This is a genomic window from Azospirillum sp. TSO35-2 (assembly GCF_003116095.1).
GTDB lineage: Bacteria > Pseudomonadota > Alphaproteobacteria > Azospirillales > Azospirillaceae > Azospirillum.
On sequence record NZ_LGRA01000001.1, the window covers coordinates 1 to 111013 of the forward strand.

General features: G+C 69.6%; 106 protein-coding genes and 1 pseudogene (1 of these 107 cut by a window edge). 61 read left to right on the forward strand and 46 right to left on the reverse strand.

All coding sequences use genetic code 11. The features are described from left to right. The 7 genes from TSO352_RS00005 to galE all read left to right on the forward strand — a co-directional run. A partial coding sequence (locus TSO352_RS00005) for a pre-peptidase C-terminal domain-containing protein (protein ID WP_199231439.1) occupies positions 1-1151 on the forward strand: 1151 nt, incomplete at its 5' end. 210 nt (positions 1152-1361) lie between these two features. After that, the gene (locus TSO352_RS00010) at positions 1362-1751 is read left to right on the forward strand and encodes a hypothetical protein (protein ID WP_109105359.1); all 390 of its coding nucleotides are present in this window, start codon (positions 1362-1364) and stop codon (positions 1749-1751) included. 5 nt (positions 1752-1756) lie between these two features. Beyond that, positions 1757-3964 carry a peptidase domain-containing ABC transporter gene (locus TSO352_RS00015; protein WP_109105360.1) on the forward strand — a complete coding sequence of 736 codons (2208 nt, stop codon included), beginning with the start codon at positions 1757-1759 and terminating at the stop codon, positions 3962-3964. 4 nt (positions 3965-3968) lie between these two features. Further along, positions 3969-5537 carry an HlyD family type I secretion periplasmic adaptor subunit gene (locus tag TSO352_RS00020; RefSeq protein ID WP_109105361.1) on the forward strand — a complete coding sequence of 523 codons (1569 nt, stop codon included), beginning with the start codon at positions 3969-3971 and terminating at the stop codon, positions 5535-5537. Positions 5538-5847: 310 nt separating this feature from the next. Then, positions 5848-6798, forward strand: coding sequence for a methyltransferase domain-containing protein (locus tag TSO352_RS00025; RefSeq protein ID WP_158284479.1), 951 nt, complete (start codon positions 5848-5850; stop codon positions 6796-6798). 363 nt (positions 6799-7161) lie between these two features. Beyond that, entirely contained in the window at positions 7162-8970 is a 1809-nt protein-coding gene (locus tag TSO352_RS00030; protein WP_109105363.1) for a hypothetical protein, read from the forward strand. A 214-nt stretch (positions 8971-9184) separates the two neighbouring features. Continuing rightward, on the forward strand, positions 9185-10216 hold the full coding sequence (gene galE / locus TSO352_RS00035) for a UDP-glucose 4-epimerase GalE (protein ID WP_247871798.1): 1032 nt from the start codon (positions 9185-9187) through the stop codon (positions 10214-10216). 113 nt (positions 10217-10329) lie between these two features. Here the strand turns inward: galE and TSO352_RS00045 are convergent, their stop codons facing one another. The 8 genes from TSO352_RS00045 to TSO352_RS00080 all read right to left on the reverse strand — a co-directional run bounded on the left by TSO352_RS00045 (position 10330) and on the right by TSO352_RS00080 (position 20724). Beyond that, entirely contained in the window at positions 10330-11286 is a 957-nt protein-coding gene (locus TSO352_RS00045; RefSeq protein ID WP_109105364.1) for a UDP-glucuronic acid decarboxylase family protein, read from the reverse strand. 80 nt (positions 11287-11366) lie between these two features. After that, entirely contained in the window at positions 11367-12230 is an 864-nt protein-coding gene (gene rfbA, locus TSO352_RS00050; protein ID WP_109105365.1) for a glucose-1-phosphate thymidylyltransferase RfbA, read from the reverse strand. Positions 12231-12241: 11 nt separating this feature from the next. Further along, positions 12242-13132 carry a dTDP-4-dehydrorhamnose reductase gene (gene rfbD / locus TSO352_RS00055; protein ID WP_109105366.1) on the reverse strand — a complete coding sequence of 297 codons (891 nt, stop codon included), beginning with the start codon at positions 13130-13132 and terminating at the stop codon, positions 12242-12244. Next, positions 13129-14193, reverse strand: coding sequence for a dTDP-glucose 4,6-dehydratase (gene rfbB, locus TSO352_RS00060; RefSeq protein ID WP_109105367.1), 1065 nt, complete (start codon positions 14191-14193; stop codon positions 13129-13131). Before rfbB ends, rfbD begins: the two co-directional genes overlap by 4 nt. 82 nt (positions 14194-14275) lie before the next feature. Next, positions 14276-14827, reverse strand: a complete 552-nt coding sequence (gene rfbC / locus TSO352_RS00065) for a dTDP-4-dehydrorhamnose 3,5-epimerase (protein WP_109105368.1) — start codon at positions 14825-14827, stop codon at positions 14276-14278. Between the two features lie 3 nt (positions 14828-14830). After that, positions 14831-18271, reverse strand: coding sequence for a glycosyltransferase (locus TSO352_RS00070; protein WP_158284480.1), 3441 nt, complete (start codon positions 18269-18271; stop codon positions 14831-14833). A gap of 232 nt (positions 18272-18503) precedes the next feature. After that, positions 18504-19916, reverse strand: coding sequence for an ABC transporter ATP-binding protein (locus TSO352_RS00075; protein WP_109105370.1), 1413 nt, complete (start codon positions 19914-19916; stop codon positions 18504-18506). Continuing rightward, a complete protein-coding gene (locus TSO352_RS00080; protein WP_109105371.1) occupies positions 19906-20724 on the reverse strand; it encodes an ABC transporter permease in 819 nt (272 codons plus the stop codon). The genes TSO352_RS00075 and TSO352_RS00080 overlap by 11 nt, the downstream gene beginning before the upstream one ends. 808 nt (positions 20725-21532) lie before the next feature. Here TSO352_RS00080 and TSO352_RS00085 point away from each other — a divergent pair. From TSO352_RS00085 to TSO352_RS00105, 5 genes are all read left to right on the forward strand, one after another. Continuing rightward, positions 21533-22387: a sulfotransferase gene (locus TSO352_RS00085; RefSeq protein ID WP_247871799.1), complete on the forward strand. Its 855-nt coding sequence runs from the start codon at positions 21533-21535 to the stop codon at positions 22385-22387. After that, positions 22380-23351, forward strand: a complete 972-nt coding sequence (gene cysD, locus TSO352_RS00090) for a sulfate adenylyltransferase subunit CysD (RefSeq protein ID WP_348770523.1) — start codon at positions 22380-22382, stop codon at positions 23349-23351. The genes TSO352_RS00085 and cysD overlap by 8 nt, the downstream gene beginning before the upstream one ends. Beyond that, positions 23351-25300, forward strand: coding sequence for a sulfate adenylyltransferase subunit CysN (gene cysN, locus TSO352_RS00095; protein ID WP_109105372.1), 1950 nt, complete (start codon positions 23351-23353; stop codon positions 25298-25300). Before cysD ends, cysN begins: the two co-directional genes overlap by 1 nt. 479 nt (positions 25301-25779) lie before the next feature. Then, the gene (locus TSO352_RS00100; RefSeq protein WP_109105373.1) at positions 25780-26043 is read left to right on the forward strand and encodes a BrnT family toxin; all 264 of its coding nucleotides are present in this window, start codon (positions 25780-25782) and stop codon (positions 26041-26043) included. After that, positions 26036-26416 carry a helix-turn-helix domain-containing protein gene (locus tag TSO352_RS00105; protein ID WP_199231440.1) on the forward strand — a complete coding sequence of 127 codons (381 nt, stop codon included), beginning with the start codon at positions 26036-26038 and terminating at the stop codon, positions 26414-26416. Before TSO352_RS00100 ends, TSO352_RS00105 begins: the two co-directional genes overlap by 8 nt. Before the next feature lie 423 nt (positions 26417-26839). Here TSO352_RS00105 and TSO352_RS00110 read toward each other — a convergent pair whose 3' ends face one another. After that, entirely contained in the window at positions 26840-27982 is a 1143-nt protein-coding gene (locus TSO352_RS00110; RefSeq protein ID WP_109105374.1) for an RNA-guided endonuclease TnpB family protein, read from the reverse strand. A gap of 94 nt (positions 27983-28076) precedes the next feature. Between TSO352_RS00110 and TSO352_RS00115 the strand changes: the two genes are divergently transcribed. Further along, a complete protein-coding gene (locus TSO352_RS00115; protein WP_247871800.1) occupies positions 28077-28754 on the forward strand; it encodes a DUF2076 domain-containing protein in 678 nt (225 codons plus the stop codon). Between the two features lie 273 nt (positions 28755-29027). On the opposite strand, the gene TSO352_RS00120 is transcribed toward TSO352_RS00115, so the two are convergent. Further along, positions 29028-30395 (reverse strand): nucleotide sugar dehydrogenase, encoded by a 1368-nt coding sequence (locus TSO352_RS00120; protein ID WP_109105376.1) that lies wholly within the window; start codon positions 30393-30395, stop codon positions 29028-29030. A gap of 259 nt (positions 30396-30654) precedes the next feature. On the opposite strand from TSO352_RS00120, the gene TSO352_RS00125 reads away from it, so the two are divergent. Further along, positions 30655-31548 carry a hypothetical protein gene (locus TSO352_RS00125; RefSeq protein WP_109105377.1) on the forward strand — a complete coding sequence of 298 codons (894 nt, stop codon included), beginning with the start codon at positions 30655-30657 and terminating at the stop codon, positions 31546-31548. 68 nt (positions 31549-31616) lie between these two features. On the opposite strand, the gene TSO352_RS00130 is transcribed toward TSO352_RS00125, so the two are convergent. After that, positions 31617-32546, reverse strand: coding sequence for a neutral zinc metallopeptidase (locus tag TSO352_RS00130; protein WP_109105378.1), 930 nt, complete (start codon positions 32544-32546; stop codon positions 31617-31619). Positions 32547-32981: 435 nt separating this feature from the next. On the opposite strand from TSO352_RS00130, the gene TSO352_RS33060 reads away from it, so the two are divergent. The 4 genes from TSO352_RS33060 to TSO352_RS00145 all read left to right on the forward strand — a co-directional run bounded on the left by TSO352_RS33060 (position 32982) and on the right by TSO352_RS00145 (position 37478). Further along, positions 32982-33158: a hypothetical protein gene (locus TSO352_RS33060; RefSeq protein ID WP_158284481.1), complete on the forward strand. Its 177-nt coding sequence runs from the start codon at positions 32982-32984 to the stop codon at positions 33156-33158. Between the two features lie 39 nt (positions 33159-33197). After that, a complete protein-coding gene (gene infC / locus TSO352_RS00135; RefSeq protein ID WP_109105379.1) occupies positions 33198-33731 on the forward strand; it encodes a translation initiation factor IF-3 in 534 nt (177 codons plus the stop codon). Positions 33732-34086: 355 nt separating this feature from the next. Then, positions 34087-36141 carry a PAS domain-containing sensor histidine kinase gene (locus TSO352_RS00140; RefSeq protein WP_109105380.1) on the forward strand — a complete coding sequence of 685 codons (2055 nt, stop codon included), beginning with the start codon at positions 34087-34089 and terminating at the stop codon, positions 36139-36141. Positions 36142-36257: 116 nt separating this feature from the next. Continuing rightward, the gene (locus TSO352_RS00145) at positions 36258-37478 is read left to right on the forward strand and encodes a D-alanyl-D-alanine carboxypeptidase family protein (protein WP_109105381.1); all 1221 of its coding nucleotides are present in this window, start codon (positions 36258-36260) and stop codon (positions 37476-37478) included. 30 nt (positions 37479-37508) lie between these two features. Here the strand turns inward: TSO352_RS00145 and TSO352_RS00150 are convergent, their stop codons facing one another. Continuing rightward, complete coding sequence (locus TSO352_RS00150; RefSeq protein WP_247871801.1) at positions 37509-39755, reverse strand: hybrid sensor histidine kinase/response regulator; 2247 nt, start codon at positions 39753-39755, stop codon at positions 37509-37511. A gap of 239 nt (positions 39756-39994) precedes the next feature. Next, a complete protein-coding gene (locus TSO352_RS00155) occupies positions 39995-40417 on the reverse strand; it encodes a helix-turn-helix domain-containing protein (RefSeq protein ID WP_109105382.1) in 423 nt (140 codons plus the stop codon). A gap of 89 nt (positions 40418-40506) precedes the next feature. On the opposite strand from TSO352_RS00155, the gene TSO352_RS00160 reads away from it, so the two are divergent. The 5 genes from TSO352_RS00160 to TSO352_RS00180 all read left to right on the forward strand — a co-directional run bounded on the left by TSO352_RS00160 (position 40507) and on the right by TSO352_RS00180 (position 45956). Then, on the forward strand, positions 40507-42738 hold the full coding sequence (locus TSO352_RS00160) for a heavy metal translocating P-type ATPase (RefSeq protein WP_109105383.1): 2232 nt from the start codon (positions 40507-40509) through the stop codon (positions 42736-42738). A 38-nt stretch (positions 42739-42776) separates the two neighbouring features. Then, a complete protein-coding gene (locus TSO352_RS00165) occupies positions 42777-43247 on the forward strand; it encodes a DUF411 domain-containing protein (protein WP_109105384.1) in 471 nt (156 codons plus the stop codon). A gap of 244 nt (positions 43248-43491) precedes the next feature. After that, on the forward strand, positions 43492-43761 hold the full coding sequence (locus tag TSO352_RS00170; protein ID WP_109105385.1) for a metal-sensing transcriptional repressor: 270 nt from the start codon (positions 43492-43494) through the stop codon (positions 43759-43761). A gap of 9 nt (positions 43762-43770) precedes the next feature. Beyond that, positions 43771-44727: a nickel/cobalt efflux transporter gene (locus tag TSO352_RS00175; protein ID WP_109105386.1), complete on the forward strand. Its 957-nt coding sequence runs from the start codon at positions 43771-43773 to the stop codon at positions 44725-44727. A gap of 5 nt (positions 44728-44732) precedes the next feature. After that, positions 44733-45956: an MFS transporter gene (locus TSO352_RS00180; RefSeq protein ID WP_109105387.1), complete on the forward strand. Its 1224-nt coding sequence runs from the start codon at positions 44733-44735 to the stop codon at positions 45954-45956. A 165-nt stretch (positions 45957-46121) separates the two neighbouring features. Here the strand turns inward: TSO352_RS00180 and TSO352_RS00185 are convergent, their stop codons facing one another. Continuing rightward, the gene (locus TSO352_RS00185; protein WP_109105388.1) at positions 46122-46589 is read right to left on the reverse strand and encodes a hypothetical protein; all 468 of its coding nucleotides are present in this window, start codon (positions 46587-46589) and stop codon (positions 46122-46124) included. A gap of 245 nt (positions 46590-46834) precedes the next feature. Here TSO352_RS00185 and TSO352_RS00190 point away from each other — a divergent pair, with 245 nt between their 5' ends. The 3 genes from TSO352_RS00190 to TSO352_RS00200 all read left to right on the forward strand — a co-directional run bounded on the left by TSO352_RS00190 (position 46835) and on the right by TSO352_RS00200 (position 51388). Then, positions 46835-48004: a helix-turn-helix transcriptional regulator gene (locus TSO352_RS00190; RefSeq protein WP_146210670.1), complete on the forward strand. Its 1170-nt coding sequence runs from the start codon at positions 46835-46837 to the stop codon at positions 48002-48004. Positions 48005-48377: 373 nt separating this feature from the next. Then, positions 48378-50909, forward strand: coding sequence for an EAL domain-containing protein (locus TSO352_RS00195; RefSeq protein ID WP_158284482.1), 2532 nt, complete (start codon positions 48378-48380; stop codon positions 50907-50909). Positions 50910-51178: 269 nt separating this feature from the next. Continuing rightward, positions 51179-51388, forward strand: coding sequence for a cold-shock protein (locus TSO352_RS00200; RefSeq protein WP_109105391.1), 210 nt, complete (start codon positions 51179-51181; stop codon positions 51386-51388). Positions 51389-51511: 123 nt separating this feature from the next. Here the strand turns inward: TSO352_RS00200 and TSO352_RS32785 are convergent, their stop codons facing one another. Then, positions 51512-51727, reverse strand: a complete 216-nt coding sequence (locus TSO352_RS32785; RefSeq protein ID WP_146210671.1) for a hypothetical protein — start codon at positions 51725-51727, stop codon at positions 51512-51514. Positions 51728-52006: 279 nt separating this feature from the next. Here TSO352_RS32785 and TSO352_RS00205 point away from each other — a divergent pair, with 279 nt between their 5' ends. Then, entirely contained in the window at positions 52007-52252 is a 246-nt protein-coding gene (locus TSO352_RS00205) for a hypothetical protein (RefSeq protein WP_109105392.1), read from the forward strand. Positions 52253-52338: 86 nt separating this feature from the next. After that, positions 52339-52551, forward strand: coding sequence for a hypothetical protein (locus TSO352_RS00210; protein ID WP_109105393.1), 213 nt, complete (start codon positions 52339-52341; stop codon positions 52549-52551). A 40-nt stretch (positions 52552-52591) separates the two neighbouring features. Here the strand turns inward: TSO352_RS00210 and TSO352_RS00215 are convergent, their stop codons facing one another. Both TSO352_RS00215 and TSO352_RS00220 read right to left on the reverse strand, forming a co-directional pair. Next, complete coding sequence (locus TSO352_RS00215) at positions 52592-53815, reverse strand: PHB depolymerase family esterase (RefSeq protein WP_109105394.1); 1224 nt, start codon at positions 53813-53815, stop codon at positions 52592-52594. 52 nt (positions 53816-53867) lie between these two features. After that, positions 53868-54287 (reverse strand): CopG family transcriptional regulator, encoded by a 420-nt coding sequence (locus tag TSO352_RS00220; RefSeq protein WP_109105395.1) that lies wholly within the window; start codon positions 54285-54287, stop codon positions 53868-53870. Between the two features lie 197 nt (positions 54288-54484). Between TSO352_RS00220 and TSO352_RS00225 the strand changes: the two genes are divergently transcribed. Both TSO352_RS00225 and TSO352_RS00230 read left to right on the forward strand, forming a co-directional pair. Next, positions 54485-55210, forward strand: coding sequence for a hemolysin III family protein (locus TSO352_RS00225; protein WP_158284483.1), 726 nt, complete (start codon positions 54485-54487; stop codon positions 55208-55210). A 167-nt stretch (positions 55211-55377) separates the two neighbouring features. Beyond that, positions 55378-56187 (forward strand): transglutaminase family protein, encoded by an 810-nt coding sequence (locus tag TSO352_RS00230; protein ID WP_109105397.1) that lies wholly within the window; start codon positions 55378-55380, stop codon positions 56185-56187. A gap of 34 nt (positions 56188-56221) precedes the next feature. Here the strand turns inward: TSO352_RS00230 and TSO352_RS00235 are convergent, their stop codons facing one another. Further along, entirely contained in the window at positions 56222-56773 is a 552-nt protein-coding gene (locus TSO352_RS00235; protein ID WP_109105398.1) for a TetR/AcrR family transcriptional regulator, read from the reverse strand. Between the two features lie 151 nt (positions 56774-56924). Here TSO352_RS00235 and bdcA point away from each other — a divergent pair, with 151 nt between their 5' ends. Beyond that, positions 56925-57638 (forward strand): SDR family oxidoreductase, encoded by a 714-nt coding sequence (gene bdcA, locus TSO352_RS00240; protein ID WP_109105399.1) that lies wholly within the window; start codon positions 56925-56927, stop codon positions 57636-57638. A gap of 75 nt (positions 57639-57713) precedes the next feature. Here bdcA and TSO352_RS00245 read toward each other — a convergent pair whose 3' ends face one another. Continuing rightward, positions 57714-58160 (reverse strand): NUDIX hydrolase, encoded by a 447-nt coding sequence (locus TSO352_RS00245; RefSeq protein WP_109105400.1) that lies wholly within the window; start codon positions 58158-58160, stop codon positions 57714-57716. 232 nt (positions 58161-58392) lie between these two features. On the opposite strand from TSO352_RS00245, the gene TSO352_RS00250 reads away from it, so the two are divergent. After that, positions 58393-58662: a hypothetical protein gene (locus TSO352_RS00250; RefSeq protein ID WP_109105401.1), complete on the forward strand. Its 270-nt coding sequence runs from the start codon at positions 58393-58395 to the stop codon at positions 58660-58662. 15 nt (positions 58663-58677) lie between these two features. On the opposite strand, the gene TSO352_RS00255 is transcribed toward TSO352_RS00250, so the two are convergent. After that, the gene (locus TSO352_RS00255; protein WP_109105402.1) at positions 58678-59883 is read right to left on the reverse strand and encodes a tyrosine-type recombinase/integrase; all 1206 of its coding nucleotides are present in this window, start codon (positions 59881-59883) and stop codon (positions 58678-58680) included. Positions 59884-60054: 171 nt separating this feature from the next. Between TSO352_RS00255 and TSO352_RS00260 the strand changes: the two genes are divergently transcribed. Continuing rightward, on the forward strand, positions 60055-60267 hold the full coding sequence (locus tag TSO352_RS00260; RefSeq protein WP_109105403.1) for a hypothetical protein: 213 nt from the start codon (positions 60055-60057) through the stop codon (positions 60265-60267). A 159-nt stretch (positions 60268-60426) separates the two neighbouring features. Here TSO352_RS00260 and TSO352_RS32790 read toward each other — a convergent pair whose 3' ends face one another. Next, positions 60427-60756, reverse strand: coding sequence for a hypothetical protein (locus TSO352_RS32790; protein WP_146210672.1), 330 nt, complete (start codon positions 60754-60756; stop codon positions 60427-60429). 445 nt (positions 60757-61201) lie between these two features. Here TSO352_RS32790 and TSO352_RS00265 point away from each other — a divergent pair, with 445 nt between their 5' ends. Together TSO352_RS00265 and TSO352_RS00270 are read left to right on the forward strand one after the other, a co-directional pair. Beyond that, the gene (locus TSO352_RS00265) at positions 61202-61582 is read left to right on the forward strand and encodes a response regulator (RefSeq protein WP_109105404.1); all 381 of its coding nucleotides are present in this window, start codon (positions 61202-61204) and stop codon (positions 61580-61582) included. A gap of 141 nt (positions 61583-61723) precedes the next feature. Continuing rightward, positions 61724-62533, forward strand: a complete 810-nt coding sequence (locus TSO352_RS00270; protein ID WP_109105405.1) for a transglutaminase family protein — start codon at positions 61724-61726, stop codon at positions 62531-62533. 38 nt (positions 62534-62571) lie between these two features. On the opposite strand, the gene TSO352_RS00275 is transcribed toward TSO352_RS00270, so the two are convergent. The 6 genes from TSO352_RS00275 to TSO352_RS00300 all read right to left on the reverse strand — a co-directional run bounded on the left by TSO352_RS00275 (position 62572) and on the right by TSO352_RS00300 (position 65662). Beyond that, entirely contained in the window at positions 62572-62919 is a 348-nt protein-coding gene (locus tag TSO352_RS00275) for a hypothetical protein (RefSeq protein ID WP_109105406.1), read from the reverse strand. 4 nt (positions 62920-62923) lie between these two features. Continuing rightward, positions 62924-63166, reverse strand: a complete 243-nt coding sequence (locus TSO352_RS00280; protein WP_109105407.1) for a hypothetical protein — start codon at positions 63164-63166, stop codon at positions 62924-62926. Continuing rightward, entirely contained in the window at positions 63163-63486 is a 324-nt protein-coding gene (locus tag TSO352_RS00285; protein WP_199231441.1) for a hypothetical protein, read from the reverse strand. Before TSO352_RS00285 ends, TSO352_RS00280 begins: the two co-directional genes overlap by 4 nt. A 393-nt stretch (positions 63487-63879) precedes the next feature. Beyond that, positions 63880-64608 (reverse strand): YsnF/AvaK domain-containing protein, encoded by a 729-nt coding sequence (locus TSO352_RS00290; RefSeq protein ID WP_109105472.1) that lies wholly within the window; start codon positions 64606-64608, stop codon positions 63880-63882. 54 nt (positions 64609-64662) lie between these two features. Further along, positions 64663-65061, reverse strand: a complete 399-nt coding sequence (locus TSO352_RS00295; protein ID WP_109105408.1) for a YsnF/AvaK domain-containing protein — start codon at positions 65059-65061, stop codon at positions 64663-64665. A 79-nt stretch (positions 65062-65140) separates the two neighbouring features. After that, positions 65141-65662: a hypothetical protein gene (locus tag TSO352_RS00300; RefSeq protein ID WP_109105409.1), complete on the reverse strand. Its 522-nt coding sequence runs from the start codon at positions 65660-65662 to the stop codon at positions 65141-65143. Between the two features lie 389 nt (positions 65663-66051). On the opposite strand from TSO352_RS00300, the gene TSO352_RS00305 reads away from it, so the two are divergent. Both TSO352_RS00305 and TSO352_RS00310 read left to right on the forward strand, forming a co-directional pair. After that, positions 66052-67206 carry a histidine kinase dimerization/phosphoacceptor domain -containing protein gene (locus TSO352_RS00305; protein WP_109105410.1) on the forward strand — a complete coding sequence of 385 codons (1155 nt, stop codon included), beginning with the start codon at positions 66052-66054 and terminating at the stop codon, positions 67204-67206. Between the two features lie 43 nt (positions 67207-67249). Further along, the gene (locus TSO352_RS00310; protein WP_247871802.1) at positions 67250-67837 is read left to right on the forward strand and encodes an exopolysaccharide biosynthesis protein; all 588 of its coding nucleotides are present in this window, start codon (positions 67250-67252) and stop codon (positions 67835-67837) included. Positions 67838-67917: 80 nt separating this feature from the next. Here the strand turns inward: TSO352_RS00310 and TSO352_RS32795 are convergent, their stop codons facing one another. Then, positions 67918-68223: a hypothetical protein gene (locus tag TSO352_RS32795; protein WP_146210673.1), complete on the reverse strand. Its 306-nt coding sequence runs from the start codon at positions 68221-68223 to the stop codon at positions 67918-67920. Between the two features lie 199 nt (positions 68224-68422). Here TSO352_RS32795 and TSO352_RS00315 point away from each other — a divergent pair, with 199 nt between their 5' ends. After that, positions 68423-68743 (forward strand): hypothetical protein, encoded by a 321-nt coding sequence (locus TSO352_RS00315; protein ID WP_109105412.1) that lies wholly within the window; start codon positions 68423-68425, stop codon positions 68741-68743. Positions 68744-68868: 125 nt separating this feature from the next. Beyond that, a complete protein-coding gene (locus TSO352_RS00320) occupies positions 68869-69066 on the forward strand; it encodes a hypothetical protein (RefSeq protein WP_109105413.1) in 198 nt (65 codons plus the stop codon). Between the two features lie 49 nt (positions 69067-69115). Here TSO352_RS00320 and TSO352_RS00325 read toward each other — a convergent pair whose 3' ends face one another. Then, a complete protein-coding gene (locus TSO352_RS00325) occupies positions 69116-70393 on the reverse strand; it encodes a tyrosine-type recombinase/integrase (protein WP_158284484.1) in 1278 nt (425 codons plus the stop codon). 285 nt (positions 70394-70678) lie between these two features. Between TSO352_RS00325 and TSO352_RS00330 the strand changes: the two genes are divergently transcribed. After that, positions 70679-71908: a hypothetical protein gene (locus tag TSO352_RS00330; RefSeq protein ID WP_109105415.1), complete on the forward strand. Its 1230-nt coding sequence runs from the start codon at positions 70679-70681 to the stop codon at positions 71906-71908. On the opposite strand, the gene TSO352_RS00335 is transcribed toward TSO352_RS00330, so the two are convergent. From TSO352_RS00335 to TSO352_RS00345, 3 genes are read right to left on the reverse strand one after another with little or no spacing between them, the layout of a single operon-like run. Continuing rightward, positions 71883-73409, reverse strand: a complete 1527-nt coding sequence (locus TSO352_RS00335; protein ID WP_109105416.1) for a TniQ family protein — start codon at positions 73407-73409, stop codon at positions 71883-71885. The genes TSO352_RS00330 and TSO352_RS00335 overlap by 26 nt on opposite strands. Beyond that, complete coding sequence (locus TSO352_RS00340; protein ID WP_109105417.1) at positions 73409-74281, reverse strand: TniB family NTP-binding protein; 873 nt, start codon at positions 74279-74281, stop codon at positions 73409-73411. The genes TSO352_RS00335 and TSO352_RS00340 overlap by 1 nt, the downstream gene beginning before the upstream one ends. Beyond that, complete coding sequence (locus tag TSO352_RS00345) at positions 74278-75957, reverse strand: DDE-type integrase/transposase/recombinase (protein WP_109105418.1); 1680 nt, start codon at positions 75955-75957, stop codon at positions 74278-74280. The genes TSO352_RS00340 and TSO352_RS00345 overlap by 4 nt, the downstream gene beginning before the upstream one ends. Positions 75958-76126: 169 nt before the next feature. Here TSO352_RS00345 and TSO352_RS33065 point away from each other — a divergent pair, with 169 nt between their 5' ends. After that, entirely contained in the window at positions 76127-76720 is a 594-nt protein-coding gene (locus TSO352_RS33065; protein ID WP_158284485.1) for a hypothetical protein, read from the forward strand. Positions 76721-76753: 33 nt separating this feature from the next. Here the strand turns inward: TSO352_RS33065 and TSO352_RS00355 are convergent, their stop codons facing one another. Further along, a complete protein-coding gene (locus TSO352_RS00355; RefSeq protein WP_109105419.1) occupies positions 76754-77653 on the reverse strand; it encodes a LysR family transcriptional regulator in 900 nt (299 codons plus the stop codon). 95 nt (positions 77654-77748) lie between these two features. On the opposite strand from TSO352_RS00355, the gene TSO352_RS00360 reads away from it, so the two are divergent. Together TSO352_RS00360 and TSO352_RS00365 are read left to right on the forward strand one after the other, a co-directional pair. Beyond that, on the forward strand, positions 77749-78498 hold the full coding sequence (locus TSO352_RS00360; protein ID WP_109105420.1) for an SDR family oxidoreductase: 750 nt from the start codon (positions 77749-77751) through the stop codon (positions 78496-78498). A gap of 71 nt (positions 78499-78569) precedes the next feature. Beyond that, entirely contained in the window at positions 78570-78818 is a 249-nt protein-coding gene (locus TSO352_RS00365; RefSeq protein WP_109105421.1) for an Atu4866 domain-containing protein, read from the forward strand. An 80-nt stretch (positions 78819-78898) separates the two neighbouring features. On the opposite strand, the gene TSO352_RS00370 is transcribed toward TSO352_RS00365, so the two are convergent. Next, a complete protein-coding gene (locus TSO352_RS00370; protein ID WP_109105422.1) occupies positions 78899-79690 on the reverse strand; it encodes a helix-turn-helix transcriptional regulator in 792 nt (263 codons plus the stop codon). A 199-nt stretch (positions 79691-79889) separates the two neighbouring features. Between TSO352_RS00370 and TSO352_RS00375 the strand changes: the two genes are divergently transcribed. Both TSO352_RS00375 and TSO352_RS00380 read left to right on the forward strand, forming a co-directional pair. Further along, positions 79890-81440: a carboxylesterase family protein gene (locus tag TSO352_RS00375; RefSeq protein ID WP_109105423.1), complete on the forward strand. Its 1551-nt coding sequence runs from the start codon at positions 79890-79892 to the stop codon at positions 81438-81440. A 207-nt stretch (positions 81441-81647) separates the two neighbouring features. Next, positions 81648-82577: a relaxase/mobilization nuclease domain-containing protein gene (locus TSO352_RS00380; RefSeq protein WP_109105424.1), complete on the forward strand. Its 930-nt coding sequence runs from the start codon at positions 81648-81650 to the stop codon at positions 82575-82577. An 82-nt stretch (positions 82578-82659) separates the two neighbouring features. Here TSO352_RS00380 and TSO352_RS00385 read toward each other — a convergent pair whose 3' ends face one another. The 3 genes from TSO352_RS00385 to TSO352_RS00395 form a co-directional block, all read right to left on the reverse strand. After that, the gene (locus TSO352_RS00385) at positions 82660-83307 is read right to left on the reverse strand and encodes a hypothetical protein (RefSeq protein WP_146210674.1); all 648 of its coding nucleotides are present in this window, start codon (positions 83305-83307) and stop codon (positions 82660-82662) included. A 135-nt stretch (positions 83308-83442) separates the two neighbouring features. Continuing rightward, entirely contained in the window at positions 83443-84441 is a 999-nt protein-coding gene (locus tag TSO352_RS00390) for a ParB/RepB/Spo0J family partition protein (RefSeq protein WP_109105426.1), read from the reverse strand. Next, positions 84438-85181, reverse strand: a complete 744-nt coding sequence (locus TSO352_RS00395; RefSeq protein WP_109105427.1) for a ParA family protein — start codon at positions 85179-85181, stop codon at positions 84438-84440. The genes TSO352_RS00390 and TSO352_RS00395 overlap by 4 nt, the downstream gene beginning before the upstream one ends. 488 nt (positions 85182-85669) lie before the next feature. Here TSO352_RS00395 and TSO352_RS00400 point away from each other — a divergent pair, with 488 nt between their 5' ends. Genes TSO352_RS00400 through TSO352_RS00465 form a run of 14 tightly spaced genes read left to right on the forward strand, consistent with a single transcriptional unit; the run spans position 85670 to position 98249 of the window. Next, positions 85670-86044: a hypothetical protein gene (locus tag TSO352_RS00400; protein WP_109105428.1), complete on the forward strand. Its 375-nt coding sequence runs from the start codon at positions 85670-85672 to the stop codon at positions 86042-86044. Between the two features lie 36 nt (positions 86045-86080). Next, on the forward strand, positions 86081-86785 hold the full coding sequence (locus TSO352_RS00405; protein WP_109105429.1) for a lytic transglycosylase domain-containing protein: 705 nt from the start codon (positions 86081-86083) through the stop codon (positions 86783-86785). Between the two features lie 53 nt (positions 86786-86838). Continuing rightward, on the forward strand, positions 86839-87183 hold the full coding sequence (locus tag TSO352_RS00410) for a TrbC/VirB2 family protein (RefSeq protein ID WP_109105430.1): 345 nt from the start codon (positions 86839-86841) through the stop codon (positions 87181-87183). Continuing rightward, positions 87184-87522, forward strand: coding sequence for a type IV secretion system protein VirB3 (locus tag TSO352_RS00415; RefSeq protein ID WP_109105431.1), 339 nt, complete (start codon positions 87184-87186; stop codon positions 87520-87522). After that, a complete protein-coding gene (locus TSO352_RS00420; RefSeq protein WP_109105432.1) occupies positions 87515-89902 on the forward strand; it encodes a VirB4 family type IV secretion/conjugal transfer ATPase in 2388 nt (795 codons plus the stop codon). The genes TSO352_RS00415 and TSO352_RS00420 overlap by 8 nt, the downstream gene beginning before the upstream one ends. A 28-nt stretch (positions 89903-89930) precedes the next feature. Then, the gene (locus tag TSO352_RS00425) at positions 89931-90644 is read left to right on the forward strand and encodes a type IV secretion system protein (protein WP_109105433.1); all 714 of its coding nucleotides are present in this window, start codon (positions 89931-89933) and stop codon (positions 90642-90644) included. A 4-nt stretch (positions 90645-90648) separates the two neighbouring features. Next, positions 90649-91062: an EexN family lipoprotein gene (locus TSO352_RS00430; protein WP_109105434.1), complete on the forward strand. Its 414-nt coding sequence runs from the start codon at positions 90649-90651 to the stop codon at positions 91060-91062. A gap of 6 nt (positions 91063-91068) precedes the next feature. After that, positions 91069-92130 (forward strand): type IV secretion system protein, encoded by a 1062-nt coding sequence (locus TSO352_RS00435; protein ID WP_109105435.1) that lies wholly within the window; start codon positions 91069-91071, stop codon positions 92128-92130. Positions 92131-92185: 55 nt separating this feature from the next. Continuing rightward, the gene (locus TSO352_RS00440) at positions 92186-92356 is read left to right on the forward strand and encodes a type IV secretion system lipoprotein VirB7 (protein ID WP_109105436.1); all 171 of its coding nucleotides are present in this window, start codon (positions 92186-92188) and stop codon (positions 92354-92356) included. Continuing rightward, entirely contained in the window at positions 92353-93078 is a 726-nt protein-coding gene (locus TSO352_RS00445) for a VirB8/TrbF family protein (RefSeq protein ID WP_109105437.1), read from the forward strand. Before TSO352_RS00440 ends, TSO352_RS00445 begins: the two co-directional genes overlap by 4 nt. Continuing rightward, positions 93075-93935 (forward strand): TrbG/VirB9 family P-type conjugative transfer protein, encoded by an 861-nt coding sequence (locus tag TSO352_RS00450; RefSeq protein ID WP_109105438.1) that lies wholly within the window; start codon positions 93075-93077, stop codon positions 93933-93935. Before TSO352_RS00445 ends, TSO352_RS00450 begins: the two co-directional genes overlap by 4 nt. Further along, entirely contained in the window at positions 93932-95089 is a 1158-nt protein-coding gene (gene virB10 / locus TSO352_RS00455; protein WP_109105439.1) for a type IV secretion system protein VirB10, read from the forward strand. Before TSO352_RS00450 ends, virB10 begins: the two co-directional genes overlap by 4 nt. Then, complete coding sequence (virB11, locus tag TSO352_RS00460) at positions 95086-96123, forward strand: P-type DNA transfer ATPase VirB11 (RefSeq protein ID WP_109105440.1); 1038 nt, start codon at positions 95086-95088, stop codon at positions 96121-96123. Before virB10 ends, virB11 begins: the two co-directional genes overlap by 4 nt. An 11-nt stretch (positions 96124-96134) precedes the next feature. Further along, positions 96135-98249 carry a type IV secretory system conjugative DNA transfer family protein gene (locus TSO352_RS00465; RefSeq protein ID WP_109105441.1) on the forward strand — a complete coding sequence of 705 codons (2115 nt, stop codon included), beginning with the start codon at positions 96135-96137 and terminating at the stop codon, positions 98247-98249. 688 nt (positions 98250-98937) lie between these two features. On the opposite strand, the gene TSO352_RS00470 is transcribed toward TSO352_RS00465, so the two are convergent. The 9 genes and pseudogenes from TSO352_RS00470 to TSO352_RS00520 all read right to left on the reverse strand — a co-directional run bounded on the left by TSO352_RS00470 (position 98938) and on the right by TSO352_RS00520 (position 108763). Then, complete coding sequence (locus TSO352_RS00470) at positions 98938-99423, reverse strand: RES domain-containing protein (protein WP_109105442.1); 486 nt, start codon at positions 99421-99423, stop codon at positions 98938-98940. A gap of 3 nt (positions 99424-99426) precedes the next feature. Continuing rightward, complete coding sequence (locus tag TSO352_RS00475; RefSeq protein WP_109105473.1) at positions 99427-99864, reverse strand: antitoxin Xre/MbcA/ParS toxin-binding domain-containing protein; 438 nt, start codon at positions 99862-99864, stop codon at positions 99427-99429. A 133-nt stretch (positions 99865-99997) separates the two neighbouring features. Further along, positions 99998-100459: a hypothetical protein gene (locus tag TSO352_RS00480; RefSeq protein WP_109105443.1), complete on the reverse strand. Its 462-nt coding sequence runs from the start codon at positions 100457-100459 to the stop codon at positions 99998-100000. 260 nt (positions 100460-100719) lie between these two features. Continuing rightward, positions 100720-101823, reverse strand: a complete 1104-nt coding sequence (locus tag TSO352_RS00485; protein WP_109105444.1) for a DUF2493 domain-containing protein — start codon at positions 101821-101823, stop codon at positions 100720-100722. A gap of 560 nt (positions 101824-102383) precedes the next feature. Then, the gene (locus tag TSO352_RS00490) at positions 102384-103229 is read right to left on the reverse strand and encodes a DUF932 domain-containing protein (protein ID WP_158284486.1); all 846 of its coding nucleotides are present in this window, start codon (positions 103227-103229) and stop codon (positions 102384-102386) included. Positions 103230-103357: 128 nt separating this feature from the next. Further along, on the reverse strand, positions 103358-105223 hold the full coding sequence (locus tag TSO352_RS00495) for a ParB/RepB/Spo0J family partition protein (protein ID WP_109105446.1): 1866 nt from the start codon (positions 105221-105223) through the stop codon (positions 103358-103360). A 996-nt stretch (positions 105224-106219) separates the two neighbouring features. Continuing rightward, positions 106220-107743 (reverse strand): DUF6492 family protein, encoded by a 1524-nt coding sequence (locus tag TSO352_RS00510; RefSeq protein ID WP_109105448.1) that lies wholly within the window; start codon positions 107741-107743, stop codon positions 106220-106222. 450 nt (positions 107744-108193) lie between these two features. Continuing rightward, positions 108194-108602 (reverse strand): annotated as a pseudogene (locus tag TSO352_RS00515) (PIN domain-containing protein). Continuing rightward, positions 108602-108763, reverse strand: coding sequence for a hypothetical protein (locus TSO352_RS00520; RefSeq protein WP_247871803.1), 162 nt, complete (start codon positions 108761-108763; stop codon positions 108602-108604). The pseudogene TSO352_RS00515 and the gene TSO352_RS00520 overlap by 1 nt, the downstream one beginning before the upstream one ends. Positions 108764-109497: 734 nt before the next feature. Here TSO352_RS00520 and TSO352_RS00525 point away from each other — a divergent pair. Continuing rightward, positions 109498-110154 (forward strand): hypothetical protein, encoded by a 657-nt coding sequence (locus TSO352_RS00525; RefSeq protein WP_247871804.1) that lies wholly within the window; start codon positions 109498-109500, stop codon positions 110152-110154. 116 nt (positions 110155-110270) lie between these two features. Beyond that, a protein-coding gene (locus TSO352_RS00530) for a caspase family protein (RefSeq protein ID WP_109105450.1) crosses the window boundary here: on the forward strand, positions 110271-111013 show its 5' end (the start). The gene runs 2512 nt beyond the window's last position; the window shows 743 of its 3255 coding nt (coding positions 1-743); its start codon is at positions 110271-110273; the stop codon falls past the right edge of the window.

A 111013-nucleotide genomic window follows, 5' to 3' on the forward strand; every position in this document is an offset into this window, starting at 1 on the left:
CGAACACCGACCTGCTGCGGGCGGGCCTGAACACCAGCAGCGCGGTGCAGCACTATCTCTCCTTCGGCTACCGGGAGCAGCGCTCCACCAGCTTCGACTCGTCGAGCTACCTGGCGGCGAACACCGACCTGCTGCGGGCGGGCCTGAACACCAGCAGCGCGGTGCAGCACTACATCTCCTTCGGCTACCAGGAGCAGCGCTCGACGAGCTTCGATGCGGCAAGCTACATGGCGGCGAACACCGACCTCAACTTTTCCTCGGCCTCACTGGCGGTTCAGCACTACGTCTCCTTCGGCTACCGGGAGCAACGCTCCACCAGCTTCGACTTCTCCACCGTGGACATTGCGTCCTATTTCGCCTTCTACACCGATCTGCAGTCGGCCCTGGGCGGCGGCACCGACCGTTATCACACCGCCCTGGACCACTACCGGAACTACGGCATCTTCGAGGGACGCCGCATCGTTCCGATCCAGCCCGCGTCGACGGCCACCGGAATTCCGACGCTTTCGACCACCGGCACCCCGCTCACCGCGGCGCTCAGCGTCGTGGGTGAAACCGACATGTACGCCGTGACCCTGCAGAGGGGCGTCCTCTATACGCTGCGCGAAACCGGCGCCAGCACCAGCACCGGAACGCTGAACGACCCCTATCTGCGTCTGTTCGACAGCAACCGGAACCTGGTCGCCCAGGACGATGACGGCGGTGTCGGCCGCGATGCGCTGATCCAGTACCGCCCGACCCAGACGGGCACCTACTACGTGTCCGCCGGCAGCTTCGGCAGCAGCGGCACCGGCACCTATCAGGTCAGCGCCAGCCAGCCCAGCCAGACCGAGGTCTTCCCGCCGGTCTCCGACACCCTGTCGTTCCCGTACGAGCGCGACAGCTTCAACGTGGCCCTGACCCAGGGCACCCGGTACCAGATCGATCTGGAAGGGGCCGCCACCAACCGCGGCACGCTGACCGACCCCTATCTGCGCATCCTTGACAGCCATGGTCTGCAACTGCGCTACGACGATGATTCGGGTGTCGGCCTCAACTCGGAGCTGACGTTCACCCCGACCACGTCCGGCACCTACACCCTCCAGGTGGCGAGCGCCGGTTCCGGCTATGGCTATGGCAGCTACACCTTGTCGGTGACGCAGCTCGGCTGATCGCCCGTCCTGCCGGCACGGCCGCTGTCCGACGCCGGCGGGGCATCTTTCATGCCGCTTTTCACATCCGGTTCTTGACCCTGTTGTGACTTCTAAGCGCTGCTATCGCCTTTCGGGCGCTCCGACTTGGTTGTTTTCCTGTCTTTGGGGTAAAACGGTCGGGGCGCCCCGAGGCTTTTTCCTTCTACTTCATTCCCTGTCGAGACGCGCATGACCATCGATCCGCCGCCGGACGACCGTATCCCCGAACTCTATGCCGACGGGGTCTTCGATATCGGCTTCGGCAACGGGATGGTCCGCATCGACCTCTACAGCCTGTCGGCGCTGCGCAAGGACGAGGGCGGCCAGCCGCTGCCCGCCATCCGCCAGCGGCTGGTGATGAGCCTGCCGGGCTTCCTTGCCAGCCTCGCGGCGCTCGACGGCATGCGCCAGCGGCTGGAGGATGCCGGCGTGCTGCCGCCCGGCGCCGCCGGACCGGCTCCCGCTTCCCCGCTGTCCTCCCATGGCGCCGCCCCGGCGGCCCCGACCCCGGCCCAGCCGGCTTCCCCGTCCGCGCCGCCGGTCCGGTCCGGTCCGCCGCGCTCGCCGAACTTCGGCTGACCGCCATGCCGGACGCAGGTTCGCCGCCGCCCGCCACCGCCGCGGCCTCCGGTGCCGGTCATGATCCCGGTCATGATGTGGGCACGGCGCTGCGCTGCCTGACCCTGGTGGCGCGCCATCACGGCCTGTCGGCCTCGCCGGCCGCCGCCCGCGCCCGGGTCGCTCCCGGCCGCGGCGAGCCGACCACCGACGAGCTGGTGCGCATCGCCGCCGCCGCCGGCTTCAAGGCGACCGCCCGCCGGCTGGACTGGGACGGCCTGCAGGCGCTGCCGCCGGTCTTCCCGCTGCTGGCGCGGCTCGCCAACGGCAACACCGTCATCCTGGTCGGCGTCTCGCGTCCGACGGAAGAGCGGGACGCGACGGTCGGCGTCGTCGACCCGCTGGCCGACCGGCTCGATGTGATCGACGTGCCGCGCGACCGCTTCCTGGAACGCTGGGACGGCGAGCTGGTCTTCCTGAAGCCGCGCCACGGCATCGCCGACCCGCGCCAGCCCTTCGGCCTGCGCTGGTTCGTGCCCGAGATCCTGCGCCAGAAATCGGCCTTCCGCGACGTGGTGGTGGCGGCGCTGGTGCTGCACGCCCTTGCCCTTGCCGTGCCGGTCTATTTCCAGATCGTGATCGACAAGGTGCTGGTGAACGAGTCGGTCACCACGCTGCAGGTGCTGACCATCGGCGTGCTGGCGGCGCTGCTGTTCGAGGCGGTCTTCCGCTTCCTGCGCCAGTTCATCCTGCTGGCGGCGGCCAACCGCATCGACATCCGGCTGCTGAACCGCACCTTCGGCCATCTGCTCGACCTGCCGATCACCTTCTTCGACGGGCATTCGGCCGGCGTCACCGTGCGCCACATGCAGCAGGTCGAGCGCATCCGCGAGTTCCTGACCGGCAACCTGCTGTCCACCGTGCTGGACAGCCTGGTGCTGCTGGTCTTCCTGCCCTTCCTGTTCTTCTATTCGGTCAAGCTGACGCTGGTGGCGCTGCTGTTCGCCGGGCTGATCGCCGGGGTGGTGGTGGCGCTGGTGCCGGTCTACCGCAGCCGGCTGAGCGAGCTCTACAACGCCGACGCCGAGCGGCAGGCGATGCTGGTGGAGACGATCCACGGCATGCGCACCGTCAAGTCCTCGGCGATGGAGCCGCAGCAGCGCCGGGCCTGGGACCGCAAGGCGGCGCGCGCGGTGACCAGCCATTACCGGGTCGGCCGCATCTCCATCGCCGCCCGCACGGTGACCGAGTTCCTGGAGAAGGCGATGATGGTGGCGGTGGTCGCCGTCGGCGCCTTCGACGTCTTCGACCGCCAGCTGACGGTCGGCGCGCTGATCGCCTTCCAGATGCTGTCGGGCCGGGTGGTGACGCCGCTGGTCCAGATCGTCTCGCTGATCCACCAGTACCAGGAGACCGCGCTGTCGGTGCGCATGCTGGGCGAGGTGATGAACCACCCGGCCGAGCCGCGGCGCGAGGGCAGCGGTGCCTGCCCGGCGCTGGTCGGGCGGATCGACATCGACGGGCTGGGCTTCCGCTACGACCGCAACCGGCCGGCGGCGCTGGACGGGGTGACGCTGAGCGTGCCGGCCGGCTCGGTCGTCGGGCTGGTCGGGCGCAGCGGGTCGGGCAAGAGCACGCTGATGCGGCTGCTCCAGGGCTTCTACCCGGTGCAGGAGGGGGCCATCCGCTACGACGGGCTGGACATCCGCGAGCTGGATCTGGGGCACCTGCGCCGCTCGATCGGCGTGGTGCTGCAGGAGAATTTCCTGTTCCGCGGCTCCATCCGCGACAACATAGCGATGACCCGCCCCGAGGCGACGCGCGAGGAGATCGTCGAGGCCGCCCGGCTGGCCGGCGCCGACGAGTTCATCCACCGCCTGCCCGACGGCTACGACACGCTGGTCGAGGAGGGGGCGACCAACCTGTCCGGCGGGCAGAAGCAGCGCATCGCCATCGCCCGCGCCCTGCTGACCCAGCCGCGCATCCTGATCCTGGACGAGGCGACCAGCGCGCTCGACCCCGACAGCGAGGCCATCGTCATGGCCAACCTGCGCCGCATCGCCCGCGGCCGCACCGTGCTGATCGTCACCCACCGGCTGTCGACCCTGACCGGCTGCGACACCATCGCCGTGCTGGACCAGGGCCGCCTGCTCGACCTCGCCCCCCACGCCACCCTGCTCGACCGCTGCGGCGAGTACCGGCACCTGTGGCAGCAGCAGAACCGGGGGCACTGACGCCATGGACGACACCGCGATGACGGGCGAGAGCAAACGGGATGCCGGGCGGGACGCCGGGCGCGACGTGGTGGTGGCCGGGTCCGCCCCTTCCCCCTCCCCGGCCTCCGCCTCTCCCGCCCCGCGCCGCCGGGAGGCGCGCGGCCGCGCGCCGGCCGTCCGCCCGCGCCGGTCCCCTCCGGCGCCCCCCGCCCCCGCCCGGCCGGCCGGCTTCGCGCTCGACTATCTGCCGGACGGGGCGGCGATCGAACACGCGCCGCTGCCCTGGGCGGCGCGCTCGACCCTCTATGTGCTGGCCGGGCTGCTGGCGGCGCTGGTGCTGTGGGCCGGCCTCGCGCAGGTCGACCGCATCGTCGCCGCCGGTGGCCGGCTGGTGACCACCGCCCCGATGGTGGTGGCGCAGCCGCTGGAGACGGCGGTGATCCGCAGCGTCGACGTCCAGGTCGGCGACTTCGTCCGGGCCGGCGACCGGCTGGCGACGCTCGACCCCACCTTCGCGGCGGCGGATCTGGCCGACCTGACCGCCCGGCGCAGCAGCCTCGACGCCCAGATCGGCCGCCTGCGCGCCGAGCTGGACGGCAGCGCCTACCTCCCGCCGGCCGGCCTGTCCGACACGGCCGCGGCCGACGTCGCCGCGCAGGCGGCCATCCTGGAGCGCCGCCGCGCCGAATACCGCTCCCGGCTGGCTTCGCTGGACGAGAAGTCGGCGCAGCTGGAATCCAGCCTCGCCGCCAACCGCCGCGCCCAGATCGGGCTGGCCGAGCGGCTGGCGCTGGTCGGCGAGGTCGAGGAGATCCGCCGCCAGCTGCAGGAGCGCCAGACCGGATCCCGCCTGACCTGGCTGGAGGCGCGCGGCGAGCGGCTGCGCATGCGCGACGACCTGAACGGGCTGAAGGACCGCGAGAGCGAGACCGAGCACGAGCTGCGCGCCACCCAGGCCGACCGTGCCGCCTTCGTCGACGAGTGGCGGCGCAAGTCGGCGGAGGAGCTGGTCGAGCAGACCCGCCAGCGGGCCACCCTGGTGGAGCAGATCGCCAAGGCCGACCGCCGCCGCTCGCTGGTCACCATGACCGCCCCGGTCGACGCCATCGTGCTGGAGGTCGCCAAACGCTCCGTCGGCTCCGTCGTCAAGGAGGCCGAGCCGCTGGTCACCCTGGTCCCCGCCGACGTGCCGCTGGAGGTCGAGGCCGAGATCCCGTCGCGCGACATCGGGCTGGTGCGGGTCGGGGACCCGGTGCGGGTCAAGCTCGACGCCTTCCCCTTCCAGCGCCACGGCGTCCTGCCCGGCGAGGTCCGCACCATCAGCGCCGACGCCTTCCCGCATGACGGGGCGGCGGGCGGCGGCATGGCCGGCCCGGACGGCGCCCGGCCCGGCGGCGGCCCCAACGGCGGCGCCGTCTTCCGCACGCGGGTCCGGCTGCTCGGCACGACGCTGGAGTCGGTGCCCGACGGCACCCGGCTCAGCCCCGGCATGGTCGCCTCGGCCGAGATCCGGGTCGGCACCCGGTCGGTGCTGTCCTACTTCCTCTACCCGGTCATCCGCGCGCTGGACGAGAGCATCCGCGAGCCGTAACCCCGATGGGCGGCCGGAGCGGCGGACAGCCGTCTCCGGCCCCGATCCTCGTCCCGAACACTGCCTGATCCGCCGAAAAAAAGCGGGAACGACCGCGGTTCCGGCATGGATCGGGTCGGCGGCCTCAGCCCTTTGTGGGAGACTTGTAACTTTCGTTCGTATGACGCGTTCGATTGTTGCTCTCCCGCCGGGGGGCGGATATCCCTGTTCCAGGTCGTCAACCTTCGTTTGCAGGGCTCCAACGGTGGCTTGCGGTTTGCGGGACGCCACGTCGGGCGGAGCCGGCAGGCCAACTGGGGAAGCTGTGGGAATGGGTGCTTGGCCGCTTTTCTCGATCGACCGTTTCAGCCTGTTCAAGCGCGTCGTCGCCGTGTCGGGATGGGCTTTCGGCGAGGAAGCCCCGATCACCCACATGACGCTCCGCTTTCCGGGCGGACGCTCCTACCCGGTCGGCGCTCCCGGTCTTCCCAGCCCCGACGTGGCGGCCGGGCATGGCGTCAAGGCCAGCCGTTGCCGTTTCGACGTTCAAGTGGTGGTCGACGACCCGGACGTGGATCTTCTGGCGGCGGACCTGCAGTTCCATACCGCCGAGGGGGCCTATTCCGCCGGCTCCCTGTCCCAGCCGACCCTGGTCGAGACCACCCACTGGCTGACGGAGGAGTTCCACGGCCGGCTCGGCGGCAAGCCGGCCGGCCGTTACCTGGAGATCGGGTCCCGGGCCCGGTCCGGCATCGTGCGCCGGAGTTTGGCCCCCGAAGGCTGGAGCTACACCGGGCTGGATGTGATGGCCGGGGACAACGTGGATGTCGTCGGGGACGCCCACCGGCTTTCCAAGCTGTTCCCCGACCGCCGGTTCGACGCCGTTTCGGCCTTTTCCGTCCTGGAGCACATCATGATGCCCTGGAAGTTCGCCATCGAGCTGAACAGGGTCCTGAACGTCGGGGCGGTCGGGCTGTTCACCACGCACCAGTGCTGGCCGATCCACGACGCGCCCTGGGACTTCTGGCGGTTTTCCGACACCGCCTGGGCGGCGCTGCTCAATCCCAAGACCGGCTTCGAGATCCTCCACACGGCGTTGGGCGAACCGGCCTATGTGGTGCCCGGCCGCTGTCACGCCGTGACGAATTTCGGCGATGCCACCGGCGGCTACCTGTCGTCCGCCGTGCTGTTCCGCAAGACCGGCGAGACCGTGCTGGACTGGCCCGTCGAGCTGGAGGACATCACCGACACCGCCTACCCGACGACCAGGCTGCCGGCGTAGCGGCTGGTCGGAGTGGGTTCGGCGCGGCCCGCAGCAATTCGCCTTGGAGCGGCAGAACCGTCAGTGGTACAAGGGCCTCCTTTGCGCAGGGCGCCGATCCATGCCGCATCGCCGCATTCAGACCGCCCGGCTCCCCCGTCGCGGCGGCACCGAAGGCCGATGCGTCTGGGTTGCCCGGCTCCCGCGCGTCTCCCCCGCTGTCCGCCGCCGCTGGAGACGGGCAATCCCGCTCACCCTGACCTTCGGCATTGCCCAGTCTCATTCGCAGTGAACGTTGAAGGGCGTTGAAGACAGCCCAGGCGGTGAATTGGGGACTGTGCTCCTCTTCTCCTCCTGCGACTGCTTATGAATAAGGTGTGTTTGATGAACAGGATTGAATTCGGCTCCGTGTCGTTGGAGCGTTCATTTCTTGCGGTCGTCTTCCTTGCTTTCTTCTATGTTCTGCTCTTCTTTGCCGAATCAAAACTGGGGATGCCACACGGGCGGCGTGTGCTGGCGCTGCTGGCCGGCGGTGTGGTGGCTTGGGGCTTTCTGCGTTACGTGGGGTCCTTCCCCGTCACGCCCGCCCGGTTCGACAGACGGGACGCCCTGGCGTCCTTGTGTGTGGTCCTGGCCGCGGGGGCGGGGCTGTTCGCCCTCACGCAGGTCAGCCACGTCATGACCGGCAATGATCCGATCATCGTGCCGACGCTTGCCGACAGCCTTCTGTCCCATGCGACGACGATGGAGGTCTATCGGCCGGGAGACCCCGGATTCACCTATCCTCCGGGATACCCCATTCTGTTTTCCGCTGTCAGCGCGCTGGTTCCGGCAATGACGGCCATCTTCCTGTTCAAGGTGCTGTCGATCGCGCTGGTTCTGGTCCTGCCGGTCGGATGGGCATGGATCGGGCTCCGCGTTTTCCGCATCGGGCTGCCCTTCTGGCTGTTGTTGTGCCTGTCCTATCTCGCGACTTTCGGCTTGGAGCGCACAGCCACCTACACCTTGGAGCATGGCAAGAATTCCCAAGTCCTGGCCGGGGCGCTTCTTCCATTCCTAATCGGAATCCTGATGCTCTCATCGCGCCGGTGGAGCGGCGTGATTTACGGAACCCTGGCGATGACCGGGGCAATCCTCGTCCATTATTCGATCATTTACATGGTTGCCGCTTTCTTCGCCGGATACGTTCTCGTGCACCTTCCGCGGCGGCGGGAGGATTGGATGGGCGTGCTGCGGCTCGGGGTGAGCGGAATTCTGTCGCTCGGCCTGTTCGCGCTGCTCATGAGAGCGGCGTTCAACGACCCGCGCGCCGGCGGCTTTGGTCTTGGAGGGCTGATGGACGGCCTGAAGGGCATGGCCGCGGTTCTGCTGGGGAAAGACGACATCCTCCTGTTCATCTTCAATGAGTCCAACAGCCCCGACATTCGGCACTCCCCCTACCGCGGGCTTGTCCTGATCGCCTGCGTGGCGTTGCCTCTGGTGACGGGATGGCTTCTGCGCCGAGGCGGCGGCAGCGGGCGCCCGTTCGCTGCGGCGCGGATGGCCGGGGTCTGGGGCATCATGCTGCTGCTCCAGATCGCCTTTGCCACCGGAACCCTGCGGGTCGGCATCACCCCGGACTTCGCGCGGTGGCAGATGATCTTTCCGCAGGCGGCGCTCTTCTTCACCGCCCTGTGCGCGATCGTTTGCTATGGGCGCAGCGGTCTGACCGGTTCCCCGATCGCCTATATGGGGACCGGCGCCGCCATGGCCGTGGCCGTGCTCCTCGCGGCCGGGGACTTCAGGCACATCGTCGAGGTGTTCGCCCTTCAGCGCGTGGAGAAGGCCACGCTGGTCCACATGCGCGACGAGCTGGCGGGAACGTCCCCCTGTTTCCTGATCACGGACAGCTTCACCATCGCCGACGAGCTGCACACGGTCCAGACCCACAGACCCCTGGAATATGCCGAGATCCTGACCGGCTGTCCTATCCTGAACGGCTCCTTCGTCCAGCGCGGTGTCGAAGGGGGGCGGGCGATCGGTGGGTTGCCGGACGCGTCGGTGCTCGCGGCCCTGCCGGCCGACTCCCGGATTCTCCTGATCGCCTCCGAGCCGGTCAAGGCCCGCTATCAGGCGGCTCTGCCGGCGGTCGGCTTCGAGCCGCAGGACAGCCGGATCGGGCCCTTGCCGGTGTGGCGCGTCCGTCCACGCTGATCGTTCGGCATCATGGCCGTCCGGCGGTGTCCAGGATGATCGCCGATGGACAGCCCTGGTTTTGAGCGGCCATACGGGCGGGATGGGGCATCCGAAGCTGTTCGAAAGACCGCGGTCGTTCTGCGGAAAAGACCGCGGTGCAGCATCGGCGAATCGCTATCTTCGGTTCCGGCCGACACGGCCCGGCCCCAACCGACGACGAGCGTGCCAACCGATGCCCGAGACGCCCCCCACCCCCACCATGACCGAACACGCAACCGTGCTGGTGACCGGCGGCGCCGGCTACATCGGCTCCCATGTGGTGCTGGCGCTGCGCGACCAGGGCCGCGCCGTCGTGGTGCTGGACAACCTGTCGACCGGCCGGCGGACGGCGGTGCCCGACGGCGTGCCGCTGGTCGAGGGCGACGTCGGCGACAAGGCCCTGCTGGCCGAGACCTTCGCCCGCCACGGCATCGGCACCGTGATGCATTTCGCCGGCAGCATCGTCGTGCCGGAATCGGTGGAGCGGCCGCTCGCCTACTACCGCAACAACACGGTGAACAGCCACGCCCTGATCGAGGCCTGCGTCGAGGCCGGGGTTGGCCGCTTCATCTTCTCCTCCACCGCCGCCGTCTACGGCATGCCGGAGCAACTGCCGATCGACGAGCGGACGCCGACCAGGCCGATCAACCCCTACGGCGCGTCCAAGCTGATGACGGAGTGGATGCTGCGCGACACCGCGGCGGCGCACGACCTGCGTTACGTCGCCTTGCGCTATTTCAACGTCGCCGGGGCCGATCCGCAGGGCCGCTCGGGCCAGGTGTCGCGCGTCGCCACCCACCTGATCAAGATCGCCGCCCAGACGGTGACCGGCCAGCGGGCGGAGCTGCAGATCTTCGGCGACGACTACGACACGCCGGACGGCACCTGCGTGCGTGACTACATCCATGTCAGCGACCTCGCCGACGCCCATGTCGCCGCCCTGCGCCACCTGGAGGCCGGCGGTGCGTCGGAGGTGCTGAACTGCGGCTACGGCCGCGGCTATTCGGTGCGCGAGGTGCTGGCGATGGTCGAGCGGGTGACCGGCAAGCCGCTGCCGGCGCGCATCGGCCCGCGCCGCGCCGGCGATCCTCCCGCCCTGGTCGCCGGGGTGGAGCGGATCGGCCGCACGCTGGACTGGACGCCGCGCCACGCCGAGCTGGAAACCATCGTCGCCTCGGCGCTCGCCTGGGAAGAGCGGCTGAAGATCCCCTCTCCCCCCCGCTAACGCGCAAACAAAGTTTGCGCTGACGCGACAGGCGGACCTCCGGTCCGCTGAAAGCGGGGAGAGGGCTAGGGTGAGGGCGGAGAGACGGAGGATCCACCGTCTCTCCGCATCCCTCAGGCGAAGAAGCGCCCGCGGAAATAGGCGATGGTGCGGGCCAGCCCGTCTTCCAGCGGCACGGCCGGTTCCCAGCCCATCAGGGCGCGGGCCTTGGTGATGTCGGGCTGGCGCTGCTTGGGGTCGTCCTGGGGCAGCGGCTTGTGCTCGATCCGCGAGGCGGAGCCGGTCAGGTTGATCACCTTCTCGGCCAGGTCCAGCATGGTGAATTCGCCGGGGTTGCCGAGGTTGATCGGGCCGGTGACCTCGGCCGGCGTGTCCATGAAGCGCAGGAAGCCGTCGACCAGATCGTCGACGTAGCAGAAGGACCGCGTCTGCCGGCCGTCGCCGTAGATGGTGATCGGCTCGCCCTTCAGCGCCTGGATGATGAAGTTCGACACCACGCGCCCGTCGTTGGGGTGCATGCGCGGGCCATAGGTGTTGAAGATGCGGATGACCTTGATCGACAGCCTGTGCTGGCGGTGATAGTCGAAGAACAGCGTCTCGGCGCAGCGCTTGCCCTCGTCGTAGCAGGCGCGCGGGCCGATGGTGTTGACGTTGCCCCAATACTCCTCGGTCTGCGGGTGGACCGCCGGGTCGCCGTAGACCTCCGAGGTCGAGGCCTGCATGATCCGGGCGTCCAGGCGCTTGGCCAGCCCCAGCATGTTGATGGCGCCGTGGACGCTGGTCTTGGTCGTCTGCACCGGATCGTGCTGGTAATGGATCGGCGAGGCCGGACAGGCGAGGTTGTAGATCTCGTCGACCTCGACATAGAGCGGAAAGGTCACGTCGTGCCGCATCAGCTCGAAATGCGGGTTGTCGAGCAGATGCAGCACGTTGTCGCGGCTGCCGGTGAAGAAGTTGTCGACGCACAGGACGTCGTTGCCGGCGTCGAGCAGCCGCTCGCACAGGTGCGAACCCAGGAAGCCGGCGCCGCCGGTGACGAGGACACGCTTTCGGTTCGTGAAGGCCCGCAAGGCTTCGTTCCTGTCCAGGTGGTGGAAAGACGGTGGAATCACCGACGAGGGAACAACGCGGGCGGGCGCTCAATGATCCTTCAGCTGAGCAGTCCCAGCAGATAGCGGCCGTAGTCGTTCTTTTTCAGCGGCTCGGCCAACCGGCTGACCTGTTCGGCGTCGATCCAGCCGGAGGTGTAGGCGATCTCCTCCGGGCAGGCGATCTGCAGGCCCTGGCGGTGCTGGATGGTGCGGACGAACTCCGCCGCCTCCAGCAGGCTGTCGTGGGTGCCGGTGTCGAACCAGCCATAGCCGCGGCCCATCTGCTCGACCGACAGCCGGCCGAGATCCAGATAGGCGGCGTTGACCGAGGTGATCTCCAGCTCGCCGCGCGGCGAGGGCTTCACCGCCGCCGCGATGTCCAGCACGTCGTTGTCGTAGAAATACAGCCCGGTCACCGCCCATTTGGACCGCGGGGCGACCGGCTTCTCCTCGATGCTGAGCGCCCGGCCGGCGGCGTCGAACTCCACCACGCCGTAGCGCTCGGGATCGCGCACGGCGTAGGCGAAGACGCTGGCGCCCTCGGTCTTCTCGCCGGCGGCGCGCAGGATGTTGGTCAGGCCGTGGCCGTAGAAGATGTTGTCGCCCAGCACCAGGGCGCAGGGGTCGTTGCCGACGAACTCGCGGCCGATGATGAAGGCCTGCGCCAACCCGTCCGGCGACGGCTGGATCGCCCAGTTCAGGTTCAGGCCCCACTGCGAGCCGTCGCCCAGCACCATCTGGAACAGCGGCTGGTCGTGCGGCGTGGTGATGATCAGGATGTCGCGGATGCCCGCCAGCATCAGGGTGCTGAGCGGGAAATAGATCATCGGCTTGTCGTAGATCGGCAGCAGCTGCTTGCTGATCGCCCGGGTCACCGGGTAGAGCCGGGTGCCGGACCCGCCGGCCAGGATGATGCCCTTCATCGTCGTGGTCCTCACGCCTGCGGCGGGTTGGTGAACAGCTCGTCGATCACGCGGTCCAGGCTCTCCTGCCACGGCGGGCAGGCGACGCCGAGACGCTCCTTGGCGCGGGAGCAATCCAGCCGGGAGTTGGCCGGGCGGCGCGCCGGGGTCGGGTAGTCGGCCGTGCCGATGGCGACCAGCCGCGGCCGCTTGCCGGTGCGCTCATCCAGCCGCTGGAAGATGCGCTCGGCGAAGCCGTGCCAGGTGGTGACGCCGCTGCCGGTCAAATGGTAGGTGCCCCAGGCGGCGGCGCCGGTCGTTTCGATGGTGCCGGCGATGTGGACGATGGCGGCGGCGAGGTCGGCGGCGGCGGTCGGGGAGCCGTGCTGGTCGGCGACCACCCGCATCTCCTCGCGCTCCTTGCCGAAGCGCAGCATCGTCTTGACGAAGTTGTTGCCGTAGGCGCTGTAGACCCAGGAGGTGCGCAGGATGATGTGCTGCGGGATCGCCGCGCGCACCGCCGCCTCGCCCGCCGCCTTGCTGGCGCCGTAGACGCCCAGCGGGTTGATCGGGTCGTCCTCGCGGTAGACGCCGTCCTTCGTCCCGTCGAAGACATAGTCGGTCGACACATGGATGAAGGGGATGCCGCGCGCGGCGCAGGCCGCGGCCATGGCGCCCGGCCCGTCGCGGTTGATGGCGAAGGAGAGGTCGACCTCGCTCTCCGCCTTGTCGACCGCGGTGTGGGCGGTGGCGTTGACCAGCAGGTCGGGCGCGTGGGCGGCGACCGCCTTGTCCACGTCGCCCGGCCGGGTCACGTCGAACTCGGGATAGGGCAGCCCCACCACATCGGTGCCGGGCGCCCAGTTGGCCCGCATCAGCTCGAAGCCGAGCTGGCCGTTGCTGCCGAGAACCAGGACCTTCATGACGCCGCCCCTTCCTTCAGACCCAGCCGCTCGCCGCGGTAGGAGCCGTTCAGGATGGCCTGCCACCAGTCGCGGTTCTCCAGGTACCAGGCCACCGTCTTGCGCAGCCCGCTCTCGAAGGTCTCCAGCGGCGTCCAGCCCAGCTCGCGCTCGATCTTGCCGGCGTCGATGGCGTAGCGCTTGTCGTGGCCCGGGCGGTCGGTGACGAAGCTGATCAGCCGGTCGTGCGGCGCGCCGGCCGGGGCCATCTCGTCCAGCAGCGCGCAGATGGCGCGGACGACCTCCAGGTTGGTGCGCTCGTTGTGGCCGCCGATGTTGTAGCTCTCGCCGATCCGGCCCTTCTCCAGCACCAGCCGCAGCGCGCGGGCGTGGTCCTCGACATAGAGCCAGTCGCGGATGTTGTCGCCCTTGCCGTAGACCGGCAGCGGCTCGCCGGCCAGACCCTTCAGGATCACCAGCGGGATCAGCTTCTCCGGGAAATGGTAGGGGCCGTAGTTGTTGGAGCAGTTGGTCAGCACCACCGGCAGCCCGTAGGTCTCGTGCCAGGCGCGGACCAGATGGTCCGACGACGCCTTGCTGGCCGAATAGGGCGAGTTGGGGCTGTAGGCCGTCGTCTCGGTGAAGAAGCCGTCGGCGCCCAGCGTCCCGAACACCTCGTCGGTGGAGATGTGGTGGAAGCGGAAGGCCGCCTTGCGCTCGGCCGGCAGCGCCGACCAGTGGCCGCGCGCCGCTTCCAGCAGGCGGAAGGTGCCGACGACGTTGGTCTGGATGAAGTCGCCCGGCCCGTCGATCGAGCGGTCGACGTGGGATTCGGCGGCCAGATGCATCACCGCGTCGGGCTGGTGGGTGGCGAAGACCCGGGCCAGCTCGGCGGCGTCGCAGATGTCGACCTTCTCGAAGGCGTAGCGGGGATGGCCCGCGGCCCCCGGCAGCGAGGACAGGTTGGCCGCGTAGGTCAGCTTGTCCACATTGACGACGAAGGCGTCGGTTTCGGCGAGAAGCTGGCGGACCACCGCCGAGCCGATGAAGCCGGCGCCGCCGGTCACGAGAATGCGCGTCATCAAACCACCTTACCCGCCAGAACCAGGATCGAAACCGGGGCCGAAAAGCGGGGCCGAAGCCCCTCGAAGTCCAATAGCGCCGTCAGAACCAGTCGCCAAGCTGGGCGAAGGTCGGGTGCTTGTGATCCTTGTCGGACAGCCGCGCCTTGTCGGCGGCGACCGGCCAGTCGATGCCCAGCGCCGGGTCGTTCCACAGCATGCCGCGGTCATGCTCGGCCGAATAATAGTTGGTCACCTTGTAGATGACCTCGGTGTCCGGCTCCAGCGTGCAGAAGCCGTGGGCGAAGCCGATCGGCACCAGGATCTGGTTCCACTCCGCGGCGCTGATCACCGCGCTGACGTGCCGGCCGAAGGTGGGCGAGCCCTTGCGGATGTCGACCGCGACGTCGAAGACCGCGCCCTTGACCACCCGCAGCAGCTTGTCCTGGGCGAAGGGCGGCAGCTGGAAATGCAGGCCGCGCACGGTGCCGACCTCGGCCGACAGCGACTGGTTGTCCTGGACGAAGTCGTAGTGCAGCCCGGCCGCCTCGAACGTCTTCTTGTTGTAGGTCTCCGAGAAGAAGCCGCGATGGTCGCCGAACTTCTTCGGACGCAGGATCTTCACGTCGGGAATGTCGAGGGAGACGACGTCCATGGCTCAGATGCTTTCCTTTTGGAGCGTTTTCCGGGGCTCCTGGCGCTCCTTGAGCAGCCAGGGCTTGACCGTGCGCGGCGGGAAGGCCAGCCCGAAGTCGGACGTCTCCAGCGTCAGGTTCGGGTTGTAGAACGGATCCTCGACCAGCGCCTTGCCCCAACGCTCGTGCATGTAGGCGATCTCGCGCTTGAAGCGGGCGATCTTGTCGGGCGCCATGTCCGACCCGCGCGAGGCCGATTCCAGGTGGTACAGCTCGGCGTGCGGCGTCCAGACCAGGAAATAGCCGGCGTCGCGCACCCGCAGGCACAGGTCGACGTCGTTGAAGGCGACGGCCAGATGCTCCTCCTCCAGGCCGCCGACCTCCTCGAACACCGCCTTGCGCATGACCATGCAGGCCGCGGTGACGCAGGACATGTTCTGCGTCAGCATCAGGCGGGCGAAATGGCCGGGATGCTCGCGGGCGAAATGCTTGTGGATGTGGTTGGCGACGCCGTTGATGCCGGTGATGACGCCGGCGTGCTGGACGGTGTCGTCGCCGTAATACAGCTTGGCGCCGACCGCGCCGACCTCCGGCCGCAGGGCATGGCCGACCATCTCGGTCAGCCAGCCCGGCCCGATGATCTTGATGTCGTTGTTGATCAGGCCGATCAGCTCGCCCTTGGCCGCGCGGACGCCGAAGTTGTTGATGGCGGAGAAGTTGAACGGCCCGTCGTAGCGCAGCACCCGGACGCGGTCGCGCCCTTCCAGCGAGGCGAAGTAGTCGAGCGTCTCCTTCTCCTCGCTGTTGTTGTCGAGGATCAGCACCTCGATGTTGCGGTAGTCCGTCTCGTCCAGCAGGCCCTCGACGCACTGGCGCAGCAGGTCGACCTTGTCGCGGGTCGGCACCAGCAGCGAGACCAGCGGCGCCGGCTCCGGCACCGGGTAGACGACGCGGGTGTACCATTCCGCCCCCGGCGCCGGGGTGACCGTCACCGGCAGGGCGATGCGCTGGAAATGGTCCTGCAGCGCCCGGCGCGCCGCGTCCGTCGCCGTCGGCAGCGCGACGGTCGAGAAGGACGAGGAGGCCGAGAAGACCCGCCAGTGGTAGAGGATCATCGGGATGTGGCGGACGCGCGCCGCCGTGGTCTTCTCCACCGCGCGCAGCACCAGGTCGTAATCCTGGCTGCCCTCGTAGCCGACGCGGAAGCCGCCGATCTCCGTCAGCAGCGTGCGGCGGAACACCCCCAGATGACTGACCATGTTCTGGCCGTGGAACAGGTCGGGGTTCCAGTCGGTCTTGAAATAGGGGTCGTAGCGCCGGCCGTTCTCGTCGATCTTGTCCTCGTCGGAATAGATGACGTCGGCGTCCGGGTGCCGGTTGATCTCGTCCGCGGCCATGTAGAGCGCGTGCGGCGGCAGCTCGTCGTCATGGTCCATCAGGGCGACGAACTCGCCCGACGCCAGCTCCAGCGCGGTGTTGCTGGCCGCCGAGATGTGGCCGTTGGTCTCGCGCCGCACCGTCTTGATGCGGGGGTCGCGCCCGGCATACTCCGCCAGCACCGCCGCGACGTGCGGGGCGGTCGAGGCGTCGTCGGCGATGCACAGTTCCCAGTGCGGGTAGAGCTGCTCCAGCACCGTGTCGATGGCGCGGCGCAGATAGGGTTCCGGCGTGTTGTAGACCGGCATGACGACGGAGATCAGCGGACGCCGCGCCATCCGGCCGATCGCCTCGGCGATGGACTGGCGGTCGAACGGGGTCAGCGTGTCGTACAGGCGGATCCAGCTCTCGTAATCGGTGACCAGCGTGTTCGGCTGCAGGTCCTGCAGCAGCTTGTGCTTGGTCGCCGCCAGACCGTGCTGGCGCAGGTAGGTCAGGCCGCGGAAGGCCTGGCCCTGGTAGGTCTTCAGCGCCCGCTGCAGCACCTGGAGCTTGCCGATCTCCTGGATCGTCAGCCCTTCCAGCCGGAAGCGCGCCGGCCGGTCGGTCGGGTCCAGGCGCAGGGCCTGGGTTTCGTAGGGCAGCAGCACCAGGGCCTCGGCCTCGCCGTCGACCACCGGCGGCAGCCGGACGATGACGCCCTCGCCGAAGCCGGCGCCGCAGTCGATGTAGAGCAGCGGCGCCAGCGGCACCGTGGCGTCGGCGACGCGGTAGGTGATGACGCACCAGCCGTGCGGGCAGCGGCCCTGGTCGGACACCAGCCGGAAGGCCGGGTCGACGCCGTGGGTCTCGAAGCTGCCGTCATCCCGGCGGGCGACGTCGTGCATCGGCTCCAGCGCCATGGCGTGGCGGCACGACCGGTGGAAGCGGCGCAGCTCCTTGGACAGCCGGCCGAGCTTGCGGACGGGGGCCGACACCTTCCAGGAGGTCGAGTTGACCAGGGAATGGATGTGGTGGTCGCGGGCGCGGACCACCCCGTGCAGCTCGTCGTTGGCGAGGCGCAGGCGCTCGGCCTCGGCCTGCGCGTCGTCCAGCTGCCGGCGCAGGTCGGACCCCTCCTGCCGCAACGCCTCGATCCGGCCGCCCAGCACGCCGATCTGTTCGCCCAGCTCGACGATGTGGGCGTCGCGGCCGGCGATCCACTCCTGCAGGGTGGCGATGGACTCGTTGCGGGCGGCGACCGTGCCCATCAGGTCGCGGATCTCGTCGACCCGGCCGCGGACGGTCTCGTGCAGGCCGGCGACGTCCTGCTCCAGCCCCAGGATGCGGCGGGCGCGCTCCTGCGCCTGCTGGGTTTCGATGACGCCGCTGCCGAGCCGGTCGAAGAAGGCGCGGATCTGCTGCGGGCGCTCGCCGTTCTCCCGGCCGGCCTCGAACAGCCAGCGGACCTCGTCCGGCAGGTCGTCGCCGACGCCCAGCACGCCCAGGCCGTTCGAATGCAGGAAGCCGAAGGACGGGTAGCGGGCCGACAGCTCCTCCCACAGCTTCCAGACGCCGAAATCGCCCTTGCGGACGTTGATGTCGTGGAACAGGACGACGCCGCGGCCGCTCATCTTCGGCGCCCACGTCTCGAAATCGTGGCGCACCGCCTCGTAGGTGTGCAGGCCGTCGATGTGCAGCAGGTCGACGCCGCCGTCGGAGAAATGGACGGCGGCCTCGTCGAAGGTCATCCGCATCATGCGGGAAAAGGCGCCGTAACGCGGGTCGTGGAACTCCGCCAGCGTCCGGTAGACCTCGTCGCCGTAATAGCCGGCCTGCGGGTCGCCCTGCCAGGTGTCGACCGCGAAGCAGGCGGTGGCGAGTTCGAGCTGCTTCACCGCCTGGCAGAAGGCCGAATAGGAGTTGCCGGTGTGGGTGCCCAGCTCGACGAAGGTGCGCGGGCGCAGCGCGTCGATGATCCACAGCGCGAACGGCGTGTGGCCCAGCCAGGACGGCGGGGCGACGATGAGGTCCGGGGTGAGGAAACTGATCGGCCGGCAGAGACGATGGAGAGTATCGGAAGCCGCGTCCTTCAAAAACGAATCCACCTGTCGCCTCTTGTTCTGCCTGGCTTCGCACCGGAGGCCGCCCCGGGCGTCCGACCGTTCCGCGTCCGACCGTTCCATGACGTGGCGGAAGCCCATGATTCCGGGCTTTCCCGCCGGACGGCCCCGCCACAGCCGCCGACACACATACGCTGACACCCAACCGGAATGCAAGCCGCTGTCCGGAGCCCGCTTTGCCGGGCGGCACAATGCCCGGCGGTGCGGTTTTCCTGCCTCACCCGGCCGTGGCGGGGGGGGTGGCGGCGGCTTCGGCGGGCTCGGCGTCGAGCGTGATCGCCAGCATCGGCATGCCGACCAGCCCGCGGACGACGTGGCTGGCGTGGACCTTGAAGAACAGCGCGTCCTCGACCCAATGGTGCTGGACGTGGTCGTTCTGCGTGCCCTCGGCGAGCGCCACCGTGATGGAGAAGTCGCCGCTCGGCAGGTAGGGCATCTGGAAGCGGAAGCGGGCGGCGAAGCCCTGGCCGGCCGGGATGGTGACGGGATCGAGCTGGTAGGTGAGGAAGGTGTTGTCGCCGAACAGGTTCTGGCCCAGCTTGTCCTTGACGTAGAAGCCGACGATCGGGCGGTGGACCTCCTTCTCGGCCCGGCAGCTCACCTTCAGGACGATCACCTCGCCGCCTTCCAGCACGGCGAGCGGCTGTTCCCCGGCGTCGAGGATCGAGACGCCGGTGATGCTGGCGCCGCGGTTGCCGAACCACGGGCCGCCGTCGTTGAACTCGAACAGCTCGATGGTGTTGCGGTGCTGCGAGGATTTCAGCAGCTCGGCCCGCGCGTCCTCCACCGGCTCGTCGCGCCTGGCCTGGGGCAGCGCCTGGCGGGCGCCGCCGATGCGGAAGCCGCGCGAGGTGTCCTGGTCGCTGTAGAGCGCCGCCAGATACTCGTGGCAGACCTCCTTGGCCGACCCGATCGATCGCACCGACCCGTTGTCCAGCCACACCACCCGGTCGCACAGGTTCACCACCTGGCCGGTGTCGTGCGACACGAAGAACAGGGTGCCGCGCTCCTTGAAGCGGTGGATGAAGCGCATGCATTTCTGGGTGAAGGCGGCGTCGCCGACCGCCAGGATCTCGTCGACGATCATGATGTCGGCGTCGACATGCGCCGCCACCGCGAAGGCGAGGCGGGCGTACATGCCGCTGGAATAGAGCTTCACCGGCTGCTCGATGAAGTCGCCGATGCCGGCGAACTCGGCGATCGACTGGTAGCGCTCGGCGATCTGGTCGTTCGACAGCCCCAGCACCGAGGCGGCGAGGTAGACGTTCTCGCGCCCGATGAATTCGGGGTTGAAGCCGGCGCCCAGCTCCAGCAGCGCCGCGACCCGCCCGGTGACGGCGATGCGGCCGGTGGTCGGCGTCAGCGTGCCGCAGAGCAGTTGCAGGAAGGTCGACTTGCCCGAGCCGTTGCGGCCGATCAGCCCGACCGTCTCGCCGCGGCGCACCGTCAGGTCGACGCCGCGCAGCGCCCAGTACTCGTCGTAGTATTTGCGCCGGCCGCGCACCAGCATCTGCTTCAGCCGGTCCTGCGGGCGCTTGAAGATGGCGTAGGCCTTGCCCAGCCCCTCGGCCTGGATGACGACGTCGTTCCCGGACGCCGGGGTATCGGACGCAACGGTATCAGACGACATCGGCGAACCCCCGGCGGGTCTTCATGAACCAGGCATAGCCGAGCCAGGCCAGCCCCCAGGCGGCCAGCGTCGCCAGCCCCCAGCTGAGGGGCGACGGCACCCGGCCCCAGAACAGCAGGTCCTTCGACTGCTCCAGGATCACCGTCATCGGGTTCAGGTGCAGGATGGCGCGGAAGCGCTCGGGGATGGCGGTCATCGGGTAGAAGATCGGGCTGAGGAACATCAGCACCGTCACGCCGACGGTGACCACCTGCCGGATGTCGCGCAGGAACACGCCGGCCGAGGCGAAGAACCAGGTCAGGCCCAGCGTGGTCAGGCAGAGCGGCGCCAGCACCAGCGGCAGCAGCAGCGCGGTCGGCGGCGGCAGCCCGGCGGTGGCCAGGTGGAAGACCAGCAGGATGACGAAGCCGATGCCGGCGTTGAACAGGGCGACGGCCAGCGACACCAGCGGCAGGATCTCCAGCGGGAAGACCACCTTCTTGATGTAGCTGACATTCTCCAGCATCAGGCCGGGCGCCCGGTTCAGGGATTCGCCCAGCACGTTGAACAGGATCAGGCCGGAGAACAGCAGCAGGGCGAATTCCGTGTTGCTGCCGCCGGTCGTCCCCCAGCGCGCCTGGAACACCACCGAGAAGACGAAGGTGTAGACCGCCAGCATCAGGATGGGGTTCAGCACCGCCCAGACGATGCCCAGCACCGATCCGCGGTAGCGGGCGTCGATCTCCCGCCGGGCCAGCCGCAGGATCAGCGACCGGTGGTGCCAGGCGGTCTGGAAAAGGGCAAAGGGGCCGGCGCCGAAACCCGCCACCGTTGGGTTTGCCGACTGAGATTTAAACAATTTAAAGTATTCCCCGTCTGCGGCCGGGGCCGACCATAACCCCCGCCCCGGCACCGTTCAAGCGAAAGCGTCCGTGGTCGCCGGCGGCCCCCGTTCGGGCCCGCAGACCGGAAAGAACGGGCGGGGGCATGGACCTTCGACCCCTCCCTTTACCCCGAAAGATCGGAGAGTCGGGCATCTCGCCCAGCACTCCCGGCCATCCGGACGGAGGTTCCGGAAGAGTATAAACCGGGTTTTCCATTTGATGGACTACCACCCATGAAGACGCAGGGAATTTTTCCACTCGGACGTATCAGTATCCGGCAAGTCCATTCCAATCGCGACTTGGCGGTATGAAAATGAAGTCGTGATGGTTCGTCGATCTATGGTGCGGATCGGGATCATCCATTGGAGAAGGCAGCCTGCGATTCTCGTGACCATGGGGTTAGCTCCCAATTCGGCATAAAAAACCCAATCCGATGTGACCATAACAAAGTGTGTGACGCGACGATCGCCCGATCTGGAAGACAGGCGCGTGAAAGGTTGATGTCGCGGAACTTCCGAGACGCATGGCACAGAGGTGACCCAGAAGGAGGCCGTTGTGTTCTGGAACGCGAAGACCCTGATAGCCGATCAATACACCACATCGCTCCGCGATCACTTTGGCGATGGTGTCGCGCATCGTCTGCAGAAAGAGATCGGCTTTGTCGGACGACGACTTCTGCGGCTTCCGAACACGGAGCGGTCGAGTTTCTTCGACCCCTGGTTCTCGGAAGAGAATGCCCGCCACCTGAGGGAGGTGACGCGGTCGATCCGGGGCATCGCCGCCGGCGAGGACGAGGCCCGGCCCGGCGTCCGGACGGGGCCGCGCATCGTCTTCCTGCACGGGGTGATGCCGCGCAGCGGCACCAACTACCTGCAGAGCCTGCTGGAACTGCACCCCGACGTCGCCGTCAACCCCTACGGCATCCGCGAGCTGCCGCTCCTCAACACCATCGAGGACGCGCGCGCCTACGAGGGCCGTTTCCTGCGCTATTACCGGCGCAACCGTGAATCGATCCACGACCTGGAGATGTTCGCCTGCATGGTCGGCGGCTTCCTGCGCCGCATCGAGGCCGGCTTTCCGGCCGGCAAGACCGTGGTCGTCAAGTCGCCGCACACCCGGATGATGCGGTATTTCCCCTACCTGTTCCCGACCGAACGCTGCCTGATCGTGCTGCGCGACGGACGCCGCGCGGTGCAGTCGACCATCGACACCTGGCCGCTGCGCTTCCTGGGCCGGACCTTCGCCGACGTCTGCCGCGAATGGAGCTACGGCACCGCCGCGGCGCTGGAGGCGCAGAGCCGGATGAGCCCCGACGTCTGCCGCCTGGTCCGGTTCGAGGACGCGGTGGCCGACCCCGACGGTGCGGCCCGCGATCTTTTGTCATTCCTGGGGCTGGAGGATTCGCGTTATCCGTTCGAACGGATCGCCGATCTCCCCATCCTGGGGTCGTCCAGGGCCTCGCGCCGCAACGGCGAGGTGAGCTGGACGCCCGTGAAGAAACCCGAAGGCTTCGACCCGTCGAAGCGCCCGCTCGACTGGTCGCGCAAGCGTCGGACGGTGTTCGATGCGGTGGCCGGAGACATGCAGAAGAAGGCCGGCTATGCTTGACACCGTGCTCGACACACGCCCCGATCCGACCGCCGCCCTGCTGGCCCCCGACGCTCTCCCCGACGCGCGCCTGGGCCATCTCCAGCGGCTGGAGGCGGAGAGCATCCACATCATGCGCGAGGTGGCGGCCCAGTTCCACAACCCGGTGATGCTCTATTCGGTGGGCAAGGACAGCGCGGTGCTGCTGCATCTGGCGATGAAGGCCTTCCACCCGTCCAAGCCGCCCTTCCCGCTGCTGCACGTCGACACCACCTGGAAGTTCCGCGAGATGATCGCCTTCCGCGACCGGATGGCGGCGGACCTCGGCGTCGAGCTGATCGTCCACATCAACCAGGACGGGGTGCGCCAGGGCATCGGGCCGTTCAGCCACGGCTCGGCCGTCCACACCGACGTGATGAAGACGCAGGCGCTGAAACAGGCGCTCGACCGCCACGGCTTCGACGCCGCCTTCGGCGGGGCGCGCCGCGACGAGGAGAAGTCCCGCGCCAAGGAGCGCATCTTTTCCTTCCGCACGGCCTCCCACCGTTGGGAACCGAAGAACCAGCGGCCGGAGCTGTGGAACCTCTACAATGGCCGCATCCACAAGGGCGAGAGCATCCGCGTCTTCCCGCTGTCCAACTGGACCGAGCTGGACATCTGGCAATACATCCACCAGGAGGCCATCCCCGTCGTCCCGCTCTATTTCGCCAAGCCCCGCCCGGTGGTGGAGCGCGACGGCGCCCTGATCATGGTCGACGACGACCGCCTGCCGCTCAAGCCCGGCGAGACGCCGGAGATCGCCTGGGTGCGCTTCCGCACGCTCGGCTGCTACCCGCTGACCGGGGCGGTGCGCAGCACCGCCGCCACGCTGCCGGAGATCATCCGCGAGATGCTGCTGGCCACCAGCTCGGAACGCCAGGGCCGGGTGATCGACCAGGACGCCGCCGCCTCGATGGAAGCGAAGAAGCAGGAAGGCTACTTCTGATGCTGAAGGACCTCGATCCCGCCGCCACCACGGACGCCGCCCCCGCTCCCGCGGGCATCGCCTCCGCGGAGGCCGCCACGGAAGTGCAGGAGTATCTGGCCCGCCAGAACAGCAAGGACCTGCTGCGCTTCATCACCTGCGGCTCGGTGGACGACGGCAAGTCGACGCTGATCGGCCGGCTGCTCTACGACTGCAAATGCCTGTTTGAGGACCAGCTCGCCAGCCTGGAGACGGACTCCACCCGCTTCGGCACCACCGGCGCCGGCCAGCTCGATCTGGCGCTGCTGGTCGACGGGCTGGCGGCGGAGCGCGAGCAGGGCATCACCATCGACGTCGCCTACCGCTTCTTCACCACCGACCGCCGCAAGTTCATCGTCGCCGACACGCCGGGCCACGAGCAGTACACCCGCAACATGGTCACCGGCGCCTCGACCGCCGACGCCGCGGTGCTGCTGGTCGACGCGCGCAAGGGCGTGCTGACCCAGACCCGGCGCCACAGCACCATCGTCTCGCTCTTGGGCGTGCGCCACGTCGTGCTGGCGGTCAACAAGATGGACGCCGTCGGCTGGGACCGCGAGACCTTCGAGCGCATCGCCGCCGACTACCGCGTCTTCGCCCAGCGCATCGGCATCGCCGAGGTCACCTGCATCCCGGTCTCGGCGCTGACCGGCGACAACGTCACCAAGCCGTCCCAATCCATGGGCTGGTACGGCGGCCCCACCCTGCTCGGCCATCTGGAGAGCGTGGACGCCGCGGCGCAAGAGACGCTCGGCTCCTTCCGCATGGCGGTGCAGTGGGTGAACCGCCCCAACCAGGACTTCCGCGGCTTCGCCGGCACGGTGGTCGGCGGCGCGGTGCGCGTCGGCGACGCCGTCGCCATCCTGCCCGGCGGCCGGACGACCCGCGTCGCCCGCATCGTCACCCTGGACGGCGACCTGGAGCTGGCGGTCCCCGGCCGCGCCGTCACCCTGGTGCTGGCCGACGAGGTCGACGCCAGCCGCGGCGACATGATCGTCGCCGCCGACGGCCGGCCGGAGGTCGCCGACCAGTTCGCCGCGCATGTGGTGTGGATGGACGAGCAGCCGCTGCTGCCCGGCCGCTCCTACCTGCTGCGGGCCGGCACCGCGACGGTCGGCGCCCAGGTGACCGAGCTGAAGCACGCCGTCAACGTCAACACCCAGGAACACGTCGCCGCCAAGCATCTGGACCTGAACGACGTCGGCTTCTGCAACCTGGCGCTCGACCGGCCGATCCCGTTCGACGCCTACGCCGACAGCCGCGACACCGGCAGCTTCATCCTGATCGACCGGCTGACCAACGCCACCGCCGGCTGCGGCATGATCCGCTTTCCCTTGCGCCGGGCCTCCAACATCCACCGCCACGCCTCGAAGCTGGACAAGGCGGCGCGGGCCGGCGGCCTGCAGAAGCCGGCGGTCTTGTGGTTCACCGGCCTGTCCGGCTCCGGCAAGTCCAGCGTCGCCGACCGGCTGGAGCAGGAGCTGCACCGTCTGGGCCGCCGCACCATGATCCTGGACGGCGACAACGTCCGCCACGGCCTGAACCGGGATCTGGGCTTCACCGACGAGGACCGGGTGGAGAACATCCGCCGGGTGGCGGAGGTGGCGAAGCTGATGGTGGAGGCCGGCCTGATCGTGCTGGTCAGCTTCATCTCCCCCTTCCGCGAGGAGCGCCGCATGGCGCGTTCCCTGGTGGAGGACGGCGAGTTCCTGGAGATCTTCATGGACACGCCGCTGGCGGTCTGCGAGGCCCGCGACCCCAAGGGCCTGTACAAGAAGGCCCGCGCCGGCCAGCTCCCCCACTTCACCGGCATCGACAGCGCCTATGAGCCGCCGGAAGCGCCGGAGATCACCCTGCACGGCGCCGAACGGACGGCCGACGAGATGGTCGCCCAGATGGTCGAGGAATTGCGGCGGCGCGGGGTGATCTGAGGGGGGGCGGGTGCTGGGGTTTCCGGCGTAGCGCCTGACAGGATCGGCCTTGTTCGGGATGGCGGGAGCCAGCCGAACACGGGCCGACGCCTGCCCGCCGTGGCCGGCGCGGTATGGGTCGCGCTGTGGCCGCTCCTGGACGCATGGGGCTATGCCGCCGCCGGCGCCGCCCTGTCCATGCAGGCAAATGCCGATCCTTGGACCGATTGCCTCGATCCTCCTTGTAAGCCACCGGCTCGGGACAGTGGGGTGGTCTGGTCGCCTGCGGCGTCGTGACCGCGGTCGGCTGGGCGATGGGGCGTGACTGACCGGCGGCGCCATCGCAAAGGTCCCACCCGCAAGGGGCGCCGCAGGACGACCCTTGGCGTTTCCTAATCCCCTCGTCTCACTCAGATCGGGAAACTACGTCCAGGACGTGGTTGGCGCTTGGCCGATCTACGTCTTGGACGTAGTGTGGGCCATCAACGACGGAGCGCACGATGCACTGTTGGGACGACGCCAAGAACGAAGCGAACCGCGCCAAGCACGGTATCGACTTCGCCGCCGCGGTCCTGGTCTTTGAGGCGCTCACCGTCGAATTTGAGGTCGCGGACAGCCTCGCCCGCTACGGCGAGGTCCGCCTCAACGCCTTCGGCACCATCGCCGACCGTCTGTTCCTCTGCGTCTACACCCCGCGCTGCGGCTGGCGCCACATCATCAGCCTGCGCCGCGCCAGCAAGAAGGAGGTCCAGCTCTATGGGTAAGCCCACCCTCACCGACGACCAGCGCGCGGCCGCCATGGCCGCCGTCGATTGGAAGCGCATCGACGCCATGACTGACGAGGAGGTCGAGCGCGCCGCCGCCAGCGATCCCGATGCCCCCGACCTCTCCGGCGTGCCGGCCGGGGCCTTGCGCATCATCCACCCCGACGGCGGCGTCAGCGTCCGCGGCATCCGCCTCAAGCTTGGCCTGACCCAGGACGCCTTCGCCCAGCGCTTCGGCTTTAAGGTTTCCGCGGTGCGGGACTGGGAGCAGGGGCGAAAGCAGCCCGAAGCCGCCACCCGCACCCTTCTGCTGGTGATCGAAACCGATCCGGAGCTGGTGGCCGCTGTGGTGGCGAGGAGGGCCGCCGCGTGAACGGCGGCCCCCACCCCGCCAATGCTCCAATCCTATTCTTTCAAAAGGAAAAGGTAAGCGGTGCGTCTTGACAGGGAACGGGGACGGGGCCACGTGCTCATCACCTGGATCCGGGCCCCTCTGGCGACTTAGACGTGGTCGCGATGTCGGATCTCTTCACCTGCTCTTGCGCCGACGGGCGTGACCGCACTTGGAGGGACCGATGTCCTTGTCCCAAAACGCCTCGTCCCACACCGTCCACCCCCGGATCCCGAACCTCCCCGCCCCGCTTCCGACGCTGTCCCGACGCGCACCGCCCCTCCGGTGCGCGGCCGCAGCCTTGCGCCCCTTCGGGATGTGGGAGTGGCTTGTTGTGCAGTCCTTAATGAAGCGAGCATCGCCGTGACAATTCCGCCCGCTGAAGCGGTCGGCTTTTCGGACAAGCTATGCGGCATCCCGCTGGCTTGGCGTCCGAAGGCCGTGTCCCGGCCTCGTTCCCTGCGCTCGTTGCTGAATGACCTTCGCCGCTGCAACGTCGCGATCCAGCACGCAACCGCAGTCGCAGCGGTGCACACGATCGGACAGGGTTTTGGCGACGACGGCTCCGCAAGCCGGGCAGGTCTGACTTGTTCCGCGCGGATCGATGACGTCCACCCGAACACCGGCACTTGCAGCCTTGTATTCGATGAAGTGCCGAAGTTGGCCCCATGCGGCGTTGTGAACGGCCTTGGCAAGCATCGACCGGGCCAAGCGGTCGACGCTCAGATCTTCAAGGGCAATGACGGCGTAGCGGTCCACCAGCGCCCGGGACAGGGTATGCAGGAAATTCTGGCGCTGGTTGGCCGTGGCGGCGCTGTGCCGGGCCAGCCGTTGCTTGGCCTTGAGCCGGCGCTTGCTGCCTCGCTTGCAGCGGGCAAGCGCCCGCTGAAGGCGCCGTTGTTTTTTGGCGGCGTGCCTTGTCCACTGTGGCGTTTCCACTCTTTCGCCGTCGGAGGTGGCTATCAGGTTGGACAGCCCAACGTCGATGCCGACCGCGGCACCGTCGCGTGGCTGAACCTCTTGGTCAGGCAGTGCGATCTGGAAGCAAACAAACCACCGCCCGGCAGAGTGAGACAGAACGGCGGCACCAATCTTTGCACCGATCGGAAGGTCGCGGTGCCAGTTCACCTTAATTTCGCCGGGAATACCAGTGATGCCGAGACGCTTGCTCTTGCGGACCGTCAGGCCATCGCCAACCCTGAACTCAGCGCTGTCGAACCGGTTCTTGGCCTGGAAGCGTGGAAAACCAGCCTTGGTCTTGGTCTTCAAGCGACGGAAGAACGCCGTGAAGGCCTTGTCGAGACGGCGGAGCACCTGCTGCTCAGCGCTGAAACTGTATCCAGCCAGACGCTCGTCGACAACGCGCACGGCCTTCAGTTCAGCCGCCTGGTCGATGTAGCGCAACGTTTTGCCTTGTCGGCGATAGGCTTCGATGCGTTGTTGAAGGCCGGCGTTGTACAGGTCGCAGAAGCTACCCAGCATCATCTCCAGCCCGACGTTCTGAGCCCGGTTTGGATAGAGGCGATATCTGTAGCTCAGGACCTGCATCGGTCACTTACTCTTCCAATTTCCATTCTTTTTCAACAGCAAAGGAGAAGCGGCGTTCACTGCTTCCTTTAGGGGCAGTTTTCGTCGCGAAAGCATGATGGACCAGACCGAACGCCAGATCATCGACGACCTGTTCGCCAAGCTGCACCAGGCCGAGGCGCATTCCGGCCCGCGCGATCCCGAGGCCGAGACGCTGATCCGCGAGCGGGTCGCCCGCCAGCCGGCCGCCCCCTACCTGATGGCCCAGGCCATCGTGATGATGGAACAGGCGCTCGCCGCCAGCCAGGCCCGCAACGAGGAGCTGGAGCGCCAGTTGCGCGACCGCCCGGCCGCCCCCGCCCAATCCGGCGGCGGCGGGCTGTTCGGCAGCCTGTTCGGCGGCGGCAGCCGGCCGGCTCCGCAGCCCTCATACCCGGCGGCGCCGGCCGCGTCCCCGGCTGCCACCATGCCGCCCGGCTCGCCCTGGGGCCGTCCGCCGGCTGCCAATGGTCCGGTCGGCAACCCCGCCTATGGCGACCCGCGCGTCGCCGCCTACGCCCAGCAGCCGCGGGCCGGCGGCGGCTTCATGGCCGGGGCGATGCAGACGGCGGCCGGCGTCGCCGGCGGCATGCTGATCGGCAGCGCGCTGTCCAGCATGTTCTCCGGCGGCGAGGCGATGGCCGCCGAGGCCGCCACCGCGGCCACCGATGCGGCCACCGCCGCCACCGACCATGCCGAACAGGCGGTCGAGGACAGCGGCTGGGGCGATTTCGGCGGCGAAGACGAGCTCTGATCCCGACCCACGGGAGGGGGCCGGTCCCCCGGCCGGTTCCCTCCTGGGCCGTTTCCCCATCGACTTAATGTCCCTTCCGGGAAATTATTCCTATAAAGTGGCGTCGGATCCAGCCTCTCAGGGAGCCGACGCCATGCCCGCCCCTTCAGCGCCCTCCACCGGGATCGCCGGCCTGCCCTCCCTCTGCCATGGCCGACCGATGGAACAGCAGCGCCCGGCCTGTTCCACGCTGTTCCAAACACCGGCCCCGCCCCACCCTCAGACCTTGACTCCTCAGGCCTTGACGATGCGGTCGGCGAAGCCCTCGACGGTGCGCATCGCGTTGCGGGTGTCGACCACCAGCGGGCAGTGGGCGGCGAGGCTCTGGTAGTCGACGCCGTCATGGTCGGTGACGATCACCGCCGCGTCGAAGCCGGCCAGCGTCCCGGGTTCCCAAGCGATCGAGGTCCGGCCGGCGAGCGCCGCATGCTCGCGGGTCACCGGCAGCACCGGGATGAAGGGGTCGTGGTAGTCGACCGCCGCCCCGCGCTCCAGCAGCATTTCCATCAGCCGCAGCCCCGGCGATTCCCGGCTGTCGTCGACGTTCTTCTTGTAGGCCATGCCGACCAGCAGGACGCGCGCCCGGCTGAGGCCGATGCCGAACCGCCGGTCGAGCGCCAGGGCGAGGCGGTCGACCACATGGCGCGGCATCATCGTGTTGACCTCGCCCGCCAGCTCGATGAAGCGGGTGGAGATCTGGTACTCGCGCGCCTTCCAGGTCAGGTAGAAGGGGTCGATCGGGATGCAGTGGCCACCCAGGCCGGGGCCGGGGTAGAAGGGCATGAAGCCGAAGGGCTTGGTCTTCGCCGCCTCGATCACCTCCCAGATGTCGATGCCCATCGGCTCGAAGACGATCTTCAGCTCGTTCACCAGGGCGATGTTGACCGAGCGGAAGATGTTCTCGGTCAGCTTGGTCGCCTCCGCCGCCCGCGTGCCGGACACCGCCACCACCTGCGGCACCACCTGCTCGTAGAGCGCCACCGCCAGCCGCCGCGCGCCCGCGTCGTCGCCGCCGACCACCTTGGGGATGGTGCTGGTGGTGAAGGTGATGTTGCCGGGATCCTCGCGCTCGGGCGAATAGGCCAGGAAGAAGTCCCGCCCGCTGGCCAGCCCGGTCTCCTCCAGGATCGGCCGCATCACCTCGTCGGTGGTGCCGGGCCAGGTGGTCGATTCCAGCACCACCAGATGCCCCGGCCGCAGCCGGTCGCGGATCAGCCGGGTGGACGCCTCGACGAAGCTCAGGTCCGGCTCGCGCTGCGGCGACAGCGGCGTCGGCACGCAGACGATGACGGCGTCGCAGGCGGCGAACGCGTCGGCGTCGGTCGTCGCCCGGAAGCGCCCGGTCGCCACCGCCTGGGCGACCCGGTCGTCGCCGATCTGCCGGATGTAGGAGCGCCTGTCGTTCAGCGCCCCGGCTTTCGCCGGGTCGATGTCGAAGCCGACCACCGCGAAGCCGGCCCCGGTCAGGGCGAGCGCCAGCGGCAGCCCGACATAGCCGAGCCCGACCACGGCGACCCGCGCGTTGCGGCTGCGATAGGCGGTCTCGAGGCGCTGGAGGTCGGGACGCTGGAGGTCGAGCCCGGCGCTGTCTGGTGTGGTCATCGTGCTGCCGTTCCGTGTCGACGCTTTGAAGATAAGGGGTGCTCGAAGGAGAGACGTCAGCCGCCCGCGGACGGTGGCCCGCAGGCGGCAGCCGACTGTGTGACGGCGGGACGGCTTTCCGCAACCCCCGTTCCGTATGGGTTGACGGCGGCATCGAGGCGCCACCTTGCGGAAGCTCTGGTCTCCGGGGCGGGAAGAGTGCCAATTTCCTTCTCCGCACTCCTCCGCACAGACCGGAACCGACGGACCCCCGCCCCCGATGCCGCCTTCACCGCCGCCCCTCCTGCCCCAGCAGATCGCCCCGGTGGACGCCCGCCAGTCGGCGCTGACCGCCCGCCATCTGGCCGGCGATCCGGCGGCGCTGCACGGCTATTTCCTGGCCCTGCGCGAGGAGAGCGACCGGGCGCTCGCCGGCTTGGCCCCGGCGGGCGGCAAGCCCTACCCTTATGGCCGGTGCGAGGAGATCACCCGCGACCTCGTCGCCCGCCTGTTGCAACGGCTGGCCCAGCCGGCCGGCCCGGTGGAGCGTGCGCTGCGCGCCTTCATCGACGAGGGCGGCGTGCTGCGCAGCGTCTGGGGCGTCCTGCGCGAGCAGTATTTCCAGAACGCGCTGCAGATCGGCGCCCTCTATGTCGACGTGTCGAACGACACGGTGGTCGTGACCAAGCCGAAGGTGGAGATCCTGCCGGTCGCGGAGTCCGGGCTGGTGCCGGTGCGCGATCTGGCGCATTTCCGGCAGACGGCCGAACGCTATTGGGGGGCGACGCTCTACGCCAACCATCTGGTGCCGACGTTGGCGCCCTTGCTGCCGATCCTGTCGGTCAGTCCCGGCCGGCTGGTGCCCGGTCTGCAATCGGCCTGCGACTGCATGATCGCGCTGATGTGCCGCGACCGCTTCCAGGATGCCGAACGCTGGCTGGAAACCGGTCCCGCCCCGCCCGACGACCTCGCCGCCGCCTATCTGGCGACCGTCCCCGCCGACCTGCGGCCGGTGACCAACCAGGGCAGGCTGGAAGCCGTGGCCGCCTGCCGGCGTGCGCGGGAAGCCGGCTGCTGGGCCGAACCGGACTGGCGCACCGCCCGCGTGCTCGACTATCTGCGGCTGATGCGCGGGGCGGCGGTGGGGGATGCCGGTAGGGGGCGTGGATCGTAAGCCCGGTCAATCGCGCGTGGGAGGACAGGATCGACACACAAAGCTCCTTGTTCGCCGCCATGACCTCGCTACAGCCGATCGCTGCTGAAGGTGTCGCAGGCTTCGATCCGGCCGCTTTCCATGCCGGTGCGGAACCAGCGGACGCGCTGGGCGGAACTGCCGTGGGTGAAGCTGTCGGGGGTGACGGTGCCGCGCGCCTGACGCTGGAGACGGTCGTCGCCGATCGCACTGGCGGCGGTCAGCGCCTCCTCGACGTCGCCGGGTTCCAGCCGCTGGCGGTCGCGGCTGGCGTGGTTGCCCCAGACGCCGGCGAGGCAGTCGGCCTGCAGCTCCAGCCGCACCGACAGGGCGTTGGCTTCGGCCGGGCTGTGCGCCCGCTGCTGCGCCGCCTGCACCTGGTCGGAGATGCCCAGCAGGTTCTGCACATGGTGCCCGACCTCATGGGCGATGACGTAGGCCTGGGCGAAGTCGCCGGGGGCCTGGAAGCGGTCGCGCAGCTCGCGGTAGAAGCCGAGGTCGATGTAGAGCTTGCGGTCCATCGGGCAGTAGAAGGGCCCCATCGCCGCCTGGGCCCGGCCGCAGCCGGACGCCACCGTCCCGGTGAACAGCACCAGCGTCGGGTCCTGGTACTGGCGGCCCATCCGCTTGAACAGCGCCTGCCAGGTGTCCTCGGTGTCGGCCAGCACGACCGAGACGAAGCGCTTCAGGTCGTCGTTTCCAGCACCGCCCGCCGTCCCGGCGTCGCCGACCTGGCTGCGGCCGGCCGGCTGGTTCTGCGCCGTCGGGCTTTCCGCCGTCGGGTCGCCGCCGTTCAGCAGCACCGTCGGGTCGACGCCCAGCACCATCGACACCACCAGCAGCAGGATCGCCCCGCCGACGCCCAGCCCGCCGCGGCCGATGCGGAATCCGCCGCCCGGCCCGCCGAACCCGCCTCCCAGCCCGCCGCCACCGCGGCGGTCTTCGACATTCTCGCTCTCCCGCCCGCCTTGCCACCGCATGGCCGCCTCCCTTGTCCTCGTTCCGGTGGAAACGAAACCGCGGCGCGTCCCGCGCGTTCCATACGGTGGCTCGAGGCGGCGGCTCCAGGCGGCGGCTTCGGGGCCATGTCAGGACCATGGACGGAATCGGACGGCGACGGCGGGGGCCGGGGCGTGGCGGACCTTGAAAAGCCGGCGCCCGCACCCCATCTGGGACCGTGCCGGCGCCGCGTTCGCGGCGTTCATGCCCCTGCCCGTCCCTCCCTTCGTCGAGGGCCGGTCTTGATCCAGGGGCGATGGCCTTTTCAAAGGGGCTCTCCGGTCCGCAGCCCGGTCCGTGGACCACCCCACCCGAGGAGCCCGCCCTTGTCGGCGGCTCCCGTTTCAAGACACCGCACAACACGAGCCGGCAGGCGCCCTTTTCATCGGTCTGCCCATCCGGCCTGGAGGATTTTCATGACGACCCCGTCCTTTTCAACCGGCACCCATTTCGCCCAGCGTTCCGCGTCGCCGTCGGCCCCCCTCGGCATGGCCGCCGCCCGTCTCGCCGAGGCCGACTCCCGGTTTCAACCGCAGTCGTCCGGCTTGACCAAGCGCGAGTTGCGGCAGATCGTGCTCGACATTCTCGGCTGACCGTTCCAAACACCCTGTCAACGGATATAGGAGATCACCATAGCCAAGCTCTACGATGCGGACCCCGTCCGCCAAGGCCCGCGCCTCAACCGTGAAATCACCGCCCGCATGGTCCGCCTCGTCGGCGCCGACGGCGAGATGGTCGGCGTGGTCCCGCTGCGCCAAGCGCTCGAAGCCGCTGCGGAAGCCGAACTCGACCTCGTCGAGGTGGCGGCGCAGGCGGACCCGCCTGTCTGCAAGATCCTCGATTACGGCAAGTTCCGGTTCGAGGAGCAGAAGAAGGCCAACGAGGCGCGCAAGAAGCAGAAGATCATCGAGCTGAAGGAAATCAAACTTCGGCCGAACATCGACGATCACGACTACGACGTGAAGATGCGCTCCGCCATCCGCTTCATCGAGGAAGGCGACAAGGTCAAGATGACCATGCGCTTCCGCGGCCGCGAGATGGCGCACCAGGATCTTGGCCTGAACGTGCTGGTGCGGGTGCGCGACCAGCTGCAGGACATCGCCAAGGTGGAGCAGATGCCGCGCGTCGAAGGCCGCATGATGGTCATGGTGCTGGCCCCGCGCTGACACCGGCGTGGAGCATCGCGAGGGGGACTTTGCGGGGCGGCACGCCGTCCCGTCCCCCGCGCGCGCGTTTTTTTGGCAAGCGTGCTCTTTTTGACACGAGGGCGGGGCTCAGGCGCCCGATCCCGTGATCCCATCCCCCGTGATCCCCCATAATCCCGGGTCGATCGTCGCGATGGAAGCAGGCCGGTCGGACAGCAGGACAGCGGACAATCGCCGTCCTCATGTCCTTTCCCGCCCCCTGGTTTCTTCCGACGTCATGGACTAATACCAGACTATTCGTATTGGGTTATTGACCGTATCGGCGCCGACCGCGGATCATCGGGCTTTATTTTCCGTGTGTCGGGATAGTGTCGTGATGAAGGAAGACCGCGCCGGTTCTGCCACCGGTTCCGCCTGGGATGCGATTTCCGGCGAACGACGGCTCCAGCTTCTTGTCGACAGCGTGCGCGATTACGCCATCTACCTGCTCGATCCGCAGGGGATCGTCAGCAGCTGGAACTCGGGCGCCGAGCGCTTCAAGGGCTACCGCGCCGACGAGATCATCGGCCAGCATTTCTCCCGCTTCTACACCGACGCCGACCGTGCCGCCGGGTTGCCCGCCCGCGCGCTCGCCACCGCCGCGGCGGAGGGCAAGTTCGAGGCGGAGGGCTGGCGCGTCCGCAAGGACGGCACCCGCTTCTTCGCCCATGTCGTCATCGACCCGGTGCGCGACGAGACCGGCACCCTGGTCGGCTTCGCCAAGATCACCCGCGACATCACCGAGCGCAAGGTGGCCGAGGAGTCGCTGCGCCGGAGCGAGGAGCAGTTCCGCCTGCTCGTCCAGGGGGTGGTCGACTACGCGCTCTTCATGCTCGACCCGACCGGCTGCGTCGCCAACTGGAACCAGGGCGCCCAGCGGCTGAAGGGCTACCGCGCCGACGAGATCGTCGGCCGCCATTTCTCCCGCTTCTACACCGAGGAGGACCGCGCCGCCGGGCTGCCCGCCCGCGCGCTCGCCACCGCCCTGGCGGAGGGCAAGTTCGAGGCGGAGGGCTGGCGCGTCCGCAAGGACGGCACCCGCTTCTTCGCCCACGTCGTCATCGACCCGATCCGCAGCGACACCGGCACGCTGATGGGCTTCGCCAAGATCACCCGCGACATCACCGAACGCCGGAAGACGGAGGAGATGCTGGAGGAGATGCGCCAGGCGCTGGTCCAGTCCCAGAAGATGGAGGCGATCGGCCAGTTGACCGGCGGGGTGGCGCACGACTTCAACAACCTGCTGCAGGCGATCAGCAGCAGCCTGGAGCTGATCGACCAGCGGCTGGCGGCGGGCCGGGCCCCGCAGGTCGCGGCCGACATCGCCCCCTTCGCCGCCACCGCGCGCGCCGCCGTCGACCGCGCCGCCAGCCTGACCCGGCGCCTGCTCGCCTTTGCCCGCCGCCAGCCGCTGCGGCCGGAGCGCACCGACCTGAACGCGCTGGTGGACGGCCTGTGGGAGCTGCTGCACCGCTCGGTCGGCGAGGCGATCCGGCTGGAGCGCCGGCCGTCGGCGGCGCTGTGGCCGGTCCGGGCCGACGTCAGCCAGATCGAGAACGCGCTGCTGAACCTGGTCATCAACGCCCGCGACGCCATGCCGGACGGCGGCACCCTGACCATCGAAACCGCCAACGCTCCGGTCGGCCCGGCCGAGATCGCCGGGGAGCCGGGGGTGGAGCCGGGCGACTACGTCGCGGTGACGGTGGCCGACACCGGGACCGGCATGCCGCCCGAGGTCCTCTCCCGCGTCTATGAACCCTTCTTCACCACCAAGCCGATCGGCCAGGGCACCGGGCTCGGGCTCAGCCAGCTCTACGGCTTCGCCCGCCAGTCGGGCGGGTTCGTCCGCATCGACAGCACGGTCGGCCAGGGCACCGCGGTGCGGCTCTTCCTGCCGCGTCACCACCCCGACCGCGACCACCCCGGCGAGGGCGATGCCCACCCCGCCACCGCCACCCCGGCCCCGCACAGCGGCTCGCAGGGCGGCGCGGCCAAGGGCACGGTGCTGGTGGTGGAGGATGAGGGGCTGGTCCGCATGCTGCTGGTGGAGGTGCTGGAGGGCGACGGCTACACGGTGCTGGAGGCGGCGGACGGCGACGCCGCGCTCGCGCTGCTGTCCTCGCCGGCGCGCATCGACCTGCTGACCACCGACGTCGGGCTGCCCGGCCTGAACGGCCGCCAACTGGCGGAGATGGCGCGGGGGCTGCGGCCGGAGCTGAGGGTGCTGTTCCTCACCGGCTACGCCTTCAACGCGCTCGGCGCTGCGCCCGGCCGCCCTGCGGACGATGTATCGGGTGGTGATGGCGGGCTGGGCGGCGCCGTGCGCATCCTCAGCAAGCCGGTGCCGATCGACGCCTTCCGCGCCACGGTGCGGGCGATGATGGCGGAATGAGGCGGCGGAACGGCCAGCCTGCCGCTTTCCGGCCCGGCCACGGCCGCGCCCGTGGTAAATCTGGCTTTAACGCTGGTGCGTTACAGCGGATCTTCGCCAACCGCCGGACCCCGACGATGCCCACGCCCGCCCGCGCTTCGATGGCCCGCGCCGTCACAACGGCCCTTCTGTCGGTCCTCCTGCTGGCGGCCCTGCCGGGCACCGTGGCGACGGCGTCGGCCAAGGCGGCGCGCAAGGCGTCGGCTCCGGTCGCCGCCGAAATCCTGATGGACGCCGGCAGCGGCGCCGTCCTGCAGGCGCGCAACGCCGATCAGCCGACCTTTCCGGCCTCGCTGACCAAGATGATGACGCTGATGCTGACCTTCGAGGCGCTGGACCGCGGCGCGCTGCGGCTCGACCAGCCGCTGGCGGTGTCGCGGCGCGCCGCGTCGATGCCGCCGTCGCGGCTGTGGCTGTCGGCCGGCGGGAGCATCACGGTGGAGCAGGCGATCCTGGCGCTGGTGACCCGTTCGGCCAACGACGCCGCCGTGGTGCTGGCCGAGGCGCTGGGCGGCAGCGAGGCGGCCTTCGCCGCGCGGATGACCGCCCGCGCCCGCGCGCTCGGCATGCGGCACACCGCCTTCCGCAACGCGTCCGGCCTGCCCGACGGCCGCCAGCGGACGACGGCGCGCGACATGGCGATCCTGTCCCGCGCGCTGATCACGCGCCACGCCCGGCACTACGCCTATTTCCACCGTCGCAGCTTCGACTGGCAGGGCGAGACGGTCTACGGCCACAACCACCTGATGGCGCGCTACCCCGGCATGGACGGCATCAAGACCGGCTACATCGCCGCGTCCGGCTTCAACCTCGCCGCCTCGGCGGTGCGCGACGGGCGCCGCCTGATCGCCGTGGTGATGGGCGGGCACAGCGCCGACGCCCGCGACGACCGCGTCGCCGACCTGCTCGACATCGGCTTCCGCCGCACCACCAGACCGGAGCCGCAGCCGGAGCCGGAGGAGATGGTGGTCACCAGCGGCAGCGCCACGACGGCGGCGCGCAGCACCGCGCTGAGCGTCCCGAAGGCCGGTGCCAGGCCCGCCGCCGCCGCGCCCGGCGATGGCGGCCGCTGGAGCGTCCAGGTCGGTGCGTTCAAGGACCGCGAGGCGGCCCAGCGCAGCGTCCGCGCGACCGCCCGGCGCCTGGGCGCGCTCGCCGCCGGCGCCAGCCCCGAGGTCGTCCGCGCCGGTGGCCTCTACAAGGCCCGCCTGACCGGCCTGCCCGCCGCGACCGCCGACGCCGCCTGCGCCGCCCTGACCTCCGCCGGCCACGGCTGCTTCACCGTGCCGATGCGCTGACCCGCGGGCGAACGCCGCCTGTCGGACCCCCTACAGCGCCGCCGTGATGTGCCCGATCAGGGCCGGCGCGGGGATGGGCTTGGACAGGATGCGGATGCCGGGCTCGGTCCCCAGCTCGTGCAGCACGGCCTTCTCGGCGTAGCCGGTGACGATCAGCACCGGCAGGCCGGGACGGCGGGCGTGGGCGAGGCGGGCCAGTTCGGCGCCGGTCATGCCGGGCATGGCGAAGTCGGTCACCAGGATGTCGATCCCGGCCCCAGCCGGCGAGGTCCCGTCCAGCAGAGCGAGCGCCTCCTCGCCGGTCGCCGCCTCGGCGACCGCCATGCCGGCTTCGGCCAGCACCGCGGCGTTGACCATGCGGACCAGCGCGTCGTCCTCGACCAACAGCACGCGGATGGACCGGCCGGCGGTGCGGCCGGCCGAAACGGTCGTTGCGGCGGTGTCCTCCGGAGGCGGGGGAGCGGCGGTCCGGGCCCGGACTTCCACCTGGGCCTGGGCCGGGGCGCGGGGAAGGTACATCGTCACGGCGGTGCCCCGGCCGGGCCGGCTGTCCAGCCGGACGCCGCCGCCCGACTGGGCGGTCAGGCCATGCACCATGCTCAGCCCCAGCCCGCTGCCCTGGCCGACCGGCTTGGTGGTGAAGAAGGGTTCGAAGGCGCGGGCGGCGACCGCCTCCGGCATGCCGGTCCCGGTGTCGCGCACCGTCACCGCGATGTAGTCGCCGCGGGCGAGGCCGGCGTCGCCGGTGTCGGCGGCGGCCTCTGTGCCCACCGACCATCCGGTGACGGCGATGGTCAGGGTGCCGCCGTCCGGCATGGCGTCGCGGGCGTTGATGGCGAGGTTCAGAAGGGCGAGGTCGAACTGGTGGGGATCGACCAGCGCCGCCGGCAGGCCAGGGGCGCGCTCGATCCGGATGCGGATGGCGTCGCCCAGCGTCCGCTCCAGCAGCGCCGCCATCCCGGCGACCTGGGCGCCCAGCTCGACCGGCTCCGGCGCCAGCCGCTGGCGGCGGGAGAAGGCCAGCAGATGCTGGGTCAGCGTGGCGCCGCGCTCCACCGCCTGCCGGGCGACGGCGAGCGCGCGCCGGGCCCCCTCGCCCGCCCGGCCGCCCGGCCCCTCGCCCGCCATGGCGCCGTCCAGCAGGTGCAGGCTGGAGCGCACCGCCTGGAGCAGGTTGTTGAAGTCGTGCGCCACCCCGCCGGTCAGCTGGCCCAGCGCCTCCATCTTCTGCAACTGGCGGACATGGCTTTCCGCCTCGTCGCGGGCCTCGACCGCCTGCCGGCGTTCCTGCAGGGCGCGGTTGGCGGTCTCGTAGGCGAGGAACTGGCGCGCCATCGCTGCCAGCATCAGGGCGAGCGCCACCGCGCTGACCAGGCCGGCGGCGGCGATGGTCACCGCCTGGTCGTGCCAGCGGGCCAGGATTTCCCCCCGCGTGCGGCTGACGCCGACGACCAGCGGATAGCCGCGGATGGCCTGGAACGACAGGATGCGGTCCTTGCCGTCGATGGACCGTGGCGTCTCGTAGGTCCCGTCCTCGGACCGGGCGAGCCGTTCGATCACGCCGGGGCTGGTCGCGATGGTCCCCACCTTCTCCGGCACCGCCGGATAGCGGGCCAGCAGCATGCCGTCGCGCCACCACAGGCTGAAGCCGCTGCCCGGCGTGACGTGGAGGCTCTGGTAGAAGCGCTCGAAGTAGGACAGCCGGATGGAACCGACGACCAGCCCGGCGAAGCCGCCGGACGGGTCGTTCACCCGGCGGGCGATGTAGAGGCTCCACTCCTGGGTGACCAGGCTCTTGACCGGCCGGCTGATGTAGGGGCGGCCGGGATCCGTGTCCTTCAGCGCCAGGGCATACTCGCGTTGCGACAGGTCGAGTGGCGGCGCCGGGAACTGGCGGGTGGAACTGACCAGGGCGCCGTCGGCGGCGATCAGGCTCAGCGCCTCCAGCTGGGGCAGGCCGGACACCTTGGCCTTCAGGATCTCGTGGGTGGCCCGGCCCGCCGTCTGCCGCCCGAGGGCGTCGAGCGCACGCAGGTTGTCGGCGTAGAGCTGGTCCACCACGCTGGTGATGGCGAGATCGATGCCTTCGATGGCGCGCGTCGTCTGCTCGGCCAGCGAGACGTTCAGGCTGCGCAGCGCCAGCTTGGCCTCGGCGACGGTTTCGTCGTGCAGCCGGTCCAGGATGATCACGGTGCCGCCGCACAGGCCGGCCAGCAGGATCCCGCCAAGCGCGCCGATCCGCTGGAGCGGGCGGTTGGTCCTCAAAAGCCGCAGCACGCCGTCCGCCTTCCGGTTGACCCCGGTTTCGTTGTCATCGTCATGTCTGTCGCCAGGACCGCCGTCGCCGGCACGGGCGCGGTCCCCCCGTGCCGGCCCGTGACCGCGGGAAGTTTCGACACTACACAAACTTGACTATAAGCGTTGCCGTCCGGCTGGCAACCGTTTCGGCCGCGCCGGTCCGGCCCGGGATTAAGGCCGGCCAGGATCGAGACCGGCCAGGATCCGTGATGGCCGGATCAATGATGATCGTGCAGGCAGTGGGCGTGGTCGGCCAGCACCTCGATCACGTGGCAGGTCCGCACCTGTCCCTGCTCGCAGTGCCCGACCATCTCCCGCAGTTCGGCGCGCAGGGACTCCAGCCGGGCGATCTTCGATTCGATCTCGGCCAGATGGGCGCGGGCCAGCAGGTCGGCCTGCCGGCAGGGCTGGCCCGGATCGTCGGCCAGGGTCAGCAGCTGGCGGATGGCCTCGACCTCGAACCCCAGCTCGCGGGCGTGGCGGATGAAGCGCAGGCGGCGGACGGCGGCGGCGTCGTAGGTGCGCCGGTTGCTGTCGGTGCGCGGCGCCTCCGGCAGCAGCCCGATGCTCTCGTAATAGCGGATGGTCGGGATCTTGACGCCGGTCTGCGCGGCGAGCGCGCCGATGGTCAGGGGCTGCATCGTCGGATTTTCCCTCTTGATCCTCCAGTGACTGGAGACTCTAGGGTGGCGGGGTGCCGTCGGCAATGTGTCACCCAGAGGAGCCTCGCATGCACGGGATCGAAGGCGATATCCGGCCCCACCGGCAGCCCCACCAGCCGGGCGCCGGCCACCGCAGCACCCGCTACCGGGTCACCGGCATGGATTGCGGATCCTGCGCCGCCAAGATCGAGACGGCGTTGCGCCGCGTGCCGGGCGTCGACGACGTCCGGGTGTCGGTGCCCGGCGGAACGGTGACCGTCGTCCATGGGGCCGGGCTGGGGAGCGACGCGGTGATCCGGCCGCTGGCGGCGCTGGGCTATGGGGCGGAACCGGCCGACCCCGCCGCGGACCGTCCGGCGCCGGCCTGCGGCGGGGGCTGCTGCGGCTCCGCGCCGGCCCATTCCCACTCCCACCCCGATCCGGCCGTCCAGGCGGCGGGCGAGAGCCCGTGGTGGCGGGGGCGCAAGGTCCGGCTGGCGATGGTCTCCGGTGCGACGCTCGCCCTGGCCATTGCGGCCGGCCTGCTGGTGCCGGGGGCGGCGCGCTGGGCCTTCCTGCTCGCCCTGGTGGTCGGGCTGGTGCCGGTCGCCCGCCGGGCCCTGGCCGCGGCCCGCGCCGGCACGCCCTTTTCCATCGAGACGCTGATGACCGTCGCCGCGCTGGGCGCGCTCGCCATCGGCGCGGTGGAGGAGGCGGCGACGGTGCTGTTCCTCTTCCTGGTCGGCGAACTGCTGGAAGGGGTGGCCGCCGGCCGGGCGCGGGCCGGCATCCGCGGCCTGACCGCGCTGGTGCCCGACACCGCCCTGCTGGAGCGCGACGGCGCCCCGCCCCACCCCGTCCCCGCCGCCGGGTTGACGGTCGGGGCGGTCATCCTGGTGCGTCCCGGCGACCGGCTGGCGGCCGACGGCGTCATCCTGTCCGGCGACAGCGCGCTCGACGAAGCCCCGGTCACCGGCGAGAGCCTGCCCCGGCGCAAGGGCGCGGGCGAGGCGGTCTTCGCCGGCACCATCAACGGCGACGGCGTGCTGCGCGTCCGGGTGACCGCCGCGGCACGCGACAACACCATCGCCCGCATCGTCCGGCTGGTGGAGGAGGCGCAGGAGAGCAAGGCGCCGACCGAACGGCTGATCGACCGCTTCGCCCGGCTCTACACGCCCGGCGTCGTCGCGGTGGCGGCGCTGGTGATGGTGGTTCCGCCCCTGGTCGCCGGCGGCGCCTGGGCGGAATGGGTCTATCGCGGCCTGGCGGTGCTGCTGATCGGCTGTCCCTGCGCGCTGGTGATCTCGACCCCGGCGGCGATCGCCGCCGGGCTGTCGAACGGCGCCCGGCGCGGGCTGCTGCTGAAGGGCGGCGCGGTGCTGGAGGCGCTCGGCCGCGTCACCACCGTCGCCTTCGACAAGACCGGCACCCTGACCGAGGGCAAGCCGCGGGTCACCGACCTCGTCGCGATCCAGGGCGGCGAGGCGGCGCTGCTGGGCCGCGCCGCCGCGCTGGAGGCGGGGTCGAGCCATCCCCTGGCCGGGGCGGTGCTGGCGGCGGCGGCGGAGCGCGGCCTCGCCGTGCCGGCGGCGGACGGCGTCGCCGCGCTCGCCGGGGCGGGGGTGCGGGGCCGGGTGGAGGGCCGCGCGGTGGCGCTGCTGTCGCCGCAGGCCGCCGCATCGGCCCTGACGGCGGAGCAGGCGGAGCGGGTGGCCGCCTTCGCCCGTGACGGCAAGACGGTGTCGGTGCTGCTGGTCGACGACCGGGTGGCCGGGCTGATCGCCCTGCGCGACGAGCCGCGCGCCGACGCCCGCAGCGGCATCGAGGCGCTGAGCCGCGCCGGCATCCGCTCGGTGATGCTGACCGGCGACAACGGCCGCACCGCCGACAGCGTCGCCCGCGCCCTGGCGGTGGAACCGCACGCCGAATTGCTGCCGCAGGACAAGCTGCGCCTCGTCCGCGACCTCCAGGCGCGCGGCGAGCGGGTGGCCAAGGTCGGCGACGGCATCAACGACGCCCCGGCGCTCGCCGCCGCCGATGTCGGCATCGCCATGGGCGGCGGCACCGACGTCGCGCTGGACACCGCCGACGCCGCCATCCTGCACGGCCGGGTCGGCGACGTGGCGGCGATGGTCGCGCTGTCGCGGCGGACGATGGCCAACATCCGCCAGAACATCACGCTGGCCCTGGGGTTGAAGGCGGTGTTCCTGGTCACCACCGTGTTCGGCGTCACCGGGCTGTGGCCCGCCATCCTGGCGGACACCGGGGCCACCGTGCTGGTCACCGCCAACGCCCTGCGCCTGCTGTCCATCCGCCCGTGAGGGCGACGCAAGCTTTTGATTGAACGAGGAAAACCACGATGACGATCACGCGCAGGACGATGATGCTGGGGGCGGCGGCCGCCGCCCTGTCCTTCGGCATGGCCCTGTCGACCGCCCCGCTCTCCGCCTGGGCGGCGACCGAGCCGCCGGTGGAGGTCTGGAAGGCCGCCGGCTGCGAGTGCTGCGACGGCTGGGTGCGTCACATGCGGGCGGCCGGCTTCGCGGTCACCGTCCACACCGTCGACGACGTCGCCCCGGTGAAGCGGTCCGCCGGGGTGCCCGACGCGCTCGGCTCCTGCCACACCGCGCTGGTCGACGGCTATGTCGTCGAGGGGCATGTCCCGGCCGCCGACGTGAAGCGCCTGCTGGGCGAACGGCCCCAGGCCCGCGGCCTGTCGGTCCCCGGCATGCCCCAGGACGCCCCCGGCATGGATGGCGGCACCGGCCAACCCTATCAGGTCGTGCTGTTCGGCGGCGGCGCCGGCCCGCAGGTCTTCGCCCGGCATTGAAGCCGTGCATAGGCGCTGACCGAAGCGGTTCCCGTTCAACCGGAGCCGGCCGTTCTTCATTCCGACCGTCATTCCCGCGGAGGCGGGAATCCAGCCATTCCAAGCGCTGGAGCTGGACACCCGGATCCCCGCCTTCGCGGGGATGACGGGAATCTTGGGGTGGGATTGCTTCTTTCTGAAGCGATTGCCTCCGTGGGCGAGGCCCCCTTTGACTCTATCCCCTCCTGGGGGATAGGATCAGGGCATGAGCACGCACCACTCCCATCCCGACATCATCAAGCGGCTGAAGCGCGCCGACGGCCATCTGCGCGGCATCATCGAGATGATCGAGGGCGGCCGGCCCTGCCTCGACATCGCGCAGCAGCTCCACGCGGTGGAAAGCGCGGTGCGCGAGGCCAAGAAGCTGCTGATCCACGACCACCTCGACCATTGCCTGGACGCGGCGATCGACACCACGCCGGCCGAGACGCGCCGGTCGGTCGCCGAGTTCAAGGCCATCACCAAATACCTGTAGGGGGCCGGGATGCCGGATTTCGCCGCTTTGCTCCAGCAGGGGGCCGGGCAGGCCTGGCTGTTCGTCCCCAGCGCCATCCTGCTCGGTGCGCTGCACGGGCTGGAGCCGGGGCACTCCAAGACCATGATGGCGGCCTTCATCGTCGCCATCCGCGGCACGGTGGTGCAGGCGATGCTGCTCGGCCTGTCGGCGACGGTCTCGCACACGCTGGTGGTCTGGGTCGTCGCCCTGATCGGCCTGCGGCTGGGCCAGGGCTGGGACGCCGCGACGACGGAGCCCTATTTCCAGGTTGCCTCGGCGGTGCTGATCGTCGGCGTGGCGCTGTGGATGCTGGCGCGGACATGGCAAGAGGGGCGGCATGAGGGGCGGGAGCATGACCACGGCCACGAGCATGACCATGACCATGACCATGACCATGACCATGACCATGACCATGACCATGACCACCACGGCCATGCCCACCATCATGACGACCATGCCCACGCCCATGACGACCACCATCACCATGGCGGTCTGGTGCTGGGCGGCGACGATCATCAGGACGCCCACGCGCGGGCGCACGCCGACGACATCCGGCGCCGCTTTGCCGGGCGGTCGGTGACCACCGGGCAGATCGTCCTGTTCGGCCTGACCGGCGGGCTGATCCCCTGCCCGGCCGCCATCACCGTCCTGCTGCTGTGCCTGCAACTGAAGGAGCTGACGCTCGGCGCCGTGCTGGTGCTGTGCTTCAGCATCGGTCTGGCGCTGACGATGATGTCGGCCGGGGTGGTCGCGGCGCTGGGCGTGCGCCACGCCGAACGCCGCTGGTCGGGGGCGGTCGACACCATCGCGCGGCGGGCGCCCTACGTCTCGGGCGCCCTGATCCTGGCGGTCGGGCTGTATGTCGGCATCCACGGCCTGCAGGGGCTGGGCTACACGCTGGCGGTCCTGTCTCCGGCCCCGCTGCCGGCCCTGCGGCTCGGCTGACGCGCATGGCGCCGCGCTTCATCCTGGGGCCCATCCCGGGCGGGGTGGTCGCGCTGGGCTTCGTCAGCCTGTGCATGGACCTGTCGTCCGAGATGATCCACAGCCTGCTGCCGGTGTTCATGGTCAGCGTGCTCGGCGCCGGCGCCCTGGCGGTCGGCGTGGTCGAGGGCGTCGCCGAGGCGACGGCGGCGGTCACCAAGCTGTTCTCCGGCGTGCTGAGCGACTGGATCGGCCGGCGCAAGCCGCTGATCCTGGCCGGCTACGGCCTGGCCGCCCTGACCAAGCCGCTGTTCCCGCTGGCGACCAGCGTGCCGACGGTGCTGCTCGCCCGCTTTCTCGACCGCATCGGCAAGGGCATCCGCGGCGCCCCGCGCGACGCCATCGTCGCCGACCTGACGCCGGAGCACCTGCGCGGCGCCGCCTATGGCCTGCGGCAGTCGATGGACACGGCCGGCGCCTTTGCCGGACCGCTGCTGGCGATGGCGGTGATGGCGGCCAGCGGCGGCGACTACCGGCTGGTCTTCTGGATCGCCACCGTCCCGGCCGTCGCCGCGGTGGCGCTGATCCTGTTCGCCGTGCACGAGCCGGTGGTGCCGAAACCGGTGGTGGGCGGGCCGGCCGAGCGCCGCCGCTTCCCGATCCACCGGGCCGAGCTGCGGCGGCTGGGCGGCGTCTACTGGCTGGTCGTCGCCGTCGCCTCCGCCCTGACGCTGGCCCGCTTCAGCGAAGCCTTCCTGCTGCTGCGCGCCCAGGACACCGGCCTGCCCGACCCGCTGGTGCCGCTGGTGCTGGTCGTCATGAACCTGGTCTATGCGGCGAGCGCCTACCCGCTGGGCCACCTGTCGGACCGGCTGGGGCACCGCGGGCTGCTGGTCGGCGGCATCCTGCTGCTGATCGCCGCCGACGCGGTGCTGGCCGCCGCCGGTACGCCGGGGCTGGCGCTGTGCGGTGCGGCGCTGTGGGGGCTGCACATGGGGGCGACCCAGGGGCTGCTGTCGGCCCTGGTCGCCGGGGCCGTGCCGGCGGACCTGCGCGGGACCGCCTTCGGCCTCTACAACCTCGCCGGCGGCGCCACCCTGTTCCTGGCGAGCGCCGCCGCCGGCCTGCTGTGGCAGGCGGTCGGCCCGGCCGCGACCTTCCTGGCCGGCGGCGCCTTCGCCGCGCTGTCGCTGGCCGGCGTCCTCGCCCTCGACCGGGCTGGCGGCGGTCGGACGCGCGGTCGGTTTTGAGCCGGCCGACCCTTTCATCGTGATGGCGTGCTTGCCCATGGCTTGGGTTTCATACGGGCCGCCGACGGCGGCGAAGCGGTGCGGAATGGCGGGCTCGATCAGGGGCGCCGTCTCTGGCGGGCTGGTGAGCAGGACGCTGATGTCCACCGGCCCACACTTGCGGCGTCAGGCGCTTTCTATGCGGCGGATGCTGTCGCGCAGCAGGGCTTCCAGGTCCAAGGGGAGCAGGTTGGGGTGGATCGCCACGAAGCCTTGGTCGCGGGCCCGGCGCATCAGATCCCGGTTGGTCTCCGCGATGGACAGCAGGACCGGGCGCTCGCCGTGGCTGAGCGCCGCGAGCCGGGCCATGACGGACGGGGCCGCGCCCGCCCGGCCGTCCTCCCCCATCACGATCAGAGCGGGCATGGCCGGCGCCGGAACGGGAGACGGATCCGGTCGCTCCGCCATTGGCGGCAGGGCGTCGTCCAGCGTGGCCGCCGCCGTCGCCCGCCACCCCATCGTTTCCAGATAGAGCCGGACGCTGTCGCGCAGGAGGGGGTTGCGGTCGACGACCAGGGCCCAGCGCGTCCGGTCCCCGAGGAGGCGCTGGATCGGCGGCGTGTCGGCGTGGGTCGTCGGGCTGCGGCCTGTCATGGAACAGCTCCTTGGGAATCGGCTCCCCGGTTCGACCACCCGTCCGGTTTGGAACCATCATCCAACGATTTTTGAACAAAATGCGGATTTGCGGCATCCTCCAGATGATGGAAGGTGCCTTCCGCCGATCGTCTTATCCGCCAGGGGCTTGCGCGATTCGCGACTGCCTGCGGGGAATGGACGTCCGGTGCGCGCGCCATCAATGCCGTGCCGTTCGGCACGGAGTTGCCGGTGGAGGGGCTCTTATGGGAGGAACAGTGGACGCGCTGATCGAGGACATCTACGACGCCGTGACCTTCCCGGAGCGGTGGGGCGGCGTCCTGCAGCGGCTTTGCGCCTCGACCGGGGCGACGAGTGGATTCCTGTTCACCGCATCGGCATGTCCTGACGCTCAAGGGTTGTGGGCCCGGCACAACATCTCCGATGGTCTTCTGAGCGACTACACGACCTATTTCCGGCACCGCGACCTGTGGACGAACGTGGCGGCGACGCGCGGTCTGCTCAGCCACTGTGACGTTTGGCGCAGTGAGGATATTGCCACCGAAACCGAACTGCGGCGCTCCGCCATTTTCAACGATCTGTTGAACCCCCATGGCATTGGACGGCTGTGCGCCGTGACCCTGGCCGACGGCGGCGAGCTGGCTGCGCTGCAGCCGGTGTTGAGCCTGTACCGGCCGGCCGACGCCCCGTCCTTCGCCGATGAGGCGGCCCGGCTTCTGAAGGACTGCGCGCCGCACCTGCAGCGGGCGATGCGGCTGCGCGTCCGCCTGTGGAAGGGCGACGAGCGGGGCGAGGCGGCCTGGAGCGCCCGGATGATCGAGCGTCTGCCGATCGGGGTGGTCCTGCTCGACGGCAGGGCGCGCATCGTCGCCATGAACCGGATCGGCCAGGCCATCCTCGACGCGCGCGACGGGCTGCGGTCGCAGCATGGCGGCCTGCTGGCCGATCGGCGGGCCGACGCGGGCCGGCTCGCCCGGGCGCTGGATGCCGCCGTGACGGGCAACGGTCAAGCGGCGTCCGGGCAGGCGGCCGACCTGCGGGTGTGGCGCCCGTCGGGGCGAGCGCCCTACATGCTGACGGTTCTGCCGTTGTCGGCCGAAGCGGCGGACGGGGCAGCGAACGGCCTGGGCGTGGCGACGATCCGCGCCGCGGTCCATGTCGTCGATCCCACCATCGGCGCGGTGGGGCTGGAGGCCCGGCTGGGCAGCCTGTTCGGGCTGACGCCAGTCGAAATCCGGCTGGTCGTCGATCTGCTTCACGACCTGACCCCGGCGCAGAGCGGCGACCGCCGCGGCGTGGCGGTCAGCACGGTGCGCAGCCAGTTGCGCAGCGTCTTCGCCAAGACCGGGACCACGCGCCAGAGCGAACTGATGAACCTGATGAACCGCTGCTTGATGCTGCCCACCCGTGACTGATACCGGCGAACGCTGGAGCTGACCTGTCAAGCCGTCGCCGGCCGCCGCGACGGCGGCGGTGCCCCTTCCCTGGCGTCACCGTCGCGCACGCGACACGAACCGTCCCCAGGCCGCCTGCTTTTAAAAGTTTTTTTTGCAAGGCCCGGGGTGTTTGCGTGCGATCAGTTCCCATAAGCGGAAAATTAACACCATTAGAGCGAGTGTTTATGTGCACACAAAGATTCCAGTAGTGTCCGTGATGATCTCCGCAGCCAGTCTAAGAACGTCCAGCCAATCGATCGACGATACCCGCAGATTCAATATTCTCGGTCTGCTTTCTATCGGCATGGTTGTGCTAGCCATTGCGTTCGCCGTGTTCGTGGTTCTGCAGACGATGCGGCGGATTGACGCGTCGACGGCGGAGCGGACGCAGGCCGAAATCGTCGACGCGCTCGACGACCTGAACGGGGCGATGGCGAAGAAGGCCGAGGAGTACAGCCTGTGGAACGACGCCGTCGACCATGTCGTGGTCGCGTTCGACAGCGTCTGGGCCAACGCCAACGTCGGCCCCTACGCGGAGCGGCTGTGGGGGCTCGACCGCTCCTACGCCTGGGACGGCGCGAACGGCATCATCTACGCGTCCAGGGGCGGCGCCCTGCGCACCGACCTGGACGCGGTCGCCCGCGAAACCGCCGAGCTGATGCCGGTGCTGGCGGCGGCGCGCGCCACCGGCGCATCGGTCAGCGGGATCGTCCGGATCGGACCGACCCCCTTCGTCTTCGGCGCCCGGATCATCGCCTATGAGGAGGGGCACGCCCCGCTCGCCCCGGCCCCCGGCCGGCCGGGGCCCGACCAGCCGGTCCAGATCTTCCTCAACACCCTGGAGGCGGAGGTCGCGAAGATCGCCGCCTCGCGTCATGTCGCCGACCTGCGCGTCGTTGCGGAGGACGGCCGGCGGAACGGCGGCGCGGCGACCGTGGCCGACGCCGCGCTCCTGCCCTTGCGGGACATCCTCGGGCAGCCGTTCGGGGCCCTGGCCTGGACGCCGGAGCAGCCCGGCCGGACCCTGATCGACCAGGCGGCGCCCTACGGGGCCGGCTTCGCCCTGGCGCTGCTGGCGTTGCTGGTCCTGTTCCTGCACCTGCTGGGCCACCTCAAGCGGCAGGAGCCCCTGCGTCTCAGCGAGGCCCGGCTGGCGCAGGCGCAGCGCGTCGCCCGGCTGGCCTACACCGTCCATCTGCCGGACGACCGGCTGGAGGTGTCGGACAACCTGATGGCGATGATCGGCCTGCCGGACGGGACCGGCCCGACCACGACCACGGCTTATCTCGACCGCGTCGTCCCGCGCCACCGCGCCGACGTGCAGGAGGCCTATCGCCTGGCCTGGGCCGAGGACACGCGGTTCGACATCGAATACGCGGTCACCCGCGCCGACGGCGGCCTGCTCCATCTGCAGGAGGTGGGGGAGCCGTTCCACGACACCAACGGCCTGGTCCTGGGGCTGATCACCGCCATCCAGGACATCACCGCCCGCCTGATGGCGGAAGAGACCATCCGCCATCAGGCCAGCTACGACGCGCTGACCGGGCTTCCCAACCGGACCCTGTTCTACGACCGGCTGCGCCAGGCGATCCGGCGGGCGACGCGGGCCCAGAACGGCATGGCCCTGCTGTTCGTCGACCTCAACCGCTTCAAATGGGTCAACGACACGCTGGGCCATCAGGCCGGCGACGTCCTGCTGCGCGAGGCGGCGCAGCGGATGGCGTCCTGCATCCGCGAGTCCGAGACGATCGCCCGGATCGGCGGCGACGAGTTCACGGTGATCCTGTCGGAGGTCACCAGCCGGGCGGAGGCCGAGACGGTGGCCCGCCGCATCCTCGACAGCGTCAAGGAGCCCTTCCTGATCGCCGGCCAGACGCTGCACATCTCCGCCAGCATCGGCATCACCGTCGCGCCCGAGCAGGGGACCGAGATCCAGCAGCTGGTGAAGAACGCCGACGTGGCGATGTACCAGGCCAAGCGCCAGGGCGCCGGCACCTGGACCTTCTACGCGCCCGAAATGGACGCCGACGCCTTCGCCCGCCTGCGGCTGGAGAACGACCTCCACAGCGCCGTGGCGAACGGCCAGCTGGCGCTGTATCTGCAGCCGATCGTCGACGTGACCCGGGGGGTGCCGATCGGCGCCGAGGCCCAGGTGCGGTGGCGGCATCCCGAACAGGGGCTGCTGCTTCCCGCCGCCTTCCTGCCGCTGGCCGAGACGAACGGGCTGATCGTGCCGGTCGGCGCCTGGATGCTGGACGCCGCCTGCCGGCAACTGGCGGGTTGGCGGGCCCGTGGCCTCACCAGCCTGTCCCTGGCCGTCCCCGTCTCGGCGTCGCAGCTCCGCCATCCGGGGGTGGAGGAGATGGTCGGCGCCTGCCTGCGCCGGCACGAGGTTCCGGCGGACGGGCTGATCCTGGAAATCCCGGAAAGCGCCGTGCTCGACCCGTCCGTCGAGATGGTGCGGGCGATGCGGGGGCTGAAGGCGCTGGGCGTCGCCTTCGCGGTCGGCGGCTTCGGCACCGGCTACGCGTCGCTGGGCCATCTGCGGCGCCTGCCGGTGGAGTTCCTGAAGGTCGACCGCAGCATCGTGCAGGACATGATGCACAGCCTGCGGAACCAGGAGATGGTCCGCGCCATCGTCGACCTTGCCCGCAGCATGGATCTGAAGGTGATCGCGGACGGGGTGGAGACGGGGGAGCAGCAGGCCCTTGCCGGCCGCATCCGCTGCGAATACGCGCAAGGCCGCTTCCTGGGCCAGCCGGTCCCGGCCGAAGAGTTCGAGCGCAGCTTGGCCGCCCCCCTCCTGCCGGCCAACCTCCCCGTGGCCGGCGCCCTGGTGGCGGTGCCGGGAGCGAGCCCGGCCGAGACACCTCGACCATCGTGACCATCGCCGCGGCGGGTGCGGGCGCGTCCGGAAATGAAAGTCCCGGCACGGAAAAAATCGTGGTTTCCGGACCGGCGCGCCGGGAAATGCAGCGCTGACTTGCCCGGAATTTCACTTGCAATCGCCAGGAATAAAGCCCATGTGTAACGAGTCGAAGTTGCTCTGGGTCATGCGTTTTTCAGTCTTAAACGGGGCTGAACCTCCTGCCTAAGTGAATTTGATGCTCGACCCATGTTGGGTTCGGGCAACTCGGGAAAGGACACGGCCCCATGGCTACCGGTACCGTCAAGTGGTTCAATTCGACCAAGGGTTTTGGCTTCATCCAGCCGGAAGACGGCTCGGCTGACGTTTTCGTTCACATCTCCGCCGTCGAGCGTGCGGGCATGGGCAACCTGAACGAGGGCCAGCAGCTGTCGTTCGAAGCCGTCCGCGATCCGCGGCGTGGCAAGGTCTCGGCCGAGAACCTGCGCGCGCTCTAAAGCGCTTGCGGGTCGGGCGACCGTCAAGGACGCGACCGGAAAAGGGCGGCTTCGGCCGCCCTTTTCTTTTTCGGGTCCTGCCCCGCGGACGGTGCGGGACGGACGGTTGAGAAAAAAGACCGTTCAGAAAAGACCGGCGACGATACGCGACGACGCAAGAACAAATGGTCCGATGTTCGGATCATGGGCGCCATTGGTGCCGCCATTGCCGAACACAGCCGAAATGGCACTTGGTATTTTCCAGGAAAAGACCATACTGCCCGGCGTTGCTGTTTTTCCCGAACAAAGACCGGAGTGGGCATGCGCCTGAAGAAAGCCGCTCCAGCGTCGCGTGGGCATTTCACCGATCCCTGGATGCGTGTCGCCCATATGACCGGACAATTGGCGGCGACGGCCGGCGCCGCCCGGTCATCGAACCCGCACCCGACGGACAGTGCCCTGGCGCAGAGCTGGCTTGCCGGCTGGCGCGCCCACGACCATGATGGGACCCCCGTTGCGGCGACCGTCCCGGTCCAGTTTCCAGGCTCCCCGTTCCCGGCATCCCCCACAGCGGCACGCTCCGCAACGCTGCCTTCCGCAGCGCTGCCGATGCCCCGGCCATCACGACAGGACGACGACATGACGACCGAACTGATCGACCGGCTGCCTGGCATGGTCGACGCCGACCTCTCCACCCTCGTCGCCAACGCGGAGCGGCTGGCGCGGGCGGGCACCCCCAAGCAGCAGAAGGCGGCCCAGGCGGCGCTGCCCGCCATCCAGGCGGAGGTCGCCGCGCGGCAGGAGAAGCTGGCGGCCAACCCGCCCAAGCGCGCCCCGCGCGCCAGCCGGAAGGCCGCTGCCCCGCCCCCTGCGCCAATTCCCTGACCCCAACGCCCGATCCCCCAACGCCCGCTGGCCAAGCGCCTCGTCGCTGCGTAACATTCGTGCCGCCCAAGGGAGCCGAGACCCCCATGTTCAGCGTCAGCCAGGACCAAGCCGCCGCCGTTCAGAAGGCGTTCCACGAGAGCGGGGAATGGGCCGCCGTCGCCGAGTTGCGGCGGTTCTTCCCCATCCAGGACAACACCAACGCCCTGAACGCCGTCCGCAGCATCGCCCGCTGGACGGTGCCGGCGGATCTGCCGGCCAAGCCCCCCGCCGCTGCCCGCCGGAAGGCCGCCCGCTGACAGCGGGCGCTTCCGGCGCGGCAGGCACGGCCGCGCCCGCTCAGCCCGGCGTCGCCCCCCGCCGCTGCTCCAGGAAGAAGCGCAGCATCTCCGCCGTCGCGTCCGGGCCCTGCGGGTCGGTGTAGGATCCGGCCGGGCTGCCGCCGGCCCAGGCGTGCCCGGCGCCATGGATCGTCCATTGCTCGCACAGCGCCCGGCCCTCGGGGTCGCGGTGGACGCTGCGGCTGTAGGCGTGGCCGCCCGGGGCCTGGCCCTGCTTCAGCTCCGACCGCAGGCCGGCCTTGGCGGCGGTGGCCTGGGCGGTGACATCGTCGCCGTTGCGCGGGTGGACGACCGAATCACGGTCGCCGTGAAAGACGATGGTGGGCACCGCGCGGGCTCCCCGCTCCGCCGACCGCCGGCCGTGGCCGCCGCCCTGGCGCATCGCGGCGAGGGCGGAGGGAAGGTCGTGCGCGGCGCCGGCCGGCAGGCCGGAATGCACGCCGACCGCCGCGTAGAGGTCGGGATAGGCCGCCGCCATGATCGCCGCCGCGGCGCCGCCGGCCGACAGCCCGGCGATGTAGACCCGCTCCGGATCCACGCGATGGTCGTGCATGATCCGGCGGGTGATGCCGGCGATCAGCGCCGGTTCCCCCTGGTCGCGCCGCTGGTCGTCCGGCTTGAACCAGTTCCAGCAGCGCTGCGCGTTGGCCGAGGCCGGCTGTTCCGGATAGGCGACGAGGATGCCGTGCCGTTCGGCAAAGGCGTTCATCCGGGTGCCGGCGGCGAAATCGTCGGGCGACTGGGTGCAGCCGTGCAGCATCACCACCAGCGGGCGCGGCCCGTCGCCCGGGTTGGCCGGCACATAGAGCTTGTAGGCCCGTGTCCCGCCCACCCCGCTGTGCGACAGCGTCGCGAAGGACGCCCCGTCCGGCAGCGGGTCGGGCGCCGGGCGCCGGGCGCCGCCATGGAGGCCGCTCGGCTTGAAGCGTGCGGCGAGGCCGCGCAGGGTTTCGCCCAGGCCGGCCCGCGGCGTGGCGTCGGCCCCGGGCTTGCGGGCGGGCCGGGGATCGGCGTCCGCCGCCGACGGCGCCGGGTCGAGCCTGACGAACTCCCCCTCCAGGGTGGCCCCCGGGGTGGTGGTGTCGGGCGGCGGCTCGGCCTTGCCCTCCCCGCGCAGGAGGCGCTGAATGAGGCTCGTCGCCTCGGCGAGCTTGCCGGCGCGGGTCAGGCGGGCGGCCTCGGTCATGCCGGGGGGCAGGCCGGGCGGAAGGGTGTGGCGCATGTCCGTGCTTTCGTGGTTCGGGGGGCCAGGCGACGGCCTGGGCCGGGAATGGTCAGCGGATGCGGTCGGCGAGGGCGGCCTTGACGGCGGCCGGGGCGTGCAGCGCGCCCAGCACGCTCAGCGAGGCGATGGTGGCGCGGGCCAACTCGGGGCTGACGTCCTGGGCGATGGTGGCGAGGCCGAGGACGCGGATGTCCAGCGTCTGCCCGGCCGCCTGCACCGCTTCCAGATCGGCGCGGGTGAAGTGGCGCAGGCCGAGATCGACGCTCTTGCGCGCCACCGTCTGCCGGACGACGTCGGCGTGCCGGTCGACCTGGTTGCGGATGGCGGTGCGGATGAAGTCGGTGCGGTTCGCATAGAACCCCTCCTCGACCAGGAGGTCGATGTGGCCGAGATCGACATAGCCGAGGTTGATCGTGATCTTCTCGCTGTCGCCCGCTTTCGGTCGCAGGTCGCGCTGGGTCTCGGCCATCGCCTTTCCATCCTCTCACCATCCAACTGGATGGTAAATGGATGGGGAGAGCGGTCCGTTCAAGGCCGGCCCGGCGCTTTGCGCAAAAGAGCACCGCCGGCAAGGAGCAATGGCGCCCCGGCGGTGTTCATGAGGCGTGGGTCGGAAGGCGGGAGCGGCGGACGGACGCCGCCGCCGGCACGGGAGATGAAGACGGAATGGGTCATCAGGTCCACGGCGGCCAAGCCGGCGACAGCCAACGCCCCCGCGCCGCCGAGGCGGCCCTCCCGGACCCCGGTCCATCCGCGACGGAGCGGCTGGCCGATCTGGTCGTCCACGCCGCCGGCAGCGTGGTCCTCGCCGCCATCGCCCTGTGGCTGTTGCGCAAGCCGGTCGGCGACGCGGCAAGCCGGGCGGAGCTGGTGTCCCTCGCCGTCTACCTGACCGCGCTCGGCGGGGTGATGCTGACGTCGGCGGTCTACAACGGGCTGCGGCCCGGGCGGCTCAAGGACGTCCTGCGGCGCTTCGACCACGCCATGATCTACGCGCTGATCGCCGGCACCTACACCCCCTTCGCCGTCCGTCACCTCGTCCACAGCGGCGCCGTCCACACGGGCGGCCCGGCGGTGGCGCTGGTCCTGGTGTGGGCGGTGGCGGCCGGCGGGATGATGCTGAAGCTGGCCTTTCCCAACCGGTTCGAGCGTTTCGGCTTCGCGCTCTATCTCGGGCTCGGCTGGTCGATGGCGGTCCTGGCGCCGCCGGTCTGGACGGCGCTGCCGGCGGGACCGCTGGCGCTGCTGGTGGCCGGCGGGCTGCTCTACACGGTGGGGACGGTGTTCCACCTGAAGGAGCGGATCGCCTACAGCCGGGCGATCTGGCACGGCTTCGTCGTCGTCGCCGCCGGCTGCCACGTCACCGCCGTCGGGCTGGCGGCCGCCACCTGACCCGGGCCTTTGATCCGGGGTGGCGGCCTTGCGGCTGCGGACAGGAAAACGGCCTCGCCCGGCAATTCCCGCGGGCCCTTTTGCACCGCACCAAAAACATCGGTGGAAGATTTGCTATTCGTCGCCCTTCATGGTGACAATGGTGCCTGTCCCGCGGAGGATTTTGCATGCGCATTCGGTTGGGCTACCTGTTGAACTTCAGCTTTTCCGCCCCCACGCCGATGATCGTGATGCTGAATGTGCACTACTCGCGCGTCGCCGACCTGGAGAGTCCCGACCACATCATCACCAGCCCGCCGGTGCCGATCCAGGGCTACCGCGACAGCTTCGGCAACTGGTGCAGCCGGCTGGTCGCTCCGGCCGGCGCCTTCAGCATCAGCGCCGACAGCGTCATCCGCGACAGCGGCCGTCCCGACCCGGTCGACCCCGGCGCCGTCCAGCACCCGGTGGAGGATCTGCCGGCGGACACCATGCTGTTCCTGCTCGGCAGCCGCTATTGCGAGACCGACGTCCTGTCGGAGGAGGCGTGGCGGCTGTTCGCCGGAACCCCGCCGGGCTGGGCGCGGGTCCAGGCCATCTGCGACTTCGTCCACAACCACGTGACCTTCGGCTACGAGCATTCGCGCCCGACGCGGACCGCCGCCCAGACCTACGCCGAGAAGCACGGGGTCTGCCGCGATTTCGCCCACCTCGCCATCGCCTTCTGCCGGGCGATGAACATCCCGGCGCGCTACTGCACCGGCTACATCAGCGACATCGGCCAGCCGCCGCCCTATGGGCTGATGGATTTCGCCGCCTGGATGGAGGTCTATCTCGGGGGCCGCTGGCACGTCTTCGACCCGCGCAACAACGCCGCGCGGATCGGCCGCATCCTGATCGCGCAGGGACGCGACGCCGCCGACGTGCCGCTGACCCACACCTTCGGCCCCAACACGCTGACCGGCTTCCAGGTGCGGACGGACGAGCTCCCCGCCTGACGCGCGCCGGGTTTGGCGCCGCGGCGCCGCCGTGTCAGGCCGCCGCGAACGCGTGGTGGAAGGCTTGGCTCGCCATGCCGGCGAAGCTCGCGAGCGTCGCCGCGTCGGCCCCGTCGCGCGCCGCCGCCGACATCCCGGCCATCGCGATGACCAGGAAGTCGGCGAGTTCGTCGGCGCGCGCCGGGGCCTCGGTCGCGATGAAGTCCCGGATGGCGGCGCGGCTGGCCCGCTTCAGGGCGGCGGTCAGCGCCCGCGCCTCCGGATCGGCGCTGTTGCGCGTCCCGTCGAGCACGAGGCAGCCGGCCACCCCGTCGGCCCGGCCTGGATAGAGCTGCGCCGCGAGCGCCAGCGTGCGGTCGACCACCGCCGCCACGCCGCCGCCTTCGGCCTGGGCGCGCGCGAAGACGTTGGCGTCGCTCGCGGTGTAGCGCTCCAGCGCGCGCTGGAACAGCCCGGCCTTGCTGCCGAACGCCGCGTAGAAGCTCGGCGGCTTGATGCCCAGTTCGGCCCCCAGCTCGGCGACGCCGACGCCGTCGTAGCCGCGGGCGTGGAACAGCCTCAGCGCGGTGTCGACCGCGTCGTCCATGTCGAAGGACCGCCGCCGGCCGCGCGGTCCGGATCCAGGCGGCCCGGATGAATTTGTAGCGACCACTAAAAAACTCCTTGCGGGAGGCTCCGCCCTGCCTTTATATAGCGACCACTATACAAATTCAACACCACGCAGGACGGAGCCCATCATGAGCGACTTCACCGGCAAGAACATCCTGGTCCTCGGCGGCAGCCGCGGCATCGGCAAGGCCATCGTCCGCCGCTTCGCGGCCGGTGGCGGCACGGTCGCCTTCACCTACGCCGGCTCGAAGGACGCCGCCGAGGCCCTGGCCGCCGAAACCGGGACGGTGGCGATCCGCACCGACAGCGCCGACCGCGACGCGCTGATCGCCACGGTCGCGGGGCGCGGCGCGCTGGACGTGCTGGTCGTCAACGCCGGCGCGCTGGTGATGGGCGATCCGCTGACGCTCGATCCCGACGCCGTCGACCGCATGATCGACGTCAACGTCCGCGCGCCCTACCACGCCGCGGTCGAGGCGGCGCGGCGGATGAACGCCGAGGGCCGCATCATCGTCATCGGTTCGGTCAACGGCGACCGCATGCCCTTTGCCGGCGCCGCCGCCTACGCGCTCACCAAATCGGCGGTCCAGGGCATGGTGCGCGGGCTGGCGCGCGATTTCGGCGAGCGCGGCATCACCGTCAACGCCATCCAGCCGGGCCCGACCGACAGCGACATGAATCCCGCCGACGGCCCGATGGCGGCGTTCATGCACAGCCACATGGCGATCAAGCGCCACGCTCACGCCGACGAGGTCGCCGAACTGACCGCCTTCGTCGCCGGCCCGCACGGCGCGATGATCACCGGTTCGTTCCAGACCATCGACGGCGGCTTCGGCGCCTGACGCCGCGGCCTGTGTCTCCCCCGCGGTCGGCCGACACTCCGGAGGACGGCGGTCGCCGTCCCCGCCGGGATGGGCTCAGGACGGGGTCGGGGATGCCGGAGCCGTTGGCCGCCCGAGTTCCAGCAGCAGCGGGACCAACCCGCTTTCACTGATGGCCGCCGCCGCCCGCTCCGGATCCATCCAGCAGCGCTCGCGCTCGTGCTGTTCCGGCCATGCCGTCAGCTCTTCCCGGACGTCCAGCAGATAGACGATCACCTCGCACTCCACCGAACGGTCGGCCGCCAGACGCTTGTGGTAGCGGTATGTGCCGGCCGGATGCTTGCTGACCTTGCCGCGGATCCCGGCTTCCTCGAACGCTTCGCGGGCGGCCATGTCGCGCGGCTTGACCCGCTTCTCGGCCCACCCCTTCGGAATGATCCAGCGTCGTGTTTCCCGGGAGGTGATCAGAAGCACCTCGAGGCGGTCGGGCAGCAGCCGGTACGGCAGGGCCGCGTATTGGGTGCGAAGTTTCTCAATGCTCATCGATCCTATCTTGTCCGCCGCACCGGCCACTTCAATCCTTCCCCACGACCGTGTCGCAGGCCGTCCCCCGGTCGCCGTCGCGGCCGGAGCCGGGGGCGGAAGGCGGGGTGTCCTGGACCCGGTATGACAGCGGTCGCGCCCTGCTCGAACAAGGGGGGCGGAACGCGGCGTTCCTTCCCGCTGTTTCCCTGGCACGATCCCTTGAGGAGGAAATGCCATGAGATGTCTGTCCATGACCGCCGTTGCCACGCTGATCGCGCTCGGCGCCTTCGCACTGCCGCAGGACGCGGCGGCGAAGGGCTGCGCCAAGGGGGCGGCGGTGGGTGGCATCGCCGGTCACGAGGTCGGTTCCGGGCATGGGGTGGCTGGCGCGGCGATCGGCTGCGCGGTCGGCCATCATCAGGCCAACAAGAAGGACGCCGCCAAGCAGCAGGCCGAGGCGCCGAACAACCAGGCGACCGACCAAGCGCAGAGCGGCCAGAGCACTGGCAAGAGGAAGTAGGGGCGAAACCCTGCCTCATCCCTGGCCGCGCCCCTGCTTTTCGGCCAGTTGCGCCATGGCTCCCGTGCCGACGGCGATGCGTTCGCCGTAGCGGGCGGGCATGGTGGGGGAGGTCCAGTCGCCGGCCTGCTGGATCGCCGGCAGGCCGAAGCCGGCGGCGAGCAGGTCCTGGGCGGCGCCGACCCGCAGGCTGTGGCCCGACACCGCTCCTTCGCCCGGCACACCGGTTCCCTCCAGCCCCACCGCCCCGGCCCGCGCCTTGAAGATCTCGCCCACCCGCTTGCCGGGATCCGGCCCCGCCACCGCCAGCGGCCCCAGCACGGCCCCGGTCGCCCGGGTCAGCCGATCGGCGCCGATCTGCAGCCACAGCAGGGGGCGGCCGGACTCCAGCCGCGCCTGCCGGCGCTCCAGCCGGTCGCGCCGGGCCGCATCGCCGGAGCCGCAGCGGCGCATCAGCCGCTCCCCCTCGGCCAGGGCGTCGTCGAGCAGGCGGGCACGCAGCCGCAGCCACCGCTGCAGCCGGACCATGCTGTCGGCCCCCAGCCAGCACCAGCGGCCCTGCCCGCCCTGGTCGGTCTTGGAGCGGGCGACGAACAGCCGGCCGCTGCCGTCGCGTTCGGCCTGGACATCGGCGACGGTCAGCCGCACCAGCTCGGCCCGGCGGCGCAGCGTGTCGTAGCCGACGGCGATCAGCGCCGCGTCGCGCACCGCGGCCGGCTTCTCCTCACGGTCGAGGGCGGCGAGGATCTCCTGCACGTCGTCGCGGCGCAGCCCCACCGCCTGGGCCGGTCGGCGGCCGAGACGGGCGGCGAGCCCGGTCATCTCCAGCCGCACCAGCCGGTCCCGGCACGGGTCGGGCAGACCGGCGGCCTCGTGCAGGGCGGCGATGGTGGACTTGCGCCGCGCCACCGTGCCGTAGGCGGCCGGCTGCTGGTCCCGCCCGCCGTCGGTGGCGAGGGCCGTCAGATAGGCGATCACCGTCTCCGGCCCCGCCGGCACCGCCACCCGCCCGTGGGTCCCGCACCAGCGGATGTAGTGCCGGGCATCGGACCACAGGGCGCGCACGGTGTTGGCCGGCGCGTTGCGCTGAAGCGCCCGCCACCAGGGCACCAGCCGCCGCGCCACCGCCAGGCTGACCGGCGCATGCGGCAGGAGCACGGCGTCGAGGGCTGCGGCGTCTGTGGTGCCGGGAAGGACGGGGAGACGGGGCGGAACGGTCATGCGGCGGGCCGTGCGGGGTGGAGCATGGAGCCTCACCAGGATATCGCCAGCCCCGATATCTGGCGATAGCGTGAATTATCACCAGATCAGGGTATCGCGTATCGGGAATAGTGGACGGGTTCCGGTCGTCAGGCTATCAAAGCGGGATAACTCTTTGATAGAGAACACGGCATGCACCCGCGCCCCTTCGACCCGCTGCCCCTGCTCGGCCCCCTGGAGCGGGCCGCCGGGGCCGTCGGGCGGCTGGCCCAGGCAACCGCCGGCACCCCGGTCCTGGCGGCGTGGCTGCACCGGTCGCGGGTCGAGGCGGTCGCCGACATCGCCGACATCCAGGGCCGCTGTCGCTTTCTACTGAGAACTTTCTTTGCAAGATTTGGGCGTTAAAATAATTGCCTTGGTCAGGAGAACCGATCGAATTTTAATCATAAGCCATTGTAAAGAAAAGAATTTTTTGGGGAAATCCTTCAATTGCAAACCGACGATCCACGAGTTCATGAGCCTGATGCTCGAGGTGTGCAGTCTTGGTATCGCCACCAGCGCCCGTCAGCGGTAATGAACCACAGCCGATTGGGTGAGGTTGATCAGGAGATCCCGAACAAGCAGCCAATCACTGCCACGAGGACCAAAGGTCATTGTGCCGAAGGTCAGGGTGATGGCCAGCAGGTGCCGTGGGTCGGCACTTTGATCACCCTCGAAGACATTCCATTGCCCGTCGCTCCACACGGCAACAACCATGGACGGGCAAACGCCTGATGGAACATTCATCTCAAATCTGACGAATGTAGGAACGTCGAGATGAACAGAGACCGTGACCGTATTGAGCTCTCCGTTGAGTTTCACTGAAAATCGGCAGATGAGCGGTTTCTCCGGCATTAGGTCCAAGCCGATCCATAGCGGTTATTGTTTCAGGCGTTCCGATGTGATGATGGAGCGATTTCCGTCCAATTGATGGAAATCATGTGCGATACGTCTTCCGAAGCGTAAGGAAGCGTCGTTACGTGGAAGGGGCTTGCACCGCGGTGCATCCATCTTTGGCCATTTCCTGGACCGGAAACGGTGCACTCCTTGACCTTTGTGGCGGTGGTCAGCCCAGCACACAGGGAGTGTCTGCGATGCGCTGACGGCCTGCCGTCGGACGGTTTTACACAGGTCGTTTGAAATGGGCGCTTCACGCCGGTCGCATCGAGGCAACGCTGTCGCCATTGCCCCTGAAATAAAGCGCTCTTGGAGCAAAAAAACCATGCAGGCTTCGGCTCTGAGATCAGCACATGAAGATTGATGGCTATCCAAATAATTCCAGGTGTGTTGGTATCAAGGTATGCTCACCCATCCTCATCTCCTCATCGCTGAAGATGAAAATCTTACGGCGACCGCATTGGCAGAGCTCCTCGAGGCTGAAGGCTACCGGGTCACCCTCACTCAAAATGGGGTGCAGGCGCTGGAGGTTGACGAAAAGGATCCTGCTGCCCTTCTGTTGACCGACATGCGGATGCCTGTCATGGGCGGCGAGACTCTGATCCGAATGATCCGGCGTCGGAATGCCGAGTTGCCGGTCATCATCATGACCGGCTACAGCGAATATATTCCGCAGGAGGTGCCGGGACGGCTGATCGTCCTGCGCAAGCCTTACAGTCTTTCCGCATTGGTTCATCACGTCAGAGCTCTCCTGCCCCGCCAGGAGACAACAGCTGATCGATGAAAAAACAGGAACCGCGTGATGACCCGGGGCCGGACGTCCGCCCTCATGAAGCCGGGTTCCTGCACCAATTCCCTCCAGACTCCGGTCGGCGCCGATACGCACCGGTGTGTCACCGGCACGTCTTTTCATCGGAGGCTCCTCATGCTCATACGTCTGGGTTACCAGCTGAACTTCAGCTTTCCCGCCCCCACGCCGATGATCGTGATGCTGAACGTGCATTACTCGCGCGTCGGCGACCTGGAGCGTCCCGACCATATCGTCACCAGCGTTCCGGTGCCAATCCAGGGCTACCGCGACAGTTTCGGCAACTGGTGCAGCCGGCTGGTGGCGCCCGCCGGCCCGGTCACCATCGGAACCGACAGCATCATCCGGGACAGCGGAGCGCCCGACCCGGCCGAGCCCGGCGCCGTGCAGCACCGTGTCGACGAATTGCCGGCCGACACCCTGCTGTTCCTGCTGGGCAGCCGCTATTGCGAGACGGATGTCCTGTCGGACGAGGCGTGGCGGCTGTTCTCAGGCACCGCGCCGGGCTGGCCGCGGGTTCAGGCGATCTGCGACTTCGTCCACAGCCATGTGACCTTCGGCTACGAGCATTCGCGCCCGACGCGGACCGCAGCCCAGACCTATGCCGAGAAGCGCGGGGTCTGCCGCGACTATGCCCATCTCGCCATCGCCTTCTGCCGCGCGATGAACATTCCCGCGCGTTACTGCACCGGCTACATCAGCGACATCGGTCTGCCGCCGCCTTATGCGCCGATGGATTTCGCGGCCTGGATGGAGGTGTATCTGGGCGGCCGCTGGCATGTCTTCGACCCGCGGAACAACGCTCCCCGGATCGGGCGCATCCTGATCGCGCAGGGACGCGATGCGGCCGACGTGCCGCTCACCCACACCTTCGGCCCCAACATGCTGACGGAGTTCCAGGTCTGGACCGACGAGGTGACCGCCTGATTCCCCACCCACCCCGCCCGTGGGGCATCGCCGTCCGGTCACGCCTGACCGGCGACCGCAGCATCCAGCGTCATCGAGGGCCCCGGAGGGACAGAGGCGTGGGCCCGCTCCCGGCGCGGCAGCAAGGCGATCCGATGCAGTTCCTCCACCCAGGGCGACGGGTAGCTGTCGGTGCCGAAGATCCAGGCGGTGGAGACGCCTCCGTCCTTCGCGTGCAGCAGCACGCGGGCGTCGTGGCCGTCCTTTCCGGCATGGTTGGCGGCCTGCACGGCGGCGATGAGGGCGCCGACCTGACCGTCGAGGAAGGGGCCGTAGCGCTCCCCTTCAAGCATGATGAACCAGCCATCCGTTTGGCATGACACGATGTAATGGGCCGAAAGGCTCATGGGGTCACCCTTTCTTCGTGGCGGTCGTGCCGACCGCGGCACAGGCTGTGGTGAGACGGGTCAGCAGGGCGCCCTGCATCAGACTGGCGTGGCCCGGCGGTGGGTAGCCAGGGGGCAGCCGGTCGGATGGATCGTTGTGGGGTGCCGGATGCCAACGGCGTTCGGCGTCCCCCCAGCGCAGCTGTTCGCGCAGCAGGTCGGCGCCGTGGGGGTATCGCCCGTCGATGGAGTGGAACAGGGTGGTCATGGGCGTTCCTCCGATCGGTGTGCGAATAGCGGGATGCCCGCCATCGGCGGAATTGCCGAATGCGGAGTTTCGGTAGCTGCCCTTGGAACTCCGGTGGCGCCGGCACAGGACCACCGGACAGAACAGGGTTCCCCCGTCGCCGATTGTGCCAGCACGACACTGGCGAAGCCGAGGCGTTCTGCTGCTCTGGCTTCGCGAATGGCTCTGTCGAGCGCATCGGCCTGGTCGATGCAGGGCGGATAGACGAAGCCGTCCGCCCAGATGATCCAACCGGAATGCGTTTTCAAGATGAAGAAGGCGAGCCTTGTCCTGGCATCCATGGGTGCTCTCCGATCGGGGCCGGTCTGCCGGCAATGGCGGCAGCGATCATGCCGTCTGGATCGAGTCACGCCAGGACGAGCTTCAGACCTGAAATCATCAGCAGAAAGAGAGAGCCTGGAGTGGCCTCAGAAGAACCTAACTGGTGATTGAGCAATGTATGTTCAATTAATATTAAGGATAGCTCCTGGGGATCTGATGATCTGCAAGAGCGGGTCGCACCGGCCCCGTCATCCAGTATCTTTCCGGAACTTGCAAAAACCAGCGTTCCTCTGGAGGCCTTGGGCAGCTCAACCTTCGCCTCGGCCACAGCCGGGATGGTTGCGGTCGAGGCAGCAGCTGTCTTGTCGTCCTTATGGGCGGTTCAGGTCCGCCCTTTTCACGCGTTTTTCAAATCAGCGCTTGTTGCCGGGCTTGCCGCCCGACGTGCCGGCGACCGGCTCCACCTTGACATCGGTGCGGCGGGCGACGGCCTCCACGGTCTTTTCCTGTTCGGACGCCGTCTTGGACAGCACGACCTCCTCGACGACGCGGGCCTCCTTGGTGATCTCCGGCATTTCGGAGGTCGCCGTCAGCTCGATGGTCTTGTCATCGAAGGCGGCCTTCTCCTCGTCTGCGCTCAGGGGGCGGTCGACCGTGCGATGCTCCACGTCCACCGCCTCGTCGCGCAGCGTCACGGTTTCCCGGACCGGCGTCTCGCTGACTTGCGAGGTGAGCTTCATCCCGCCCTTGGCGACCCGGCGCTTGCCGATCTCGACCTCCTCCTTCACCGACTGGAGGGTTTCCTGCTCGACGGTGCCGCCATTGCCTGCCTTCTGCACCGCCGGAGCCTCGGGCAGGTCAACGGACCCGTTTTCATTGAGGATGGCTTCCGCCGCGTCGGCGTCCTGGTCGGCGATGTCGGCCGCGACCAGGGTGTGGCCCTGGCGGACGGCCGCGCCATACTGCTCGGCCAGGTCCTTCTCGAAGCCGTGCCCCAGCAGGCCCTGGGCGGCCTTGTCGGCGCTGTCGGCGCCGCCGAAGGTTTCGATGTCCGTTTCCTGGCAGCCCGCCGCGATCAGGGCCTGGAAGGCCTTCTTGGCGGAACCGGTTTCCTTGTAAAGTCCAACGACGATCGTGCTCATGATGCTCTCCAAATGGATTTCAGATGTTCTGGGATGTTCAGGCATTCCGGCCGCTCAGGCCGCGGGAGCGTCCGGTGGCGGGTCCTGGTCGACGACCACCTCCTGACGGCGCACCGTGACGTGGTCGATCATCTTGCGGCTCGTGGTGCGGCGGGTGATCCGGACCTCTTCCACCAGCTTCAGGCGGACCTCCACGACCGCCACCTCCTCGATCACCGAGATGACGGTGGTGTCGCCGTCCTGGCGGTCGGGGATCGGGCCATCGACGAAGCGACCGACAGCGACCCGCTCGACCTCAAGCGTCTCCACCGACAGGTCGGCTTCGACAGGCTGCTCGTGTTCGTGGCTGAGGGTGCGGGCGTGAACCGCTCCGGTCACCTGCGTGCGCTTGTGCACGCTCATCCGCTCTTCGACGGCGAGAAGCGTCTGCGGCCCGTTTTCCGAACTGGTCAACGGAGGTCCTCCTGCGGTTCTGGTGCCGCGGTTCCGCGGGACCAGGAAGCTGGAAAGAGGCTGCTGGATTCCAACGGTGTCAGAGGCCGGGCCGGGCCGGGTTGTACTTGGCGTCTTCCGCAAAGCGGGATGCAGCCTGGGAAATGCGGACATTGACCTCGAAGAAGGCCAGCCAGCCGCCGAGCAGATAGCGGCTGCCCGCCATCATGATGTCCTGCGGACCGTGAGCCCGGAGCATGCTGCTCATCATCTCGTTCTGGCGGTCGACCGCCTGGTTCATGAAGGTGACGGCCTCCGAGAAGACCCCTCCATAACCCGCTGCCAGAGCATTGCCGGATTCCGTCGCCCGCCCGGCTTCCGGAAGACCACCCATGTTGCCGGCGCCGGGCAGCTTCGGCGGCCAGGGCCTCGGCTGCTGGCCGACGCTGCGGGAGGCCTGCGCTGCCGCTGCGCCGGCTTTCGGTGCATGCTCTTCACTGGCGCTGCGGATGCTGGGGCGGATGTTGGGCCTCTTGGATGCCTCGGCACTTGCCGCGGCCTCGTCGCTGGCGCTGTGAATGGTGGGGCGGGTGGTGGGAGTCGGGTGCGTGCCGTCGTCCATATCGTCTCCATGACTGTTCGGGATGGTGGTCGGGTGCTGGCAGGGAGCGCCGGGCTCAACCTGAATGACTTAGACAAATATTATGTTGCGCTGCAAAAAATCAACCGCTTAGGAAATATAATTAGAAAATCCCCACTATAAATCGCATGATAAAAAGAGAGGTGATTTGAAATCATAGGGAACGATTTTCTCCATTCTCTTGGAGTGAAGATATTGTTTCCTGAATAACTGATATATCTGCTTTGAAGTGCCCGGAGGCGATGAAATGGCGACGCTACTTTTTCACATAAGGTGCCGGCGAGCCGCGCCTGTATCTTTTCAAGAGAAATGGCCAGAGCAGGGAGCGTTGCATGCCCGCTAATCCCCGCGACCAGAAGGACGCCGAGCAGATGGTCAAGGCGGAGGAGGCGCGTGGCGGTCCCTTCGTGGTGGCTGCGGAATCCACCCTGATGCCGATGCTGATCGCCGATCCGACCCTGCCGGATGTGCCGATCGTCTTCGTCAATGCCGCGTTCATCAAGCTGAGCGGCTATGCGCGCGAGGAGATCCTTGGCAGGAACTATCACCTCCTGTCAGGCGTCGACACCGACCCGGAGGTGGCACGTGCCATCGACCTGACCGTGCGCGCCGGGGAGGCCATCGTGCGCCCGGTGCAACTCTACCGGAAGGACGGAAAGCGGCTGTGGATGCTCCAGCATGTCGCCCCCGTCTTCGAGGAGGACCGCATCCGCTACCACTTCGCGTCCTTTGTCGACATCACCGAGCGCAAGACGGCGGAAGATGAATTGCGGCAGCTCAACGAGGATCTCGACCGCCGCGTCTCGCTGCGCACCGAGCGGCTGGACGAACTCAACCGCCAGCTCGCCAGTGAAGTCGAGCGCCGCGTCGACGTGGAGCGGGTGCTGCGCAACACGCTTCACGACAAGGATATGCTGCTGCGCGACAAGGACGACCTGATGCGGGAGGTGAACCACCGGGTCAAGAACACCTTGCAGATGGCCTCGTCCTTCCTACGCATCCAAATGAGCATCGCCCAGAGCCAGGAACCGGCCGTCCAGGAGGCGCTGCACAGCGCCGTGGAACGACTGGACCGCATGACCGAGATCCACGAGAAGCTCTACCGGGCGCAGGGGCTGCAGGAGATCGAGTTCGGTGGATATCTGGGGATGCTGTGCCGCGACCTGCTGGCGTCCTTTGGGGCCGCGCACGGCTTGCGGGTGGTCCTGGATATCGATGCCGACGAAGCGTTTCTGAAGCCGGATCAGGCCATCCCGCTCGCCCTGATCGCCAACGAGGCGATGATCAACGCGCTGAAATACGCCTTTCCGGATGGACGCTCCGGCCGCGTCGCCGTCTCATTCCGCCACACGTCACGCAGCCTTCTGTGCATGACCATCGGTGACGATGGCGTCGGCATGCCCGACGAGCGACGCGCAGGTTCGCTCGGCCTCACCCTGATGGAGTTGCTGGCCGAACAGATCGAAGCCAGTGTGACCGTCAGGTCCGACAAGGGCACCACCGTCACGGTGTCAATCCCCGCATGACCGCTCGATAGCGACGATGCCAAACGGCCGGAGCAAGGGGGCCATGACGCTGCATATTCCGACATCCGAGGTTCTGCGCGGCTTGCTGGCCGAGGCGCCGGCGGATTGCGTGACGTTCGGATGGCTGCTGGAAAAACTCCACAAACGCTCCTTCGGCATCGTTCTGCTGCTGCTGGCGCTGATCGGGCTGGCGCCGGGAACATCGCCGGTCGTCGGACTGCTGCTGACCATTCCCGCTCTCCAGATGATCCTGGCGCGCGAGAGTCCGGTTTTTCCCCTGATGATCACGTCCCGGCGCTTTTCGACACAGCGCCTGGTCCGGCTGGTCGATCGTGCCGTGCCGGTGTTGAGGCGGATGGAGACGGTCATACACCCGCGCTGGAAGACGCCGTTCGACGCGACAACGCGCGTGGTCGGGCTGGTCGTTCTCGCATTGACAAGCGTCTTCTTCGTCCCGATTCCCCTGAGCAACATCGTGCCGGCCGTGACGATCATGCTGATCGCCCTGGCTTATCTCGAAGAGGACGGGGTGTTGCTGGCGTTGTCCCTGGCGGCTGCTGCCGCCGTCCTCTTCGTTGCGACTTTCACCATCTGGCAATCGGTCAAGGCGGTCCGGTTCATGGCTTCTTGAGCCGGGCATCGCAACGGCGTCGCCGCGACCTGCCCAGATGGAGTGGGGGGAGGAACGCGCTCCACATTGAGACAATAAAATCATATAGAAATTAAGACAAACGAAGCGCGCTGGATTTCCTGCCAAATAAGTTTAGATGTAAATATCTGAAGTCTATCATTGTGATATAAATTATAGCCACCATATTCATTATGAAGCTCGGAACAGGAGGTTGCGATGACATTCGGAAATACGACGCTATCAGAGTGGTCTGCTTCAGAGCGTGCAGCCTGGGCTTTGTCCGCGCCGAAGTGGAAAAGTATGGCCAATCTGACACTTGGCATGTCAGTCGGCTTTCTTGCAGGGTTGGCGTTCTCGAGCTTCAGCGGATAGCGTGTCTGCTGCAAGATGAACGTCCTGCAAAGACGACGGCTGCACTCGACCACCCGGAGAGCACCTGCAGGACGCCATCCGCCGCAAGCCCGTCAATTCGAACGGGCACCTCCCTCACCATCAAAATGCGATTACCAAGTCATTCGTCCAACCGGCGACCTGACCTGGAGAGCATCTTCAGAAACCGCCGGACACGCACGGGAGCATCTTTCGATGAGCACCGCATTCACCCGCACAACCACCAGGACCGTGACGTTCACCCATTCCTTCGAATTGAACGGCATGGACGGAGTGCAGCCGGCGGGGAGCTACGTCGTGGAAACCGACGAGGAGCTGATCGACTCGCTCTCTTTCCCGGTGTACCGCCGTACTGCGACCTGGATCCATCTGCCGCATGCCGATGGACGCTCCAATGGAGGGTTGGGTATGGCGCAGACAGCGCTCATCGACCCGGATGAACTGGACAGGATCCTGGCATCCGCGGAAACGGAACCCCAGTACGGTTCGCAGGGGCATGGTTCGCAGGGCCGGTGAAACCGGGTCAGGACCGGTCGGGTGACTTCACCCTCATACCGGGATGACTGTCACGGCGAGGAACACACAAGAGCGGTGCAGTCAGTCCAGTTCCTACTGGACCGCACCGGAGAGGAGAAGCCGTCATGCAAGCCACCCACCCAAGCAAGCGCCCGTCGTCGGTCCATTTTCTGCGCGGGAAGATGTTCATTCAGACCGCTTCGGCGGTCCCGGTTGCCGTGAGCATTGCCGATGAGCGGCAACGCCGGCTGGAGCGTGGTGCCCGGCTTCGTGGCTGGGACGACGACGGTGGTGCGCAGCCGCAGAAGCACACCAGGGAGTGAAGCGCTGTTCAATCGAATTTCAAGTCCGATCGCCAATGATCCCAGGCCGTTACGGCGGATTCCTCCCATCCTTTCCTCGCCGGACCCGCGCCACCGCCCCGCGCGTCGCCCGCAGGCGCTCGGTGTAACGGGCTGGCATCACCGGCGAGGACCAGCGTCCCGCCTGCATCAGCCCGGGCAGGTCGACGCCGGCGGCCAGCAAGTCCTGGGCGGCGCCGACGCGCAGGGAATGTCCGCTGAAGCCGACGGCAAGCGGGTCCGCTTCGCCGGTGCGCCGCTCCACCACGCGGCGCACCGCCGCCGGGCTCATCCGTTCGCCGACGCCGCTGCGCGACAGGTGGCAGAACAGGAAAGTCCCTTCCCTGGTGAGTGACCCCTCCCCTCCCGGCTCGGTGGGCCACCGCGGCGCCACTGCCCGCCAAGCGGTGAGTGCCGCCACGGCCTCAGCCGATAGCCAAGCCTCAGCGCCCTGCCCCTCCTGGTCGGTTTTGGAGTGGCGGATTCGGATGGTCGCCTCGCCCGGATGCGCATCCGGGTTCAAGGCAGGATCGACCGGGTGCAGATCGGCCCAGCGCAGAGCCACCAGCTCGTCGGCGCGGGCCAGGGTGTCACGACCGACCAGCAACAGCGCCCGGTCGCGGAGATCGATCGGCTTCAGCGGCTTCGGCCGGTCGGGCTGGGCCGGATCGAGGCGGTCGAGGATCGGGGCCAGAACGGCGTCGGTCAGCGCCGCCGCCTGCCGCCGCTCGGAGCCGACCGCGCGCGCGTGCCCGCGCCGCTCCAGCGTCACGCTCCAGTGCCGGCACGGGTCGGTGTGCCCGGCGGCGCGGTGGATCAGGCTGATCGACGCGAGATAGCGCGCGATGGTCGCTGGCTTGCGGGAGCTGCCGAGATCCCGGATGTAGTGCCCGACCGTTGCTGGCTCGGCTGGCAGCCAGGACAGCCCCTGCTGCCCGCACCAGCCGGCGAACAGCCGAACGTCGGCCTCGGTGGCGCGCAGAGTGGCCTTGGCATAGCCGCGCTGGGCGACGTCCATGAAGCTGTGCAGCGCTGCCATGGCGGCGTCGGCAAGAGCGGGCTTGGGCACCGGCACCGCCACGGCCGACCCGGCGCACGGGTTGGCGAAGCCGCCAGCGGCGTGCCACCAGGCGAGCGAGCTGCGGTAACGCCGCAAGGTGGCGGGGGAGCGGCCGTTTGCGGCAGCCGCCGCGAGGAAAGCGTCCACCGTCTCGCGGCTGGCCGGCATCGCTTGGCGCTTGGTCTGCCCGCACCAGCTCACGAACAGGCGACCGTCACCGAGCAGGGCGCGCCGGGTGGGCGCAGCCATGGAGCGCGCGGAGAAAACCGTGCGCAAGCGCTCGACCTCGGCGGACGTCAGGGTTGGGACCAGAGCGAAGGGAATGGCGGCGTCCGGGGCCGTCGGCGTGCGGTCTGGGAGCATGGCGCCATTCTAGCGTCGCCACGCCTGAGGTTCCACCGGATAGTGATAACACACCGATAACTGTCATTATCAGAACGTTATCAAAAGCCGGATTTCCCGCTTCCCGATGTCGGTGCAGTTAACAAAGATCGTTGCAATCGGCTATCCTGGCGCGGCTGTCCCGGAGCCGCGATGACCGTCCTCTCCCTTCTCCCCGCCCTGCTCGCCGCCGAACGCGCGCTCGGCCGCCTCGACCAAGCGCTCGCCGATCCGGCCCGGCGCCGGCGCCTCGCCGCCGATGCCGCCCGCCGCTCGGCCGCCGCCGTGATCCGCCTCGACGGCCACCGCCTCGACGCCCACGACTTCCAGCGCGCCTTGGCCGCGCCGGAGCATGCCCGGGGCGAGGCCGCCCGCGCCGCCCTGCTGGTGCCGTTGTTCGCCCAGCTGTCGACCGGCCTAACCGCCGCCCTACCGCTGGAGCGCGCTCCCGTCCGGCCCGCGGCGGTCCCGGCCAGGGAGGTAGACCCAGGGGACGTCGTGGCCGCGGTGCGCGCCTCGATCGCCGCCCTGGAGGCGGTCGAGCTCGGGGACGGTGAAGACCTGGAGGACGAAGGCGACGAGGCCGCTGCCCTCCCGCCGCTGCTGACGCCCTGGACCCGGCCCTGGCTGGACGAGCTGCACCGGCGCTGGAGTGTTGCCCAGGGCGGCCGTCCGGTCGGCCTCGGCGAGGCCCGCGCCGCCGATGCCGGTCCGGCGCTGGAGGCGGTGGCGGAAGCCCTGGAGGCCGCTCCCGGCCTGCTCGGGGCTGCGGCGGCGATCCGCGCCCTGGCGCTGCGCCCCGACCCGGGAGCGCCGGAGCGCCAGGGTGCGGACGACGATGCCGAGAGCGCCGCCCTGCGCGCCGCGGTCGCGGTGGAGCGGCCGCCGACCTCCTGGTGGAGCGTGGTGGTCTGGCTCGCCGCCCCCGACCTGGTCCGCGGGGCCTGCCGGCTGCATCATGCCGGACCACCGCTGACGGCGGCCCTCGCCCGCGACGTCACCGGCTACCGGCTTGCCCTGGCCGGGACGGAGAGCGCCTGGACGCGCTGGGTCCTCGACAGCATGCCCGAGCTGGTGGCGCATGAGCTGGAGCGGCTGCGTCAGCTCGATCTGGTGCAGGAGCACTGGGAGACGCGGCTGGCCGCTGCGCCGCGGCGCAGCAGCTCGCGCCTGCCCGACGTGCTGGACTGGCTGCACGACCGTCCGGCCTTCACCATCAGCCGGGTGGCGGGCGAGTTGAAGGGGCGCTGCGGCCTGTCTCTGCGCGGGGTGCATCTGCTGGTGGAGCAGCTCGCCAAGGCCGACGTGGTGCGCGACATCGCCGACCGCGGCGGCGAGCGGCTCTGGGCCTGCGACCTCAGCTTCCTGCCGCCCGGCCGCTGAGCAGCTGGGCCTCATCCAACAGGCCGTGGCGCATGTGGACCGGTGGACCGTGACGCGGGGCCATGAGAAAATCGCAGGCAAACCGGTAAGGCGCTTCTCCATGACGCCGCCAGCCAGCGGCTTCGAACAGGACCACCCGGTTCGGCGAGATCCCAGCATCCATGGCTTGGGCGCCCGCCAGAAGACACCGTCGATGGACCGCCTGTCGGAGCGCCCGAAGAAAGGTGGGGAGCTGATCCTCCAACGCGGCCTCCACCACCAGAACGGTGAGGATGGCGTCGACGAACAGGGCCAGTTGAACGACCCGGGTGTCGATGGTGCCGATGGTGAGGTGGGTCCGGGGAGAAGTCAGCCAACCGTTTACGACCCCCATCCAGCTTTTGATTTCGGAGCCAGCTGCGGACCGCCGGTCGAGCAACTGGGCCGCGGCTTTCACGTCCGCAACCGTCGCGCTCCGCACCTCGGTCACGGGTGCGGAGCGGACGTCGCTGGTCAGGCCGATGGCAAGGGCGCGGGCGGGGGTTATCCGGCTCCAGACCTGAGCATAGGCGCCTACCAAGGCGGAACGGTCGGCTCCGACCGGCCGACGACGCTGTCGTGGTGGCCGCATGGCCTCTTCAATGGACGGCCAGCAGCGAGCCGGCAGCAGAACCGCCGTGTCGAGAGCATCCAGCGATCCCCCCGCCAGGAGCCGTACAAGGAGGGTGCGGGTAGAGCCTGTCGCCGGCGCCACCAACACCTCGTGGGCGGCGGCCAGGGAGGCGCCCACCGCGTGCAATCGCTGACGAAGGGTCCAGGCTGCGTCGTTCGGTTTGCCGCCCAAAGCCCGGAACGCGGTCAGCGCATGCTCGATCAGTTCCGGCCGGTCGATGTCTTCGGCCAGGGCTGCCAGATCTTGAAGCAGCTGTTGTCCCCGGACCACGGTGCGCGAAGCCTTCGCGGCCGGGACGGTGCGAAGATCGGTGCCGCAGCCATGGCAGCGCCACAATGGACGACGCGCCGAACCGTGGAGCGGCACCAGTTCAGCAAGGCACCGCGGGCAACGGTCGTGGAGGAACCGGTTGTGCCGGACGCACACCGCTGCCAGGTCAACCCGCCAGAACCAGGGCAGGTAGGGGCTGGCATCCTCGCGCCAGCACAATGGACAGAAGCGGGGGGCGACAACCGTGCCCGCCCAAGGCCGGCCAATCGGATGGGCAAACCGTTGCAGCGGGCCAATCCGGCCGCGATGGCCGGTCTGGCGTTCCAGGTAGGCGATCAGGCGCGGCGCCTGTTCACGATCCGGATCGGCGACCACTATCCGGCTTTTCAGTCGCAGATGAGTCAGAAAGCTGTCCGGCCCCATCGCGTTGGCGTGGGCCATCCGGGCCAGCCAACTGCTGAACAGCTCGTCTGGAAACGGGACGGGATCGGTGGCCCAGCGCTCTCCGGTCGGACGGCCCCGTTCCAACAGCTCAACCGGGAAAGGTCCGGTGTCCGGGAGGGAGGGCGACGGTGCCATCACCCCAGCCCCAGCAAATCCTGTGCGGAAAACCGTTTGGATGGTGGACGAAACTTCATGTCGTCGAACAGCGCCACGGTGATCCGCTCCTCGCCGCGGCGCACAGCTTCGACCGCGGTCGCCGTGACGGTCTGCACGATGTCGCCGATCAACCCTTCGGATGTCAGAAAGATGCGCTTGGCCAGCGTGTCCTCCGTCAAGTCCGATTTCCGGCGCAGTGGCAGGCTGAGGACCAGGCTGTTCAGAAGGCGGGCATAATCGGCATCGTATTGCCAACGGGGCAGTGGGGCGCTTGTCAGGCGGGTGCGCAGTTCTCCGTCGTTGTGGATCACCTCCGCCAGCGACCGGTCACCGATCAGCACGGGTGAAATATCCCACTCATGCCCCATCACGCGCAGCAGGGTGTGAAATTCCTTGGCACCGCTGCCGCGGAAGCCGTGGTGCGCGTCATCGAAGATGATGACGCGGGGTTCGTATTCTCCGAACAGATCCATCATCTGCTGGCGCCGGCCATCGATCGTGCGGTTGGTCGGGTCCGGCACGCGGCCCATCGCCCGGATGAGGCCGGACAGGAACTCCGCGCGGGAGGGTTCGCTGGGCATCTGATAGTAGTAGACGGGGCGCATTTGGACCGACGGCGTTTTCAGGAAGCGATCCGCAACCATGGTTTTGCCGTTGCGGAACGGGCCGCACACCGCGACCCCCGTGGTTCGGGTGGATTTCGGTCGCTCCCGGAGTCTCACGAGGTCGGTCAGGGCTCTCACGGCGGCCGGATAGCCAATCCACCGCGTTTCCCCCAGGTACAGGCAGCGCTCCTCATCGCTGAGGGTTTCAAGCCGCTGTCGTGCGTCCTCGTTCAGATGGTCGGTCATGACGCCCCCCAGTGCTCGACCTCGAAACTGTCATCCGTCGCCGGCAAGACCCCCAGACCGTCTCCGGTGGTCTTGAGACGGTTGATCTCCATATCCGCCGCATAGGGTTTGGGGGCCTCACTGGCGACGCGCGCCGCCAGGGCGTCGCTGGCCGCCTTCCGGCTGACCCGCGCTTTGCGAGGCCGTGGGGGCGGAGTCAGCGCCTCGTCCACCATTTCGCGTGATTTCCCTCGCTCCGCCCAGGAGGTGCCCGCCTCCTGGCGCTCCCGGCCATTCTGGGCGTCCAGTTCCCAGGCCGTCATGGGGGTCAGCACGCCGTCGGCGCGGGGGACCGTGAGCCATTGCATCAGCGTTGGGTGCCACAGGTAGATGTGGCTGACGTCATTACGGTTGACCTTGATCCGTAGCTTTTCGCGTCCGCGGTTGGCGTAAAGCTCGGCCAGCCGGACATCGTCCGGCTTCCAGTAAAAGAGGCTAAAGGCCGCAATGCCTTTGCTGGACAAGCTGCATGTGCTTTCCGGCAGGAAAGCGAGTTGCACCTCTTCCCAGTCGACGGTCAGGAGATGCTCGGGAATGCGGGAGGCGTGCTTGCTCCATTCAAGATCAGGGCGCTTACGGGTTTTCTCATCCATTTCCCCGTTGCAGATGCGGAACGCGGTGATGGCCGCCGCCTTCTCGATCTGCTCATAGGTGAGGCAGGCGCGTTCCTCGGCGGGATAGTCTCCTCGGTCGGCAACGGACCGGCCGGTCTGCCCGCGGGCCTTGCGGAGCTGCTGGTTGATTGATCCCTGCAGGCGCTCGACCACGTTGCGGATATGCGGCTCACCATGCCGGGGGTCCACCGTGATGCGCAAATCCTCGAGGCCGCGGTGGCCTTTCAGAGCCTTGTACCAGGCCGCCCGATCCGAAATGATGCGCTCTGGCCGGCCGAAAATATCCGTGGCTTCGATGCCGAACTTCTGAAAATACGCTCTCTTCGGGCGGATGGCGTGCTGAAGGCACAGTCCGATCGCCTCCCGGTTGGCCGAGCGCGGCCACAGCCAGAAGCCCAGGATCATGTGGGTCAGCACGTCGACCAGAACGATGAGCCAAAGCCGCTTCAGCAGATGGCCCGCGTCGTCAACAGCGAGTACGTCGATTTCCGTCTCGTCGATCTGGCAGATTTGCAGAGGATAGTCCGGCACCAGCGAACCGCCCCGGTGCCGATGCTTGCGCACTCTGACGGTCTCGCCACGCCGACGTGCCACCTCTTCGGCCGTCCAGTGCTTCCAGAGACGGCTCTTCACCGTGTTGAACGAGACCGGCTTCAGCCCAGCACCTTCCAGGCGCCCATTGATCACGATGGTGGCCTCGTTCAGGGAGCACCCTTCAGGAGTCAGATACTTGTCGTCGAGGACGGTCCGGACGATGGTCTCGGCTTCTGACGGCAATCTGGGACCACGCCCCGAATCGTCGCGCAGAAGGTCGCGGACCAAGCGGCGCCGGCCGTATTTGCGCAGATGGCTGCGGATCGTCTGAGGCGTCCGTTTGAGACGGGCGGCAAGATCATTGACGGCGGCGGCCCGTGCTTCGCTCTTCGGAGAGGTGCGGTCCAGGATGCGGTCGAGCTGTGTGGCCAAGCGCTCGGCCTCGGACCAGCGCGGGTCATCGGGTGGATCGTCGGATCGCCGTCCCATGCCCCAGAGGCCCTCCCGCGAAAGCGTTCGGCAGCAAGAAGTTTTTCAGCCGCAAATTCTGCATGGAGCCTGTTGATTCGTCGATACGACCTTGGTCAGGCAGCATGAAGATTTTCAGGAGAAAGCGACAGCCTGTCTGGCGGTCTCCCGCTTTCTCGCCGCGAAGGGGATGACGCCGCTGCCGCTGCCCTGCCTGACCGGGGTCGAGGCGATCCGCCGCGCCGAACCGGGCGGGGTCTGGCTGGTGGACTTCCTCGACGGCATGGCGCGGCAGGCGGAGCAGGGGGAAGAGAGCCTCGTCGCGCTGCTGCATCGCTGGCGCGGCTGGCGCCGGCGCGTCGGCGACCGGCGCAGCGACGCCCGCATCCGCCGCGCCGTCGACGCCATGGCGGCGGAAGGGGTGATGAGCCCGGCCCGGCTGGCGGCGCGGCTGCGTTGCGCCACCAGCGCGGCGACCGGCCTGCTGGAGGAGTTGCAGCGGCTGGAAATCGCCGTGGAGATCACCCGCCGGCGCAGCCACCGGGTGTTCGTCGCCGCCGATCTGGCGCCGATGCTGGGGGAGGTGGCGCCGCGATCCGCAGCGGCCGCCGCCGGAGCCGTTCCCGTGGCCGCGCCCGCGGCCTCACCCGTGGCGCCCGCCGAGCCGGACCACTGGGTGGAGCCGGCCGAGGGCGTCGACGATGCGCTCGCGAACCTGGAGCGCATCCTGAAGCGGCAGGACCCGCTGCTCGCCCGCTATGGCCGGACCGTGGGGGACGGATAGGCAAAGCGGTCGTTCACCCTGAGCGGCCCGATCTCACACGCGATCAGCCCTGTACCGCACATGATCGATCAGCGCGCGCAGCTTGGGGGCCAGGTTCCGGCGATCGGCGAAATAGAGGAAGAAGCCCGGAAAGGGCGGGCAGAACGCCTCCAGCAGGGCGACCAGCTCGCCCCGCTGCAGATAGGGGCGGAAGGTCTCCTCCATGCCGAAGGTCAGGCCGCCGCCGGCGCAGGCGGTCCGCAGCATGAGCCACATGTCGTTGGTCGTGATCCGCGGGCTCACCGCCACGTCGAACTCCCGGCCATTCTCCTCGAACTCCCAGCGGTAGGGGGCCACCCGCGGCGACGGGCGCCAGCCGATGCAGCGGTGGCGTGGCAACTCGCTCGGGTGCTGCGGGGCGCCAAAGCGCTCCAGATAGGAGGGGGCGGCCACGACCATCTGCCGCTGGTCGCCGGAGACGGGCACCGCGATCATGTCCTGTTCGATCACCTCGCCCAGCCGCACGCCGGCGTCGTAGCCCTCGGCGACGATGTCGAACTCCTCGTCCGTCACGGTGACGTCGAGCTGCAGGCCGGGATGGGCCTGGATGAAACCGGCCAGCAGCGGGCCGGCGATGAAGCGTTCGGCGATGGAGGAGACGGCGAGCCGCAGCCGGCCGGTCGGCTCGGCCTCGCGGTCGCGGGTGGCGTCGAGCGCGAGGCCGACCTCGGCGACGGCCGGCGCGACGCGGCGGTGCAGCCGCTCGCCGGCCTCGGTCAGGCTGACGCTGCGGGTCGTGCGCTGGACCAGCGCCACCCCCAGCCGGTCCTCCATCCGCCGGATCGTCTGGCTCACCGCGGAGCGGGTGACGCCCAGCCGCTCCGCGGCGGCGCGGAAGCTCCGCGTCTCCGCGACGGCCAGGAAGACGGATATGCCGGTCAGATCGGTGGTCATTGGTTAGCTCAGCTTACCAAGCTGGTCAGCATTGGGCAATTGTCCGTCGCCGGCACGCCATCCATCTGTCCTTGCGACTGAAAACGGAGGAACCGATGACACAGACACCTGCCCGTTGGGATCTCACCGGCCGCGTGGCCGTGGTGACGGGGGCGGCGCGCGGGATCGGCCGCGCGACCGCGGAGCTTCTGCGCGACCGCGGTGCCCGCATCGTCGCCAGCGACCGCTCCGACGAGGTTCACGCCCTGGCGGCCGAAGACGTCGCGACGCTGACCGGCGACGCGGCGGAGGAGGACACCGCCCGGCGCACCATGGCGTTGGCGGTCGAACGCTTCGGCCGGCTCGACATCCTCGTCAACAACGCCGGGCGGACGCTCAACAAGCCGCTGGTCGAGACGACCGCCGCGGACTTCGACGCCATCCTGGCGGTGAACGCGCGCGGCAACTTCCTGCACGCGCGGGAGGCGATGAAGGTCATGGCCGACGGCGGCGCCATCGTCACCGTCGCGTCCGTCTCCTCGGTCGTCGCCTTCGAAACGCAGGCGGCCTACGCCTCCTCCAAGGGGGCGGTCGCGCAGTTGATGCGGGTGATCGCCCTGGAAGGCGGCCGGCGCGGCATCCGCTCCAACGCGGTGGCGCCGGGCGTGATCGAGACGGACATCATGGAGGGCGTGGTGGAGGGCGACGGCCGCGCCATGCTGCGGAGCTTCGGCGACCAACACCCGATCGGCCGCATCGGCCAGCCGCAGGAGGTGGCGGAGGCCATCGCCTTCCTCGCCTCCCCCGCCGCCAGCTTCATCACCGGCGCCATGCTGATGGTGGATGGCGGCTGGACGGCGCAGTGAAACCGAACGGTCACCGGAAGGGAGGGTCTCAGGACCGCTCCCGACCGGCACCGCAGAACGAGGAGACCGGCATGACGCACGCCTATGTTGGCCTGTGGGTGTCCGAGGACGGCCACGTCCGCCACGAGCTTCTCCCGAACGGCCGCTACGACGAGGCGCGCGGTGCGCGCCGGAGCGCCTATCAGGGGCGCTGGGCGGTCACCGGCACCCACATCGACTATTGGGACGACACCGGCTTCACCGCCGACGGCACCTTCGTCGACGAGAACACCCTCCATCACGGCGGGATGGTCTTTCGCCGGCGCCGGGGCACAGGCTGAGGAGCGCGCGATGGATGTTCGCTGAACAACGCTACGCTGGAACCCGAGAGGCCGCCGTGCCGGCCCAATGGTGAGGGCGATCAGGTCGTTGGTGCGACGCTTTTCAGATATGTGGCTGGCGGCTTCCCAAGCGCCTTTTTGAACATCGTGATGAAGGCCGTCACCGACTCATAGCCAAGATCGGCCGAAATGTTCTGGACGCTGGCACCAGAGGCCAGTTCCCGGATCGCGACGATCAGGTGCATCTGCTGACGCCAGCGTCCAAACGTCAGACCGGTCTCCTTGATCACGAGGCGGGCAAGACTGCTCTCGCTGAGCGCGACATGCTCAGCCCATTGAGCCAGGGTCCGACGGTCGGCGGGGTTTTGCGCCAACGCGGAGGCGATCCGCGTCAAGCGCGGCTCGGTGGAGAGCGGCAGGTGCACGCGCTGGACCGGCATGCGCGGCAACTCACCGAGAAGGAAGCCGATGAGACGCTCTTGCCTGAGAGCGTCAGCCTGCAGGGTGTCGGACAAATCGAGGATCACCTCGCGCAGCAGCGGCGACAGCGACATGGTGCAGCACCGGTCCGGCAGCGCGACCACGTCCGGTTCGATGTAAACGAAAAAGAGCCGTGCGGTCGCGGTCGCGCGATTGCTGTGCGCCAAGCCGCTCGGAATCCAGACGCCGCAGTGGGGTGGGACCATCCACAGCCCGGTGGGAACACGGCAGGTGACGCTGCCTCCCAGCGAGACCACAAGCTGTCCCTTTCGGTGCCTGTGGTCCGGCACCTCCGCCCGCGTCCCATCGGCGCCAACACGCACGGCGATGACCGCAGCGGAGCGATCATCCACATCGAGGTCGGGCCAAGGATAACGGAGAGGCTGCTTCATCGATGACGGTTTTTAGCGATTGATTGCAGCTATAGCTAAATTCATCCGGCTGGAAAATCAATAAAGTCAGGCCAGCGGAGGACGCGCGGGCGTCGGCTCAGGCAAGCACGGAGCCGACGGGCCCTCCGTCGAACCGGGATGTCGGTGGAGCATTTCGGCGCTGCGGCGGGACCGACGCCCAAACCGGAGGAGATCCGACATGCACAGCTCCCTGGCCCCGAACGCCGTCGAACTTGGTCGACAGGTCCGCACGCAGGCGGGCGACGTCCGTGGCAACGACCGCGATGCAAAAGGCGTGTTGGCATTCAAGGGCATCCCGTACGCGGCACCGCCGGTGGGGCCGCTCCGCTGGCGCGCGCCGCAGCCGCCGATCCCGTGGAGCGGCGTGCGCGACGCGCTGACATTTGGCGCAGCGTGCCTGTCGGCGCTCGACGATGATCCCAGACCCGGGCCTCGTGACGAGGACTGTCTCTACCTGAATGTCTGGACCGCGGCGAAGGACGCCGACGAGAGGCGGCCGGTGATGGTGTGGTTTCACGGGGGCGGCTTCCAGTTCGGCTCCTCGGCCAATCCCGCCACCGACGGGGGCCTGCTGGCAGCCCACGGGGTTGTGGTCGTCAGCTTCAATTATCGCCTTGGCATCTTTGGCTTTCTTGCCCATCCCGACCTCGACGCGGAGGGGCCCTCGGGCAACTACGGCCTGCAGGATCAACTGGCGGCGCTGCGGTGGGTCAACGCCAACATCGCCGCCTTCGGCGGCGATCCCGACAACATCACCGTGTTCGGGGAATCCGCCGGCGCCATGGCCATCGGCATGGTGATGGCGTCACCGCTCGCGCATGGGCTGTTCCACAAAGCCATCGGACAAAGCGGTGCGTTTTGGGATGGCAAACACGGGCCGCTTCAAGGTTTCGACGAAGCCCGCGCCCGCGGCCTCGCTTTTGCGCGTCGACAGGGCAAGGCCTCCAGCGCCGCGTTGCGCGCCATGCCGGCAGACCGGCTGAACGCCGCCGCGTCCTGGAGCTTCAAAGTCAGCCCCATCGTGGAGGCGTTCTCACCGAGCGTCGATCATCATGTGGTCCCGGACCTGCCCGCCCGGCGTTTCCTGCGCGGCGAGCAGATGCACATCCCCCTGCTTGCCGGCTGGAATTCAGCCGAGGGATACCCGTTCGCCTCGCAATCGCTCCCTGATCAATCGCCGGACGCGTTCCGCGCCGCCGCCGAGACGATGTTTGGCAAGGAACGCTTGGCGGAGTTCCTGACGCTATACCCCGCCGGTGACGAGGCGCAGACCAAGGCTTCCGCCGGCGCGCTCACGGGCGACTGTGTGATCAGCGAACAGTGCTGGCAGTGGCTGCGGCTCCATCGTCACAGTGGTCGCGCACCGGTCTACGGATACCTGTTCCGCTACACGTCGGCCTACACGCCGATCGCCTCGCACGTCACCGAAATCCCTTTTGTCTTTGGCACGTTGACCGCGCAACAGGTGATCGGCTGCACCACGCCTCCCGGCGAAGCGGATCGCGCTCTGGCGCGGACGCTGATGAGCTACTGGGTGAACTTCGCAACGCGGGGTGATCCCAACGGATCCGGCCTGCCACGATGGCCGGCGTACGACGAGAACGATGTCGTGCAGATCATCGACACCACCATCGAACCACGCCCCAACCCGCAAGCCGCTCGCTTCCACTTCCTGAGCAGTTTCAGGCAAAACGGCAGTCTGCCGATGCGCTGGCGGGACTTGCGGTAGCGAGGGCAGGGGCTCGCTCGGTAAGGTGCCGGCCGCCGGGCGATTGTGGCGAGGATCGCGGCCAAGGTCTCTGGACGCGGCGACCTTGTCCCCCTTGATCGTTTGGCGATCGTTTGGCTGGAAAAACCGTCCGGCGTGCCAAGATTCTGGGAAGGTGGCCGCCTTGGCCCGGCGGCCAAGGCCATTCTTCGTGGACGCGAAACCCCCATGAGCGACGGCGACGACGATGTCTGGCGGCTTCCACCAACCCGGCACGGCCGGGACATCCGGCTCGGGCCGGAGCGCGACGCGGCCCCCCGGTCCGGCGGTGGTCAGGCCCGGTTTCAGCGCCGCGGGAACACAGCGCCCGAAGTCGTGGTGAAGCTGACCGGGCGGGCCCGCGGGGCGGCCGGCCACCTGCTCGGCCAGCTTGACTACCTCACCCGCAACGGGACCCTGCCGGCCGAGACGCAGGATGGCGAACGGATCACCGACCGCGCGCGTCTGGTGGCGCTCCACGAGGACTGGCTGCTGGCCAACGCCGCGGACGACCGGAGCCGGGGCGTGGCGAACGCGGCGCAGAGCGTTGCGCTTGCGCTTTCCATGCCGCCCGGCACCCCGCCCGACCAGGTCGAGGCCGCGGCGCGTCAGTGGGCGCGCGACACGTTCGGCGGCACCCACGACTGGATCCTGGCCCGCCACGACGACACCGGGCACCCGCACGTCCACCTCGCGGTCCGAGCGGTCGGCCGCGACGGCCGGCGGCTGGCGCCCGGCCCCGCCGACCTCCAGCGCTGGCGCGAACGCTTCGCCCGCGAGTTGCGGCGGCTCGGCCTCGAGGCCGCCGCCACACCCCGCCTTGCCCGCGGCCCAGGGCGCAACGCCGCCCCCCTGATCCAACCCGCCGCCGAACGCGATGCACCGGCTCCCCCACCGCCCGACGCGGGGGGCGCCATGGCGCCCCGTCGGTTCATGGTGGCGCTGCCGGGTGTGCTCACCCGGCCGGCCCCGGCCGCCGCGCCGCGCCATCGATCGGCGGAGCCCCCCACCCCCGGCCCGCCCGCTCCGGGACAGGCTCTGGGCTTGCACCGTGCAAGCCGGTCCCGGATGACGGCCCCGCCCGACCCCGCCCCGCCCCGCCCCAAAGGGCGCGGCTGATACGGCCGCTGATGCGGCCAATGACCAGGACCGGCCGGCGCCGAGCGGCGCCCAGAGGAGGCTGGCACGGCGCAAGACCTCCTCAACGGCCGTCGGTGGCGCGCGGGGGCCGCCGTCGTGGCCGGTTCTTGCGCCGGGCCTCGGCGGCACGGACCTCGGCCTCCGCCCGCTCAACCGCCCCCGGCGCGGCGGTCGGGCGCTCGGCGTCGGGCAGCCCCCAATACTCGAAGTTGCCCGTCATCACCGCGACGACCCGGCGCATCGCGACCCGGACCTGTTCGGCCGCCACGCGGGCGGCATCGCCCGGCGTCCCGGCCGGATCCCCGGCGCCATCCAACCGTCGGGCGGCCCGCTCCACGCTGTGACCGATCGCCCGCAGTTCGTGGAACACCGCGCGCAGCGCCTCCACCTCCACCGGGGTCCATTGCGGGCGGCGGGCCAGATGCACCAGCGCCAGCGACCGGAGCCAGGCCGCCGGGCTGGTGCCACGCGCCTTGGCCGCCTCGAGCAGCGCCGCGCGCTCGGGGTCCTTGAACCGCACGCCGATTTGCCGCCCCGTGCCGGAGCCGCGCGGCGGCGGCGGTGGCTGCCCCTCCAGGGCCTCGGCCATCAGCCGGCGCAACGCCGCCGACGCGCTGCCGTCGGTCTGCCGTGCCCAGGCCTCGAACCGGGCGGCCAACGCCGCGTCGACATAGCCCCCGACCAATTTCCGCCCAGCTTTGGCCGCCACCGCCGCCCTCCGTTTTAAAATCTGCTCCCATCCCCCATATCCTGCCCCCCTCCTCTCCCACGGCCCCCCTCGACCCCATGTCCAAGCCCGCAAAGGCAAGGGAGGGGGCAGGGCTTGCACCCGCCGCTCCGGGCGTCACTCCACACGGACGATGCGCAGCGCCGCGGCGTCCACCGCCTCAACGCCGGTGGCAAAGACCACCAGCGCCGCCTCGGGCCGCCCGGCCTTGCGGTCCACCACCAGGCGGCCACAGCGTCCATCCGCCAACGCCACATGGAACACCGGCCGGTCGGGCGGACGGGAGGACACCCCGGCTGGCCGGGGGCTTCCGTCGGCGAACCGGCCCGGGTCCGGCCCGCCAGAGCCCGGACCGGCCGGGCTTGCACCGTGCAAGCCTTCCCCCGTCGCCACCCCGGGGGCGGTTGGCCGCGCCGCCGACCGATCGGCCAGGAGGCTGCCGGTGGCTTTGCCGGTGATGGCGCCGATGATCCGGCGCGCCTCGGTCACCGTGAGGACGCTCCCGGCCTCCGGCAACGCCGCCGTCACCGCGTCGGGCGTCTTCAGCCACTGCCGGTAGAGGTCGTAGAGCGCCCGCATGTCGGCCTGATCGATGCGCGCCAGCAAGGCCGGCGGGAATTTTCCCGCCTGCTTGAAGGCGGCGACCTGATAGTCCTTCAGCGCGCAGATGGCGGCGATCTGCGTGTTGGTGTGCCCCTCCCCGGCCAGCCGGGCGATGGCGGCGGCGAGGTCGCTGTTCGACAGCGCCGCCCGCTGCTGGTTCTCGATCACCTGGGCGATGAAATCGCCGCCGGCGGCCCGGCGGATCACCGCCGGGATGTCGGCCAGCCCGGCCAGCCGGGCGGCGCGCAGCCGCCGCGCGCCGACGGCCAGCCGGTAGCGGCCCTCCACCGGTGGCCGCACGACGACCGGCTGCACCAGCCCGTGCGCGCGGATCGAGGCGGCGAGCAGCGCCAGCCCGTCCGCGTCGAACACGGTACGCGGCTGCTCCGGGTCCTCGTCGATGTCCGCCACGGGCAGGCGCACAACCTCACCCCGCCCGTCTCCGGTGGCGGCGCGCAGTTCGGCGAAGGCGGCCTCGGCGAAGGCGGCGCGGGAGCGCGGCGGCGGGCTCATCGGCCGAGCTCCAGGCGCACCGCCACCGTGGCAAGCACGCCGCGGATTTCCAGCGAGGCTTCGCGCGCCGCGCTCCCCGTCATCGCCCACACCGGTTCGCGGTCGCTGGCCGCACGGGCGTAGGCGTCGCGCTTGGCCAGCAGCCCCGGAAACAGCAGCCGGCCGGCCTGCCCGGCCAGGCTCTCGAACAGCTGCCGCTCGCGCCGGCTTTTGCGGTCGAAGATCGAGGGCAGCAGCCCGAGGAACAGCGGTTCCGGGCGGCGGTAGTGCCGCGCCACGCCCTTGATCGCGCGCAACAGCTCGGCCACGCCTTGGATCGAGTAATCGTTGATGCCGATCGGCGCCAGCACCGCGTCGGCCGCCAGCAGCGCCCCGAAGGTGCGGTTGGTCAAGGCCGGGGGCGTGTCGATCACGCACACGTCGTAGTCCGCCGCCATGGCGGCGAGGCTGTCGCGGAAGGTGGCAATGCAGGTCCGGTCCACCCCCTCCACGCCGAGCAGGTCGCGGGTCGAGCGGGTGACGGTGAGCCGGCCGACGTCCGGCACGCGGGTCACCTGGACGAACAGCTCGACGCTGTCGACCCGCCCGAGATGCGCGCCGAGCGTGGCGGTCAGGTTGGCCTGCTGGTCGAGGTCGATCACCAGGGTGCGGAAGCGCTCGGCCAGATACCAGCCGGCGTGGGCGACGAGGCTGGTCTTGCCGACGCCGCCCTTCTCGTTCATCACGGCCAGGGTTTTCATGGGGGCATCCTCCAGGTGGCGAAGGCCCGCGCCGCACCGACGCGGCGTGTGCGTTTTTGCAAGATCGCTTTTATCGTCCACGAAATGCCGGATCACCGGACGTGACTACAAAGGCCACGGCCGTTCGCGCCCTCCCTGTGCGAACGAGTCACGGAAGAGCAGCGCATGGCCGTTTTTTGTCGCACCCTTGTGCGTGCTGGCGCGGCAATGATTTTCCCGTAATCGGTGCATACACCGCCCGCCGGGTGCCGCGGTGTTTTTGCAAAAACGCTTTCATTTGCCCAGAGACGTCGCTTGCGCGCTCTGCCAAGGGAGGCCCACGGAATGACGAGGCGCCTATCCGCAATGCCCACTCGCTCCCGCTCCGCTTGCGCTGTTAAGAGAGCGGTGGCAGGCGGGGCATCTCCCGACACCGGCCGGCGGCGGCCGGCCGATCGGGCCGAACCGCTCTGCCGGCGCGCAATCGGGCGGAACGGCGGGGGCGGGGCTTGGCAAGCGGACTGCAGGAAGGGGAGATCAGGCAGGCCCTCCTGGAGGGTGGGCACATCCGCAACGTTCTCATCGTCTCCAAAGGCGTCGGCCGTGCGGTCGAGCATCTGGCTTATCTGCGGCCGAGCTGGCGGCGCGATTTCCTGCCCTTGCGCACCTGGAACGATCGAACGGACCGCACCTACCGCGATCTCGACCGCCTGCTCACGCTCATCCGGGCTGACTTCGGCTTTCGCGGCTGCGTCCCGGTCTACATCGCCGGCGATCCAGACCTCGCCCGCTACAAGGCGCTCGCCCAGGAGTTGCCGGGGCCGGTGCCGCCCAATTGTGACACGGAGCTTTGCCGGCCCAGCGCCGTGGAGCCGCGCGGCTAGCGTCGGCCTCGCCCTTCCCGGCCGGGGAGGGTGGCGATGACCATGGCCGTGGCGCTCTTCGTCCAACTGGCCGTGGCCTGCGCTCCCCGGGTCCAGGTCGACACGCTGGCCGCCGTCGCCCACGCCGAAAGCCGGTTCAACCCGCTGGCGATCGGCGACACCACCACCGGCCGGTCCCACGCCCCGCCGACCCCCGCCGATGCGGTGGCCCAGGCAACCGCGTTGCTGCGCCAGGGCCATTCCCTCGACCTTGGCCTGATGCAGCTGAACAGCGCCACGCTGGCCCGACTGGGTCTGAGCGTGGCCGACGCCTTTGAGCCCTGCCGCAACATCGCCGCCGGGGCCCGGGTGCTGGCCGACGGCTATGACCCGGCGGGCGGCGAGGACGGCCAGCGCGCGTTGGTGCGGGCGCTGTCGCGCTACAACACCGGCTCGCCGACCCGCGGCGTGGCCAACGGCTACGTCGCCCGGGTGCGGGCCGGGGCCGCCGCGGTGGTTCCGGCCATCCGGCTGGAAGAGGGGGCTGCGGTCCCGGCGCCGGACCGGCCGGCGGCCCCACCCCCGGCGGTCGTCCCGCCGGAGCCGCCCGTCTGGGATGTCTACGCCCGCGCCCGCCACACCCGCGAGCGCAGCGCCCGAGCGCCGGAGCGCACCGCCCAGACACAGGCGCCGTCACCGCAACCCGCCGCTTCCGCTCCGGCCCGGCCCGATCCCCCGCTGGCGGGCGCTGCCCACCCCTGACGGCAGACGGTCCCGGCGCCCCACCCCCACTCACCGCCGAGGAGGGTCCATCCATGGTCAAGTCTCGCTCACTGGCCGCCGTTCCGCCGGCCCCGGCCAACGCCCGCACCAAGCGGGCCACGCTCGCCGTCCTGACGGCGCTCGCCGTTGGGCTGGCCGCAGCGCCCGCTTTTGCCCAGGCGGCCGGCGGCGGCGGCGACCTCACCACCTTCTTGCAGAACGTCGTCAACATCCTCACCGGCACCGCGGGGCGTCTGATCGCCGTCATCGCCATCTGCATCGTCGGCATCGGCGCGCTGATGGGCGCGCTCAGCATGCGCACGGCCGGCGGCGTTCTGTTCGGCGTCATGCTGATCTTCTCGTCCGCCTGGATCGTCAACCAGATCGTCGGGGCTTGAATGGACCCGCAGGATCTGGCCGAGGACCCGCTGTTCCTCGCCTGCACGCGGCCGGCGATGTGGCGGGGCGTGCCGCTGGAGGCCGTTGCCATCAACGGCATGGCCACCACCATCGTCTTCGTGCTGATCGGCAACCCCGCCTGGCTGCTGATCGGCGTCGTCCTCCACCACGCCCTGCGCGCCCTGGTCAGCCGCGACGTGCATCTGTTCGGCACGTTGCGGCTGTGGGCCGACACCAAGGCGCGGGCCCGCAACACCGGGCATTGGGGCGGGTCTTCCGTCAGCCCGCTGCCGCTGGGCCCCGCCCGCACCGCTCGGGAGGTCCGCATCCATGCGTGAGGCCGCCTTATGGTCGCGCGAGCGCGAGCCGGACACCTATGTGCCCTATCTTGGCCACGCCGCCCCCGGCGTTTTGCTGCTCGACGACGGCTCGCTGCTCGCCATGATCAGCCTCGGTGGGGCCGGCTTCGAGACGGCCGCCGCGGACGAGGTCAACGCCCGCCACAGCCGGCGCAACCTTCTGCTGCGCAACATCGCCTCCGAGCGTCTGGTGCTGGCCACCCACATCGTCCGCTCGCTGGCCGATGGAACCGACTATCCCGACGCGCCCTGCACCAGCGCCTTCGCCCGCGAGCTTGACGCCGCCTACCGGGCGCGCCTGCTCGCCAACCGGCTTTTCCGCACCGAGCTGTTCCTCTCGGTGCTGCTGCGCCCGGCGGGCGCCGGCGAGCGCAGCCGGCTGGCCGGCCTGTTCGCCCGACGCCGGCGCGGCGATCTTGGCCGCCCGGCCGGTCCGGCCGCCTTGGAGGCGCTTGACGCGGTCGTCGCCACCATCCTGTCCGAGCTGGACGACCACGCCCCGCGGCGGCTGGCCCTGCGCGAGAGGAACGGCGTGCTGTTCTCCGAGCCGGCCGAGGCCTTGCGCCTGGTGTTGACCGGGCACACCCTGCCGGTGCCGCTGGTGGCTGGCCATCTCGGCGGGGCGATCTACACCGACCGCGTCATCGTCGGCCGCGAGGCGATCGAAATCCGCGGCCCCGGCGGCTCCAGCTATGCCGCCGCCTTCGGCTTGCGCGAGTACCCCGCCACGACCTGGCCCGGCATGTTCGACGCGGTGCTGGCCGCCCCTTACCGCTGCGTGCTGACCCAGAGCTTCGGCTTTTTGGCCAAGCCGGCGGCGCAAGCCGTGCTGACCCGCAAGCAGAACCAGATGGTGACGGCGCAAGACAAGGCGGCCAGCCAGACCGCGGCCCTGGGCGAGGCCGCCGACCTGCTCGCCTCCAACGCCTTCGTCATGGGCGACCACCACCTGAGCTTGGTGACCTTCGCCGACGGGCTGGAGGGCCTGCGCGCGGTCGCCGCCCGGGCCCGGCGCGATCTGGCCGAGAGCGGGGCGGTGGTGGCGCGTGAGGATTTGGCGCTGGAGGCGGCCTATTGGGCCCAGCTGCCCGGCAATCTGCGCCTGCGCACCCGCCCCGGCGCCGTCAGCTCGCGCAACTTTGCCGCCATGGCCAGCCTGCACAACCATCCGGCCGGCACACGGCGGGGCCATTGGGGCGAGCCGCTGACCCTGTTGCGCACCACCGGCGGCACCGCCTACCGCTTCCACCTCCACGCCCCCACCGGGACGGTCAGCGACCTCGGCAACGTCTTTGTCGCGGGGCCGGCGGGATCGGGCAAGACGACGCTGATGCTGTTCCTGGCGGCCCTGGCCGGACGCCAGGGCGCCCAGGTGGTGGTCTTCGACAAGGACCGCGGCGGCGACATCCTGGCGCGGGCGGTCGGCGGCACCTACCTCGTCCTGCCGGCCGGCGCCCCTTCCGGCTTGGCGCCGCTGAAAGCGCTGTCCGACACGCCCGCCGACCTCGCCTTCCTCAAAAGCCTGCTCAAGCCGCTGATGCTGGAACAGGGCAGCGACCTCAGCCCGGAGGAGGAACGGCGGCTGGATCTGGGTTTGCGCGCCGTGCTGGCGCTGCCGCCCGCCATCCGCTCGCTGGGCGAGCTGCGCGCCTTCCTTGGGCAGGCCGACGCCGCGGGACCGGGAGCCCGGCTGGAAACCTGGTGCAAAGGCGGCGCGCTTGGTTGGGTGCTCGACAACGACGCGGACGCCCTGGCGCTGGACCCTCCCTTCCTCGGCTTTGACGTCACCGCCGTGCTCGACGACCCGGTGACCCGCGGGCCGATTCTCGCCTACCTGTTCCACCGCGTCGAACGCCTGCTCGATGGCCGCCGCCTGGTGCTGGTGATCGACGAGTTCTGGAAGGCGCTGCTCGATCCGGGCTTTCGGGATCTGGTGAACGACAAGCTGAAGACGATCCGCAAGCTCAACGGGCTGGTGATGCTCGGCACCCAATCGCCGGCCGACGCGCTGAACAGCCCGATCGCCCACTCGATCATCGAGCAATGCCCGACGCAGATCCTGATGCCGAACGCGCGGGCCGACGCCGCCGACTACCGGGCGGGGCTGAAACTGACCGCGCCGGAGTTCCAGGCCATCCGCGAGGATCTGACCGTCGGCGGGCGGCGCTTCCTGCTCAAGCAGGGCACCGCCTCGGTCGCTTGCGAGCTCGACCTGACCGGGCTGGACGATCTGGTGGCCGTGCTGTCGGGGCGGGCCGGCACGGTGCGGCTGATGGAGCGGCTGATCGCCCGGCATGGGGCCGAGCCGGACGCCTGGCTGCCGCATTTCCGCCGGCACTGGCGTTCGGCGTTGACGTAACGCCGCCAAGACAAGGGAGGACACCGCCATGCGCAGACCGGCTTTCGCCGCAACCGTCACCGTGATCGCCGCCGCGGCGCTCCCGGCGCGGGCGCAGTATCAGGTGCTCGACGTCACCAACCTCGCGCGCAACATCGAGCAGGTTCAACAGCTGGCGCAGCAGCTTCAGGTCATGCAGCAGCAATATCAGCAGCTGCTCAACACCTACCAGGCCGTCGCCCACGCGCCGTCGGACGCGCTCAACCAGCTTGGCCGGCAGCTGAACGTCGATCCGTTCCGCAACGCGCTGCCCGCGCAGAGCGGCGCGCTGGGCTCGGTGATGAACGGCACCACCCTGGGACCGGGCACCCTCGGGGCCGTGGCCCAAGGCTACCTGGAGCGTAACCGCGTCTACGCGCCGGCCAGCCCGGACTTCCAGGCGCAGGAGATGCAGCGCAACGCCACCAGCGTCGCCGGGGCGCAGGCGATGGCGGGCGAGCTCTACCAGTCGGCGGCCGACCGGGTCACCGCCCTGCAGGGGATCGAAGCGCAGCTCGCCACCGCGTCGGACGCCAAGGCGGTGGCCGACCTGGCCGCCCGGATCGGCGCGGAGCAGGCCTACATCCAGGCCCAGCAGGTGCAGGCACAATCGCTGCTGCTGTGGCAGCAGGCGCAGATGCGCAACCGGGACCAGCGCGAACAGGAGCGGCGCCGGCAGTCGATCGACGCGCTGATCGAGCAGGCCAAGGCGCGCGGAGGCTGACCCAATGATCCAAACCTCCTGCCCCGTGCAAGCCCTGCCCGTCCTTCTGGCGCTGGTGGTCGCTGCCACCGGGCCGGTGGCGGCGCAGGGAACGCCATCGACCGCGCCGCGGACGGTGAGCTGGTACGCCGACCACCCGCAGACCCGCGCCCAGGTGCAGCTGGCCTGCTTCGACGATCCCGGCCGTCTGGGCCGCGACCCCGACTGCGTCAACGCCCAGGCGGCGAGCGTCGAGGTGGCGTTGCGGGACGCACGGTCGCGCACCGGGACCATGGACCCGAACGATCCAGCCTTCTGGTCCAGCGATCCCGAAAATCGGCAAAGCAAACTTATCTTATGCCGCAGAAATCCAGGGTTAAATTACTGCGAAGTGGCAAAGCGCTCACTGCTGATCGAAGCCGGACAGGCAGCGAGGTGACCCATCATGGGCGACATCCAGTGGCAGATTTTTGCCTACATCGTCTCTCAGGTGGAGGCCCCACTCATCGTAGTCGTGGCGGAGGTGTTCAACGCCTTCCTGATCTATGTGGCGGCTCCGCTGCGGGTGGCCCTGGTGCTGTACATCGCCCTCACCGCCCTGTTGGTCGTGCGCGGCGAGGTGTCTGAAACCGGTGCGGCTCTGTTCGGCCGCATCCTCAGGATGATCCTGGTGGTGTGGGTGGTGACCGGAGCTGGGGTCTATCAGCAATATGTCTACGATCTGTTCTTCACCACGCTGCCGAACGGTTTGACAAGCGCTCTGACCTCGTCCGGCTCCGTCCGGATCGTTAATGCCAACAGCTTCGATCAGGTTTGGCTGCGGGCGTGGCGCGCCGGCCTTGAGGTGTGGCGTACGCTGGGCTGGAGCGACATCGCCGAGAAGGCCGTCGTTGTCCTGTTCTGGGCCGTGGCGATCCTCTCCACCGGTTTTTGCTTCGCCATCTGGCTGATCTCGCGGGTGATTCTGGCGCTGTACGTTGCGCTTGGGCCGCTGCTCGTTCCCTTGGTGCTGTTCACCGCCACCCGCGCCATCTTCGAGCGCTGGATCGGTTCGCTGATCTCCTGCGTCATCCTGCAGGTCACCACCATTGTCTTGCTCTTCATCGTGCTCGCCGTTGAACAAGAGGTGGTAGGTTCTATTGTGCGCATGGGTTCTGTCGACCCCATGGTGATGCTCCAGGTTCTGCTCGCCGGCATGATCTTCTTCGCTGTGGCGGCCTATGTGGCCTTCCAGCTGCCGGCCTTTGCCGCCTCGCTGTCCGGCGGGCTTGCCTTCCACACCGGTGCGCTTGCCCGCGCCGCCCGCGGAGCCGTCGGCTCGACCGGCCACAGCCGGGTGGATGGGGAGGGCACCCCGCAGCGCGTCGGCCGCTCCGGCGCGCTCGGCGCGCTGCACCACGCCGCCGCGGCCGGTTGGCGCGCCGCCGCAGGCCCCGCCCGCCCGCCGCACCAACCTCGTCGCCCGCCGACCGGCGCGTCCCTCTCCGACCGCGGTGCGTCGGTTTGAGCGACATCCTGGGCGCGTCGGCGCCCGAACCCCGCCCCAGCCAAGGAACCCCGGCATGATCCTGCGGCTCACACTCGGCCTCACCCTTCTCGCCCTGACCGCCTGCGCCGGGCACCCGCCGCTCACCGAACCGTCCGGCCCCGTCCGACCGCTGAACGCCGGCCGCTGGACCCCGACCGCCGACGATCTGCAGGCGGCGTCGCCGGCCGGGGAGGATGGCCGATGAGCGCCTCCACCCCGGCTCCCGCCGACGCCTTCCTGGCCCGTCCGGTTCCCGCCGATCCCGTCCTGCTCGACGCTTATTTCGCCAAGGTTGCCAGCTACGAGGCCGACCGTCTGCGCGCCTGCCGGCGCACCGCCCGCGCCGGCGTGGCGATCGGCGCCGTCGGCGCCCTGGTCGGCCTGGCCGGAGCGGTCGCCGTCGCCGCGTTGACGCCGCTGAAGAGCGTGGTTCCGCTGGTGTTCCGGGTGGACAACGCCACCGGGGCGGTCGAGCGGGTCTACGACCTGCGCGGTGGCCCGTTGGAGGCGACCGAGGCCGAGCAGCGCTATTTCCTCTGGCAGTATGTCCGGCTGCGCCAGGGCTACAGCGCCGCCGAGGCGCCGGCCAACTTTGAGGCGGTGGCCCTGATGTCGGCACCGGCGGTGCAGGCCGACTACGCGGCCGAGTTCCGCGGCTCCAACCCGGCCAGCCCGCAGGTGGTGCTCGGCCGCGACGGCACGGCGACGCTGCGGTGGGTCTCCACCAGCTTTCTCGGGGCCAAGCTCGCCCAAATCCGCTTCGTCCAGCACGAGCGCAAGGGCGACGTGGCGTTGCCGGCCAAGCGCATGGTCGCCACCATCGGCTTTGACGTCGTGCCCGGTCCCGTCAGCGCCTCGGCCATCAACGTCAACCCGCTCGGCCTCATGGTCACCAGCTACCGCGCCGACATGGAGGCCACGCCATGATCCGCACCCGCTCCATCGGACCGGCCATGGCTGTGGTGGCCGCGGCCACCTTGGGCGTTGCTGCCGCACAGGCCGAGCAGGCGCCGCACCCCGGCGGCTTCGACCCCAGGGTCCAGCTGGTCGCCTACAACGCGCTCAACGTCGTCCGCATCGTCGGCTGCCCGACCAACTCCACGCAGATCACCTTCGGACCGGCCGAGGAGATCACCCAGGTGGCCATCGGCGACGCCGAGGCCTGGCTGGCCCAACCGGCCGCCAACATGCTGTTCTTGAAGCCCACCGAGGTCCGCGCCGCCACCAACGCCCAGGTGGTCACCCGGCGTGCCGACGGGCTGTTGCGCTCGTACCAGCTGCGGCTGGTCGCCGAGCGCAGTGAGGATGGTGCCGGCGCCGCCATGTTCGCCGTCCAGTTCCGCTACCCGCAAGACGAGCGCGCCGCACGCGCCGCGCGCCAGGACCGCGAGGCGGAGCGGGCGCGGGAGGGGGAGGCGCAGGCCCGCCTCGCCACCGCCTGGGCGCAGGGGCCGCGCAACTGGCGCTACGTCGCGCAGGGCTCACGCGCGCTGGAGCCGACCGAGATCAGCGACAACGGCCGCCAGACCGCCTTGCGCTTTCCCGGCAGCCGGCGCGTTCCGGCGATCTACGCGGTGGCGCCGGACGGCAGCGAGGCGATCGTTTCTTACACCATGGCCGGCGATGTTGCCGTCGTACCGACCACCGCGCCGGCCTTCGTGCTGCGCGACGGGCGGGAGGCCCTGCGCGTCGTCAACCGCGGCTTCGACCCGGTCGGCCGCGACCCCGGCACCGGCACCGGCACGCCGGACGTCACCCGCAGCGTCAGGAGCGCCGGGCGATGAGCGAGGCCCCCACCCCGCCGCCCGGCGGCGCGCTTGCCGGTGAGCGCCATGTCTCCGAGGTGGCCGGCCGCGCCCCGGGCGTCGGCCGCAAGGCCGGCATCGGCGCCCTGGTCGCCGGGACGGTGCTGGCCTGCGGCGCCATCCTCCTGAGCGCGGAGAAGCCCAACCTCAAGCCGCAGGACGGCCCGCCCCGCGCGGTGCGCCCGGCGATCCGCTACGAGCCGCCGCCGCCGTTGCCCGTGCAGCCGGCGGCGCTGCCGGTGCCGCCGCCCCCGCCCCCGCCGCTGCCGGAGAAGCCCCTGGCGCTCACCCCCGCCCAGGCGGCGCCGCCGTCACAGCGCCAGCCCCGCCTGCTGGTCTACACGGCAAACGGGGGAGGCGGAGCCAACCCCGCCCCGGGGGCCGTTCCGGGGGCCGCGCTCCCGCTGGGCGATGGCGCCGGAATGCCGGGGGACGGAGGACGGGGGATGGGCCAACCCGGGGCGGACGATCTGGCCACACGGCTCCAGCCGACCCGGCTGACCGGGGCGTCGGCCGGTGTGCTGAAGAACCAGCCCTATCGGCTGAGCACCGGCACCGTCATCCCCTGCATCCTGCAGACCGCGATGGACTCAACCCTGCCCGGGTTTGTCACCTGCGTCGTGCCGCAGGATGTGCTCGGCACGACCGGCCTGACGCTGCTCGACCGCGGCACCAAGGTGGTTGGCGAGTTCCGTGGCGGCGTCCGCCAGGGGGTGGAGCGGATGTTCGTCGTCTGGACCCGCGCCGAAACCCCGCAAGGGGTGGTGATCGCGCTCGACAGCCCGGCCTCCGACCCGCTCGGGCGCTCGGGCCTCGACGGCGCGGTGGACCGCCATTTCTGGCAGCGCTTCGGCGGCGCCCTGCTGCTGTCCTTCGTCGACGGCGTCCTCCAGGCCGGCGTGGCGGCGGCGTCGAAAGAGGGCACCACCACGATCAACACCGGCCAGACCCAGTCGGTGATCGCCGAGAGCCTGCGCGGCAGCATCGACATCCCGCCCACCCTGCGCAAGAACCAGGGTGAGCTGGTCAGCATCTTCGTCGCCCGCGACCTCGATTTCTCCACCGTCTACCGCGTGCAGCCCACCGCCGCCCCCGTCTCGGACCGGCCCTGGCTCCCCGGAGGCCGGCCATGACGCGCGCCGGGGAAACCACCTTGCGGCTCCTGCTGGAGCCGGTGGCCGGGCTGCTCGCCGACCGGGATGTGACCGACCTTGTGGTCAACCGGCCGGGCGAGGCCGGGGTGGCGCGGGCGGGGGTCTGGTCCTGGCACGAGCGGCCAGATCTCACCTTCGAGCGGCTCGACGCCATCGCCACGCTGTGCGCCGCCTTGTCGCAGCAGGATGTCGGGCCGGAGCACCCGCTGTGCGCCTCGGTCCTGCCGGATGGTGAGCGGGTGCAGATCGCCCGCCCGCCCGCGGTCGCCGCCGGCACGCTCAGCCTGACCATCCGGCGGCCCGCCGTCTTCAACCCGACCATCGCCGCGCTCGCCGCCGCCGGCCTGTTCGCCCGCACCCAGCCGGCGGCCCCGGGCGTGGCTCCCGGCGACGCCCGGCTGATGGCGCTGCACCAGGCCGGCGACTGGGCGCGCTTCTTCCCGCTGGCGGTCCAGGCGAAGAAGACCATCATCGCCACCGGCGACACCGGCTCGGGCAAGACCACCGTCGCCAAGGCGCTGATCCAGGCCATTCCGCGGGAGGAGCGCCTGGTCACCATCGAGGACACCGCCGAGTTCATCGGCCTGCCCCAGCGCAACCGCGTGGCGCTCTTTTACAGCAAGGGCGACCAGGGCGTGGCGCGGGTGCGGCCGGAGGACCTGATCGAGGCGGCGTTGCGCATGCGCCCGGACCGCGTGCTGATGCAGGAGCTGCGCGACGGCGCCGCCTTCACCTTCCTGCGCGCGCTCGCCGCCGGGCATCCCGGCGCCATCACCACCTGCCACGCCGGCAGCGCGGCCGACGCCTTCGACGCGCTGCGCCTGATGGTCAAGCAGCACGAGGCCGGCCGCCACCTCGCCGACGCCGACGTGCACGCCCTGCTGCGCCAGCGCATCGACATCGTCGCCCATTGCCGGCGCGGGCCCGACGGCTTCGCCATCGCGGAGGTCTTCTTCGACCCGCTCGCCAAGAGCGCCCTGGGGGACGCGCCGGTCCTCCGCGCGGCCGGTTGAGGGAGCCGCCGATGGACAGCCTCGAGGACTGGCCCGCTCCGGCCAAGGCGCTCGCCGTCGTCGTGGCGCTGCTGGTGCTGGCGGTGCTGTGGTCGGCCATCGCCTCGCTGGTTTTTCTGGCCGGCACCAACCTGCTGACCCCCGACACCCTGCCGCTCGCCCAATACTGGCTTTACCTGCAGCATTACGGCGTCCATCACCCGGTGGTTGGGCCCTGGCTGCGGTTGGCCGCGGCCGCCGCCACCGCCGTGCCGGTGCTGCTCGTGCTGGGCCGGTTGGCGCGCGGCGGTTGGCCGGGAGCGCGCCGGCCGCTTCATGGCGAGACGCGCTGGGCCGGGCGGCGCGAGCGGAGGGAGGCCGGCTTTGACGACCGCGTCGGCGGCCTCTTCGTCGGACGCGACCGCCGCGGCCGTTTCTTGCGCTTTGGCGGGCCCGAGCATGTCGCCTGCTACGCGCCCACCCGCTCCGGCAAGGGGGTCGGGCTGGTGATCCCCAACGCCCTGCTCTACGAGGCCTCGCTGGTGTGCCTGGACGTGAAGAAGGAAACCTGGGGGGCGACGGCCGGCATCCGGGCGGCGGCCGGGCAACGGGTGGTGCTGTTCGACCCGCTGGCGCCCGACGGCCGCACCGCACGCTACAACCCCTTCAGCTACGTGCGCCGCGGCACCATCGACGCCTTCGAGGACATCCAGCGCATCGCCCAGATGGTGTTCCCGCACGCCACCGGCGACCAGCAGTTCTGGACCGACGCGGCGCGCTCGGCCTTCACCGGGGCGGCCGGGTTCCTGGCGGAGACGCCCGAGCTGCCCTTGACCTTCGGCGAGGTGCTGCGGCTCTTGTCCAGCGTCGACGGCGCGCGCTCGATGATCGAGCGCATCGAGGCGCGGCGCCGGCGGGGCGCACCCTACACCGAGGCGACGGTGAAAGCGCTGGAGGACTATCTGAAGGGCTCGCCCGACCTGGTGAACTCGATTCGCAAGACGATCACCGCCCGGCTGTCCTTGTGGTTCAACCCGCGCATCGACGCCGCCACCGCGGCCAGCGATTTCGACCTGCGGGCGCTGCGCCGCTCGTTGCACGCGGTCTACATCGGCGTCACGCCCGACAACATCGCCCGGCTGCGCCCGCTGCTGGCGCTGTTCTTTCAGCAGCTCATCGACCTCACCGTGCGCACGCTGCCCCAGCACGACCCGTCCGCCCGCCATCAGCTGCTGTTGCTCTTGGACGAGTTCACGCTGCTGGGGCCGATGCCGGTGCTGGCCGACGCCTTCGCCTATGTGGCCGGCTACAACATGCGGCTGATGCTGATCCTGCAGAGCAAGGCGCAGCTGCGCGACCGCGACCTCTACGGCCCCGACAAGGCGGCGGCCATCCTCGACAATTGCGGGCTGGAGGTGGTGTTCGGCACGAAAGACCTGGCGTTGTGCGAGGAGCTGAGCGCGCGGCTCGGCTATGGCACGGTGGCGGGACGCACGCACAGCGGTCCACGCTTCTGGCGGCTGTTCCGCCGCGACCGGCTGAGCGTGAGCGAGAGCGAGCAGCGGCGCGCCCTGCTGCTGCCGCAGGAGATCATGCGGCTGAGGCCGCAGGACGCCATTCTGCTGCGGCCCGGCTTCCACCCGATCCGGGCGCGGCGCATCCGCCATTACGAGGATCCCGTCTTCGCCCGTCTGCTCCGCCCGCCGCCGGTGGTGGCGCCGATCGACATTCCGGTGCGCCTCGACCAGGGCAAGGGCTTCGAGCCGATCGCTGCCGAAGCGGAAACCGGAGCCCCGATGCCGGCGCGCCCAGCCCCACGGCGGACGATGTCCCGGCCGAAGGGAGGCCGCCGGACGGCCGAGGGGACCGCGCTCTCCGCGGGGCAGGCACGCTCCCCGGCGGACGCCGAGGCCGCCGCACACCCAGCCGGCGAACCGGAGCTGCGGCCCGACCCGGCGGACGGGCTGATCGGCGCGATCCTCGGCACCGAGGTGGACCTCAGCCGCTATGGGCTGGAGGACGGCAAAGCCGTGGTGGCGGCGATCCTCGACGCCGTGCCCGTGCCGACGGTCGAGAGCGCCGCCCCCCGCCGCAGCGGCGAAGACGCAGCGACCCCGCCTTCCATCCCGTCCGCCGAGCCGAGGTGAGCCATGGGACGTGCGGACTGCTTGGCGGACGCCGCCCGCCCGACCAACAGCGTCCGGCCAGCGCCCTTGACCCCATCCGCTGGCCCGGGACGTCACCCGCAGGGCTGAGACAGCGCCGGGCCGGCTGCCCACAGGTGAGCGCGGCGCCGCACCCCGGTGCTGGCTCGGGGAGGAGGCGCGGCCGCGCCGACGCGTAGGACCGGAGAACGTGGCACCGCTGGCCAACACTTCCCAAGCCCCAATAAATCCCAAAACCGCGCCCACGAAACAAACCAAGGACGACCCCGGCCCGTCCCGGCGACGTACGGGCAGACCAAGCCCATCGGAGCGTGGGCCGCCCAGTTCTCCACGTGGCCGCGGGCCTTCGGGATGGCGTGGCGGCGGGGCTCATCGGCCTTGTACGGCATCGGGGGCTCGGCTTCAGCGGGCCCGATACCCGAGCGCCCTCCCACTCCGATCGCAAAGCTGTTTCATCGGCGTCGCGACCATCGTCCCGTCGCCGAGCATCGGGAGGCCCACACCCGGGTGTTTCAGCTGTGGGCCGTGGTCGCTGGCGCGCCGCTGGCGGCGCAATCACCGGACCGCCAGCAGCCTTCGGGCCAATTTGGGCACTTCGGCCCAGCGACCAACACGTTGACGATGCTCTCAACAGGAAGGCGCTCCGCCCGGTCCTGCATGGCAATGCCGCTCAGGGAGACGGTGCGAACAAACGGGCATCCCAAATGACGGGCCGTGGCCGGGACGCGCGGATGTCGGCGAAGTCCGGGTGAAGCTGGTTGATCAGGAGGTTGCGCTCGAAGCCCATGGCCGGGTGTGACGGCACGACCAGGACCACCGAACGCCGGCTGTCGTACCACGCATCGCCATAGGCGCGGCTGGCGGCGTAGCTGGGATCGTCCCATCCGGGCACGTCGCCCGGGCCGATCTCCTCGACCACGACGTGCCCTGGAACGAAAATCTCGGCGAACTGCTGCCCGGCCGGGATCCGGCCGATCCGCGTGTGCGCCAGTTTCTCCAACAGCGCGGTGGCGAAGCCAAGCCCGGCATAGACGACGTAGCGCCCCCTGGAGTTCCAGCGGCCACCGGTCTTGAAGGCCCCGCCGCCGTCCAGCAGCGGAAAACGGTCGTCCGCGATGCGGAACGCCGTCAGCGGCCCGGTCGGGTGCGATGGCATGGATTACGCGGGCAGCCCGTGCAGGATCGCGTCGAGGATGTCTTCGACATGGCGGGCGCCGAACTCGTCGATGGCCACCTCGATGGGAGCACGGTCAGCGAGTTCCGGGTGCGGCGTCGTCAACCACTGCCGGGCGTCCTCGGCGTTGCGCCACACGTACTCGGCGTGCGCGATAACATTCGCCACGCGCGCCGTGCGCTCGCCTTCCGCCGGCGTGAGCCGGCCCTCCCGCAGGCGGCGCTTCAGCGTCCCCTCCGGCACGATGCGGTTCATCAGGGTCCGGCGCGCCGCCGGATCGGCGTAAACGTGTTTGACAACCCGGTCGAGGGCGTCGACGGTCACCCCCTCGCCGATCCGGCGCTGCAGGTCCATCGGCGTGGTGACGGCGCGGTCAAACGTGGCGCGGCCACCCATAACGTTCACGATCTCCTGAATCTGCATCACCGCCCCCAAACCAACTGATCCCACAATATGGCATCATTTGATCGGAGCGCAAGAGACCTTGGGGCCGCTCGTCGATCCGCGAATCGTCCTCGCCCGCGGGGGCCCGTCGTGGCCGAACGCCGGCCGACCGTCACCCGCCTGAAGGAATTGGCCGACGCGTGCGCCGTGCCGCCGGGAGCGCGGTTGGAGGCGGGCCCGACGCCGTCCGGCGGGTGAAGGGCCGGTCCCGGGGGGCGCCACGGCCGGCGAGGCGGCGGGCATCGTCGAGAGCGCCCCAGACGAGGCGGTGGACGATGCCGGCCTCGGGCCCGGGCGGGCGGAACAGGCTGGCGTCGGTGTGGTCGAGAGCGGCCCACAGCACGCGCAGCCGCACCAGCAGTCCCGCCGCACTGTACGCGGGCAATCGGGCGGCCCACCCCTCCAGCTCGGTCAGGGCTTGGGTCAGGCGGTCCAGCGGCTCGTCGGCGATCGGCTGGGTGCGGCACAGCGCGCGGTAGGCCTCGAGCAGGACGCCGTGCTCCTCACCCAACTGCAGCAGCGCGTGGTCGCCGCCGTCGTCGGGGACGAGCGGGATCGGGGCGGTGTCGGGCATGGCCGGGGCTCCTCCGGTGTGCGGGGGTGGGCGGTTCCCGGTCCGGCGTCTGCCGGCCCGGATGCCCGCTTGCCGGTCAGCCCTGGCTGCCGGACCGGTGGCGCGCCATCGGTTCCCGTCCGTCCCAACACCCTTCTCGCAGGAGAGGGCCGCGAACTCCGGGCGCCGCCGGGAAAATTTCAGCCCCATCGCGATTCGCAGACCGTGCCCGTGGCACCGGCGAGCCCCCGCCCGCTTGGGGCGGGGGCTCGCCGGTGCGGTCACTGCTGGGTGGGCGCGGGCCGGAAGGCGACGTCGTCGGCGGTGAGCAGCCGGCGTTCGGCCAAGCACCAGACGCGCATCCCCTCGCGCAGGCCGGCGGCGGCGAGGTGGCGCGAGCCGGCGTCCTCGCGGTCGGCGACCAGCACCATCCGCCCCGCCCCGGTCTGGGCGGCGCGCACCATGGCGGTGTTGCGCGCGAAGCCGGCGGCTTTGCCGCCCTCCTGCCAGCGGGGGGTGTGGACGACGCAGGGCACACCGCGCTCCAGCGCCCACTGTGCCGCCAGCGTCTGGACGCCGCGGCGGTTGCCGGTGCGCAGCACCAGCGTGTCGGGGTGTTGGGCGAGCGCGCGGTCGAGAGCGGCGGTCAGCGCGGCTTCGTCGGCCGTCTCGCCGCCCATCACCAGCAGCTGGTAGCCTTCGGACACCCGGCGTTCCTCCGCCGCGCGGCGGGTGGCGCGGGCCTCCTGCCAGTCGCAGGCGACGACGCGGGCGGCGGTGACCTGCGGAACCGCCTGGTTGAAGGAGGAGCGGTGGGCGTAGACGTCGCCGGTGACGCGGCTGTAGGCGGTGGCGGCGCCAATGGCGGCGGCGCGGGCGAGGTCGCGCATCGCCTCGGCCTGGGCCAGCTGGTGCTGCAGGCGCTCCAGGCGCAGGCTGCCGATTTCGGAGGCGGGCTGCAGCCCCTCCTCCTCCAGCCGCTCGCGCAAGGACAAGGCGAGGCGGTCGATGCGCTGGTCGGTCAGTTCGAGCTGGCGGTAAAGCGCGTGGCACAGCGCGCCAAGGATGCCGGAGGCCGGCAGCAGGGCGCGGTCGGGATCGAGCTGACCGTCGAGGTCCTGGCCGAACACCGCCCCGTGGTCGAGGAAGGGCTGGGCGATGGCCTGCACGGCGTCCTCGGCCTGAAGCCGCACCTCGTCCTCGCTCCACCCGTCGTCGGGGGCGGGCAGGACCGGGCGCATGGCCTGGGCAACGGCGGGCAGGCGGGCGCGCTCCTCCGCCCGGGCCCGGGCGCGGGCGGCGCGGTAGGCCTGCACCGGGTCGGGGTTGACGGGCGCGCTGTGCGGATGCGCCGTGGCCGGACGGGTGGCGTCGGTGGTATGCATGGATGTCGTCCCTTTTTGGCTTGAACGGTTGGAAGGGATGGCCGGGCGTGGGGAGGTGCGAACTCCCTGCGCCCAACCTGTTTCAAGGGGCGGAGCAGAACCCGATGGTTGGTCTCTCCGCCGTCCTCACAAGAACCATTATGCCGGATATGCCAAGAAAAACAACGGCGCAGAGGATCTAGTCTCTTATCATTATTTGCGGTCGTTGATTGTTGCGTTTCTCTTGCCAAGAAGAGGGTGCAATCAATCAAATGAAGGTGCAATGGAATCTCATATTGTTGTCGCCGCCATCTTCAATCGCAATCCCATTGTTCGACTGAAAGGACCATCCCCCCGTCCCGACCTGGAGTCCGACGGGCGGCGCGCGCAGGGGCGGTCAAGGAGGCCCGACGGGCACCGCGGGCGCGGCGCGCGCCAGCGCGTCCTTGACGGCCCCGAGCACGATGTCAGGCTTGGTCCTCACGGGCGGCTGTTCACCGGCGAAGACTGTTGCAGGCCGGCGGCGCGGCGGGCCTCCAGACGCACCTCCCTCCTCAGGTCGCGGCGTCGGCGGGCGGGACTCAGGCCGGCCCGCCCTCCAGCGCCTTCCACGGTTTGCTGTCGATCAGCCGCGCCACCCGCTCCTGGCGGGCGTGCACCGTCGCCATGCGGTTGGCCCCGCGTGTGGCGTCGTGGGTGGCCCAGTGGGTGAACAGGTTGTACAGCGCCCACAGCGTGTCGTCCTCGCGGCCGCCGACCCAGGCGGTGGTCAGCTGGCCGACCAGGGCGTCGCTGGCCCCAGGCAGGGCGCGCAGCATCCGCACCGCCTGGTCGGTGTCCACCCGCAGCTCGGCCCAGCGGGACCAGCGGGCGGTCTCGGCCAGGTAGAGCGTGCAGGCCGCGACCATACCGCGGGCGAGCGCCTCCATGTCCAGCCTGGCGGAATGGCGGGCCTTGGCGGTGGCGACGTCGCGCCCGATCACCGCGGTGTTGGCGCACACGAAGCGGTAGCCGCCGCCGCGCCAGGAGACCGCCAGGCTGCCGTCGTAGCTGTTGAAGCCGACGATGCGCAGCGCGGTGGCGTCGCCGGGGCGGACCTCGACGCTGTGGGCGGGCAGGACGTACTGGCGGAACAGCCGCCGGCCGTCGTGGGTCAGGTCGGTTGAAACCAGCATGCCGGTGGTGTCCAGCCCGCCGGCGCGCAGGGCGGCGTCGAAGGCGGCGGTGGCGGCCTCGTGCGGCACCAGCGTGTAGCCGTCCTGCCAGCAATGCAGCACCGCCCCGGTGTCGGGCCGCACCAGGGCCCGCCAGCCGTCGATCGTCCGACCGGCGGCGCTCATCGGCACCAACTCCACCGGGAAGAAGGCTGGGGCTGTGTGGTTGGCGGGAACGAAGCCGTAACGCTCCATCAGGTCGAGAGAACCCATGGCGGAAGTCTCCTTGCGGGGGGGCGGGATGCCCGGACGGTCCAGGCATCCCGGTTGTGCCGTCCTGACTGGTTGGTTGCCGGTGTCACTCCGCGGCGATGGCGAGCGGAGCCGTGCCGGGGGCCTCATCAGCGGCATCGGCGGGGAGGGCGGTACCGGGCGGCAGCCAGGACGCCGCCGCGCGCCGCCTCCAGGTTGCCGCGCCGGGCCGACACCGCGCTGCCGGTGAGATCCAGCCAATCGGCGGGGTCGCCGCCGCGGTGCTCCAGGCAGCGCCCGACCCGCTCGGCCATCTCCGCCTTGCGCAACCGGCCCACGGCCAGGGCGAAACCCGGCGCGATGGTCCGGGCGGCGTCCTCGATCAACGCCTTGGGCAGGCGCTCCAGGAAAGCGGGGCCCGGGCGCCAGTCGGCCGCCACCGAGACGCCGAGTTCCCGCGCCATCTCCAGGCCGATGCCGGTCTCGCCGTGGCGGAGGTGGCAGCGCAGCGCGACCAGCATGGCGAGCAGGTGTGGCAGGTCGACCGCCGGGTCACCGAGCGCCGCCCACAGCGCCGCCGGATCAGCGGGATAGCCGCCCGCCTCCAGCCCGAGCCGGTCGGCCCAAGCCGCTCGCGCCGCCTCCACCCTCCGCCACGCTTGGCTGGCGTGGTGCTCGCGCGTTCCGGTGGGGACGCGGTGCTCGGCCCCGAACCGGCCGCACGGCCCGGCCCCGGGCGCCAGAAGCGCGAAGCAGGCCAGCCGCAACGCCATGGCGGGGCTGTTCAGTACGGCCGCCTGGAGGCTCGCCGTGCGCACCGCGCCCAGCTCCTCGCGCACCGCCGCCGACAGCTTCGGCTCCTCGGAGGTGTCCTCCACCGCCGCGCCGCCGGCGGGCGGGTCTTCCCAGGGCGGAACGTCGTCCTCAGCCAGTGGCCCCGGTTCAGGATCGCGGCGGCGCAGGCCCTCCACCCACTGCACCGAACCGTCCGGCGCCAGCACCGCCACCACGCCGCAGACACCGCGGTCGTAGTCCGGCTCGATGGCGTCCAGCTTTTGGCCCAAGGCGGCGCGGTCCGTGTCGGTGAGGTCCGGGCGCTCCAGCTCCGCCTCAAGGCTGACGAGACGGGCCTCCTGCTCCGGCGTCAGGCTCGGCACGGCGTGGCTGAAGGCGCCGCGCCAGCTCCAGGCCTGGGGTCCGTCCTGCACCTCGACGAAGGCCCAGCCGGGGCGCCGCCGTTCGGCCTCGGCGTCGAGCGCCGCCCGCTGGCAGGCGAGGAACAGCGCCGGATCGTCGATCAGGCCACGGTCGGCGCCGTCGAACAGGTCGCGGGTCAGCGTGCCGCCGGCTGCCGCGTAGGCCTCCAGCACGCCGGGCAGCGCGTGGCCGGCCGGCAGCTGCGCCCGGCGCAACGCCTCGCGCACAGTGCGGGCGGCGTCCAGCGGCGTGCCATCCAGAACGCGTTCCAGCAACGCCTCCTGCTGGGCGTGTGAGGCGGACAGGGTCAGCGCCTGGGCGACGGCCAGCGGGATGTGGCCCGCGCGCAGGGCCTCCAGCACGGCGGGGCTGAGGGCGGCGAGCGCCAGCCGCTGGCGGATGCAGCGCACCGGCCGGCCGAAGCGCGCGGCGAGCGCCGCCGGATCGGCGCCGTCCCCGACCAGCCGGGCGACGGCCTGCGCCTCGTCGGCGGCGCAGGGCGCGACACGTTGCAGGTTCTCCGCCAGACTGAGTTCGCGCGCCTCGGCCTCGTCGGCGCGGCGGCGCACCGCGGCCAGCCGGACGGTGTCGGGCCACTTGCCCTCGGTGACCAGCGCGCGGGCGGCCAGCGTGCGCCGCGTCCCAGCGACGAGCGCGAAGCCGTCGCCGTCCGGCGCTCGGGTGACGACGATGGGTTGCAGCTGGCCGTGCACCAGCAACGAGGCCTTCAGCTCCTCCAGACCGGCGCTGCGGTGGGAGGTGCGCATGTTCGTCTCGGCCAGCCGCAGCCGACCGAGGGGGATGGCGATGGTTTTCATGGGAATGGGTCCTCAAAACGGGCGCGCGGCAGGGCGGGCCCACCGGCGCGGGCGGCCTAGGCGGCGGTCTGCGGAGCGGTGCACCGCCGTTCGGCGGCTGGGGCGGCGGTGTCCGCCGGAGCCACGGGCAGCCGGGCGGCGGCACCGGTGGCGAGGGCGCCGTTGTCCTCGAAGCCGGCTTTGCGGAACGAGGCGGACGGAGGCCAGCAGCGCTGGGGCCGCAGAGTGGGCGGGATCGGGAGGACGCGCCGGATGCCGGCGCCGTCCTCGACGTTGCGGGGGGGTGAGGGCGAGCGGCGGGTGGCCGTCGGTGGCTGGGCCGGTGTGCATTGGTCGGGAGCCTCCGGGTTGCCTGCTTGTGTGCAGGTCATCCAGAGCTGTCTGCCGTCCTGACTGCCCCTCCTCCCCACGCGCGCTGTGGATGCCGCGACGGGCGGGTCTGCCGACGCCGCTGGGGCCTCTCCCGTGCGGCGCCGAAACCAAGATGCCGGGCATCACACCGTACACCCTGATCTGCCCGGGCACTCCCACACCCCACATCCAGAAAGGCGCGCAAGTAGCGGCAAACGGTCTGCCAGGGCGGGAAAGCCGGCGGCGGCAGGTGGCGCCACTGGCAGCCAGTGGCGCCATGTAGAACAGGCCGTCCGGGAGATGGCGCATGTCGGTGGGGTGCGGTCGCCCACTCGGCTTGGGCGACGGGATCAGCGGTTCGGCCAGACGGTACTGGTCATCGCTCAGGATTTGGCCGGCGCCATAATCGCTCACCAGTCGGCGGTCTTCGGGCGTCTACATCGGCGGGATCCGGCAGGGATTTTTCCCTGCAAACCGCCGTCACCTCAGACCCTCACACCGCCAGCGTTAACTTCCGAAGCGGGCTGTCAAACAAACGCCTGGGTCGCCGATAGGATGGATTGGGGCGGATCATCCTCACCCTGCTCAGCGCGGCAGCCATCTTCATCATCGCAAACCGCATCACCGCGTTCTGGAAACCGCCCCTTACCCTATGAAGCGAACAGGGGCCTCCACCAATCCCCAAACGGCGTTGGCAGATCCACAAATGTGGACATAACCGAGCGCAGCGAGGAGATCGTGGATAAGTCCGACCTTGCCCAAATCCTGCTCGAAGATCAGCCAGTTCGGACGCTGTCGCCAATTTACCCCTAGAAGGACTTCGAGTTCTGCTCCTTGAACATCAATCACCAGCAAACTGTTTTCGATCGCGCCCAAGGCAAGGGAGCGAAGCGGCATGACGTTGACAGTGGTTTCTCGTATAGCAGACAGGTATCGGTCAAGATTTGCGCGATAAACCTCTCCCCGGAATTGATTTTGCTTAATCCAAAATTCGACGCTTTGGCGGAAAAAGCTGCCTTGACCGTGAGCCCAATTGTTTGGCGGCCCATCGCCATTCATTTCGTCGGCAATCTCCGGCGGGATATGATAGAATTTTCGCGTCGCCTCGCTCGCGCCCGCCGCCACCTGCAGCATAAGCGTGTTTGGCCGGTCAGCGTGCCGTTGAGTCAATTGTTCGAAATAGTAGCCCAGGGGCTCGATCAAAACGGAAGAAACGTCATTGTACTTGTCGTCGCGCAGATAGCGGCAGAGTGGATCCTCCATTACGCCGTCATTGGCGCCGACCTGGATCACCCCACGGGATCCCATCATCTTGTCGAAGAAAAGAGCAATGAATTCTTTCTCATCCCTCGGCCTAGGCAATTCCTGCGCACTCTCGGGAACGCGCGTGGGATCCCAAGTTTCATAAGAGACGTAGGCAAACTCTGTCCCCGGAATTTCCGCCCGCGCGCGCTCGACGGGGCAGACACGGTTGCCGAACCGTTTCCAAGCCATGTTGTAGGTGCGCATGCGTTCAGGTCGGGTGTTGGCGAGGAACGTACCCATCGTTTCGTATTCGCTGAATCCTGACTTCTGTGACAGGTCAGCCGCGTTCAAAATCGCGTCGTACCAACGGATCCCGTGCCGCCTCTCGACAAACGTGACAAAATCTTCCAGCCATCCTCGGAAAATGGGAAAGCATTGGGTGATGAAGCTGAAGTTCACATTCTTTTCAAAGCCGGTTAATCTGCGAATTGTTTCAAAATATTGATGATTATTCTCCGACCCTTTAAAATATACCAGGCATTCATCTTGAACAAAGCTCAAATCTGCTAGGGGTATTGTGTCGGCATCCCAAATAAGAAGCGCGTCCTCTGAGCTGGACGTAAAATGTATCAAAGATTTGATCTTGAGAAGTTGCTGATAATACCAACCGGCGCGTAAGCGATTTTCTTCTGGCATCCGTTTGGCGACGTATTCCAGGTCAAACTCAGGGGCAACCACATTTTCACTGATTACCTCGAAACGGGGATTGCTTACCGTTTGAAAGATCGGAGCGTATATCTCAGGTGTAACAAGAATATATCGCTCAGCCTTGATGTGTCGAGGAACGGCGTATGAGGCATGAATCCATGTGCGAATGTCCTTAAGCGTGGCAACGCACACCACAATCTTGACTTGCTTTGTCATTATTGTTCGCTAAAAATGATAGTTAAGCCAGTACATTCCGCGCCCCATATGTTTGACGCATGGGGACTATCTGACGAGGATTTCGCGCATAGAGAGCCCTTTCAATTGTTCTATTGTCATACAACAAAGAGAGCGGTGAGCGCCGCTTCAAAGTCCACGAAAGTTAGCTCAGAGCCCTTGAGAAAGCCAGCGTTGGTCGTGCCCTGCCACATGGTGTAGGAACTGCTCGAACTCATGTGGTTTTCGGCCGGTCTGTCCGGTCTGGTTGCAGAGCACAGCCGAGCGCACCGGCGGAGTTTCAGGTTTGCGGAGCTTTCGACGGTCTGAGCGGGAAGTCCCGTGCCGACACCGCGTTTCCGTTGTCCGGACGGACGGATGGTGGTGTCCCCCCACATCGTGCCAAGGGCGCTTGCGCGCGGGCCGATGGGGCTATTTCGGCGTGGGTCGTGGTCAGTGCTCGTGCGGCTCGTCCAACCAGTCCTCACACCGCAGGCCGGGCACGCGGCTGAATTCGCCGGGAGTGCCGGTCACCTGAGGCCAAGCCCGTGGCTGCGAGCGTGGCCGGCGATCATCCGGTCGTACGGCCCGATCCCAAGGCCCTGGCGCTCCAACTCGGTCCGATGTGGCCGACATGCGCGGCGGCCTCGTCGAAGGACAGCACGTCGAGGCGGGCGATCAGCCGCTCGACCTCCTGGCGCTTCTCCGCCGGGCGGTCGGATTTGGCGGCACCATGCAGCAGCTCGGCCAGCGTCACCGCCGAGATGCACAAGGCCGCCCGCTTGCGCGTTGAACCGAGCTCAGCCTCACGGTCGCGCAGAACGCGGATGCAGACGTTGGTGCCCAGCATGTCGCGCAGCATCACCACGTCCAGCGCTCTTGCGGCGCGGGCTGGTCGCGGTCCGGAAAGGTGATGCCGGGGGAGTCGAAGACGTCGTCCCAGACGCGGTTGGCCGGCACGATGATCCGGCGCGCTCCCTCGCGCAGGATGACGTCCTCGCGGACATGGGCGGGGAACGACACGTCCTTGGGAAGCCGGGGCTTGGCGGCGGCTGGACTGGAACAAGGTCGTGCGGACCGTCATGGATCGACCTCCCGCGCGTATATCCCGACACGCGGCGGGTCAACGCCTGGGGTATCCCTGGAGCCCGGTTCCGGAGTCACGGGAGCCTCCGGTCTGGAGCCTTTGCGCACCCGCTCCGGCCCATGGCGCGCATCCTCCACACGCTCAAAATCCCGGTGAGGCGTTGGGCCGCACCCCCTCGCGTCAGGCGGGCCCCGCCCCGGGTGGGTGACGGGACGCGCTGCGTCGCCGACCGCGACAAAGGGCGCCGCCGGCGCGGCCGTGGTCCTTGTGAATCCGCCGGCCGGGCGGCCTTGCCGGCGTGGCCGGCTGGAGCCGCCGGCGGGAGCCGGCAACGACCCGAGATTGAAAGTCCTTCGTCGTCGACGGGCGTCCGGGCGGATCGGCAATTGCAAGCCGTCCCTGGGGCGCTTGATTCTGCGGGCCGGGAATGTATCCTAATTTAAGATATTTGGACGGCGCATTCTTGAATTAGGATGTGTTGCCGGTCGGATAGTGTCTTAACATGATTGAGATTCGCTTGTATCTCAGCGGAGGGCGTGTGTTGCGTACGTACAGCAGATTGTCGATCGTTCTTCTGACCGCCACCGCTCTCGCCCTGCCGGGTTGCGTGACCAGCCGAGACGAACGCATCGGCGCGAATGATGGTTCGGACCGGTGCTACGCGTATCGTGTGGCCCTGGACAGCACCGGCAACTACTTTGCCGAGGACATGATCCAGGGCGCGGCCATCGGCGCCATCGGCGGCGCCCTGATCGGCGGTCTGGCGACTGGCAGCGCCCGCGGCGCCATCATCGGCGGTCTGGGCGGTCTGGCGGCGGGCGCGCTGGGCGGCTATTGGCACTCCAAGCTGCAGCAGGGTCGCGATCAGGCGATCACCGGGGCGTTGAGCGACCTCCAGGCGGAAAGCACCAACCTGCAGAAGACGCAGGACGCGCTGAACCAGCTGGTCAACTGCCGCCGCGGTGAGATCGCCACCGTCAAGGCGGACCTGAAAGCCAAACGGATCACCCGCGAAGAGGCGGAGAGCCGGATGTCGGCGATCCGCGTCAGTCTGGTCAAGGATTACCAGATCGCGTCCAACATCGATAAGAACATCACCAAGCGGAACGACGAGTACCTGTTCGCCGTCGATCAGGTGAAGCCGGGCTCCTCGGAGAAGATCCGGACGGCGGCCAAGAAGCCGGCCAAGCCGAGCAAGGCGGGCAAGCCGGCGAACGACACCGTCACGGCCATGTACGACCAGACGATGTCCAACACGCTGCAGAAGGAAGGCGTCGGCAACACCGTTCAGGTCATCGCCGGTCTCGAAAAAGAAACGACGATCTGATCGTTTCGGCCGGATGTAGCCATCGGCGGGCGGTCTTCCGGCCCCCGTCGCTCCCCCTTACGCGGGGGCATCGCGTCCGGTCATCGGTTCCTCCTCGCTCCCATGGGAATGCCAGAATGCGCCGCGCCTTGCTGATCCTCATCGTCGCGGTGCAGATCGCGGCCGTGGCGGCCTTTTCCATGCCGGCCGGGGCGCAGGAGGCGCCCCTCACTCCGTTCCTGCGCATCGAAACCGGTCTTCATACGGCGCGCGTCCACCGCATCGCCACCGACGCCAGCGGCCGTCTGGTCGCGACCGTCTCCAACGACAAGACGGTCCGCCTGTGGTCGCGCGACGGCGGCGACGCGGTGGGGGTGATGCGCATTCCCATCGACCGCGGCGAGGAGGGCCGGCTCTATTCGGTCGCCCTGTCGCCCGACGGCGAGACGGCGGTCGCGGCCGGCTACACGGCGGCGACCTGGGACGGCGCCTTTGCCATCTACCTGTTCGACGTCAAGCGGCAGCGGATGACGGCGCGGCTGACGGGCCAGCCGGACGTGATCTACGACATGGCCTTTTCCCCGGACGGCCGCGTCGTCGCCGCCGTCTTCGGCGGCAAGTCCGGGCTGCGGATCTACGACAGCAAGACGTTCCAGCTTCTCGCCCAGGACAGCTCCTACGGTTCCCGCGCGACCGGCTTGGCCTTCGACCGCCAGGGACGGTTGGCGACGACCTCCTTCGACGGCAAGATCCGCCTCTACGACGCGCAGTTCCGCATGACCGCGTCGCTGAAGGGGCTGTCGGGCAAGCAGCCGTATTCGGTGGCCTTCTCCGCCGACGGCCGGCGGCTGGCCGTCGGCTACAACGACGCGGCGCAGGT

Excerpts from the sequence above, each read along its gene's own strand:
- TSO352_RS00010 (WP_109105359.1), top strand. The coding sequence starts at position 1,362 with ATGACCATCGATCCGCCGCCGGACGACCGTATCCCCGAACTCTATGCC.
- TSO352_RS00015 (WP_109105360.1), top strand. The coding sequence starts at position 1,757 with ATGCCGGACGCAGGTTCGCCGCCGCCCGCCACCGCCGCGGCCTCCGGT.
- TSO352_RS00020 (WP_109105361.1), top strand. The coding sequence starts at position 3,969 with ATGGACGACACCGCGATGACGGGCGAGAGCAAACGGGATGCCGGGCGG.
- TSO352_RS00025 (WP_158284479.1), top strand. The coding sequence starts at position 5,848 with ATGGGTGCTTGGCCGCTTTTCTCGATCGACCGTTTCAGCCTGTTCAAG.
- TSO352_RS00030 (WP_109105363.1), top strand. The coding sequence starts at position 7,162 with ATGAACAGGATTGAATTCGGCTCCGTGTCGTTGGAGCGTTCATTTCTT.
- galE (WP_247871798.1), top strand. The coding sequence starts at position 9,185 with ATGCCCGAGACGCCCCCCACCCCCACCATGACCGAACACGCAACCGTG.
- rfbA (WP_109105365.1), bottom strand. The coding sequence starts at position 12,230 with ATGAAGGGCATCATCCTGGCCGGCGGGTCCGGCACCCGGCTCTACCCG.
- rfbD (WP_109105366.1), bottom strand. The coding sequence starts at position 13,132 with ATGAAGGTCCTGGTTCTCGGCAGCAACGGCCAGCTCGGCTTCGAGCTG.
- rfbB (WP_109105367.1), bottom strand. The coding sequence starts at position 14,193 with ATGACGCGCATTCTCGTGACCGGCGGCGCCGGCTTCATCGGCTCGGCG.
- rfbC (WP_109105368.1), bottom strand. The coding sequence starts at position 14,827 with ATGGACGTCGTCTCCCTCGACATTCCCGACGTGAAGATCCTGCGTCCG.
- TSO352_RS00075 (WP_109105370.1), bottom strand. The coding sequence starts at position 19,916 with ATGTCGTCTGATACCGTTGCGTCCGATACCCCGGCGTCCGGGAACGAC.
- cysD (WP_348770523.1), top strand. The coding sequence starts at position 22,380 with ATGCTTGACACCGTGCTCGACACACGCCCCGATCCGACCGCCGCCCTG.
- cysN (WP_109105372.1), top strand. The coding sequence starts at position 23,351 with ATGCTGAAGGACCTCGATCCCGCCGCCACCACGGACGCCGCCCCCGCT.
- TSO352_RS00100 (WP_109105373.1), top strand. The coding sequence starts at position 25,780 with ATGCACTGTTGGGACGACGCCAAGAACGAAGCGAACCGCGCCAAGCAC.
- TSO352_RS00105 (WP_199231440.1), top strand. The coding sequence starts at position 26,036 with ATGGGTAAGCCCACCCTCACCGACGACCAGCGCGCGGCCGCCATGGCC.
- TSO352_RS00110 (WP_109105374.1), bottom strand. The coding sequence starts at position 27,982 with ATGCAGGTCCTGAGCTACAGATATCGCCTCTATCCAAACCGGGCTCAG.
- TSO352_RS00115 (WP_247871800.1), top strand. The coding sequence starts at position 28,077 with ATGATGGACCAGACCGAACGCCAGATCATCGACGACCTGTTCGCCAAG.
- TSO352_RS00120 (WP_109105376.1), bottom strand. The coding sequence starts at position 30,395 with ATGACCACACCAGACAGCGCCGGGCTCGACCTCCAGCGTCCCGACCTC.
- TSO352_RS00125 (WP_109105377.1), top strand. The coding sequence starts at position 30,655 with ATGCCGCCTTCACCGCCGCCCCTCCTGCCCCAGCAGATCGCCCCGGTG.
- TSO352_RS00130 (WP_109105378.1), bottom strand. The coding sequence starts at position 32,546 with ATGCGGTGGCAAGGCGGGCGGGAGAGCGAGAATGTCGAAGACCGCCGC.
- TSO352_RS33060 (WP_158284481.1), top strand. The coding sequence starts at position 32,982 with ATGACGACCCCGTCCTTTTCAACCGGCACCCATTTCGCCCAGCGTTCC.
- TSO352_RS00140 (WP_109105380.1), top strand. The coding sequence starts at position 34,087 with ATGAAGGAAGACCGCGCCGGTTCTGCCACCGGTTCCGCCTGGGATGCG.
- TSO352_RS00145 (WP_109105381.1), top strand. The coding sequence starts at position 36,258 with ATGCCCACGCCCGCCCGCGCTTCGATGGCCCGCGCCGTCACAACGGCC.
- TSO352_RS00155 (WP_109105382.1), bottom strand. The coding sequence starts at position 40,417 with ATGCAGCCCCTGACCATCGGCGCGCTCGCCGCGCAGACCGGCGTCAAG.
- TSO352_RS00160 (WP_109105383.1), top strand. The coding sequence starts at position 40,507 with ATGCACGGGATCGAAGGCGATATCCGGCCCCACCGGCAGCCCCACCAG.
- TSO352_RS00165 (WP_109105384.1), top strand. The coding sequence starts at position 42,777 with ATGACGATCACGCGCAGGACGATGATGCTGGGGGCGGCGGCCGCCGCC.
- TSO352_RS00170 (WP_109105385.1), top strand. The coding sequence starts at position 43,492 with ATGAGCACGCACCACTCCCATCCCGACATCATCAAGCGGCTGAAGCGC.
- TSO352_RS00175 (WP_109105386.1), top strand. The coding sequence starts at position 43,771 with ATGCCGGATTTCGCCGCTTTGCTCCAGCAGGGGGCCGGGCAGGCCTGG.
- TSO352_RS00180 (WP_109105387.1), top strand. The coding sequence starts at position 44,733 with ATGGCGCCGCGCTTCATCCTGGGGCCCATCCCGGGCGGGGTGGTCGCG.
- TSO352_RS00185 (WP_109105388.1), bottom strand. The coding sequence starts at position 46,589 with ATGACAGGCCGCAGCCCGACGACCCACGCCGACACGCCGCCGATCCAG.
- TSO352_RS00190 (WP_146210670.1), top strand. The coding sequence starts at position 46,835 with ATGGGAGGAACAGTGGACGCGCTGATCGAGGACATCTACGACGCCGTG.
- TSO352_RS00195 (WP_158284482.1), top strand. The coding sequence starts at position 48,378 with ATGCGGCGGATTGACGCGTCGACGGCGGAGCGGACGCAGGCCGAAATC.
- TSO352_RS00200 (WP_109105391.1), top strand. The coding sequence starts at position 51,179 with ATGGCTACCGGTACCGTCAAGTGGTTCAATTCGACCAAGGGTTTTGGC.
- TSO352_RS32785 (WP_146210671.1), bottom strand. The coding sequence starts at position 51,727 with ATGCCCACGCGACGCTGGAGCGGCTTTCTTCAGGCGCATGCCCACTCC.
- TSO352_RS00205 (WP_109105392.1), top strand. The coding sequence starts at position 52,007 with ATGACGACCGAACTGATCGACCGGCTGCCTGGCATGGTCGACGCCGAC.
- TSO352_RS00210 (WP_109105393.1), top strand. The coding sequence starts at position 52,339 with ATGTTCAGCGTCAGCCAGGACCAAGCCGCCGCCGTTCAGAAGGCGTTC.
- TSO352_RS00215 (WP_109105394.1), bottom strand. The coding sequence starts at position 53,815 with ATGCGCCACACCCTTCCGCCCGGCCTGCCCCCCGGCATGACCGAGGCC.
- TSO352_RS00220 (WP_109105395.1), bottom strand. The coding sequence starts at position 54,287 with ATGGCCGAGACCCAGCGCGACCTGCGACCGAAAGCGGGCGACAGCGAG.
- TSO352_RS00225 (WP_158284483.1), top strand. The coding sequence starts at position 54,485 with ATGGGTCATCAGGTCCACGGCGGCCAAGCCGGCGACAGCCAACGCCCC.
- TSO352_RS00230 (WP_109105397.1), top strand. The coding sequence starts at position 55,378 with ATGCGCATTCGGTTGGGCTACCTGTTGAACTTCAGCTTTTCCGCCCCC.
- TSO352_RS00235 (WP_109105398.1), bottom strand. The coding sequence starts at position 56,773 with ATGGACGACGCGGTCGACACCGCGCTGAGGCTGTTCCACGCCCGCGGC.
- bdcA (WP_109105399.1), top strand. The coding sequence starts at position 56,925 with ATGAGCGACTTCACCGGCAAGAACATCCTGGTCCTCGGCGGCAGCCGC.
- TSO352_RS00245 (WP_109105400.1), bottom strand. The coding sequence starts at position 58,160 with ATGAGCATTGAGAAACTTCGCACCCAATACGCGGCCCTGCCGTACCGG.
- TSO352_RS00250 (WP_109105401.1), top strand. The coding sequence starts at position 58,393 with ATGACCGCCGTTGCCACGCTGATCGCGCTCGGCGCCTTCGCACTGCCG.
- TSO352_RS00255 (WP_109105402.1), bottom strand. The coding sequence starts at position 59,883 with ATGACCGTTCCGCCCCGTCTCCCCGTCCTTCCCGGCACCACAGACGCC.
- TSO352_RS00260 (WP_109105403.1), top strand. The coding sequence starts at position 60,055 with ATGCACCCGCGCCCCTTCGACCCGCTGCCCCTGCTCGGCCCCCTGGAG.
- TSO352_RS32790 (WP_146210672.1), bottom strand. The coding sequence starts at position 60,756 with ATGCCGGAGAAACCGCTCATCTGCCGATTTTCAGTGAAACTCAACGGA.
- TSO352_RS00265 (WP_109105404.1), top strand. The coding sequence starts at position 61,202 with ATGCTCACCCATCCTCATCTCCTCATCGCTGAAGATGAAAATCTTACG.
- TSO352_RS00270 (WP_109105405.1), top strand. The coding sequence starts at position 61,724 with ATGCTCATACGTCTGGGTTACCAGCTGAACTTCAGCTTTCCCGCCCCC.
- TSO352_RS00275 (WP_109105406.1), bottom strand. The coding sequence starts at position 62,919 with ATGAGCCTTTCGGCCCATTACATCGTGTCATGCCAAACGGATGGCTGG.
- TSO352_RS00280 (WP_109105407.1), bottom strand. The coding sequence starts at position 63,166 with ATGACCACCCTGTTCCACTCCATCGACGGGCGATACCCCCACGGCGCC.
- TSO352_RS00285 (WP_199231441.1), bottom strand. The coding sequence starts at position 63,486 with ATGGATGCCAGGACAAGGCTCGCCTTCTTCATCTTGAAAACGCATTCC.
- TSO352_RS00290 (WP_109105472.1), bottom strand. The coding sequence starts at position 64,608 with ATGAGCACGATCGTCGTTGGACTTTACAAGGAAACCGGTTCCGCCAAG.
- TSO352_RS00300 (WP_109105409.1), bottom strand. The coding sequence starts at position 65,662 with ATGGACGACGGCACGCACCCGACTCCCACCACCCGCCCCACCATTCAC.
- TSO352_RS00305 (WP_109105410.1), top strand. The coding sequence starts at position 66,052 with ATGGTCAAGGCGGAGGAGGCGCGTGGCGGTCCCTTCGTGGTGGCTGCG.
- TSO352_RS00310 (WP_247871802.1), top strand. The coding sequence starts at position 67,250 with ATGACGCTGCATATTCCGACATCCGAGGTTCTGCGCGGCTTGCTGGCC.
- TSO352_RS00315 (WP_109105412.1), top strand. The coding sequence starts at position 68,423 with ATGAGCACCGCATTCACCCGCACAACCACCAGGACCGTGACGTTCACC.
- TSO352_RS00320 (WP_109105413.1), top strand. The coding sequence starts at position 68,869 with ATGCAAGCCACCCACCCAAGCAAGCGCCCGTCGTCGGTCCATTTTCTG.
- TSO352_RS00325 (WP_158284484.1), bottom strand. The coding sequence starts at position 70,393 with ATGGCTGCGCCCACCCGGCGCGCCCTGCTCGGTGACGGTCGCCTGTTC.
- TSO352_RS00330 (WP_109105415.1), top strand. The coding sequence starts at position 70,679 with ATGACCGTCCTCTCCCTTCTCCCCGCCCTGCTCGCCGCCGAACGCGCG.
- TSO352_RS00335 (WP_109105416.1), bottom strand. The coding sequence starts at position 73,409 with ATGGCACCGTCGCCCTCCCTCCCGGACACCGGACCTTTCCCGGTTGAG.
- TSO352_RS00340 (WP_109105417.1), bottom strand. The coding sequence starts at position 74,281 with ATGACCGACCATCTGAACGAGGACGCACGACAGCGGCTTGAAACCCTC.
- TSO352_RS00345 (WP_109105418.1), bottom strand. The coding sequence starts at position 75,957 with ATGGGACGGCGATCCGACGATCCACCCGATGACCCGCGCTGGTCCGAG.
- TSO352_RS33065 (WP_158284485.1), top strand. The coding sequence starts at position 76,127 with ATGACGCCGCTGCCGCTGCCCTGCCTGACCGGGGTCGAGGCGATCCGC.
- TSO352_RS00355 (WP_109105419.1), bottom strand. The coding sequence starts at position 77,653 with ATGACCACCGATCTGACCGGCATATCCGTCTTCCTGGCCGTCGCGGAG.
- TSO352_RS00360 (WP_109105420.1), top strand. The coding sequence starts at position 77,749 with ATGACACAGACACCTGCCCGTTGGGATCTCACCGGCCGCGTGGCCGTG.
- TSO352_RS00365 (WP_109105421.1), top strand. The coding sequence starts at position 78,570 with ATGACGCACGCCTATGTTGGCCTGTGGGTGTCCGAGGACGGCCACGTC.
- TSO352_RS00370 (WP_109105422.1), bottom strand. The coding sequence starts at position 79,690 with ATGAAGCAGCCTCTCCGTTATCCTTGGCCCGACCTCGATGTGGATGAT.
- TSO352_RS00375 (WP_109105423.1), top strand. The coding sequence starts at position 79,890 with ATGCACAGCTCCCTGGCCCCGAACGCCGTCGAACTTGGTCGACAGGTC.
- TSO352_RS00380 (WP_109105424.1), top strand. The coding sequence starts at position 81,648 with ATGAGCGACGGCGACGACGATGTCTGGCGGCTTCCACCAACCCGGCAC.
- TSO352_RS00390 (WP_109105426.1), bottom strand. The coding sequence starts at position 84,441 with ATGAGCCCGCCGCCGCGCTCCCGCGCCGCCTTCGCCGAGGCCGCCTTC.
- TSO352_RS00395 (WP_109105427.1), bottom strand. The coding sequence starts at position 85,181 with ATGAAAACCCTGGCCGTGATGAACGAGAAGGGCGGCGTCGGCAAGACC.
- TSO352_RS00405 (WP_109105429.1), top strand. The coding sequence starts at position 86,081 with ATGACCATGGCCGTGGCGCTCTTCGTCCAACTGGCCGTGGCCTGCGCT.
- TSO352_RS00410 (WP_109105430.1), top strand. The coding sequence starts at position 86,839 with ATGGTCAAGTCTCGCTCACTGGCCGCCGTTCCGCCGGCCCCGGCCAAC.
- TSO352_RS00415 (WP_109105431.1), top strand. The coding sequence starts at position 87,184 with ATGGACCCGCAGGATCTGGCCGAGGACCCGCTGTTCCTCGCCTGCACG.
- TSO352_RS00420 (WP_109105432.1), top strand. The coding sequence starts at position 87,515 with ATGCGTGAGGCCGCCTTATGGTCGCGCGAGCGCGAGCCGGACACCTAT.
- TSO352_RS00425 (WP_109105433.1), top strand. The coding sequence starts at position 89,931 with ATGCGCAGACCGGCTTTCGCCGCAACCGTCACCGTGATCGCCGCCGCG.
- TSO352_RS00430 (WP_109105434.1), top strand. The coding sequence starts at position 90,649 with ATGATCCAAACCTCCTGCCCCGTGCAAGCCCTGCCCGTCCTTCTGGCG.
- TSO352_RS00435 (WP_109105435.1), top strand. The coding sequence starts at position 91,069 with ATGGGCGACATCCAGTGGCAGATTTTTGCCTACATCGTCTCTCAGGTG.
- TSO352_RS00440 (WP_109105436.1), top strand. The coding sequence starts at position 92,186 with ATGATCCTGCGGCTCACACTCGGCCTCACCCTTCTCGCCCTGACCGCC.
- TSO352_RS00445 (WP_109105437.1), top strand. The coding sequence starts at position 92,353 with ATGAGCGCCTCCACCCCGGCTCCCGCCGACGCCTTCCTGGCCCGTCCG.
- TSO352_RS00450 (WP_109105438.1), top strand. The coding sequence starts at position 93,075 with ATGATCCGCACCCGCTCCATCGGACCGGCCATGGCTGTGGTGGCCGCG.
- virB10 (WP_109105439.1), top strand. The coding sequence starts at position 93,932 with ATGAGCGAGGCCCCCACCCCGCCGCCCGGCGGCGCGCTTGCCGGTGAG.
- virB11 (WP_109105440.1), top strand. The coding sequence starts at position 95,086 with ATGACGCGCGCCGGGGAAACCACCTTGCGGCTCCTGCTGGAGCCGGTG.
- TSO352_RS00465 (WP_109105441.1), top strand. The coding sequence starts at position 96,135 with ATGGACAGCCTCGAGGACTGGCCCGCTCCGGCCAAGGCGCTCGCCGTC.
- TSO352_RS00470 (WP_109105442.1), bottom strand. The coding sequence starts at position 99,423 with ATGCCATCGCACCCGACCGGGCCGCTGACGGCGTTCCGCATCGCGGAC.
- TSO352_RS00475 (WP_109105473.1), bottom strand. The coding sequence starts at position 99,864 with ATGCAGATTCAGGAGATCGTGAACGTTATGGGTGGCCGCGCCACGTTT.
- TSO352_RS00480 (WP_109105443.1), bottom strand. The coding sequence starts at position 100,459 with ATGCCCGACACCGCCCCGATCCCGCTCGTCCCCGACGACGGCGGCGAC.
- TSO352_RS00485 (WP_109105444.1), bottom strand. The coding sequence starts at position 101,823 with ATGCATACCACCGACGCCACCCGTCCGGCCACGGCGCATCCGCACAGC.
- TSO352_RS00490 (WP_158284486.1), bottom strand. The coding sequence starts at position 103,229 with ATGGGTTCTCTCGACCTGATGGAGCGTTACGGCTTCGTTCCCGCCAAC.
- TSO352_RS00495 (WP_109105446.1), bottom strand. The coding sequence starts at position 105,223 with ATGAAAACCATCGCCATCCCCCTCGGTCGGCTGCGGCTGGCCGAGACG.
- TSO352_RS00510 (WP_109105448.1), bottom strand. The coding sequence starts at position 107,743 with ATGACAAAGCAAGTCAAGATTGTGGTGTGCGTTGCCACGCTTAAGGAC.